We start from the raw sequence: 115343 nt of genomic DNA on the forward strand, positions 1-115343 counted from the left end.
GCGGCGCAGTTCCGCGATCCCGAGGGCACCCTCGTTGGCCTGTTCACGCCCGTGACCGAGGCGGCGCAGGACCGCTTCGCGGGACGCTGAGCGGCCGCCCGGCCGGAGGGGGCGGGGAGGTGATCCCCGCCGCACCGCTCACGCCCAGTCCAGCGGCGCCCATGTCTTCTGGAGGCCGCGCCCGATCAGGGTCAGGCGCTCCCACGGGCCCATGGGCGGCGTGCCGGTCAGCGTCACCAGCGCGCCGCTGGCGAAGGCGTGGTCCGCATTCGGGCCGAGGATGAAGGCCAGCGTCTCCATGCCCTCATAGGTCAGCTTGTGGCGGACCTCCTCGCCCCGCACGGCGGGCGGCAGCGCAAGGTCGATCAGGCGCCACGCGGTGGCGGTGTCGAACGGCGCGGCGCCCTGCGCCGGATGCAGCACCACCACGTCGCGCCAGTGCTCGCCATTGCCCTGCCGCACGGCGAAGGCGTCCACGCCGGGCTGCCACTCCAGCCAGTGGCGCAGTACGCGCGGATTGGCATGGTCGTGCATGATCCCGTAGACCATGGCGAGGTGCATGTGGGCGGCGCCCGCCAGCGCCTCGTTCTCATGCTCGCCCAGTTCGGCCAGCACCTCGGCCATGCCTTCGATGGGCTCGTGCTCCTCGGTGGCGGTCATGATGGCGGTGCCGTATTCGCCAAGCTCCATCAGCCGGCGCACCACGGCGGGGCTGTTGCCCGCCACTTCGTGCAGATAGAAGTCCACGCCGTTGAAGGGCATGTCGTCCGGCTCCGGGCCGCTGCGCCGGGCCACGATGTCGAGCAGATAGGTGGAGCGCTCGAACGGCACGTCGTCGGCGTCCGGCGCGAAGCCGCCCCAGAACGGTCCGAAGATGCCCGGCCGCTCGATCTCCTTCTCCCTGAGCCAGTCGAGGAAGGGCAGGAACGGCTCGCCGTCGAAGGTCTCGGGCAGGCGATGGGCGGCGCAGGCGCGCACGTAATCGGACGGGTCATCCAGCAGCGCGACGAGGGCAGGGCGGGCTTCCGCGCCGCGCCCGAAGCCGCCCACCAGCACCTTGGCGGCCGTGATGCGGTCGCGGGCCACGCGGAAGCGGGCATCATCGCTGAGAGCGTCCAGCCACGCCACCACGGGGTCGCGGAACGGCGCGTCATCGCCATGCCAGCGCAGTTCGGAAAGGAAGGCGGCGAGCACGTCGCGATGGGCGAGGGCGGCGGTCTCGATCTCGCCCAGCAGCCACGCCAGCCGGGCCAGCGCCTTGGCGTCGTCGCGGTCGGCCCCGCGCAGGGGCTCGCCCCGGAAGGTGGCCATGCACAGGCGCTCCACCGCCGCCGGGCGGATGGTGGCGTCCTCATGGCCGAGCCACTGGGCCATCTGCGGATAATAGACGTCGAACTCGGCCGCGCTCATGGCATGCAGCGGAGCTTCGCGCAGCCGCCAGAAGGCGGCCGGATCGGGAAAGGCAGGGTTCACGGGGGAATAGTCTCCTGCGGACGCGACGGGCCGGGTCGGGCGATGCCGGGGGCTGGCATGCCTGTGCGGTTCGGCCCGTGTGGTTAGGCCAGCATGGTTAGGCCCGTATGGTTTCTTGGCCCACGTGGCACGCGCCCACAAGCGCGGGCGTCACCGTGGCGGGGACACCCTTGCTAAGTCATGGGGCAGGGATCGGGTTCCCGCGCCGCGTCGGCAGAGCGCCGGCGGGCAGGCTCAGAAGGTGCGGCCGTTGCGGGCGGGGCGGCCGGTGCTGCTGCGCGAGCCCAGCGGCGGCAGCTTGGCGATGAAGCGGCCCCAGGCATAGACGAGGCGCTTGGCGGCATAGCGCATGAGCTTGCGGTTGCGCAGCCGCATGCCGAAGTCGAGCCACTTCAGTGCCGCCTCGAACCGCCGCTGCGAGCGCGGTGGCAGGTAGGGCATGAAGAGTTTCACTTCTTCCAGTGTCTCGGGCACCTGCTCGTAGTCGCAATCCTGCGTCGCCGCCCGCAACCGTTCCACGGCGATGGCCATGAAGCGCGGCAGCACCACCTTGGCGCCCAGCTCATAGCCGGTGGCCTCGTTGCGCGGGAACATCTTCATCAGCTTCTGCGCGAACAGGGTGCGCGAGCGCGTCATGCGCGGCGAGCGGCTGGCCGAGCCGCCGTGCATGCGCCAGGCCGACAGGCTGTCCGGCACATAGATGTTCAGCCAGCGCGCGCGCAGCAGGCGCAGGAAGAAGTCGTCATCCTCGTAGCCCGACAGCTGGTCGTCGAAGCCCTCGATGCTGTCCGAGGCGGCTTTGCGGAACAAAGCGGCGGATGGCAGGATGAACATGTCCTCGCCGAGGCAGTCGAACACGTTGGTCTTGGGGTGCACCACGCCCATGTCGGCCATCATGCACTGGCGGGTGAGGCAGCCGGTGTCGTCCAGTTCGTCGAGATCGCTGTAGACCCAGCCGATGCGGTCCGCATCCGGATGGGTCAGGAACGGGCGCTCCAGCACCTCGAGGTGGCGCGGATACCAGAAATCGTCCTGGTCCAGCAGCGCGATCAGCGAGGAGCGGGCGTGGGCGATGCCGTAATTGCGGGCCGCCGACTGGCCGCCGTTCTCTTTGCTGATGAGCGTGATGGGCAGCGTCTGCGCCAGTTCGCGCACCACGTCGGCGCCGTTGTCGGTGGAGCCGTCATCCACAATGATGATTTCATCGGGCGGCCGGGTCTGGCTGACGACGGAGCGGATGGCCTCGGCGATGAAGCGACCGCCGTTATAGAGCGGGATGATGGCCGCGATGGTGTGCCGCGTGGGGGAACCGTCCGACGCGACAAGGCCGGGGTCCGCAATCCCGCCGGGAAGCGGTATTGCCGAGCGGGCATGCGCTGGGACCATTCGTTCCAAAATCCAAAAACCCCCGTCTGTCCAGACGGACAACTCCGTCAGACATGAAGCGTTCCGGCCCCACCCCCGGTGGAATGGCACGCACACATTAAGAAACATGTCCCTCGCCTGAGGCTGTGCGATCCGCAGCACGAAACGCCCAGGCTGAGATTGGAATGTTTCCGAAAGACATCTTTAGCGCCGTTAGTGCGCCGCGGCAAATCCGTCAAAGGTAACTATTTCTGGTCTCATAATGCCCGCGAACAAGAACTGTTGCAACCTGCGGTTCCCCCGAGGGCGGGGCTTCGACCGGGCTGCAATCAGGGCTGGTGTCGCAACCGGAGCGCCGCTGCGGATTTGAGGGGCCGGATTGATTTCATCTGCCTCGATCCCGCTCCGGGAGATGACGCAATGCCGCCATGGTGAGTGGTTCAACTCAGTCCTGCTGGTCCGTGGGGAATCGGCCGTGGGGTGGGAGTTGACACCATGAGTTTGTTGTTGCGTCGCGTTGGAGCTGCGGCCCTGATCTGGGCCTGCGGGGCCACTGCGGCTTTGGCCGTGCCGGGTTTCACCACCGGCAATGTCAATATGCGTGCCGGCCCGGACACCGAATATCCGCGTGTGGCGGTCATCCCCAACGGCCAGCCGGTCGAGATCGCGGGATGCCTTGAGAATCAGTCCTGGTGCGACGTGATCTGGGGCCCCAACCGGGGCTGGGTCTATGGCGAATATCTCGGCCTCTATTATCAGGGCCGCACGGTGATCGTGCCGGAATATGCCCCGGTGCTGGGCATCCCGATCGTCGGCTACAGTTTCAGCAATTACTGGGGCCGCTATTATCGCGGCGCGCCGTGGTGGAACCAGTACAACCGCTGGCAATATTACAATCCGCGCCCGCGTCCCGGCTGGGGCGCACCGCCTCCGGGCTTTGGTCCGCGCCCGCCGGGCTGGTGGCGCGGCGGCGGTGGCCGTCCCCCGCCGCCCGGTGGTCCGGGCTATTATCCGGGCGGTCCCGGTGGGCCGGGCTACCATCCCGGCGGTCCCGGCTACAATCCGGGCCGTCCGTCCGGCCCGCCGCCGGGCAATCCGGGCTGGAACAATCCGGGTCGTCCGCCGGGCGGCAATCCCGGCTGGAACGGCGGCGGTGGCGGCCGCCCTCCGGGTCCGCCTCCGGGTGCCTATCCGCGTGCGCCCGATGCGCCGCGCCCCGGCCCGCAGCCAGGCTTCAACGGCGGCGGTCGCCCGCCGGGGCCGCCCGCGCCCGGCGCGCTGCCGCTCGCACCCAATGCGCCACGTCCGGCGCCGCAGCAGGCCCGTCCGCCGGGTCCGCCTCCGGGCCAGCCGGCCCTGCCGCGCGCGCCCAAGGCGCCGCCCTGCCCACCGCAGGGCTGCCCGCAATAGGCTGTTCCAGAATGCAGAACGGGGGCCTTTCGGCCCCCGTTTTTTATTGTCTCTGGAGTGGTTGCGTTCACTCGGCCGCCTGCTTCACCGCTTCCTTACCGGGGCCGCCGTAGCGGGCCAGCCAGTGGGCATAAGGCGCGGGCAGGGTGGTCCATTCCGGATCGGCGACGCCGAGCTGCTGGGCCAGCGCATAGGGATAATGCGGGTTCGCCAGCAGCGCGCGGCCGATCATGGCGAGGTCCATCTGGCCGGTGGCGATGCCGGTCTCGGCATCCTGCGCATCCGCCATGCCCCAGCTGGTGGCCACCGGCAGGCCGGTCTCCTTGCGCACCCGCGCCGAGACGGGCGCGAGGAAGGCGGGCGCCCACGGCACGCGCGCATCCTTGGTGGAGAAACCGACGCTGACGTTCAGCAGGTCGAGGCCGCCGGCGCGGAACCGGCGGGTCAGCTCGATGCTCTCGCTGAGCGTCTCCTCGTCGCGGCCATCATATTCGATCACGCCGAAGCGGGCGGTGAGCGGGAAGCGCTCGGGCCACACTTCGCGCACGGCGGCCAGCGTCTCCAGCAGGAAGCGGCTGCGGCCTTCGAAGTCACCGCCGTAAGAGTCCGTGCGCTGGTTGGCGTGGACGGAGAAGAAGCTCTGGCCGAGATAGCCATGGGCGAAATGCAGCTCCAGCCACTCGAAGCCGGCATCGAGCGCGCGGCGGGCGGCGGCGACGAAATCCGCCTTCACCCGCGCGATGTCCTCGATCGTCATGGCGCGGGGCACGCGCGGCAGGCCACCGCCGAACGCCACCGCCGAGGGGGAGATGGTCTCCCAGCCGCGCGGATCGCCCTCGGGAATATGGTCGTCGCCTTCCCACGGGCGGTTGGCGCTGGCCTTGCGACCGGCATGGCCGATCTGGATGCCGGCCACCGCGCCGCCCGCCTTGATGGCGGAGGCGATGCGGGCCATGCCGTCGATCTGGCCGTCTTCCCACAGGCCGGTGCAGGCCGGGGTGATGCGGCCTTCCGGCGACACGCCGGTGGCTTCCACGATCACGAGGCCGGCGCCCCCGCGCGCCATGCCGGTGTAATGGGGCACGTGCCAGTCGGAGATATAGCCGTCGGTGGCGCTGTACTGGCACATGGGCGGCACCGCCACGCGATTGCGCAGGGTGACATCCTTCAGCTTGAAGGGCGTGAACAGAGCGGACATGCAAGCCTTTCCCGGCAAAGCCGGTGGCGCGCACCGAAACCGGCGCGCGAGGGCAGGGAGGCGCGCGGAGCGGAAGCCCGCCGCGCGAAGACCGTCACCATGCTGCGGTGCAAGATATTTGTCCAATCGGCAGTATCAATTTAAGATATCGATATGGCCGATATCCGTACCCTCGATCTCAATCTGCTCAAGGCGCTGGACGCGCTGCTGGACGAGCGCAGCGTCACCCGCGCCGCCGCGCGCCTGTCGCTGACCCAGCCGTCCGTCTCCGGCATGCTCACGCGACTGCGCGAGGCGTTCGGCGATCCGCTGTTCGTGCGCACCCAGCGCGGCATCGTGCCCACCGCCCGCGCGCTGGAACTGGCCGCCCCGGTCAAGCGCGTGCTGTGCGAGGTGGATGTGCTGCTCAAGCCGCCGGTGTTCGATCCTGGCACCGCCGATTTCACGCTCTCGGTGGCGTCCACGGACTATGCGCTGGGGGCCTTCGTGCTGCCCTTCCTCACGCGCCTGCACGCGGCGGCGCCGGGCGTGCGGGTGGTGATCCGGCCGCTGGAGCGTCGCCTCGTCTATGACGAACTGCGGCAGGGCGCGCTCGACATCGCGCTGCTCACCCCCGAGACCACGCCGGATGATCTCAACAGCGTGCCGCTGTGCTTCGAGGATTATGTCTGCGCCATGCGCGCGGACCATCCCGCCGCCGCCCCCGGCGCGCTGACGCTGGAGGCCTTCTGCGCCCTCGATCATGCGCTGGTGTCCTTCGGCGGCTCGCCCTTCCACGGCGCCACCGACGAGGCGCTGGCGGCGCTGGGGCGCACGCGGCGGGTGACGGTGTCGCTGGGCAGTTTCCTCGCCGTGCCGGGTCTGCTGCGGGCCAGCGATCTCATCTCGGTGGTGCCGCGCCGGCTGGTGGAGGGCATGGCGGGCCTTGCCCTGCGCGCGCCGCCGGTGGAGGTGGCCGGCTTCACCGAGACGCTGGTCTGGCACGAGCGCACCCACCATGACGCCGGCAAGCACTGGGCGCGCACGCTGATGATCCGCACCCATGCGCCCGGCAGGGAACGGCTGTCCCCGGATCGGGCCGCCCCCGCTGCGGTTTCGTGAGGGTGCCGCATAGCCAGTGGGGCCCGATCTGCTTTATAGCGTCCCGGTCATGCCTTACACGCCAGCTCCCGTCTTCCGCTTCGCACCGTCGCCCACCGGCTACATCCATGTGGGCAATGCCCGCACCGCGCTGCTGAACGCCCTGCTGGCGCAACGGGCCGGCGGCACCTTCGTGCTGCGCTTCGACGATACGGACGAAGCCCGCTCGCGCCCCGAATATGCGGATGCGATCCGGGAGGATCTGGCGTGGCTCGGCATCCCGCCCGATCAGGTCTCGGCCCAGTCCGGCCGGCTCGCGCTCTATGCGGCGGCGGCCGAGACGCTCAAAGCCATGGGCCGGCTCTATCCGGCCTATGAGACCGAAGAGGAACTGGACCTCAAGCGCGGCCTCCAGCGCGCCCGTGGCCTGCCGCCGGTCTATGACCGTTCCGCCCTTGCCCTCACCGAAGCCGACCGCACGAAGCTGGAGGCCGAGGGCCGCCGCCCGCACTGGCGCTTCCGGCTCGACCAGCGCGTGGTGAGCTGGGTGGATGGCGTGCGCGGTCCCCAGCAGGTGGATACCGCCAGCCTGTCCGATCCCGTGCTGGTCCGCGCGGACGGCACCTATCTCTACACGCTGCCCTCGGTGGTGGATGATCTCGACATGGGCGTCACCGACGTGGTGCGCGGCGAGGATCACGTCACCAACACGGCGGTGCAGATCGAGCTGATCGCCGCGCTCGGCGGCACGGCGCCGCGCTTCGCCCACCACAATCTGCTCACGCTCCCATCCGGCGAGGGCCTGTCCAAGCGCCTCGGCCATCTCTCGCTCCGTGCCCTGCGCGAACAGGGGCTGGAGCCGCTGGCGGTGGCGGCGCTGGCGGTGCTGGTGGGCACTTCGGAAGCGGTGGCGCCGGTGGAGAGCCTTGCGGCGCTGGCCGTCCAGGTGGATCTCGCGCGCATCTCCCGCGCCCCGGCGCGCTTCGATCCCGAGGATCTTCCGGGCCTCTCCGCCCGTACCCTGCATCACCTGTCGTTCGGGGCCGTGGCGGATCGCTTCGCCGCAGGCGGCATCCCGGCGGACGAGTCCTTCTGGCTGGCGGTGCGCGGCAATCTGGCCAGCTTTACGGAGGCCGCCGACTGGTGGGCCATCTGCACCGGCCCGCTGGCGCCCGCGATCGCAGGGGACGATGCCACCTTCCTCGCCGCCATCTCCGAGCTGCTGCCGCCCGAGCCGTGGGACGGGGCCACCTACAAGGCGTGGATCGCGCAAGCCAAGGCAGCGGGCGGTCGCTCCGGCAAGGCGCTGTTCCACCCCATCCGCCTTGCGCTCACGGGCCGTGAGACCGGCCCGGAACTGGCGGCCCTGCTGCCGCTCATGGGCCGCGCCCGCGTCTGCGCCCGGCTGACGGGCGTGATGGCCTGAAACGAAAAAGGGACGGCGAGAAGCCGTCCCTTTTCAAAGGCGGTTCCGGGTGAGGGCGCTTATTGCGCCTCGCCGCCCGTGGAGGGCACCACGCGTACCGCGCGGCGGCCCGGCTGTTCCGCGGCGGGGGCGAGCGGCGCGGATTCGGTGGCCGATGAGGTGTCGAGCTGGCCGGGGGCCGGAGCTGCGCCAGACCGCGAGGCGGTGTTGCGCTGGGGCTTGGCCGCATCGCCCACCGCGCGCGGCTGCGACATGGCCTTGGCCTGCTCCTCGGTGACGAGGATGTCACCCTTCTCCAGCGTGGACTGGTCGTCCAGCCCCGCCAGCGCCTGACCCCAGGACTGGCCCGCCGCGCGGCAGGAGCAGCCGTTCACCAGCTGCTTGCGATAGAGCAGGGCAGCGGGCAGGGACATGTAGGGCTTGCCGGTGACGGAGGTCGCCTGCTGGATGTCCTCGCCGGGGTTCCGGTAGGTGTAGAGCTGGGCTTCCGCCGCCGGGCACAGGCGGTGGCAGAGCGCATCGTCGCTGGCGAACTTGGCCGGCACGGTGGCGTAGGAAATGGGGAAATAGAAGCCGTCGCAGGTGCGCACGCACACGGTGCGATAGGTGGAGGACTTCGGCAGGTCCATGGGGCCGAAATCGGCGCCGGGGCCGGATTCGTCCGGGCCGGGCTCGTTGCCGCCGCCGAACAGGGCCTCGAAGAAGTTGCGCGGCCGGGCAGCCTGCTGCGTCCGCCCCTGGGGGCCGACGATGTTGCGGGCGGCGGCGGTGTACTGGGCGCCGCAATTGTTCTGCGCCAGCGCCACGATCAGCTGGCGGCGCTGCCCGTCCTTGTCGCCATTGGCGCGGTCGAGGCTGGCGATGGAGGCGCGCAGGCGCGAAATCTGGTCGTCCACCTGATCGCACTGCGGCGGGCGCGGCGGCCCCTGGAAGATGAAGAAGCCGCGCGGCGCATCGCAATTCATGCCTTTGGCCTGCGAGGTCAGCTGGTCGAGCTGGGCGCGCATCTGCTGGGCCTGCTGGGCGCGCTGCTGGGCGGCGGGATCCACGCCCCGGTCGAGCTGGGCCAGCGCGCCTTCCAGCTGCATGCAGCTGGGGCCGGGCCCCTGCGCCTGCTGCTGCATCTGCTGGCCCTGCGGCTGCGCGTACTGCGGCTGCGACGGGATATAGGCCTGCGCCTGCGCCACCGCGGGCAATGCCACCGGCGCCAGGGCGACGGCCATGGCCAAACCAAACCACCGTGCTGAAGTCATGCTTGTCCCTGCCCCGCGGGGGCTTTTCGAATATGCGGCGCTTATAGGCCCGCATGGGGCACGTCAACGATGACGAAAATGGGGACTTGGCGAAATTCTTCGTGAGGGAAGGTGGCGGGGGATCCGCCTGCCGGCTTCGGCGGGCCTCCCCTTGAAGCACGACAGGCTCCCTCCCCCGCAAGCGGGAGAGGGCTTTAAAAGATGCTCCCCCGCAAGGAGGGAGGGCGCGCGCTCCGAAGGAGGAGAACGTCCCCCTCAGCGCCCGCGCGTGCGGATGTTGAAGCTGTCGAAGGAGTATTCCGCGATCTGCCACCACAGCAGCTGCTCGCCGCGAATGGCGTTCATGCTGTCCAGCGCCTTCTTGAAGTTCGGGTTCTGCGCCGCCAGCTCGCCATAAAGCTCGAACGCCGCCTTGTAGCCCGCTTCCATCACCGGCTGCGGGAAGGCCCGCAGCTCCGCGCCCTGCGCCACCAGACGGCGCACCGCTGGCGGGTTCACGCTGTCATACTTGCCCAGCATCCAGTTGTTGGCCGCCTCGCAGGCATTGCGCAGGATGGCCTGATAATGCTTCGGCAGCTTGTCCCACTGCTGCTGGTTGATGATCAGGTGGATCATCGGCCCACCCTCCCACCAGCCGGGGTAGTAATAATACTTCGCCACCTTGGCGAGGCCGAGCTTCTCGTCGTCATAGGGGCCGACGAATTCGGCCGCGTCCAGCGTGCCGCGTTCCAGCGCCGGATAGACGTCGCCGGGGGCGAGCTGCTGCGGCACCACGCCGAGCTTGGCCAGCACCTGGCCGCCGATGCCGCCGATGCGGAACTTCAGGCCCTTCAGATCCTCGACGGTGTTGATCTCCTTGCGGAAGAAGCCGCCCATCTGGGTGCCGGAATTGCCCGCCACGATGCCGTAGACATTGAAGCCCTTCAGCACGTCGTTGATGATCTGGTCGCCGCCGCCGAAGTGCCACCACGAATGCTGCTGGCGCGAGTTGAAGCCGAACGGCACGCCGGTGCCAAACGCCAGCGTCGGATCCTTGCCGATGTAGAAATAGGTGCAGGTCTGCGCGCATTCGATGGTGTTGCTGGACACCGCATCGAGCGCCTGCAGGCCGGGCACCAGCTCGCCCGCCGGGAAACACTGGATCTGGAACTTGCCGTCGGTGGCGTCCGAGACCATCTGGGACAGCTGGAGCGCGGTGCCGAAAATGGTGTCCAGCGAGCGCGGGAAGGACGAGGTGAGGCGCCATTTCACCTCAGGGCTCGACTGGGCGATGGCGGGCATTGCAACGGTGGTCGAGGCGAGCGCGGCAGTTGCGGAGGCGCCGAGGAAACGGCGGCGTTGGCGATCCATGGTAACTCCCGGGGGCGTCTTGGTGGTGTTGGCTCTTGTTGAGCGATCTGGTGTCACGGCGCGCACGCGCCGTCAATGCACCTGACGTTGCGGGCCGGATGACGTTGCGCGGCCTGCGTTACGCGGCTCCGGCATCTATGCAGCGCGGGACGCGCGCCTATATCAGGGATGTGCCATTCCGGCGCGCCCTGTCGAGGACCGTTCCGCCCATGACCTTCGCCTTCCGCCGTTCCCTCAAGCGCGGTGTCCTGACGTTCGGCTGCGCGCTGGCCCTTGGCTTTGCCGCGCTCGCGCCCGGCGCGCAGGCGCAGGAGCCGGACCCGATCTTCAAGAAGTCCACCGTGTGGAAATTCCTGTCGCCGGACGACAAGCTCGCCGTCTATGGCATCGACGATCCCGTGGTGAGCGGGGTGGCCTGCCACTTCACCACGCCGGAGAAGGGCGGCCTGAAGGGCATGGTCGGGCTGGCGGAAGAAGTGTCCGACATCTCGCTGGCCTGTCGCCAGATCGGGCCGATCTCCATCAAGGAGAAGTTCGAGCAGGGCGACGTGGTGTTCCGCCAGAGCCGCTCCATCTTCTTCAAGCGCATGCAGATCGTGCGCGGCTGCGACACCAAGCGCAACGTGCTGGTCTATCTGGTCTATTCGGACAAGCTGATCGACGGCAGCCCGAAGAACTCCACCTCCACCGTTCCGATCATGCCCTGGGGCGCGTCCACCGACGTGCCGAAGTGCGCGGATTTCGTGAAGTAGGCGCGGGGGAGGGATAGGCAGGGGGCACTCAAGCAGGGCAGGACAGAAGAAGGGGAGCGGCTGTCGTGCCGCGCCCCCTCACCGTGTGCAGGCGTTGGCCACTTCCGCGCCGCAGGTAAAGCTGCTGCGCGCTCATGGGGGGCCTGCATGGGGGGCCTGTAGGCGTGTCCTCTCCTGAAGAGGGCAGCCTTGAACGCCGTCAGCCGCGCACGAAGAACCGTGTCGGCAGGGTATCGCCTTTCAGATGAGCGATAACATTGCCGCAGGTGATCAGCGAGACCTCGCGTCGGGCTTCCTCGGTCACGCCGCCGATGTGCGGGGATACGACGAGATTATCCAGCTGCCACAGGGGATTGTCGGCAGCCGGCGGCTCCGGCGAGAAGGTGTCGAGCCCGGCGCCGGCGATGGTGCCGGCCTTCAGCGCCTCCGCCAGTGCCGGCTCGTCGATCACCTCGCCGCGCGCGGTGTTGATGAGGAGGGTGGTCGGCTTCATCAGGCCCAGTGTGCGGGCGTTGATGAGATTGCGGGTCTGTTCGGTCAGCGGGCAGTGCAGGCTGATCACGTCGGCGCTGGCCAGGAGCGTGTCGAGATCGGCGGCACGGGTACAGTCGGGGCCGAACGCCTCGTCCGGGGCGAAGGGGTCATAGGCTTCCACCTTCATGCCCACCGCGCTGGCCATGCGGGCCAGGCTGCGGCCGATGAGGCCCATGCCCACGAGGCCGAGCAAACGACCGCGCAGCTCGTGGCCCTGATAGGTCTTCGCCGCCCAGTTGCCGCCGCGCACGAAGGCGTCCTGCCGGCGGATGTCCTTGATCAGCGCGAACATCAGCGCCAGCGCATGCTCGGCCACCGAATGGGCGTTGGCGCCCACCGCCGCGCACACCGGGATGCCGAGGGCCTTGGCCGCAGGGACGTCGATGTCATTGGTGCCGGCCCCGTGTTTGTGCACGATCTTCAGCTTGGGCGAGGCCTTCAGGATGTCCGTGTCGATACGCTCCACCAGGCGCACGACGATGGCGTCGGCCTCGGTCTCGGCCAGCAGCCTGATGACATCCGCCTTGGCGGGATAGGGAGCGGTGGAGACGTAGGTGATGCCGGCGGCGCGCAGCATGTCCTCGCCCTCGGGCGCGACCGGGCCGCCGAGGCTGACAACGGTGAAGCTCATCCTGGGATGTCCTTATGTGAGGAGGAGAGCCGGCGGGCGCATGGCGTCCGCCGGCTCATCCGGGTCCGTATCAGTCGATGGCTTCGGCGTTGGCGGCGGAGATCGCCTTCACCTTGGCGTCCACCTCTTCGGTGATCAGCACCGGGGCCCGGCTGGCGCCAACCGCCGGCATGGCGTGGCGCAGCGCGCGCTTCACGAGGGCCGGGGGGAAGCCGAAGGCATAGAGGTCCTTGCGCAGGGCGCTGAAGCGGGTCTGCGCTTCCTCGGCCTTGGCCACATCGCCCTTCACGTAATTGGCGTGGATGGCGTTCAGCGTCACCGGGCTGACATTGCCGAGACCGGAAATGCAGCCGGCGGCGCCGTTCTTCAGGCCGTGCAGGATCAGCGAGTCCGGGCCGACCAGCACGTCGAAGTCGTCGCGATCGCGGGCGACGGCGAGGAAGCCGTCGATGCTCTCCTGCGAACCGGCGCTGTCCTTGATGCCGATGATGTTCGGATGGTCAGCGAGAATGCGCGCGGTCTCCGGCTCGATGGTGTTACCGGTGCGGGCGGGGATATTGTAGAGATAGACCGGCACCTCCAGCGCGTCCGCCACCTTGCGGTAGTGGTCGACAAGCTCCGCCTGCGAGCAGGCGATGAAGGAGGGGGTGATGGCCGAGACAGCCTTCACGCCGAGCTTCTGGATGGCCTTGCCCAGCGCGATGGTCTGGTGGGTCGAGATCTCGCCGATATGGGCGAGCACCGGCACGTCGTTGCCGGCGGCCTCCACGCAGGTCTTGGCGACCAGCACCTTCTCTTCGAAGGACAAAGCGTAGAACTCGCCATTGGTGCCGGCGACGAAGATGCCGTTGCCGGCCTTGGCCTGACGGCGGACCTGCGCGCGCAGGGCTTCGACATCGACGGCCTCGCTGGCGTCGAAGGGGGTCACGATGGCGACGAAGGGGCCGGTGATCTTGCTCATGATGCGGACCTTTGGTGCGGTGTCGGAGGAGGGGGTCAGAAGGCGGCCTGATAGAGCGCCAGAATGTCCGCGCGGCTCATGTCGCGCGGGTTGTTGTCGAGCAGGCGGCGGATGGCGTGCGCCTCTGTCGCCATGATCTCGAGATCGGCCTGCGGCACGTTGTAGGCCGAAAGCTTCATCTCGCAGCCGATGGCGGCGCACCAGCCGTGCGCCGCCTCAAGCACGGTGGCCGGGTCGCTGGACGCCGGCAGGCCGAGCGCTTCCAGCACCAGCGCTGTCTTCTCCGGGGCGGCGGGGGCGTTGAAGGCCAGCACGTGGGGGAAGATCAGGGCGTTGGCCGCGCCGTGGGCGATGTGGTGGCGCGTGCCCAGCGGATAGGCCACGGCGTGTCCCGCAGTGGTGTTCACCGGGCCGAGGCAGAAGCCGCCATAGAGGGAAGCGAGGGCGAGCCCGGCGCGGGCCTCGCGGTCGCTGCCGTCCTTGATGGCACGGTCCAGATACTTGCCCACCAGCCGGGCGCCTTCCAGCGCGTAGAGGTCGATGGTCGGGTGCGCCTTGCGGCTGGTGTAGGCCTCGACGCAATGGGCCAGCGCATCGACGCCGGTGGCGGCGGTGACGGCGGCCGGCACGGTCAGGGTGAGGTCGGGATCGACCACCGCCAGATCCGCCAGCATGTGCAGGCTCTGCACGGCGAGCTTGTTCTGTGTGGCCGGATCGGTGACGAGGGCGCGGGTGCCCGCCTCGCTGCCGGTGCCGGCCGTGGTCGGCACCTGCACCAGGGCGGCGCCCTTGGCCTTCACCTTCTCCGGGCCCACCACCTCATGCAGCGTCTGGCCGGAGCCGGGCAACACGGCGGCGAGCTTGGCGAGGTCCATGGCGCTGCCGCCGCCGAAGCCGATCACCGCGTCGGGGGCGAAGGCTTCCGCCCGCGCCAGCAGGGCTTCGAGGTTCGGCAGGTCCGGTTCGGGCTTCACCTCGCCGAACACCTCGACGGCGCCGGTGAGGCCGAGCACATCCACGCGGCCGGCATTGAAAGCGTCGGCCACCACGAGGATGCGCGTCAGTCCCTTCTCCTTCAGCCAGTCCCGGACGGCGGGGAGGGTGCCGGAACCGAACACGATGCGCGGCGGGCGGACCAGGTCGATCGGGGTCGAGAGCCCGAGGGTCATGCGTGACTGCTCCTTCATGAGTTGCGGCTGGCCGCAAGCTTTTCGGCGTATTCGATCGCCTCGATGAGGCTGAGTTCGTTGGCGATGCCCTTGCCGGCGATGTCGAAGGCGGTGCCGTGATCGACCGAGGTGCGGATGATGGGCAGGCCGAGCGTGATGTTGACGCCGGACAGCGCGTCCCAGGTGCCGGTCTCGGGGTTCACGTTGAAGCCCAGCAGCTTCACCGGGACGTGGCCCTGGTCGTGATACATGGCGATCACCGCGTCATACTGGCCGGCGCGCAGCTTCACGAACACCGTGTCGCCGGGGATCGGCCCCACCACGTCGAAGCCGTCCGCCACCGCCGTTGCGATGGTGGGCTCGCTGACGTCCATGTCCTCGGTGCCGAACAGTCCGCCTTCGCCGGCATGGGGGTTGAGCGCGGCGACGGCGATGCGGCGGCGCCCGAGGCCGAGGCCGCGCAGCGCCTCGTCGGTGCGCTCGATGACGTAGCGCAGGCGTTCGGGCGTCAGGCGCTTGGGCACATCCTTCAGCGCCACATGGGTGGTGACGTGGCTGACGCGCATGTTGCCGTGCGCCAGCATCATCACCGAGCCGCGCGCGCCGGTCAGCTCGGCCAGCATCTCGGTGTGGCCGGCATAGTGATAGCCGGCCTTGTTGAGGGTTTCCTTGTTGAGCGGACCGGTCACGATGCCCTGGATGCGGCCGGCCTGCGCGAGGCGCACGCCGCGTTCCACCGCCAGATAGGCGAAGCGTCCGCCATCCACCGAGAGCACGCCGGGCAGGATGGGCTCGCCTTCCGGGCCGGCCTGCAGGCAGGCGAGGGCGGGCCATTCGGCATCATCGAGCGCGACTTCCGGGATATCGACGGCGCCGCCGAGCGCGGACTGGGCGCGACGCAGCGCCGGGTTGGAGCCGATGACCAGAAGGCGCAGGTCGCCGGAGGCGAGGCGGTCCTTGAGGCGCGCGCACGCCTTGACGATGATTTCCGGACCAATGCCGGCCGGATCACCCATGGTGATCGCCAGATGCGGCGTCATGCCTCTTCTCCTTCGCACGTTGAGATCAGCCGCCGCAGCAGCGAGGGGGCGCCGAACGCGCCGGATTTCGAGACGACATGCACGCCGTCGAAGCGGCCGCCGCGCAGGATCGAGCACGGCACGCCCGCCTCGATCTGGCCGTAGAGGTCGAGCCGCTCCGCGCCGAGCGCGAGGCAGAGGCCGCGCAGCGTCTCGCCGCCGGAGACGACGAGGGTGGCGGGCGGCGTCATCTGCTCCAGCACCCGGGCGAACTCCTCCGCGATGCGGGCGGCGGCGGTTTCGCGTGGTGTTCCGTCCGGCAGCGACAGCGTCGCGAGCACCACGCCCCGCGCCGTCATGTGGTCCGCCAGCGTGCGGGCGCTGGCGGGACCGCCATCCGTGAGCGCGAGGACGGCATCCCCGCAGGCGGACAGCTGGGTGCGGGTGACTGAATGGTCGGTGCCGAACAGGCCGAGCAGTGGCCGTGGCAGTTGGGCCGGGGCGACCTCAGCGCGGCCGCTGACCCCCGCGAGCGCAACCGCCAGGCCGCCGCTACCGCACCAGAGCGTTGTGCCGGGGCAGGTCCGGGCCGCCGCGGCGATGGCGGCGAGGTCGGCGTCGGTTTCCGCATCCCACAGGCTGATGCCGTCCGGTACCGGATCGCCGGGGCGGCATAGACGGACCGCGTGGCCCTCCGCCGCAAGACCGGCTGTCAGATCGGCCCCCACAGGGTGGCGGGCGCCGTCGCGGCAGAGATGCTGGATGCCGCCCGACGTGATGCGGCCATGATGGGGAAATGCGGGAGCGATGATGCAGCGGGTGGGCGCGAGGGCCTCCATCCAGCCTGCGATCTCGGCTGCCGCCTGCCCACGCAGCAGGCTGTCGAGCTTGGCGTAGAAGAGGGCGTTGCGATCGCGGGGCAGGTCGCGCACCAGCCCGGTGAGGGCACGGCGGGCGCTGGCTCCGTCGGCCTCCCGCGTGCCGCTGTCCAGCGCCAGGCTGGCGGGGGCCGCGCCGGCCGGCGGCCGGTGCCAGTAGACGGGAATGTGCTGGCCGGGCGCCACAAAGGAGATGGCGGCGTCGAGCGCACCTGTCAGGTCGTCAGCGATCAGGCGCACGGCCGTCATCGGCTGTGCCTTTCGATCTGCCGCGTCCACGCGCCCGCAACCCTGACCGCCACCGTTGCCCTCCCTGATGCGGCGGTGAGGCCACCGCTCGTTTGCGGATTTGCATAGGCGTCGGTGACATTAGTGTCAACATGTTGTAAAGTTGACCAATCGTCTGACCTGAGCGGCGCGCGTCGGGTGGGGTTGCCAAGTTCGAATTGCAACGCAAATTGTAGCAATGACAAGCTGGTGCCCCGCGGCGCGCGCCCTGCGCGATGCGCCCTGCAGTGGGCCGTGCGAAACGATTGCTGGAAACATGTAATGCCCGACCGGGATTCCGTCGAACACTCTGCCGAAACGGCGACTGCCCATGCGGGAAGCGAGGGGGAGGGCGACCGTGCGCCCCGTACGCCGCTCGTGCAGCGTGCCTACCAGATGCTGCTGACCAAGATCAGCCGCGGTGAATATCAGCCCGACGAAAAGCTGCCCGGCGAGCACGAGTTGGCCTCAACCTTTCTGGTGTCGCGGCCGATCATCCGCGAAGCGTTGAAGCGCCTGCGTGAGGACGGCCTCATCTATTCCCGCCAGGGGGCGGGCAGCTTCGTGAAAAAGCGGGTGGAGGAGGAGGCGCGGTCCATCGGCTATTCGCCGGTCGAGACCATTGCCGACATCCAGCGCTGCTACGAGTTCCGCCTCACCATCGAGCCCGACCACGCGTATTACGCGGCTTTGCGCTGGAACGATTCGGCGCTTGCCGTCATTGCCAGCGCGCTGGATCTGATGCGGGACGCCACCAATGCCCGGCGGCATCGCGAGGATGCGGACTATGCCTTCCACTGCGCCATCGCTCAGGCGACGAACAACCACTATTACATCTCCTCCATGCTGGCGCTGAAGGATCACATCGCTGTCGGCATGAAGTTTCATGGCGCCTCGCTGATGGGGCCGCGACCGGCGCTGATCGGCGTGTTCGACGAGCATCAATCCATCTACGAGTCCATTCGCGTCCGGGACGCTGTGACTGCGCGCGAGACCATGCGCAAGCATCTGGAAGGGTCGCGGGACCGCATCTTCGAAGGACGGACGCTCGACCTGTCGCTCTGATTCGTGCCTGCGCCATCGTGGCGCGAGAGGCGGCGCAGACCGGCCTGCGGTGTTGATACGCAGGCGTTGCGGCGTGTTACATCTTGACAAGAAGTGGACAAATATTCAGGTTGCCCTCGGACATTGTTCCGCAGGGAGGGCGGTGCCGCCTGCCCAAAATCGGTGCCGCCCGTTTCGGTGCCTCATCCAAGCGCTTGTAAACAAGAGCGCAGCCAAGAGACATACGGAGGAAGTTGTGAAACTCGCATCCCTCGCCGCAACCTGTTTGGCCCTTGCGCTGGGCGCCGCACCGGCGCTGGCGGACACGGCCTATCCCTCGAAGGCGGTCACGATCGTCGTGCCGTTCTCGGCGGGCGGCACGGCCGACATCATCGCCCGCATGGCGGCGGAGCATCTGCAGAAGAAGCTGGGCCAGCCCTTCGTGGTCGAAAACATCGGCGGCGGCGGCGGTGTGGCCGGGGTGGAGAAGGTGGTGAAGGCGGCGCCCGATGGCTACACGCTTGCGCTCGCCTCGACGTCGAACCTCTCCGTTCATCCCACGCTCTACGGCGCGAAGTTCCCGTACCAGACCCTGCGTGACCTGAAGCCGATCAGCCAGGTCAGCGTGGTGCCGAACATCCTCGTCATCAATCCGGACAAGATCCCTGCGCGCAACGTGCCGGATCTCATCGCCTATCTGAAGGCCAATCCGGACAAGGTCTCCTTCGGCTCCTCCGGCACCGGCACCACCCAGCATCTGGCCGGCGAGCTGTTCATGCAGCGCACCGGAACCAAGATGGTGCACATCCCCTACAAGGGCTCCAGTGCCATGCTGCCGGACCTGCTCTCCGGCACCGTCGAACTGTCCTTCGACAATGTCCCGCTGCTGCTGCCGCACGTGAAGTCGGGCAAGCTCATCGCCCTGGCGGTGGCCACGCCGGATCGGCAGGATTTCGACAAGAACCTGCCGACTGTTGCCGAGACGGTGCCCGGCTTCGAGGCAACCGCGTGGCATGGCTTCCTGGCCCCGGCGAAAACCCCGGACGCCATCACCGACAAGCTGTCGACCGAGATCCAGGCCTTCATGAAGCAGCCTGAGACCATCAAGAAAATGCAGGAACTTGGCATGACGCCGATGGCGACCACGCCGGCCGAGTTCACCGACCTCATCAAGTCGATGACTGTCCAGTGGAAGGACGTCATCGAGAAGGGCAACATCAAGCCCAACTGACATCGTCGCGGCGGGGAGGCGCCAGGCGTCCTCCCCGCGTCATTTCTGCATTTCTCAGGTATTCGGACGCGCTGCGATGAACGGCAAATCCCCGCTCAAGGCCCTGCTCAGTCAGGATGCCCTTTCCGGTTTCATGTTCATGGCCTTCGCCGGCGGTTTCGCCTGGCTGGCCCAGGATCTGTCGCTGGGCACCGCCCTGCGTATGGGGGCAGGGTATTTCCCCCTCATCCTGTCTGCCCTGCTGGGGCTGATCGGATTGTTCATTCTCGTGCGCGCCCTGCTGGGCGACGGCGGCGAGATGACGCCGTTCGCATGGCGCGGTCTCCTGCTGGTCGTCGCGTCCGTGCTCGTGTTCGGCTTCGGCCTCTCCGGCCTTGGCCTCGGCCCCTGTGTCGCCATCGCCACCGTGCTCGCCACCATGGCCAGCGGTCAGGTGAGCCTGCGCATGGCCGTGGTTCTTGCCGTGGTGCTGGTGATCTTCACCTGGGCCGTTTTCATTCTTGGGCTTGGACTGCCGATCGCCCTGATCGGTACCTGGCTGTCCTGACGAAGGATCGGCGCGTTGGACCTCATCAGCAATCTCGCGCTCGGCTTCGCCACCAGCCTGAGCCTCTACAATCTGTTCTACTGCTTCATCGGCGCGCTGTTCGGAACGCTCATCGGCGTCCTCCCCGGCCTCGGCCCGGTGGCCACCATAGCCATGCTGCTGCCGATCACGTTCGGCCTCGAGCCGGTGTCGGCGCTGATCATGCTCGCCGGCATCTATTACGGCGCGCAATACGGCGGCTCCACCACTGCCATCCTCATCAACCTGCCGGGTGAGAGCACCTCGGTCGTCACCGCCCTCGACGGCTATCAGATGGCCCGCCAGGGCAAGGCCGGCAAGGCGCTGGCGACCGCTGCGCTGGGCTCCTTCTTCGCCGGCACGGTCACGACCATCTTCATCGCGCTGTTCGCGCCGCCGCTGGCCAATCTGGCGTTGCAGTTCGGCCCGCCGGAATATTTCGCGCTGATGGTGCTCGGCCTCATCGCGTCGATCACGCTGGCCTCCGGCTCGCTGATCAAGGCACTGGCCATGATCCTGCTCGGCCTGCTGCTCGGCCTCGTCGGCCGGGACGTCTACACCACGGAGGCGCGCTTCACCTTCGATCTGGAGAACCTCAGTGACGGACTCCAGTTCGTGGCGCTGGCCATGGGCGTCTATGGCATCGGCGAGATCGTGCGTAACCTGGAGACGCCCGAGCAGCGCTCGGTGGCGGTGTCCAAGGTCGGCGGGCTGATGCTGTCGAAGGCGGAGTTCCTGCGCATCACGCCGCCGGTCCTGCGCGGCACCGGGCTCGGTGCCATCCTCGGCATCCTGCCGGGCGGCGGCGCACTGCTCTCGTCCTTCGCCTCCTATGCGCTGGAAAAGAAGCTGTCGCGCAATCCTGCCGAGTTCGGGCGGGGCGCCATCGAAGGCGTCGCGGGGCCGGAGAGTGCCAACAATGCCGGTGCCCAGTCCTCCTTCATCCCCATGCTGACGCTCGGCATTCCGTCCAATCCGGTGATGGCGCTGATGGTCGGTGCGCTTGTCATCCACGGCATCACGCCGGGGCCGTCCTTCGTCACCGACAAGCCGGACCTGTTCTGGGGCCTCGTGGCCTCCATGTGGGTCGGCAATCTCATGCTGGTGGTGCTCAACCTGCCGCTCATCGGCATCTGGGTGCGCCTGCTCACCGTCCCCTACAATTATCTGTTCCCGGCCATCATCGTGTTCTCCGCCATCGGCGTGTTCAGCGTGAACAACAGCACGGCCGACGTGCTGGTGATGGCGGGCATGGGCGTGTTCGGCTACGTGCTCTACAAGCTCAACTGCGAGCCCGCGCCGCTGCTGCTCGGCTTCATCCTGGGGCCGATGCTGGAGGAGAACCTGCGCCGCTCCATGCTGCTGTTCCGCGGCGATGCGACCCAGTTCCTCACCCGTCCGCTGACCGCCACGCTGCTCGGCATCGCGCTGGTGAGCCTCATCGTGGTGCTGCTGCCCAACATCTCCCGCAAGCGCGAAGTGGTGTTCAAGGAGTAGGGTGGGCCCGCAGCCCGCCCAAACATAACAAGACGCGTTGGAGGAATGGCGATGCGGCCGGGTTACGTGAAGCTCGTCGAGAACGTGGCGCTGCCGCGCATGGCACTGGTCCGCCAGAACTTTGATGCGCAGGACGTGGACGACGTCGCCCGCACCGTTCACGACGCCATCGCCGGGGCGGGTTTCGTCCGCGACCGCATCCGCCCCGGCATGTCGGTGGCGTTGACCGTCGGCAGCCGGGGTCTCGCCAGCCTGCCGGAGCTGGTGCGCGCCATCGTCGCCGAACTGAAGGCGCTCGGTGCCGAGCCCTTCATCGTGCCTTCGATGGGCAGCCACGGCGGCGCCACCGCCGAAGGCCAGACCAAGGTCCTCGCCCAGCTCGGCGTGACCGAGGCCAGTGCCGGCTGCCCCATCCGTTCCAGCATGGAAACGGTGGAGGTGGGCGTGCTGGACAATGGCATGTCGGTGCGCATCGACCGGCTGGCCTATGAGGCGGACGGCATCGTGCTGTTCAACCGCATCAAGCCGCACAGCGCCTTTCGCTGGGAGAATGAGAGCGGCCTCGCCAAGATGCTGTCCATCGGGCTCGGCAAGCAATCGGGCGCGGACAACTGCCACGCCTGGGGCTTCAATTATGTGGGCCGCTTCGTGGTGGAGATGGCGCGGGTAAAGCTCGCCACCTGCAAGGTGCTGTTCGGCATCGGCACGGTGGAGAATGCCTATGATCGCCTGTCCAAGGTGGTGGTGCTGCCGCCCGAGGGGATGATCGAGAAGGAGCGGGTCTATCTGGCCGAGGCCATGCGCAACATGCCCCGCCTGCCGCTCGGCCCGCTCGACCAGCCTTTGGCATCCGGTCCGCTGGATGTGCTGCTGGTGGACTATGTGGGCAAGGAATTCTCCGGCAGCGGCATGGATCCGAACATCACCGGCCGCCCCTCGACCACGGCCATCAAGGGCGGTCCCTCCGTGTCGCGCATCTGCGTTCTGGACGTGACCGACAAGAGCCAGGGCAATGCCAATGGCGTCGCCCGCGCGGACGTCATCACCGAGCGCCTGTTCGACCGCTTCGACCGCGAATCCGTCTACACCAACTCGCTGACCTCGGGCGTGCTGATCGCCGCCTCCCTGCCCATGGCGATGCCGGACGAGAAGACTGCCATCCAGGCGGCGGTGAAGACCTGCGAATCCCACACCCCCGATGCGATCACCATGATCCGCATTCCCAACACGCTGCACCTCGAATATCTCTACGCCTCCGAGGCGCTCCTGCCGCAGATCGCCGGCCGTCCGGGCGTGGAGATCCTGAGCGAGCCCGTGCCGATGCAGTTCGATGCCGCCGGCAAGCTGAAGGATCCGTGGCCGGAGGGCCACTGACGCGGACTCAGGTCATGGGTGAAGGTCTGCATATCCATCTCGACCCGGTCGGCGGCATCGCCGGGGACATGTTCGTCGCCGCCCTGCTGGCGGCGCGGCCGGATCTGGAGCCGCGGGTGCGGGCGGACATCGCCGCCGTCCTGCCGGCGGAAGCGGGGACCTGCCATATCACCGAGGTGGTCTCCGGCGGCATCGCCGCGCGGCACGTGGCGCTGGTCGGCCCCGCGCATACGGTTGATCACGATCCTCATCACGCCCGTCATCACCATCATCACGACCACCCTCATTCCGGTGGCGCTCACCATCACGGTGATCACACCCACGGCCATGGCCACGCCGGCCATGTGAGCTTCGCCAGCCTGAAGGCGCGGATCGCGGATGCGGCGCTGTGCAAGGGGACGGCGGATGCCGCGCTGGGCATCCTCACAATCCTCGCCAACGCGGAGGCACGCATGCATGCCGTACCGGTGGAAGAGGTGCATTTCCATGAGGTGGGTGACTGGGATTCGCTGATGGACGTGGTGGCGGCCGGCAGCATCATCGCCGCCCTGTCGCCGGCGCGCTGGAGCGTGTCTTCCTTGCCGCTGGGCGAGGGCATGGTGAGGACGGCGCACGGCCTGCTGCCGGTGCCCGCGCCTGCCACGACTGAAATCCTCACCGGCTTCGAATGGCGCAATGACGGCATTCCCGGCGAGCGGGTAACGCCCACGGGGGCGGCAATCCTGCGCTACCTCGTCAGCGATCCGCCGGCTATGCGCCCTGTCACCGCCCGACTGGAAGCCATCGGTTACGGCGCAGGCACGCGGCAGTTGCGCGGTACGCCCAACGTGCTCCGGGCCAGTCTATCGCGGACCTCCGGGGCGGCGGGCGAGCATGGGCATCTGCTGGAGATCGACTTCGACATCGACGACATGACCGGCGAAGAGATCGCGACGGCTGCTGACCGGCTGCGCGCTCTCGACGGCGTGCGCGACCTGCGGCTGGTGCCGGCCATCGGCAAGAAAGGTCGTCCGCTCACCACCTTCGCGCTGCTGGTGGAGGCGGGCGCGTTCGACGCGGTGTCCGATCAGATCTTCCTCCAGACCTCGACTCTGGGCCTGCGCTTCCACGCTGTGGAGCGGCGCATGCTGGCGCGCACCCTCGGCCAGACCGCTGACGGCCTGCCGGTGAAGCATGCACGGCGGCCGGACGGCAGCCTGACCGCCAAGGTGGAGAGTGACGCGCGCGTGGGCGATACGCTGGCCGCGCGCCGAACGGCGGGAAGGCTGGACCAATGACCGACGCCCTACCGGAGCTGAAACGTCTCGAAGCGGTGCTTGCCGACCTGCCGCCCCTCGCCATCGCGGTGAGCGGCGGCGTGGATAGCATGACGCTGGCTTCCGTGGCGCATCGTGCGGCGCCGGGCGTGCATCTCATGATCCATGCGGTGTCCCCTGCCGTGCCCAGTGGCGCGGAGTCGCTTATTGAGCAGCACGCGGCAGCGGAGGGCTGGAGCCTGCGCCTGATCGACGCCGGTGAGCAGGACGACCCGGCCTATCGTGCAAACCCCGTAAACCGTTGCTATTTCTGCAAGGCAAACCTCTACGGCACCATGCGCGCGGCCACCGACCGGCTCCTGGCGTCCGGCACCAATCTGGATGACCTGTCCGACCATCGCCCCGGCCTGCTGGCCGCCGGTGAGCATGATGTGGTGCATCCCTTCGTTGTCGCTGATATCGGGAAGGCGGGCATCCGCGCCATTGCCCGGCATTTCGGCTTTGAGGCTTTTGCCGAACTTCCGGCGCAGCCCTGCCTCGCCAGCCGCATCGAGACCGGCATTCCTATCGCCCTGCGCGATCTGTCCTTCATCGACCGCGCCGAGCGGACACTGCGCGCGCGCCTCGGGGCGGGTGAAACGCTGCGCGTGCGTGTCCGGCACAGCGGCGTGCAGCTGGAGATCGGCCGCGCGCTGGCGGCGGACGAGATGGCTGATGTCATGACCGCCATGGTGGAACTGTGCACGGCGGAAGACCGCCTGTTTTCCGGCATCGCCGCCTATCGAACCGGTAGCGCTTTCCTGCGCGCGGAGGCGGCGGAATGACCGAGGGCACCGCACGCATGGACTGGGCGCGCGATGCGCGTACGGGCTTGCCGGAGGCGGTCTATGCCGAGGGCAAGACCGTCGCGCAGCTCATCGCTATCCTGAGCGAAGCGGCAGCGCAGGATCGCCCGCTGCTGCTGACCAGACTGGCGACTTCACGCCTGGCGGATTTGCCGCCGGACCTGCGCGCTAATCTCGATCACGATGCGCTGTCGCAGACGGCTATCTTCGGCACACCGCCTCAACCTGCGGCGGCAGGTGTCACGGTGGTCTGCGCGGGGCTCGCCGACATGCCCGTGGTGGGCGAGGCGGTGCGTACGCTGGCCTTCTCGGGCGTCCGGGCTCAGGTGGTCACGGACGTAGGCGTCGCCGGCTTGTGGCGGCTTCTGGAGCGGTTGGACGAATTGCGTGCGGCGCGCATCATCATCGCCGTAGCGGGCATGGAGGGGGCGCTCTTCAGCGTTCTCGCCGGCCTCGTGTCCGCGCCCATCATCGCCGTTCCGACATCGGTTGGGCATGGCGTGGCGACGGGCGGCCATGTGGCGCTGAACTCGGCGCTGGCCAGTTGTGCGCCGGGCCTCGTCACCGTCAACATCGACAATGGCTTCGGAGCCGCCCAGTCGGCCCTGCGCATTCTGCACGCTGGCCGTTAGAGCATGTCCGGCTTTGATTGCTCCGCAATCCAAGCCGCAAGACATTCTCTATCAAAGACTTGGAGCGCTTCAGCGTTTCCATGAAACGATGAAGCGCTCTAGGGACCGAGTGATTGACTCAATTCGGCCGTGCTGACGTTCCCCCTGCCTTTATCCGGCGCGGTGAGTTCGCCCTGACGGTTTGTTCTGGGTCATGCCTGAGCAAGCGAATTAAAGGGTGCGGCGTGCGGGCTCCGCGCGCCCGAGGGCAATCATGTCCTCGTTTTCGAGAATGGGCTTCGGGGCAAGGCCCTTTGCCGCCGCAACCATGGCGCGGCCCAGTTCTTCGCTGGTGATGATCAGGTGAGGCGCGAGTGCCGTCACCAGCGGCCAGAAGGGGGACATCAACGCCAGGAAAAGGTCGCCGCCACGGCTCCTGGAGCGCTCGCGGTGGAGCGGACGCAGAATGCCGAGCCTGAACATGACGGCATTCGGAAACAGGGCCAGAAGGGCGGTCTCGGTACGAGCCTTGACGCGCGCCCACATCGATTTGCCCAGCCCGGCACCGCGCGCCGAAATGTACAGAAACCGCATCTCCGGATTGCCGCGCGCAAGCGCTTGACCCCATGCGACCGTCAAGTCGTGCGTAATTCGCGAATAGTCCGGCTCATCTTTGCCCAGAGACGATGTCCCGAGGCAGAACATGCAAACGTCGTAGCCTGAAATCTGGTTCGAGACAGCATCCGGGCAAAACATATCTGCTGGAACCAGATCGCTGACCTTGGAATGAAGGATATTCGACGGCGAGCGACCGATGGCGAGAATTTGGACCACGTGAGGGTCGAGCAGGCATTCTCGAACGACGCTCTGCCCGACCATGCCTGTCGCGCCGAAAATGATGACCTTCATACCATCTTCCTGAAATTTCATATGCGTGTGGGGCTGCGGGACATCTCACCTGCTAGGATACGGGCTCGCATATAAGGTCGCAAAGGCGACGAAGCTGTGAGTGCATCGTTCGCAGCAAGCTGGCGGGAGCGATTTGAGCGGGCTTATGTGATGCTGGACCGCGCTGTGTTGCGCGGTGAGCTGCCGGCTACGATTTCGCGGGAGGATTTGATGCAGGCTCCTGTCGCGCCGGCATGGTTTCGCTCCTTCGTGAGCCATATGCCGATGGACAAGGAGTTCGCCCGAAAGACGACTGCGGACGTCCTCAAGCTCGCGCGTTGAGCGAGGCGACCTTCGCGGACATGGAAAGGGGGTTGCCCGGGTCGGGGAAGCGCCCGTGTCGGGTGGGAGTTCTGATCTGAGGCGATAGATCGAAGCTCTCTCTTCCGCTCCCGATCTGCCTTACCCGGATTCAGCGGGTTTCGGGCCGGGATGGCCGATCTTCGGTATTGCTCTTCTCGTCCATCTCCGCGCCTTGACACGCCAGCGCGACGGCGGCGGCGACTTCGCACAGTGTCCGGCCGTGGGCGAGGATGGCGTTGTCGAGGGAGAGCGCTGCGCGGATCCAGATCATGGACACGACCGCCTCGACGCGCGCCTCGATGATGACCGGGACCGCGATGCTGTTGGTCCTGGGCCGGAATTCACCGCCGTCCCGCGCCGCGATCCCGCGCTGCCGGGTCTGGTCGAGGATGCGCGAGAGCCACGCCTCCTCAAGAAAGGGGCGGTCCTCCGGATCGTCGATGCGGCGCAGATGGTCGAGGATCGCGGTGCGTTCCTCCGGTGGGCAGAAGCCGAGATAGGCGCGACCGGCAGAGGTCCGCAGCATGGGCAGCCGATAGCCGATCATCCCGCGGTCGATGGACAGTGGGCTGCGCGCGTGCGTGGTCTCCTGGATCACCATGGCGGCATTGTCATAGACCGTCAGATCGAGCGGCCAGACAAGGCGCGGCGCATATTGCCCGAAGATGGGACCTGCCGCCTGGCAGACGCGCGAATGGGCGACGTAGCTGTCGCCGAGGCTGGCCGCCAGCCGCGTGACCCGCACCTGTGCGGAGGAGGCGGAAAACGCGATATAGCCTTCCTCCTCCAGCGTCTGCAGCAGCCGGTAGACCGTGGGCCGGGGAATATCGAGGGCCCGGGCGATATCGGCGACGCCGGTGCTGCCCACCGCATTGACATGGCGCAGCACCGCGAGGCCGCGCCGCAGGGCACGCACGCCATCGCTCTTCTCCTGCGGGGAGCCGCTGGTGTCGGGCATTTCCTCATCCTGCCGGCTGGAGCCGATCTCACTGCGTGCAGTCTAGGAAAATGATCGCGCCGTGCCCAGCAGCCTGCGGGCACGGCGCGATGCTTGCCCCCTCAGTGCTCGGCCACGACGGGATTGCGCAGGATGCCGATGCCGCTGACCTCCACTTCCACCACGTCGCCATTCTTCATGAACAGCTTCGGCGTGCGCCGCGCGCCCACCCCGCCGGGCGTGCCGGAGACGATCACGTCGCCGGGCAGCAGCGGCAGGATGGTGGAGGTGTAGGCGATCAGCGTGGGGATGGGGGTGATCATGAGATCCACCGTGGTCCGCTGCACCTGCTCGCCATTGAGCCGCGTGGTGAGCGTGAGAACAGTCGGATCGGGGATCTCGTCGGCACTGACCATCCAGGGGCCGAAGCCTCCGGTGGCCGCGAAGGTCTTGCCCGGCATGAATTGTGAGGTGTGCCGCTGCCAGTCGCGGACGCTGCCGTCATTGTAGCAGGCATATCCCGCCACATGGGACAGCGCATCCGCTTCCGAGATCCGGCGGCCGGGCTTGCCGATGATGACCGCAAGCTCACCTTCATAGTCGAATTCGTCGGATTCCAGCGGCTTGACCATTGCCTCGCCCGAACCGACCTGACTGCCCGGATAGCGCGCGAACAGCATGGGATTGGGAGTGACCGTGCGCCCGGTCTCATTCACATGGTCATGATAGTTCAGGCCCACGCAGACGATCTTGTCCGGGTCCGGAATGACCGGGCCGAGCACCACATCCGCAAGCGCATAGTCGGCGCTGGCCTCCGAGACAGCAGCGGCCCGCTCAAGTCCTCCGGCGATGAAGGTACGCAGGGTCGGCGCGTCCGGGAAGCGGCTGGAGAGATCGACCAGACCCTGATCGGTGACAAGGCCATAGCTGGGGCGGCCGGCGTGGGTGAAGGAGGCGAACTTCATGGGGCGGACCTTTTCCTTGGGGGTCTCGTTGGGGCGGTGCGAAGAGGGACGGGGGTGATCAGGCGGCGGAGGCCTGCGCGGGCCGGTAGGGCGCCAGCACATTGGCCAGAGCTGCCAGTTCGCCATCGTCGCTGGCCGCGCCGGCCACATAGCGGTCGGGGCGGATGAGGAGGGCGCAGGCGCGGGCATCCGACAGGATCGGGGCGATGTCCGGGCCGTCGGCCTCGGTCACGACGGTGATGTCCGCCTGCCTGAAGCACTGGCGCGTGCTCTCGCCCGCGCTTTTCCAGAGCGCGTCACGGGCGAGCAAGGCGAAGCCGTAGCCGACCGCGGTATCGAGCCCGCGCCCGTCATCGAGGCGCGGCTGGGGACTGCGGGTGCCGCTGAGATCGGCCCGCCCGATGGCGAGGCCCGGCCCGAGGCGAGGTTCGCGGCTGCGCAGCCGCACCACACCGTCCGCATCCCGGAAGGCGGCATTGAGCGCTGCTTCAGTACCGCAGGTGTTGATCAGCCCGCCGAGGCGGACGGCGGTCTCGATATAGGCGCGCACGTCCGGTGCACGTTCGCTCTGATAGGTGTCGAGCAGGGCATCGCAGGTGCGGTCCTGCACGACGGCGGCCAGCTTCCAGGCGAGGTTGGCCGCGTCGCGGATGCCGGCGCACATGCCCTGGCCCATGAAGGGCGGCGTCTGGTGCGCGGCATCGCCGGCCAGCAGCAGGCGGCCGGCGCGCCATGCCCGTGCGACGGCGGAATGGAAGGTATAGACGGCCGCCCGTTCCAGCTCGGCCTCATCGGGGCTGAGCCAGCGCGCAAGAAGGCCCCAGACCTTCTGCGGATTGACCATGGCGCGGCCATCCTCCTCCGGCAGCACGGTGATCTCCCATCGCCGCCGGTCGCCGGGGCCGCGCACATAGGTGGCGGGCCGCGCGGGGTCGCAATACTGGATGGTGTGGTCGCCCAGCTCCGGCTTCGGCCGGCGCAGCACCGCGTCCACCACCAGCCAGCGTTCGTGAAAGCCGAGGTCGTCCATGGAGGCGCCGATGAAGCGCCGCACCAGCGAGCGGGCACCGTCGCAGCCCACCACATAGCGCGCCCGCGCCTGCCGGAGCGTGCCGGTGTCCAGTTCCTCATAGCCGATGACGACGTCCTCGCCGGTGTCGGTGAAGGCGAAGGCATCGCAGCGGGTCCGGGTCTGGACGTTGGGAAAGCGTGACAGCCCCGCGCGGAGGATGCGCTCCAGATCCGGCTGGTGGAAGCGGTAGCTGGCGTGCCAGCCCTGCGGGCCGACATCCTGCGGGCGGGGCCAGTCCATCAGCAGGGCGCCGTCCGCATCCACGAAGCGCATGCCGGGATTGACGCGCGTGCAGGGGAGGATGTCCTGCGCCAGACCGATGGTCTGGAACACCCGCATCACCTCGTCGTCGAAATGCACGGCGCGCGGCAGATGATAGGCTTCGGTCTCGCGTTCGAGCACCAAAGTGGAGATGCCCTGGAGGCCGAGCAGGTTGGCGAGGGTTGCGCCCACAGGGCCAAGGCCGATGATGGCGATGTCGAACTGATCTGCGGATTTCGAGCGGTTCTCGATCATCGCGTCCTCCCGGCTTTTGTCGCGTTTCCGGAAGCGACAGATCCCAGAGGCGCGGCCGCGCATCAACGCGGCCGAGCGGAATGTCCGTCAGGCGGACAGGCCTGTCCGGGGGCAGGCAAGGGGAGCGGAGCGGCGGCTAGAGAAGATGAATACGGATCAGAGGCGAGGTTTCATGCGGCCCATTCTCATCATGTCGGCGATCAACGGCGCGCGTCGCACGCGGGCCGATCATCCGGCGCTGCCCATGTCGGCACTGGACATCGCCACCGAAAGCCTGCGCTGCGGGGCAGCCGGCGCCACGGCCATTCACCTGCACGTGCGGGATGAGGCGGGGCGGCACAGCCTCGATGCGGGCCGATACCGTGAGGTGCTTGCGGAGATCCGGGCGCGCGGTGGCGATACGCCGATCCTTCAGGTGACGACGGAGGCCGTGGGCCTCTATACGCCGGCCGAGCAGATGGCGATGGTGCGCGCGGTGCGGCCGGAAGCCTTCTCGGTGGCGGTGCGCGAATTGTTCGGCGACGCGGGCATGGTCGATGCCGCCGCGACCTTCCTCGCGGAATGCGCCGAAGCCGGCATGGCCGTGCAGTACATCCTGTACGATCCGGAAGACGTGCAGCGCTTCGATGCGCTGCTGGAGGCGGGCACCATCCCGCGCGGGAACGCCGCGCAGCTCTTCGTGCTCGGCCGTTATGACACCGGCCTGCCCTCCGAGCCGGCCTCCATCCTGCGCTTTCTCGCCGCCCGCAGGCATGCCCTCGACTGGAGTGTCTGCGCCTTCGGCCCGGCGGAAGCCGCCTGCTGCATGGCGGCCGCACTGCTGGGCGGGGACGTGCGCATGGGGTTCGAGAACAACCTCCACCTGCCGGACGGGCGGGTGGCCCCCGACAATGCGGCGCTGGTCGCGCATTTCGTGGCTGCTGCGGCGACGCTGGGCCTCACGCCGCTCACCTTGCCGGAGGCACGCGGACGGATGGGGCTGTAGGGCGGCTCAGCCGCCGAGCTGCCCATACAGCCAGGGGCAATCCACCACCTCCGGTGCCCGGATGCCCCTGGCGGCGGCGTCGAGGCGCATCTGGCGGAGCCGGGCGCGCGGCTCCTCGGGCAGGTAGAGCCGCTCGTGCCCCCAGAAACTGGGGCCGGCGAAGGTCTCGTGCGGCTCCCAGCTCGGCGGGTCGATGACGCGGCCGCCCCAGCCATTCTCGACGAAGAAGCCGGAGGGCGAGTTGGCGTAGAAGGAGGTCATGAAGTCGTTGGTGTGGCGGCCGAGCGTATAGGCGATCCGCCCGTCCTCAAGCTGGGCGAGATCATAGCCCTGGCCCACATCGTCGAGATTGGCGAACTCCACCATGAAGTGATGGAAGCCGTTCTGGCCCGAACCCACCATGGCGAAGCTGTGGTGCCGGCCGTTCACATGGAAGAAATAAAGCGGATAGGGCGTCAGGCCATAGTCGCTCACATGGAACCCCAGCACGTCGCGGTAGAAGGGCAGCAGCGCGTCGATGTGGACGGCGTGCAGCACGGCATGGCCCATGCCGAGCGCGCCGGTGCGGAAGCCGGAAATGGGCCGGCCGGGCACGAAGGGATCGCTCGCCCGCATGGGATTGAAGAACAGTTCGACGCTGTTGCCGTCCGGATCATTAAAGGTGATCATCTCTTCAACAAAGCGCTGGTCGGCGAATGCGCGCGGGGCGCGGCGCACGGGAAAGCCGGCGGCCTCGATCCGCGCACCGAAGGTGTCGAGATCGGCCTTCTCCTCCACTTCCCAGCCCATGGCCGCCAGCACGGGGCCGGGTTCGTCCACCACGAACAGGCGCTGGCGCAGGTCGTCCATGCGGAAGGTGGACTGGGCTTTCGAGACATCGACAGCCTGCATGGCGAGAAGGCCGGAGGCGAAGGCGTGCCAGTCGCTCATCCTGTCCGAGCGGATGCCGAGATAGCCGAGCGCGATGATGCCCATGGCGTGTTCCTTCCTGCCGTCGTGTGTGAGACTGGCCGGGCGGCGGTCGCATGCGGCGCTCCGGGCCTGCTCTTCTTCATAAGGGCAACAGGCGGGCATCGTCGCCCGCCTGCGCCGGACTGTCCGTGGGGCGGACAGCCGTCAGAGCGGCGGGACGCCGGAGGCCTCGAACGGGGCCTCGGTGCCCGCCTCCCGGTTGGTGGCGGGGACGGAGCGGCCCGAGATGAGGAAGCTGCTCCACAGGCTCAGTGCCGCGCAGAAGGCGATGTAGAGCGCGGGCGCCGCAGGGATCTGCGTGCGCTCGATCAGCATGGTGGCTGCAAGCGGCGCGAAGCCCGACAGGAGGGTGACGCTGAGATTGTAGGACAGCGCGATGCCGGTGAACCGCACCTGGGTCGGGAAGAGCCCGGCGATGATGCTCGGCCAGATGCCGCTGACGGGGGAGAAGGCCAGCGAGAGCAGGCCCAGCACCAGGACGATGCTGGCGCCCTTGTTGACCATCAGGAGGAACAGCGGCACCACGAGCACCAGCATGAGCAGCGAGCCGCCCCTCAGGATCATCCGGGGAGAGATGAAGTCACCCGCCCAGCCCGCCACGATGAGGCCCGCGGAACTCAGCACCAGCGCCACCGCCATGGCGAGGGCCACGTCCGGGGCGGGATAGCCCAGGGACTTCACCAGAAAGGCGGGGATGAAGCCATAAAGCAGGCCGTTGAAGCCGGCGATGATCGCCGCCACGCCGGCGGCCAACAGCACGGAGCGGCCATGACCGCGCACGATCTCGCCCAGCGGATGCTTGGCCGCTTTCCCGTGCAAATTGGTGAACTCGGGGGATTCCTCCAGTTTGCGGCGCAAGGCGAAGCTCACGATGCCGATGACGCCGCCGAACAGGAATGCGATGCGCCAGCCATAGGATGCCACGTCCTGCGCCGGCAGAGCATACTGGATGCCCAGGTTGACGAGCGTGGCCACCAGCACGCCCACGTTGACGCAGAAGATGATGAAGCCGCAGGCGAGGCCCGCGCGCTTCGGCGCCGTCTCCACCGCATAGGTGATGGCGCCGGGCAGTTCGCCGCCGAGGCAGATGCCCTGCACCAGCCGCAGGGCCACCAGCAGCAGCGGCGCCGCGAGACCCCAGCTCTCGTAGCCCGGCAGCAGGCCGATGGCGATGGTGGCGAGCGTTGTGAGGCCCAGCGAGGCGATGAAGACCGGCCGCCGGCCGAAGCGGTCGCCGAGCGTGCCGAGCAGCGCCCCGCCGAAGGGGCGGGCGAGAAAGCCCAGCGCCAGAACCGAGAACGACAGGATCAGGGATACATAGGGGTCATCGGCGGGAAAGAACTGCGCGGAGATATACTGAACGAAGATGCCGTAGATGATGAAGTCGTAGAATTCGAGTGAGCCGCCGAGGCTGGCGAGGCAGATGATGCGCCATTGTCCCCGGCTCAGCCGTGACACTTCGCGCTTCCGATGCACATGGGAATTGGCAGGCATGGTCCTTGGGCCCTCCGGATGCCGTTGTTGTTGTGTTTTCGGGCGTGCGGCAGCGCTCGTGGCTGGAAGCCGACGAGCAGGTGCGCCGACATTGGGAAGGCACGGCACAAGACGAGGCTGGAGCTCGATCGGCTGGTGTGCTGACAGCACTCCGGTTTGGCGAACTCAGCTATCTTGAAGGCCAGCTCCCGCGGTGCACCTCAACCTCCCGGATTATTTTCTTTGAATTCGGGAGTAGGCCAGGCAGGGCACGCGCAACAGCGGAAAACTACGATTGTCCGCCTGTTGGACAAGGCGGTCCGGGCTGCGGCGGCAGCCCGGCGGCTCTTGTGGCACGGTGCCCCATGGAAGGGGCCGGCGGGGAGCTGTCAGCCGGGCGGGCCAGGGGGCCGGTCGCGGATGGAAGGCCGCAGTCAGGGCGCGATGGCGCGCTCCATCCGCGCCGGGAGCGAGGCCGGCAGGTCCAGTGAGCCTTCAGAAATGATCTGCGACGCCATTCCAGAATATCATCTGTCGAGAATTGCCCGCCGAAAATTGTCCGCGGAGCTGAAAAGAAAATCGCTCTTCAAGTGATCGAAAAAAGATAATCGGTTCTTTTAAGACGCTGACTGTCTTTGCCCGGCGGTCGTGCCTCATGGGCATTGTTTATAGTGCCGGTCGGCCCGCACGTTAGTGCCCTCGCTCGCGTATCTGCCTCAAGGGATCGCGCGGTCCTGCGAGAGCTTCGGGCTTCCGCTCTTGAACTCAGCGGTGATGAGTTCGCCGGGCCGCTCACGATCGCGTGATATCAGGCGCGCTTCGCAGGTCGCAAGAATGTCCTCGTGGGGACGGAGGCGGCCTCTGCGGCAGTCAAGCTTGCGTGCGTCGTGATCTCGGGAGATGGCCCCCACTTGAGGCGAGCTGTCCCCCCACAGAGCCGCGCGGCGCCCCCAACCTTACCCGCCGCAAGCGGGAAAGGGCTTTGCGGCGCGATCACGGGATGGGGCGTGTCCTTATGGTCAGGCGCGACCGGCCCCTCTCCCGCTCGCGGGGGAGGGATAGGCAGGGGGCATTCAGGCAGAGCAGGAAAGAAGACAGGGAGCGGCTGTCGTGCCGCGCCCGCTCACCGCGTGCAGGCGATGGCCACCACGGGCTGGCAACGGTCGCCGGTGCAGGCCTGGGCCCGCTTCTCCGCATCGCCGCCGGAAATGGTGGTGATGCCGGTGGAGCCCGTCACCGCGATGCGGCCGAAATCCAGCGCGGCGGTGTAGTCATGGGTGCGGCACCAGGCGTTGGCCACTTCCGCGCCGCACGGCTCGCCATTGGCGAGGCAGGTGTCGATGCCGTAGCCGTCCGAATTCTCGATCAGGAAGATGCGGGTCTCGGTCGCGAGCGCGGCAGTCCCGGCGATCAGGCCGGCGGCGATCAGCAGAGCGGAGGCGGAGCGAAGGCGGGACGGCAGGAGCCCGGAAAGGGACCGGGAAGCAAATTTCGTCATATGTGGAATGCTTACCTTCGATCCGGAGGCGTCGCGACAGCCTCCGCGTGTGGACCCGGCAGCGACGGGCGGCCTCGCATCCTCCCCCGAGGCCGCGCGATTCCCGTGTGCAATGCGGCAAGGGGCATAGCCGGGTGTCCGCTTGCCGGTCAAGACTGCCGGAGCGGCATCCCCCATCACGTGCGGCTGCCCGATGCACGTGGCGCGTGCGGCGACGGGGCGGGGGGCTGCCGGGCGAAAAGGCTTGACGCGCCTGCGTGCCGTCAGCATTCTCCGCCGCCATGAACGGCCTCTTCTCATGTTCCGGCACGCTGGTGCCGATGATTTGCGGTTAGCCTTTAGGGCTGGTCGCGGCCGTCTTGTGCTGCCTCCTCTGATGCGGCAATCCCTTTAAAAGGAAGACTGGACGCCCCGGCCCGCGGGACATTTCTATCTGGCCGCGTGACAGCGGCACGTCTGCCGCCGGCTTCTGCCGGATGGCGTCACAGGGAGCGGATCCATGGAGCTGCGGCTCTACAACACGCTGACGCGCGCGAAGGACAATTTCCGTCCGCTCGATCCCCATCTGGTCCGCCTCTATGTGTGCGGACCCACCGTCTATGACCATGCCCATATCGGCAATGCGCGCCCGGTCATCGTGTTCGATGTGCTGAACCGCCTGCTGCGGCGGGTCTATGGGCCGGACCATGTGCGCTATGTGCGCAACATCACGGACGTGGACGACAAGATCAACACGCGCGCCGCCGAACGGGGCATCTCCATCCGCGAGCTGACGGAAGAGACCTACAGCTGGTTCCGCGACGACACCGCCGCGCTGGGCTGCCTGCCCCCCGACGTGGAGCCGCGCGCCACCGACCACATCCGCGAGATGCAGGTGCTGATCGAGCGCCTCGTCGCCTCCGGCCATGCTTACGTGGCCGAGGAGCATGTGCTGTTCAACGTGCCGGCCATGCCGGAATACGGAAAGCTCTCCCGCCGCCCGCTGGACGAGATGCTGAACGGCGCCCGCGTGGACGTCGCCCCCTTCAAGCGCGATCCCATGGATTTCGTGCTGTGGAAGCCCAGCACGCCCGACCAGCCCGGCTGGCCTTCGCCCTGCGGCATCGAAACCCCCGGCCGGCCCGGCTGGCACATCGAGTGCTCGGCCATGTCGTGGCGGCATCTGGGGGAAACCTTCGACATCCATGGCGGCGGCATCGACCTAGTGTTCCCGCACCATGAGAACGAGATCGCCCAGTCGCGCTGCGCCTTCGATAGTGGCTCCATGGCGCAGGTGTGGATGCACAACGGCTTCCTGCTGGTGGAAGGCGAGAAGATGTCGAAGTCGCTCGGCAACTTCGTCACCATCCGCGAGCTTCTGGCCGACTGGCCGGGCGAGGTGCTGCGCCTCGCCATGCTCTCCACCCATTATCGCCAGCCCATCAACTGGACCCGGCAGGGCATCGGTTTCGCCGCCAAGACGCTGGACAAATGGTACCGCGTGATCGGCGACGTGGACGCCGAGACGGGCGAGGGCAATCCGTTCGAGAGCGAGATCGCCGACCGGCTGGGCGACGATCTCAACTCGCCCTCCGCCATCACCCATCTGCATCATCTGGCTGATGTGGCCGAGCATGAGGAAGCCTCCTCGCACATGAAGCGCCGCTTCAAGGGCGCGGCCAACCTCATGGGGCTTCTGCAGGAGACCGAGACCGAATGGCGTGCCCGCCAGCGGGCTGCGGTCTCTGTGGATCCGGAAGCCATTTCGGAGCTGATCGCGGCCCGCAACGCCGCCCGCAAGGCGCGCGATTTCGCCGCCGCCGACCATATCCGCGAGCAGCTGGCCGCGCAGGGTGTGGTACTGATGGACAACAAGGATGGAACCACCAGCTGGGAGCTGAGCCGATGACCAACACCACCCAGCTACGCCCCATGCTGCCGTCCGACGTGACGGTGCTGGCCGCCATCTTCCGCGCCGCCATCTTCGAGCTGACCGACGAGGATTATGATGACGACCAGCAGGAAGCCTGGGCGGAAGCGGCCGACGACGAGGAGGCCTTCGCCACCCGCCTGACCGAGCAGCTCACGCTGGTTGCCACCCGCGAGGGCGAGGTGGCGGGCTTCGTCTCGGTGAAGAACAACACGGTCATCGACCTGCTCTATGTGCGCCCGGACATGGCGCGCGAGGGCGTGGCGACGGTTCTGTGCGATGCCGCCGAGAAGCTGGCGCAGGCGCGCGGCGCCGCGAGCCTGAAGGCGGATGCCAGCGACACGGCGCTGCCCTTCTTCCAGCAGCGCGGCTACGTCCCCATGAGCCGCAACACCGTGCCTCTGGGCGACGTGTGGCTGGGCAACACCACGGTCGAGAAGCGCTTCGGCGAAGGCAGCGCGATGCAGTGAGAGTAGGGCCGGCTGAGTGGAGGCTCAGCCGGTCTGCTCGATGGGGAAGGGCGTGGGCTGCCAGTAGGGCGCGAGCTTGCAGGCTTCGACCGTGGCGCGTTCCCATTGGTGCAGCAGGCGGGCGATGGTCTGACGGTCTCCTTCCTCCAGCGCCGGTCCGAAGCCTGCGAGCAGCTTGGCGAAGAATGCGCCTTCCTGGCCGGGAGGGCGGGTCTTGAATGAGCGCAGGATATCGTAGGTCTTCCGCGCGTCCGGTAGATCGCCCAGCGCGGCCTGTATGAGCAGGCGTGTCATCGTCGGCGCTGTCCAAGAATAATCGATTTCGGGGCTCTCGGTGAAGGCGAGAAACGCTTCGAGGCTGTTTATCGCGCGCAACTTTGGCAGCAGCACTTCCGCCTGTTCGATAAAAACGGACTGGTGGTCCGGATGGCCCAGCTCCCAAATGCCCGGTTTGGTCGCGGGAAAATGGCAATTCCAGTTGAAGAAAAGAAATGCCTTCTCGCCAAAGAGATAGGTCGCTCCCGCGAGCGGCGTGAACGCGACCTTGCCGCTGCTGTTTTCCAGCATGATGCCGCACGCGACGTGCGTAATCGGTCGCACAATAATGGAGCGGCCGACGATCGCCAGATCGGGATGCCGCGCCAACAGGGGCGCGGCGAGGTTCTTCATCTGGGCGACGGTGCTCATGCCGCTTGCTGCTCGATGGGGAAGGGCGTGGACTGCCAGTAGGGGGCAAGCTTGCAGGCTTCGACGGTCGCGCGCTCCCATTGGTGCAGTAGGCGGGCGATGCTCTGACGGTCGCCGCTCTCCAGCGCCGGTCCGAAGCCCGCGAGCAGCTTGACGAAAAACTCGCCCTCCTGGCCACCCGGCCGTTTCTTGAAGGAGCGGAGGAGGTCGTAGCTCTTCTGCGCGGCTGGCAGATCTCCCAGCGCAGCCTGAATGAGCAGTCGTGCCATCGGCAGGGCTGTCCAGGAATAGTCGATCTCGGGGCTTTCGGTGAAGGCGAGGAAGGCGTCGAGACTGTTCATTGCCCGCAGTTGCGGGAGGACCTCGGTTTCCGCAAATGCGATGAAAGCGGACTGATGTTCGGGGTGCGCCAGCTCCCAGATGCCCGGTTTGACGGGCGGAAAGTGGCGGTTCCAGTTCAAAGAGAAAAACGTGCGCTCCCGAAAGAGGTAGGTGGCGCCCCACAATGGGGTGAACGCGACCTTGCCGCTGCTGTTGTCCAGCGTAATGCCGCGCACAAAGTGCGTCACTGGCTGGACTATGATGGTGCGGCGAACCATCGCCAGATCGGGCTGCCGCGCCAACAGGGGCGCGGCAAGTTTTTTCATCTGGGCGGTGGTGGTCATGTCGCGCTCAGCAGACCTGTCTCCACCTGTTCCTCGATGGGGAAGGGTGTGGGTTGCCAGTGTTTCTCGACGCCGAAATGGCGTGCAGACTGCTGTTCCCACGCCCTCAGTTGCTGCGCGATGTCGGCGCGGTCGTCCTTGGCCAGAAGCGGGCCGAGCTTCTGCGGCACATCCAGCAGGTCATCGCCGTGCGGTGCATTTCTGGGCATCAGCTCTGGGTGCCAGAGCAGGCAGCAGGTCCGGCGCGCGCCCTCCAGATCGCCCATGGCGGCCTGAAACAGCAGCTGGCGCCCCGGATCATCGTCCCATCTCGGGAAAAACCTGCGCCCGGACAAGGTCAGGGCCATGAAGTCCTGCATGGTATTTATTGATCGCAGGATCGGCAGGGCGACCTCATCGATGCGCTCCGCCAGTTCCTCATCCAGATCGGGCGCGCCGATCCGCCATGCGGCGGGTCGGCGTCGTGTGATGGTTTCCGCCCATGCGATGGCTCCGTTCCGGCGCGGGGCAAACATGTACGTCACCCCCCAGTCGGGATCGAAACCATCCTTGCCGGAGATCTGTTTCAGCTCGATCACCCGGAGGATATGGGTGATGGGCTTCAAGACGATGCAGCGTTTTGTCCAGAACGTATCGGGATTTCTGGCGAGAAATGCCTGTGCGATTGCGCGGGCCTGCTTGGCGGTGGTCATGGCTGCGCCATTCCGCGTTCCACCTGTTCCTCGATGGGGAAGGGCGTGGGTTGCCAGTGTTTCTCGACGCCATAGATTTTCGCCGATTTTTCCTCCCACTCGTGCAGCACCTTGGCGATGCCTTCCCGGTCGTCGCGCGCCAGCAGGGGGCCGAGTTTCTGCGGCATCTCGAGCCCAAGCGGCGCGTTGATGGGGATGATCTTGGGGTGCCAGAGGCGGCAGAGCGAGCGCCGGGCGCCATCGAGATCGCCAAGCATGGCTTCGAAGAGTGGCTGGCGCCAGAAACTGGCATTCCAGCCCGGCAGAAAGAAGCAGTCGCTCGATGTCGTGAAGTCCATGAAGTCCTGGATGGAATTGACCGGCTGAAGCACGGGCAGGGCTTGCGTTTCGAGCTGTTCGGCCAGTTCCTCGGCGATGCCGTCCTCATGAATGTTCCAACTGCCCGATGTGCGACGGATCGGCATGTGCCAGAGCAGGTTGGCCTGGCTCCGGGGGGTGAACAGGTAGTTGAAGCCCCAGTTGGGCTCGAACAGATCCTTGTCCGTGCCGGGCAGGAAAACGATGGCGCGGATGATGTGCTGCACCGGCGTCATGATGAGCATGCGATCTACAAGGATGAATTCCGGGTGCCGGCTCAGGAAGGCTTTCGTGACGGCGCGGATCTGCGTCTTGGTGCTCATCGGGTCGGCCTTATCTCGGTGACGATTATGGTCCGAACGGGAGCGCGGGTAGTCCCTCTTCGATGGGGAATGGGGTGGGCTGCCAGAGCTTTGCCGCACTGATGGCGGGACGTTTGCTGTTCTGGCCGGATTGATATCCGTCAGTGTCATCCAGGTTTGGGTGGACGTGCAAGGCGCTCCCTAATCGATGGCGATATTCACGATCTCAAACGTACTCCGACCGCCGTCAGGGGATCTGCTGATAGATTTCAGTATTGTTTTCAGCTCCAAGCTAAAATACACAATCGCGAAGTCGTCCTTGCTCGGATCGTCGGTGCTCATCTTCGATTCCATGAGGACCGTAGGATAGCTGCACCCGGATATGGTGAGCGTGTCATTTCCCAGGACTTTGATAGATGCGGTTGTTGGTGATCCCTTTGGGCCCGCTTCTGTCATTCTTTGGCTTGTGAATGAAAATTGTTTTTCATTCAGTTTGAATGCGATTTTTTTATCGTAAATATATTTTTGCGTTGATTGTCCTATTTTATCTTCAATTACTTTCAGTCCATTTTCCGTAAAAATGCTCGTATACATTAATGTTTTTTCGTCGAGATAATAGGAGGCCTCGACCTTGTCGTCTGTTAGGTATTTCAATCGTATAATTCCGCCGGAAGCCTCTGTGAGGCGGATGCCGAAATTTTCCATGTTAGTGGGAATGCATCCGGCTTGGCTGGCCGTCGTCGCCGAAATCGAGAGGCATGCCGAAAAGGCCAAACCACTCAGAAAACGATTGATCCTCATTATCGATCTTCTCCGATGGCGACGCTTGATGAGGCGTAGCATGACGCGATCAAAAGAGTAGAGAGCATGTAAATCTGTGCCCGGTTTCGGATTTCTGTTCGAATGGCGCGGGACGCTCCATCGCTGCCTACAGCTCACTCCATCTTGGCCGAGACGACGCGATAGTCGTCGTTCCGGCCATCGGCCCGTTTTTCGATGGACCTCAGCACCACCTTCAGCTCCGTGCTGAAATAGACGAGTGTCACCTGCCCCTCGGCAGGGATGCCGTTGTCCGTGGTCTCCTCATATACGACGACCGGATACGTGCAGCCCGCAATGGAGAGTATGTCTTTGCCAAGGATGCGGATGGCAAGACGATCGGGCGGGGTCCTGCTCTTGCCTTCGACCGAGCCCTGTCGGGTATAGGAGAAAGACGGCTTGCTCAAGTCAAAGACCTTGTCCCGGTCGTAAGCAAATTTGACGATGTCCGCGCCGAAGCGATTTTCGACGATCTTCAAGCCGTTCTCTTCAAAAATCCACGTGTAGATCAGTCGGTTCTGGCTGCTGACTATCGAAACTGAAACCCTTTCGTTCGGCAGATATTTTACCACCCTGATCCGCCCGTCCGCCGCGACAAGGCGAATGCCAAAATTCTCCGAGATAAAAGCGGGAGAGATGCATTCCGCATGCGCGACCGTGCCGGCAAGGCATGACAAAAAGGCGGTGGCGGCAAACCTTTGTAGAATGCGGAACCGGCTCACCCGTCGTCTCCCCCAAGCGTCATACTGCGCTGGAGAATAGCGGCCGGTGGGCAAAACGGAAGCGCGTCGGAGGTGGCAGCGTGGGCGCTGGCCCCCCCCCTCACATCCGCGCCACCGCCTCCGCATCCCCCGGCGTGTCGAGCGCCTCGTCGGACAAAGGCGCCACCGCCGCGCGAAGCAGCGGCAGCACTTCGGAGGCGTCGCGCGCCATCAGAAGGTTCACCGGGTTCGTCTCGCGCACGAAGCGGGTGTCGCGCATGTGGTCGAGGAGCTTCAGGAAGGGATCCCAGAAGCCGTCCGTGTTCAGCACAAGGATGGGCTTGGAGTGCCGGCCGAGCTGCGCCCAGGTGAGCTGCTCCACCAGTTCCTCCAGCGTGCCGACGCCGCCCGGAAGCGCCACGAAGGCGTCGGCGCGCTCGAACATCAGGCGTTTGCGCTCGTGCATGTCCTGCGTGACGATCAGTTCGGCGTCATGGGCGAAGGCCCGTTCGCGGGAGATGAGGAATTCCGGGATGATGCCGGTCACGTGGCCGCCATTCAGCGCCACGGCGGTGGCCACCTCGCCCATGAGCCCGATGCCGCCGCCGCCATAGACGAGGCCGACGCCGCTCTGCGCCAGCGAAAGGCCGAGCGCGCGGGCTTCCGACGTGAAGCGCGGGTCCGATCCGTGGGAGGCGCCGCAATAGACGCAGACATTCCTGATGGTCGCCATGGACTCAGTGTTACGCAGAATTTGCATCAATCCAATGTCCGGCCGTCCCTTGCGGGCGGTGGAGGCGACCTCTCCGATCGGGCGGGCCTGACCGGATCCGGCGCCTGGGGCCGGCTCCTTTCTTGTTCATGGGGGCATGCGCCCTGCGCCTCGCCCCGCGTTCGATGCCGCCTGTCGGCATCACCCTTCGATTGACCAGCCTTTTGGCATGCAACCGGGCGCCTGTCACACGCCCGTGCGGTCGGCAGGTGTTCCGGCCGTCCCCTCATCAGGCCGCACCTCATTCCCCGGATAAGACCGGGCCTGACGTTGCGGGAGAGGAGGGTGGTCTGCGGTGGACCTACATTTTGTCATCGACGCGCCGCCCGGCCGCCCGCCCTCCGTCTTGCGCCCGTCATCTCCATCGTCTATCGACGATGAACGATGCACGATGTCACGACACTCTCTCCCACCGGCTGCCCGCAGGCGGGCGATCCGGCGCTTGCGGAGCGCCTCAGGGCGCTCAGCCATCCCGCCCGCCTTGCCGTGCTCCGGCAACTGGCCAAGGCGGAGCAGTGCCTGTGCGGGGAGATCGTCCGCGGGCTGCCTCTGGCGCAGTCCACGGTCTCCCAGCACATCAAGATCCTCGTCGAGGCGGGGCTGGTCCGCTCCGAGAGCAAGGGTCAGCGCACCTGCTATGTCCTCGACAGGGTTGCGCTCGCCGCCCTTGAGGCCGATGTGCAAGCCATGTTTCTGGCGCTCGGCGCCGCTCAAGCCGCGTGCTGGACCGATGATCCGGCCGACGCCGCCTGTTCCTGAAGTGGGTATCCATGTCTGACGTTGCAACGCCCCGCCCCACGGCGGCGGCCTCCCGCCGACGCATGTTCAAGGGCGTCTCCGCCGCCAAGGGCGCGCTGGGCCAGACCATTGCCGCGCTGTGGCCCTATCTCTGGCCCGCCGACCGGGCGGATCTGAAACAGCGCGTGGTGGCCACCACCGTGCTGCTGTTCCTCGCCAAGTTCGCCACCATGGCGGTGCCCTTCATCTTCAAATGGGCCACCGATGCGCTGGCCCATGTGCCGGACGGGCAGGGGGATGCGGATTTCGCCTGGCTGCTGGCCGCCCCGGTGCTGCTGACCATCGCCTATGGCCTGAGCCGCATCGTCATGGCCGGCATCACCCAGCTGCGCGACGGCATCTTCGCCGCCGTGGCGCTGCACGCGGTGCGCCGCCTTGCCACCGAGACCTTCGAGCACATGCACGCGCTCTCCCTGCGCTTCCATCTGGAGCGCAAGACCGGCGGCCTGACGCGGGTGCTGGAGCGGGCGCGCGAGGGCATCGAGACCATCGTGCGCATGCTGGTGCTCCAGCTTGCCCCCACCATCGTGGAGATGGTGCTGGTGCTGGTGGTGCTGATGTTCGCTTTCGACTGGCGCTATGTGGCGGTGGTTGCGGCGACCGTCGCGCTCTACACTTGGTTCACCTATGCGGCGAGTGAGTGGCGCATCGCCATCCGCCGCGACATGAACGAGAGCGACACCGAGGCCAACACCAAGGCGGTGGACAGCCTGCTCAATTACGAGACGGTGAAGTATTTCGGCGCCGAGCATTGGGAAGCCGCGCGCTATGACAAGTCGGTGGCGCGCTATGAGAAGGCCACCGTGCGCACCTTCACCTCGCTGGCGTGGCTGAATGCCGGGCAGGCGGTGATCTTCACCTGCGGCCTCACCGCCACCATGGTGATGGCGGCCTTCGACGTGCGGGCCGGGCGGCAGTCGCTGGGCGCCTTCGTCATGGTCAATGCCATGATGATCCAGCTCTACCAGCCGCTGAACTTCCTCGGCATGATCTATCGCGAGATCAAGCAGGCCATCGTGGATATCGAGGCCATGTTCGGCGTGCTCGCCCGCGATCCGGAGATCGAGGATGCCCCTGATGCGCCGGCGCTCAACGTTTCCGGCGGCACGGTCCGGTTCGAGGACGTGCGCTTCTCCTATGATCCCGACCGGGAGATCCTGAAGGGCGTTTCCTTCGAGGTGCCGGCGGGCCGCACGGTGGCCATCGTGGGCGCCTCGGGCGCGGGAAAATCCACCATCTCGCGGCTGATGTTCCGCTTCTATGATGTGAAGGGCGGGCGCATCACCATCGATGGGCAGGACATCCGGCAGGTCACGCAGGACAGCCTGCGCGCCGCCATCGGCATGGTGCCGCAGGATACGGTGCTGTTCAACGACACAATAGCCTACAACATCCGCTATGGCCGCGCCGGGGCGAGCGATGCCGAGGTGGAGGAGGCCGCGCGCCTCGCCCAGATCGACGGCTTCATCCGCGCCACGCCGGCCGGCTATGCGACGGAAGTGGGCGAGCGCGGCCTGAAGCTGTCGGGCGGCGAGAAGCAGCGCGTGGCCATCGCCCGCACCATCCTCAAGGCCCCGCCCATCCTGGTGCTGGACGAGGCCACCTCGGCGCTGGACAGCCACACCGAGCGCGAGATCCAGGATGCGCTGGACGGCGTCTCGCGCGGGCGCACCACGCTGGTGATCGCCCATCGCCTGTCCACCGTCATCAATGCGGACGAGATCCTCGTTCTGTCACAGGGCCAGGTGGCCGAGCGCGGCACCCATGCGGACCTGCTGGCCAAGGGCGGGCTCTATGCGGCGCTCTGGCAGCGCCAGCGCGAGGCGGACGATGCGCGACGCAAGCTGCTCGCCGCGTCTGACTCGCCCGAACCGGAAGTGCCTGTTTCGGAGGCAGTCACCGAGCGGCGCGTGGATCATCACGAGGAGCCGAGCACGGCTGCCTGATACCGTCTCCGGTGGCGGGCGGGAGACGTCCGCCGCCGGCAGTGTGCCATGCGAGGGCCATGTCCCTGTCCATGGCCGTGCCATCCGTGGCTGTCCCTCCGGCCCATGCCGCCGGGGGCGTTGCACCTGCGGCTTTCGAGGCCCGCCGCTCTTATGTGCCGTGATGGGGCCATGGCGTGTCCATCCGCGCCGTCCCTGTCCAAAGGCGATGGCACACGTGATCCGGATAACCGTTTCCGGATACCCCTTCACGTTTCCTTGAACATGGCGCCGCTTGCCCGCCCTCTCACCTGCGGGCATGCGGGATCGCTACCCGGATAACATCACCTGCAAAGGTGGTGTGCGCCTGAGGCCTATGGTCAGGCCGACGCCAGATGTGCAGTCTAGGTTTGCGCTGACGGTGGGAGAAGTCGAGCCTGTGATTGGAGCCCTGTACCTGAAATCGGAGCGCGTGGCCCCCCGGCTGCGCGTGGGCCTCATGGTCGATGGCGATCAGGTCACGGCTGCCGCTGCGGCGGTGATCGAACATATCGAAGCCTGTGATTTTGCTGAGATTGTGCTGATCGTCCGGCAGGAGGGCGCGCAGAACCGCATGGAGCGCAAGCGCCCGTTTCCGGCGCGCGCGCTGCGCATGCTGCGCAACAGGGCCCAGCGCAGCCGCTTCGCCTATGCCGTCTACACCACGCTCGATCGCTGGCTGGCGCGCGATCCCACCATCGATCCCCTGCGCCTCGTGGATACCAGCATCTCCTTCCAGGGCATCGAGATTCTCGATGTGCGGCCGGAGACCAAGGGCTTCGTGCAGCGCTTTCCCGAAGGCATCGTGGAGGAGATCCGCAAGCGCGATCTGGATGTGCTGATCCGCTTCGGCTTCAACATCCTGCACGGCAGCATCCTCACCGCCGCGCGCTATGGCATCTGGTCCTATCATCACGGCGACCCGGAGTTCTACCGGGGCGGCCCGCCGCAATTCTGGGAGATGGCCGAGCGCAATCCCTTGTCCGGCGCGGTGTTGCAGGTGCTCGACGAGCAACTCGACGGCGGCATGGTGCTGGAGAAGGGGCTTTTCGCCACCGACCTGTCCATCTCGCTCCGGCGCAACCGGATTCAGGTGTTCTGGGGTTCGGCGCACTTCGTCATCGCCAAGCTGAAAGCCCTGCACGAGCACGGCTTCGATCATCTGGTCTCACGCGCCGTGCCGCCGCGTCCATATGCGGGCAAGCGCCCGCTCTACCGCACGCCCACCAATCGCGAAGTGATGCAGTGGCTGGCCCAGACGTTCTGGCGCAAGGTGAGCCAGCGCCTGCGGCCGCGCCAGCTGGAGCACTGGATGATCGCGGTGCGGCGGGCGCCCGGCGGCGACAACGGGCTGGCGGTCAATCCGCAGAGGCGGTCCGCCGATCTGTCGGATTTCGAGTTCCTGCCCTCGCCGCACGGGCGCGTCTATGCGGACCCTTACGTCTTCTGGCGCGGGGAGCGGGCGTTCCTGTTCTTCGAGAACGACAGCTACGGCAGCGATCCGGCGGTGATCTCGGTGGCCGAGATCCGGCAGAACGGAATTGCCCCGGCGCAGGTCTGCCTCAGCACCGGCCAGCATCTGTCCTTCCCGCAGGTCTTCGAGTGGGAAGGGGAAATCTTCATGCTGCCGGAGAGCATCGAATCCGGCGAACTGGCCCTCTACCGGGCGGTGGACTTCCCCCTGCAATGGGAGAAGGCGCACGTGCTGCGCCGGGGCAACATGGTGGACGCCGCCCTCTGGCACGAGGATGGCATCTGGTATCTGTTCGCGACCCTGGTGGACCTGCTGAGCCGCGCCACCAGCCTGCATCTGTTCACGGCGGAAAGTCTGGAGGGGCCGTGGGTGCCCCATCCGGAGAACCCCCTCTCCAACGACGTGCGCAGCGCCCGTGGCGCCGGTGCCCTGTTCCGCCGCGACGGCCGCCTGTTCCGGCCGAGCCAGGACGGTTCCGTGACCTATGGCCGCGCGCTGGAGTTCCACGAGGTGGATGTGATGACCCCCACCGCCTATTCCGAGCACCGGGTGCTGACCATCACCCCGGACGACGTGCCCGCGCTGGATGGCGCACCGGCAACGGGCATCCACACCTATCACGAGGCGCGGGGCATCGAGGTGGTGGATGCCAAGTTCCTGGTTCCGGCCCGTCAGGTGATGTGACGCAGGAGGACCGGTGCCCGTTGGCGGGCCGCTGATCGCGCGTCGGCCGTGGGGCGGCTATGTTGCATCGCCATTTGACGAGGGGGCGGGGCGGCACTACCTCTGGCCGCTCATGGCCCGTCGGCGGCCGCCATTCGGAGACCAGAGTGCAGTCCCTTCTCGACTCGATCCGCAAAGCCTTCCCGCCCGTTCACCGCGAGGGCTATCCCTTCATCGCCATTGCTGTGGTGATTGCGGCCGGACTGCTGATGGTCTCCACCTTCCTGGGCATGCTGGGCGTGGGCCTCGCCATCTGGACGGCGCTGTTCTTCCGCGATCCGGCCCGCGTCACCCCGCTGCGCGACGGCCTCGTGGTGGCTCCCGCGGACGGGCGCATCTCGCAGGTGGGCCTCGCCGTGCCGCCGCGCGAGCTGGGCCTCTCCGACGTTCCGCTGATGCGCATCTCCATCTTCATGAACGTGTTCAACGTCCATGTGAACCGGGCGCCGGTGAGCGGCCGGATCGAGAAGATCGCCTACAAGCCGGGCCTGTTCCTCAATGCCGAGCTGGACAAGGCCAGCGAGGACAACGAGCGCAACGGCCTGATCGTGCAGGGCGTCCATGGCCCGGTGGGCGTGGTGCAGATCGCCGGCCTGATCGCGCGGCGCATCGTCTCCTTCGTGCACGAGGGCGAGGAGATCGGGGCCGGCGAGCGCTTCGGCCTCATCCGCTTCGGCTCGCGCGTGGACGTCTACCTGCCCGTGGGCACCCGCATCCTGGTCTCCGAGGGCCAGATCACCACGGCGGGCGAGACCGTGCTTGCCGACTATACCGCGACCGCCGCCCGCGACATCGCCTACCGCGTTTCCTGAGGGTCCGATGAGCCTTCCGTTCCCGTCCTTCGACCCCGATGGCCAGCCGCCCGTGCGTCCGCGCCGGTTCACGCGCATTCCGCTGCGCCTGCTGCTGCCCAACATGGTCACGCTGCTGGCCCTGTGCTCGGGGCTGACAGCGGTGCGCATGGCCATCGAGGACCGCATGGAGCTGGCGCTGGCCGCCATCGTCTTCGCGGCCCTGCTGGATGGCGTGGACGGACGGCTGGCGCGGGCGCTGAAGGGCACCTCGCGCTTCGGGGCGGAGCTGGACAGCCTCGCCGACTTCGTGAACTTCGGCTGCGTGCCGGCGCTGGTGCTCTATTTGTGGGGGCTGGACGAGGCGGGGTCGCTGGGCTGGATCGCCTGCCTGATCTTCGCCATCTGCGCGGCCTTGCGGCTCGCTCGCTTCAACGTCATGCTTGATGATCCCGACCGTCCGCCCTTCGCCGGTGATTTCTTCACTGGCATTCCGGCGCCGGCGGGGGCGATCTGCGTGCTGCTGCCGGTCTATCTGGAGCTGCTGGGCGTCCCGCACGTCACTCTCAGCGCGTTCATGGCGCTGCTGTACACCATCGCCATCGGCCTGCTGATGATCTCCAAGCTGCCGGCCTGGTCCGGCAAGACGCTGGGCAAGCGCGTCCGCCGCGAACTGGTGCTGCCGCTGTTCGTCCTCTTCGCCGTCTTCGCGGGCCTGCTGGCCAGCTATCCCTGGCTGGTTTTGTCCCTGTGCAGCGTTTTTTATCTGGCCCTGCTGCCGCTTTCTACACTCCGATACCGGAAGCTGATGGCGGAGTACGTGGCCAGCGCGCCTGCCAAGGCCTCTGGCAGCACCGAAGTGCCGGCGGATCCGCCGGCCTGAGGCGCAGGAGGAAGGGCCATGGCCCAGTGGTCTGCCGCCCTGATTTGCATGCAGATGCAATTTTTCGCATGAAAATTAGGCAGTCAGCGTTGACTGTCGCCCCTCTGCCTGCGGGTATTTTGTCTATAAATATATGAAATAATTCATATTTTTTGGATACGCATACAATTGGCACATCCCTTGAATGGCAAAGCTCAGTTGCCAGAGGGGATTCCTTGCATGAACCGTCGTGAGTTTCTCACTTCCGCCTCCGCCACGGCTGCCGCCGCCGGCGCTGCCGTCACCGCACCGGCGGTGTTCTCGCCTGCCAAGGCGCAGGCCCGGAACGAGACGCTGCTGATCGTCTCCGAGAGCGGCCCGAACAATCTCGACATCCATGGCGTGGGCACCAACGTGCCCGGCTACGAGGCCAGCTGGAACTGCTACGACCGCCTGATCACCCATCCCATGAAGGAGGTGAACGGCACGCCCTATTACGACAAGGACAAGTTCGAGGGCGAACTGGCCGAGGACATGAACATCGGCGACATGTCGGTGACGTTCAAGCTGAAGAAGGACGCCACCTTCCAGGACGGCACCCCCGTCACCGCCAAGGACGTGAAGTGGTCGCTGGACCGCTCCGTCTCCGTGGGCGGCTTCCCCACCTTCCAGATGAAGGCCGGCTCGCTGGAGAAGCCGGAGCAGTTCGTGGTGGTGGACGATCGCACCATCCGCGTGGACTTCATCCGCAAGGACCGGCTGACCATTCCGGACCTCGCCGTGATCGTGCCCTGCGTGATCAATTCCGAGCTGGTGAAGAAGAACGCCACCGCGCAGGATCCGTGGGGCCTCGAATACACCAAGCAGAACACAGCGGGTTCCGGCGCCTACAAGGTGACGAAGTGGACCCCCGGCACCGAAGTGATCTTCGAGCGCTACGACAACTGGAAGGGCGGCCCGCTGCCCAAGATCAAGCGGGTGATCTGGCGCATGGTGCCCTCCGCCGGCAACCGCCGGGCGCTGCTGGAGCGCGGCGATGCCGACATCTCCTACGATCTGCCCAACAAGGACTTCATGGAGCTGAAGAGCAATCCCAAGCTCAACATCATCTCCACGCCCTATTCCAACGGCGTGCAGTATATCGGCATGAACGTCACCAGGCCGCCCTTCAACAATCCGAAGGTGCGCCAGGCCATGGCCTATGCGGTGCCGTACCAGAAGATCATGGATGCGGTGATGTTCGGCCTCGCCAAGCCCATGTTCGGCGCGTCGCCGGAGAGCAAGACCGAAGTCGCGTGGCCGCAGCCCACCAAGTACAACACCGACCTTGCCAAGGCGAAGGCGCTGCTGGCCGAGGCCGGCTATCCGGACGGCTTCGAGACCACGATCTCGTTCGATCTGGGCTTTGCCGGCGTCAACGAGCCGCTGTGCATCCTGCTGCAGGAGAGCCTGGCGCAGATCGGCATCAAGACCACCATCAACAAGATCCCCGGCGCCAACTGGCGCACCGAGCTGAACAAGAAGGAGCTGCCGCTCTTCACCAATGTCTTCTCGGGCTGGCTGGACTATCCGGAATACTTCTTCTTCTGGTGCTACCACGGCTCCAACTCGGTGTTTAACACCATGAGCTACCAGTCCGCCGCCATGGACACCTTCATCGATGGCGCCCGCACGGCGGCGGCCGGCGGCGACAAGGCGGCCTATGACACCGATGTGCGCGGCATGGTGGACCTCGCCTTCGCCGATGCGCCGCGCCTGCCGCTGTTCCAGCCTTACGTGAACGTGGCCATGCAGAAGAACGTCACCGGCTACGAATACTGGTTCCACCGCCGGCTGGACTATCGCGCCCTCCAGAAGGGCTGAGCGGCAAGCGGTCAGGTGGCTCTGCCTGACCGTTGAAATCTCTCGAAGTGCTTTGGGCACGGTAATTGCTCCTTCGGGAGCAGAACCTCTCCTGCGGGGGAGCGAGGGCGTGGCGCGTGCGGCGGCGCGCCACGCCGGACCGCTCCCCCGCAGGCCGGAACTGACAGGCAGGAGGATGTCGTGCTGAAGCTGATCGGAAGCCGTCTCGCAACAGCCATACCGAGCCTGATCGGCGTGGTCATCGTCACCTTCCTGCTCACCCGCGTGCTGCCGGGCGATACGGCTGCCTATTTTGCGGGCCCCGCCGCCACCCCGCAGGCCATCGCGGAGATCCGCACCAAGCTCGGCCTCGACAAGCCGTTGCCGACCCAGTTCGTGGACTATGTCTCGGCGCTGTCGAAGGGTGATCTCGGCACCTCGCTCTCCACCGGCCAGTCGGTGGCACACGAGATCGCCACCCGCCTGCCGGCTTCCGCCGAACTGACCCTCTGCGGCCTCATCTTCGCACTGCTGATCGCCGTGCCCTTCGGCATAGCGGCGGCAGTGAAACAGGGCTCATGGATCGATCACGCCTGCCGCCTCATCACCACGGCGGGCGTGTCACTGCCGGTGTTCTTCACCGGCCTGCTGCTGGTCTATCTGTTCTATTTCCGGCTCGGCTGGGCCCCCGCACCCCTGGGGCGGCTGGATGTCTTCTTCTCCGCGCCGGAGACGGTGACGGGCTTCTATCTCATCGACAGCCTGCTCGCCGGGGATCTGGAAACCTTCCGCGCGGCGGCGGCCCAACTGGTGGTGCCGACGCTGACGCTGGCCATCTTTGCGCTGGCCCCCATCGCCCGCATCACCCGCGCCTCCATGCTTCATGTGCTGTCCTCCGAGTTCATCCGCACCGCGCGGGCCTCGGGGCTGACCTCGAAGACGGTGATCCTCACCTATGCGTTCCGGAACGCCATGCTCCCCGTCGTCACCACGCTGGGCATGGTGTTCTCCTTCCTGCTCGGCGCCAATGTGCTGGTGGAGAAGGTGTTCGCCTGGCCGGGCATCGGCTCCTATGCGGTGGAGGCGCTGATCACCTCCGACTTCGCGCCGGTGCAGGGCTTCGTGCTCGCCATGGCGATCCTCTACGTCGCCCTCAACCTCATCATCGATCTTGCCTACGGCATCATCGACCCGCGCGCCCGGAGCGAAGCATGACCGCCGTTCCTTCCGCCCCCTCGCGCCGTCGCGGCTCCGGCGGGCTCGCCGCCACGCTGAAGCACGCGCATTATGTGATCTCGGACAATCCGGTCACGGGCCTCGCCTTCTTCATGCTGCTGGTGCTGGTGGTGGCCGCCGTGTTCGGCCCCTTCATCGTGCCGCATGATCCGCTGGCGTCCAACACCATGTCGGCCCTCCAGCCGCCGTCCGCCACCCACTGGTTCGGTACCGACCAATTGGGCCGGGACATCTTCTCGCGGGTGATCGTGGCCACCCGGCTGGACCTTGCCATTGCTGTGTTTTCGGTGGCTCTGGTGTTCGCGGCGGGCGGCATCGCCGGCATCGCGGCAGGCTTCTTCGGCGGCTGGACGGACCGGATCGTCGGGCGCATCTGCGACACCATCATGGCCTTCCCGCTGTTCGTGCTGGCCATGGGCATCGTGGCGGCGCTGGGCAATACGGTGACGAACATCGTCATCGCCACCGCCATCATCAACTTCCCGCTCTATGCCCGCGTGGCCCGCGCGGAAGCTGCCATCCGCCGGCAGGCGGGCTTCGTGCAGGCGGCGCGCCTCACCGGCAATTCAGAATGGCGCATCCTGCTGACGCAGATCCTGCCGAACATCCTGCCCATCATGATGGTGCAGATGTCGCTCACCATGGGCTACGCCATCCTGAACGCCGCCGGCCTGTCCTTCATCGGCCTCGGCGTGCGCCCGCCCACCGCCGAGTGGGGGATCATGGTGGCCGAGGGCGCCACCTTCATCGTTTCGGGCGAATGGTGGATCGCGCTGTTCCCCGGTCTGTCGCTGATGTTCGCCGTGTTCTGCTTCAACCTGCTGGGTGACGGTCTGCGCGACATCGTCGATCCCCAGCGCCGTACGTGAGGACCGGACCCATGCATGGCGTCGTCGATCCAGCCTCCGCAATCCTCGCCTCCGCCGAGCAGCCCCACGGCAAGCTGCTGGAGGTGCGTGACCTCACGGTTGAATTCGCCACCCGCCGGGGCATCGTGCGGGCGGTGGAGAAGGTCAACCTGACCCTCGCCAAGGGCGAGACCCTCGGCATCGTGGGCGAAAGCGGCTCGGGAAAATCCGTCACCTCCTACACGGTGATGCGCATTCTCGACCGCGCCGGACGCATCGCCGAGGGCGCGATCAGCTTCTCCGGCATCGATGTCGCCCATGCCAGCGAGCGCGAAATGCGCGACCTGCGCGGGCGCGAGATGTCCATGATCTTCCAGAACCCGCGCGCCGCGTTGAACCCCATCCGCAAGGTGGGGCATCAGATCGGTGACGTGCTGCTGCAGCACGTGCAGGCCGAGCCGCGCAATGTGAAGGAGAAGGTGATCGACATCCTCAATCAGGTGCGCATCGCGCGCCCGGAGGAGCGGTATCACGCCTATCCGTTCGAGCTGTCCGGCGGCATGTGCCAGCGCATCGTCATCGCGCTGGCGCTGGCCTGCCGGCCGCAGCTGCTGATCGCCGACGAGCCCACCACCGGCCTCGACGTCACCACCCAGAAGGCGGTGATGGAGCTGGTGACGGAGCTGACGCGGGCGCGCGGCATGTCCACCGTGCTCATCACCCATGATCTCGGGCTTGCCGCCACCTATTGCGACACGGTGATGGTGATGGAGAAAGGCAAGGTGGTGGAGACCGCCCCCGCCGAACAGATTTTCCGCAATCCGCAGCACCCCTACACCCGCAAGCTCATGCGCGCGACGCCGCGTCCCGGCATCGTTCTGGGCGATTTGCTCCCGGAAGGCGAGGGCGGTGTCGCGGCCCATTCCGCCCCGGCGGTTGCCACCTCGGATGTGCCGCTGCTGAAGGTGGAGAACCTCATCAAGGAATACCCCCGGCAGGGCGCTCCCTCGCCATTGTTCGCGAAGTTCACCGGCAAGGCGGTGGACCCGAAGGACGCCATCTTCCGCGCCGTGGACGGCATCTCGTTCGAGGTGAAGAAGGGCGAGAGCGTCGGCCTCGTGGGCGAGAGCGGCTGCGGCAAGTCCACCACCTCCACAATCGTCATGCGCCTCATCGACCCGACGGCGGGCCGCATCACCTTCGACGGGCAGGACATCGGCGCCATTCCGGCCCGGTCCTTTGCCCATCACCCCATCCGCCGCCGCATCCAGATGGTGTTTCAGGACCCCACCGAGAGCCTCAACCCGCGCTACACCGCCGCCCGCGCCATCGCCGATCCGCTGCTGCGCATGGGCGGGATGGGTGGTCTCCGGGGCGGGGCGGCGCTGGATGACAAGGTGGAGGAGCTGGCCCGCATGGTCGGCCTGCCGGCGGACCTGCTGGACCGCTTCCCGCATCAGCTCTCCGGCGGTCAGAAGGCGCGCGTGGGCATCGCCCGCGCCATTGCGCTGAAGCCCGATCTCGTCATCCTCGACGAGCCCACGGCGGCCCTCGACGTGTCCGTGCAGGCGGTGGTTCTGAACCTGCTGGAGGAACTGAAACAGACGCTCGGCATGAGCTATCTGTTCGTGTCCCACGATCTGCATGTGGTGCGGCTGCTGTGCGACCGCGTCATCGTCATGCGGCAGGGGCGCGTGGTGGAGGAGGGCACCTCGCAGGAGGTGCTTGAGGCGCCGAAAGACGCCTACACCCGCGAACTCATCGCCGCCATTCCCCATCCGCCCGTGTGAGGCCAGTCATGTCCGATTTTACCCCGCCACCGCGCCTCGCTGACGAGGCGGTCAGCGACCTGCTGGACGCCGGCATCGTCGCCTTCTCCATTCCGGCCGAGGAAGCATGGCGCAAGGAGGCCTTCTCCTATCTGCGCACCATTGCGGATGCGGCCCAGTTCGTGCTCTCCGCCGACCTCGGTGATGAGGCCGAGCCCGCAGCGGTGTTCCGGCCATGAACGCGCAATCCGACATGGCAACGCCCTTCGCCACCGCCCCGGCTGCCGAGATTGCCGCGGCCGTCCGTGACGGCCGGGTGAGCGCCCGCGCCGTCGTGGACGCGACGCTCGCCCGCATCGCCGCCCTCAATCCGCAGGTGAACGCCTTCACCGATGTGACCGCCGAGCGCGCCCACGCGGCTGCGGATAGGATCGACGCCCGCCGTGCGGCGGGCGAGACGCTGGGGCCGCTCGCGGGCGTGCCCTTCGCAGTGAAGAACCTGTTCGACATCGCCGGACTGCCCACCCGCGCCGGTTCGAAGATCAACCGCGATCTGGCCCCCGCCGCCCACGACGCCGCGCTGGTGACGAAGCTGGAAGGCGAGGGCGCCATCCTCGTGGGCGGCCTGAACATGGGCGAGTATGCCTATGACTTCACCGGCGAGAACGTCCATGACGGCCCCTCGCGCAATCCGCACGATCTCGGCCATATGTCCGGCGGCTCGTCGGGCGGCTCGGGCGCGGCCATCGCGGCGGGGCTGGTGCCGCTGGCGCTGGGCTCGGACACCAACGGCTCGATCCGCGTGCCTTCGGCCTTCTGCGGCATCTTCGGGCTGAAGCCCACCTATGGCCGCCTGTCGCGGGCACGCAGCTTCCCCTTCGTGTCGGCGCTGGACCATCTCGGGCCCTTCGCCCGCACTGTCTCCGATCTCGCGCTGGCCTATGACGCCATGCAGGGCGCGGACCCGGCCGACCCGGTGCAGGTGCCGCGCCCGCTGGAACCCGTTTCGCCCGTTCTGGAGAGCGGCGTCAGTGATCTGCGCATCGCGGTGGCGGGCGGCTATTTCCGCGCCAAGGGCATGCCGGAAGCCTATGCGGCGGTGGACCATGTGGCCGCCGCGCTCGGCGTAACGCGCACGGTGGAGCTGCCCGACGCGGCCCGCGCACGCGCCTCCGCCTACATCATCACCGCCGCCGAGGGGGCCTCGCTGCATGCGAACCGCCTGCGCGCCCGGCCGCAGGACTTCGACCCGGCGGTGCGCGATCGGCTGATCGCGGGCCTTGCCATTCCGGCGGCATGGGTTGCGGGCGCGCAGCGCTTCCGCCGCCACTACCAGACGCAGATGGCGAAGCTGTTCGAGGAGGTGGACGTGATCCTCGCGCCCTCCACGCCGTGTCGCGCGCCGCTGCTGGGCCAGACCCATTTCGAGCTGGATGGCGAGCGCATGCTGGTGCGGCCGAACATCGGCATCTACACCCAGCCCATCTCCTTCATCGGCCTGCCGGTGGCGGCGGTGCCGGTGTGGATCGACGATGGCTTGCCCATGGGCGTACAGGTCATCGCGCCGCCGTGGCGGGAAGACATCGCCTTGCGTGTGGCCCGCCATCTGGAAGCCTCCGGCGCCGTGAAGGCCCCGGTTGCCGCGTTGTGAGTTGAAGGAAACGTAACGTGCAGATCAACGATCCGGCCGTGATGGCCGAGGTGGAAGCGGCTTTCGCCCGCTATGAGCAGGCCCTCGTCAGCAACGACGTGGCGGTGCTGGACGAGCTGTTCTGGGATGATGGCCGCACCATCCGCTATGGCGGCGGCGAGAATCTCTACGGCATCGGGGAAATCCGCGCCTTCCGCAATGCCCGCTCGCCGCAGGGCCTGATGCGGGCGATTTCGCGCACGGTCATCACCACCTTCGGCACCGATTTCGCCACCGCCTCCACGCTGTTCGTGCGCGAGGGTATGAGCGGCAAGGTGGGGCGGCAGCAGCAGACCTGGGTGCGCCGTCCGGAAGGCTGGCGCGTGGTCGCCGCCCATGTCAGCGTCATCGCCGATCCGGGCGCATAGCGTTCCTCGATCAGGTTTTCCTCAGCCTTGGCCTTTGTCATGTCCACCCCCGTCTCCGAGGCCGTTTCGGCCCCCTCTCCCCAGCGCCCCCGGCGTCGCCGCACCGCCAGCCGGGCGGTGACGCGCACGGAGGAACTGCGGCTCCAGATCGCCGACGACATCGTGCGCGGACGCATCGCCCCGGGTACGGCGCTGGAGGAGATGGAACTGGCCAAGCGCTATGGCGTCTCGCGCACCCCGGTGCGCGAGGTGCTGCGGGATCTGGCGGCCTCGGGCCTTGTGGAGACGCGGCCCCACCGCAGCGCGCTGGTGGCGAAACCCTCGCTGGATCGCCTGCGCGGCATGTTCGATGTCATGGCGGAACTGGAGGCGCTGTGCGCGGGCCTTTCCGCCGTGCACATGACCAAGGCCGAGCGGGGGCAGCTGGAAGCCATCCACGCCGAGCTGGCCGACCTGACCCGGCGCGGTGATGAGGCCAACTACACCTTCCTCAACGACCGCTTCCACACGTTCCTCTATGGCGGGGCCCACAACGCGTATCTGGCCGAGATCACGCTGGCCACGCGCGCCCGGCTTCAGCCGTTCCGCCGCGCGCAGTTCCGCACGCTGGGGCGCCTCGCGCTCTCCTATGCGGAACATGATGCGGTGGTGCAGGCCATCCTGCGTGGCGACAGGATGGAAGCGGCCAGCGCCATGCGCGCCCACATCCTGACCGTCGAGGTGGCCTATGAACGCTATGCGGAGAGCGTCTGAGCCGCTGGCCGGGCTTTCAGAAATAGTCCTTCCACGGCCGGTCGCGGCGGGAGGGCGCGCGCGCATAGTCGGCCGAGGTCAGTGACAGATTGGGGTTGTAGAAGGGGTCGTTGCGGATGAGGTCGCCCCAGCAGGCCTGCATATAGGCTTCGTCGCGGGCGAAGCGGGCCTTCTGCTCAGGCGTCTCTTCCTTGCCGCGCGAGGCGGATTCGTGGTGCACCAGCTCGGCGAACGGCGTCCAGACATTGCGGTACCCGGCCCGCTGGAGGCGGAAGCACAGGTCGATGTCGTTGAAGGCGACGGGCAACTCTTCCGCATTGAAGCCGCCGACGCCCTGATAGGCCTCCCGGCGGATCACGAGGCAGGCGGCGGTAACGGCGGACACGGTGCGGGTCAGCACGGCGCGGCCATGGTCGCCCAGCGTGTCGCCCGGCGCGAAGGCAAAGGCGTGTCCTGCCGGTCCGCCAAGCCCGGCAACCACGCCCGCATGCTGGATCGTGCCGTCGGGATAATAGAGTTTCGCGCCCACGGCCCCGGTGTCGGGGCGCATGGCGAGAGGCACCATCTCCTCGAGCCAGTCCGGATGCGTGATCTCGATATCGTTGTTCAGCAGCGCGATGACGTCGCCCTGGGACTGCGACATGGCGAAGTTGTTGATGGCGGAGAAGTTGAACTCGCCCACGAACGGGATGATCCGCACGCGCCGATCGCGCCGCAGCTCGTCGAACAGCCGCAAGGTCGCCGCTTCCCGGCTCTGGTGATCGACGATGATCAGCTCCAGATCGGGATAGCGCGTGGTCTCCAGCACGCCGCGCGCGCAGACCGCCAGCAGGTCCGCCCGATCGCGCGTGGGCACGATGACGGAGACCTTGGGCACGATGGCGGGGAGGGGGCGGACGATGCGCGCCCATACGGGGTTGCGGGGATGCTGCCGGATCTCCGTGTTTTCCCCGCGCCGTTTCACGGCATCCCGGCGCACGCGCTGGCGGGCCTCGGCGGTGGCGGCGATCTCCGCATCGTCTGGGGTGCGGGCTCGGCGGTGATAGAGCAGCTCGGGGATATGATGGATGCGATCCATGCTGGTGAAGGCACAGGCGCGCAGGATGAGGTCATAGCTGCTGGCGGCCCCATACCCCGGCCGGAAGCCGCCGACGGCGGCGAGAAGCGCGGTGCGGCAGGCGGCTAGACCTTCGGTGAGGCCCTGGCCCAGCAGAAGCTCGGGGTCGTAGCTGGTCCTGAAGTGAGGGGACGAATAGGCGCCCGCCGCGTCCACCACGTCGTCGTCGGAATAGAGAACGTCCGCGTCCGGTGCCAGATTGATGCGGTTGGCGATTTCGTAGAGCGCGGTTTCGTGCAGGCGGTCGTGCTGGCCGAGCCGGAGCGCGAAATCGCCCTTGGCGCCGTATATGGCCGCATTGCAGCGATCGGCCTCCGGCAGTCCGGGTGCGAGCGGCACCAGCACCACCCGGTGATCCTCGGCGGCGGCCCGCTCCAGCAGCGTCTGGATGTGAGGGGGCTCCGTGCGCGCGAACATGATGCGCAGGTCCCAAAGCGGATAGACCTGCCCGGCCAGTGAACCCAGCGCATCGCGCAGCCAGGTCTCGTCCGGCGCATCGAGGATCATGCAGACGCTGAGCAGCGGCTTGTGCTTGAAATGCGCGATGTGCCGCCGCACGGCGGCGCGGTCGTGATCGTGCAGGCGATCGTGCCACCAGGCCGCGCTGCTCTCCGCGGACAAGGCGAGGGCGCAGCCGGTGGTGCAGCCGACGGTCTCGAAATGCACCAGCGGATTGATGTGGCCCTGCGTGGAATCGAGGTGCAGGCGGCGATAGGTGCTGGTGGAGAAGAAGGGGCCGGGGTCGCGGTCCTCGCGGGCGCCGTGGCGCACGAAATGCGCGGCGGGATCAAGCTTGCCGCCGGCCACGTCCGGATATGTGCTCACATACCAGTCGGCATCGAAGAACAGGGATTGGCGGACAACGGCCACATCCGAGCTTCTGGCCCGCAGGCGCGGGCGCACGGACGTCCAGAGCTTCCGGAACAGGGACCGATTGCGGCGATTGGCGATGGTCCGTTCAAGAAGCGCGTGCTGCTCGCTGTTGCGTATCGCCATGGGCCCTGCATCCCCAGGCGCTCTCGAGCGCAAGCCGCCAAAAGCGCCTCCCACCCCCGGGAGAAATCGTCATCCGGCAAACTAGGCCGAGATTGTGAAGGGTACGTGCATGCCGGCCAATCTTTGGCGGCGCAAGGGCAGTATAGCACAGGAGCTGCGCCGCGCACTGCCGGAGCAGGCGCGGCGCGGCGATCACGCGGCGGGGCTGGTGAGACTTGCGAGATAGGCCCGGAAGCCGCCGAACGCACTGATGTCGGGGCAGCCGGCCATGGGCACGGCTTCGGCCAGGAAGCCCGCCACCCGGCGGCCATCGGCCAGTTCCACCGAGCCGAGCCCCAGCGGGGCGGGGATGGTTGCGAGCAGCCGCCCCACGCCGTCGAACGGCAGCGACCAGATCTCGCCGGCAATGGCGGTGCCGCCCTCCCGCACCCGGCTGACGCCCGGCCGGGGCACGTCGCCCTCGATGAGTGCCATGCGATAGGCGGCAGCCGTGGTGACGCTGGCGACGAAGCGACCGCCGAAGGACTTCACTTCCGCGTTCAGCGGCAGGCCGGATAGGTGGGCGCCGAACATGCAGATGTCCACGCGCTCCGGATCAGGCAGGGCGCCGAGCGCGGGATATGCGGCATGATCGGCGCTCGCGGCCAGCGGCATGTCCGCGTCGGCGGCGAAGGCGCGGGCGAGGGAGGCGACCGCGCCATCCTGCCCGGCGGGGGCCAGGAAGGTGACGCCGTAGGGTACGCCGCTCGCAGCGATATGGGCCGGGACGGCGGTGCCGCACATGTCCAGCAGGTTGACGAAATTGGTGTAGGTGCCGAGCCGCGAGTTGAGGCGGATGGGATCGGCCAGCACCTCGTCCAGCCGGTAGGCGGTGGGCGCGGTGGGCACGAGGATGGCATCCAGACCCGCGAGCAACGGCTTCACGGCGGCGCGCAGTTCCTGCAGGCGGTAGAGGGCGCGGAAGGCATCGGCGGCCGAGGATTTTCCGCCTGCTTCCGTGATGGTGCGGGTGACGGGATGGATGGCATCGGGATCGCGGGCGAGCAGGTCTTCCGCGACGATGAAGCGCTCGGCCACCCAGGGGCCCTCGTAGAGCAGGCGGGCGGTCTCGGCGAAGGGAGCGAAGTCGATTTCCTTCAGCGTGGCACCGAGCCCGGCGAGGCGGGCGAGCGCGCTCTCATAGGCCGCAGCGGCATCCGCATCGTCGAAGAATTCGCGCTGGGCCGGCGGCAGGATACCGATGGTCGGCTTCTCCGGCATGGGGCCGAGCGGAGCGATGGTGAGGGGGCGTGAGAAGGCATCGGAGGCCTCATAGCCGCCCATGACCTCCAGCACCGCCATGGCATCGTCCACGGTGAGGGCGAAGATGGAGATGGCGTCCAGCGTGCGGCAGGCCGGCACGAGGCCGGTGTTGGGCACGAGGCCGAGGCTGGGCTTGAGACCGACGATATTCTGCAGCATGGCCGGCACGCGGCCGGAGCCTGCGGTATCGGTGCCGAGCGCGATGGGCACGATGCCGGCGGCCACCGCGCTTGCCGAGCCGGAGGAGGAGCCGCCGGGCACGAGGTCCGGCTTGAAGACGTTGCGCGGCACGCCATAAGGCGAGCGCACGCCCACGAGGCCGGTGGCGAACTGGTCGAGATTGGTCTTGCCGATGATCAGTGCGCCGGCCGCCTTGAGGCGGGCGACGGCGACCGCGTCAACGGTCGGCTCATAGGCGAAGGCGGGGCAGGCGGCGGTGGTGGGCAGGCCGGCCACGTCGATATTGTCCTTCACCGCCACCGGAATGCCGTAGAGCGGCAGGGCGGCAGCCTTGCGGGCTTCGAGCGCGGCGGCTTCCGCCAGCACATCCGCCTCCGGCCGCAGGGTGATGAACATGGCAGGGTCGGCATGGGCGGCGATGCGCCTGTAGGTGGCGCGGATCGTGTCCGAGGGGCTGCTCCGGCCACTGCGATGGGCTGTGAGAAGGGAAGCGAGGGTGTCCATGGCGGCTCCTGAGCGTTTGTTTTCCCGTCCCTAAGCAGGAACCGCGCCAGCTGCGATCAACCCGTTCCCGATCGGCAGAGGTCGCCTGCTTCCTGTGTTTCGAACGGGCAGCAGCGGGGAGCGCGTGTGCTGGTATTCCGGGGCGCCGGTTCATGATGATCTGATATTGAGCATATTTTATGTAAATGATTAGATATTAATCTAAAATGTGTGCCGTGCATGCAGTTTGGGTGCCGTTTCCGGGAAGCTGCGCGTGCAGCAGCTGTTGTTTCCGGCCGCTCTCGCACGGCTGACCTAGCGTCCACCCTTGCAATCGGCAGTCACGGTTCTGATCTCATGGGCCGAGCTTATTGCCGCCCCTTCCCGGATCATCGCCATGACATTGCTTTCCATTCTCGACCTTGCCCCCATTCCCCAGGGAGCGACGGCCCGCGAAGCCCTGCACCGCAGCCTCGATCTGGCGCGCCATGCGGAGCGCTGGGGCTACAACCGTTTCTGGGTTGCCGAGCACCACAACATGGTCGGCATCGCCAGCGCAGCCACCTCGGTGGTCATCTGCTATCTGGCGCAGGGCACGGAGCGCATCCGCGTCGGGGCCGGCGGCATCATGCTGCCCAACCATTCGCCGCTGGTGATCGCCGAGCAGTTCGGCACGCTTGATGCGCTCTATCCCGGCCGCATCGACCTCGGCCTTGGTCGCGCTCCGGGCACCGACCAGATGACCCTGCGCGCGCTGCGCCGCGACCCTGCCACCGCCGATGCCTTCCCGCAGGACGTGCTGGAATTGCAGGCCCTGCTGGCGCCCGAGCAGCCCAACCAGCGCATCCGCGCCGTGCCCGGCGCCGGCTCGCAGGTGCCGTTGTGGATCCTCGGGTCCAGCATGTTCGGCGCGCAACTGGCCGCCATGCTGGGGCTGCCTTACGCGTTCGCCTCCCACTTCGCCCCGGAGCTGCTGCTGCCGGCGCTGCGGGTCTATCGCGAGCGTTTCGAGCCTTCGGCCCAGTTGCAGAAGCCCTATGCCATGGTCGGCGTGCCGCTGGTGGCGGCGGAAACCGATGCCGAGGCGCGGCGCCTGTTCACGTCCACCCAGCAGAGCTTCGCCAACATGTTCCGTGGCGCGCGCGGCCAGCTGCCGCCGCCCATCGACGATATCGAGACCTACTGGACGCCCAATGAGAAGATTCAGGTCAACGGCATGCTGGGCCGTGCGGTGGTCGGCGGGCCGGAGACGGTGAAGGCCGGGCTCGAGGCCCTGATCGCGGAAACGGGCGCCGATGAACTGATGGTGGCTTCCGCCATCTATGATCATGGCGCGCGCCTGCGTTCCTACGAGATCCTGTCGGGACTGGGCCTTGCGGCGGCGCGTCAGCCGGCGTTGTGCTGAGGGGTGGGACTTCGCCTATGATCGGCTGACGGCTGCTTCGCGACGGCCGACAGGGAAGGTGCCGCCATGTCCGAGATATTCGATCCGTCTGCCGCGCCACCGGACACCAAGCTCACGCTGACCAAGCAGCGCTGGGCGCGGGAAGGGCGCTTTCTCACCGGCCGCGTGGATCGCACCGGCGATGAACGCCTGCCGCCGGGCCAGCATCTGGTGAAGGACTGGCCCGTGCTCGACCTCGGCCTCCAGCCGGAGATCCAGGCGTCCGCCTGGCGGCTGGACGTGGATGGCCTCGTGGATCATCCGGCCAGCTGGAGCTGGGCGGAGTTCCAGCATCAGCCGCAGTCCCATCTGGTGACGGACATCCACTGCGTGACCACCTGGTCGCGCTACGACAATGGCTGGGATGGCCTGCTGACGCGTGATCTGCTGGCGCTGGTGGAGCCGCGCATGAACGCGCGCTTCGTGGTGATGCACAGCTATGACGGCTACACCACCAATGTGCCGATCGAGGATTTCGCCGCCGAGGACGCGATTCTGGCGCACAGCTGGCAGGGACAGCCGCTCTCCCGGGCGCATGGCGGCCCGCTGCGGGTGATCATTCCCCATCTCTATTTCTGGAAAAGCGCCAAGTGGGTGAAGCGCATCGAGTTCATCCCGGCCGATCGCCTCGGCTTCTGGGAAGTGCGCGGCTATCACGAGCGCGGAGATCCCTGGACGGAAGAGCGCTATTCGGAAGAGTGAGGGCCGGGCGCCGGCCTCTCCCGCCCGAGAGCTGTCCACGTGCGCGCAAAAGGTATCTGCGGCAACGCTTCCGCCCTTTCCGGCCGCTGGAAAACAGCCGGCCGTTGGGTTAAGAGCGAACCACTATTTGGTGGGCGTCCGCGTGGCGGGCGGGGGGAATGGGTGAGGTTGCCTTGGACCAGTTGGAGCGTTTCCGGCCAAGCCTCAAGGGGCAGATCGCGTACGAGCATCTTCACCGTTACGCCGTCTGTCGCGAATGCGTGGCCGGAGCGGTGGTTCTGGATCTCGGGTCCGGCGAGGGCTACGGCTCCGCCATCCTCGGTGAAGCCGCCGTGCGCGTCACCGGCCTGGATGTGGATCCGGAGACCGTTGCAGCCGCCAATGCGCTTTACGGCGTGGAGGGGCGCGTCTCCTATCAGGTGGGCTCGGCCCACGACCTGCCGTTCCCGGATGCCAGCTTCGACGTGATCGTCTCCTTCGAGATGATCGAGCATGTGGACCGGCAGGAGCGGGTGATTGCCGAGGTGCGCCGGGTTCTGAAGCCGGGCGGGCTGTTCGTGGTCTCCACGCCCAGCCGCGAGGTTTACAACCGCTTCAAGGCGCCCAACGAGTTCCATGTGAAGGAGCTGGACCTTCGGGAGTTCACCGAACTTCTGGAAGTGCAGTTCCCGCATGTGAGCATGATGGGGGAGCGCATGGCCATCGTTTCCCTCATGGCCCCGCTGGAGAAGGGTGGAGAGGCCAACGGCTATGTGGGCTACGAGGGGCGCTACGGCGACGATCTCGACCGCCCGCAAACGGAGCGTGTGGCCAGTCAGTTTCCCGAGCCGGAATACCTTGTCGCCTTCTGCTCCGACCGGCCGGTCTCGGGAGAGGCGCTGGCCCATTCCGTCTTCGTCGCCCCGGGCGATGATCTGTGGATCGAAAACACGCGGGTGATGCACTGGGCGTCCGGTCTCCACGAGGAGGACGAGGTGCTGCGTCAGCGCCTCGCGAATGCGGAACGGGACAAGGCCGAGATCGAGGCGCGCTTGCGCGCTCTGGAGAAGTCGCTCAACGAGTGCGGGGGCAGCCCCGGCGGCACGGCGCTTCTGTCTCTGCGTGTAAGCTATGAATTGCGGAGCGCAACGGACGCCATCCGCGCCGCATTGGCCGTCCCCTCACGCCGCAGGCGGCGGAAGCCCGATTTCAGTCGGTTCCGGCCGGTCTGGCGGAGCATCGAGCGTCTCGGGCTTTTCGATGCCCAGTGGTACAGCGCGCAAGTCGGCGGCAGCGTGACGCCGGACACGGCGTTTGTCCATTTCCAGGCCAAAGGCCTCAAGGAGGGGCGGGATCCGCATCCCTTCTTCCATTCCGGCTGGTTTACGCTGCGCCATCCGGACCAGCTCAATGGCCGTGTCCCGGTCATCGCCTATCTGCGTGCCAAGCAGCGCGGCGAATTGAGCCCCCATCCCTTCTTCGTCCCTGAATTCTATCTGCAGCTCAATCCCGATCTCGCGCAGAGCAAGGTCGATGCCTATCGTCACTTCCTGACCTGGGGAGAGAAGGAAGGCCGGCCCGTTCATCCGCTGATCGATTTTGAGCGTCTGATCAGCCAGGGGGCGATGCACACGCCCGAGAAGCCGTTGCTGCGGGCCTATCTGACCGATCCGGCGCTGTTCGAGCTCTCGCCGCACCCCTTTTTCGATGCCTTCTATTATCTGACCGAGAATCCGGATGTGAAGGCGGCGGGTATCAATCCGCTGCTGCATTATCTGGTTTCGGGCTGGCGGGAGGGGCGGTCGCCCCATCCCTACTTCCATAACGACTGGTACCTGCACCGCTATCCGGATGTGCAAGCCGCGGGCGTCAATCCCCTCGTCCATTACGTCACCACCGGCGGTTTCGAGGGACGTGACCCCAATCCGGTCTTCAATTCCGCGCATTACTGGCAGGCAAATCCGGATGCGCGGGACTCGAACCTGATCCCGTTCTTCCACTTCCTGCGGCAGGGAAATCTCGCCAGCTTCGATTTCTCCACCCGGCAGGATGTGATCGCGGCTGCGGAGTTCTGCCGGCTCTCCGGTGGTTCGCCGGTGGAGCTGCTGGAGACCCTGTTCCGCTCACATGACGACGATGCCTTCGACGATGACGTGACGGATGGTCCATGGCCGCCCACGACAGGGCAGGGCTATGCTTTGCCGGCGGGGGTCAGCGAGTATCTGGCAGATACGGGGCGTCTCGATCGGCGTCCGCTGTATAACTATCTGTTCGGTGCCATCGCGCGTGCGCAGCGCTCGCGCAGGCCCTTCATCGAGAGCGCCGATTTTCGCCGGTTGAGCACGCGCGCCCGCGAGCTGTCCGAGGCGCGGGCCGGACGCTTCGGTGGGGCCTTGCCGACGGTGTCGATCCTGGTGCCGGTCTATAACAATATCGCTGACACCCTTGTCTGCCTGGTCTCGTTGCTGGAGCAGGCGTGTGACCTGCATTACGAGATCCTGATCGGCGACGATTGCTCGAACGACGGCACCGAAGAGGCCATCAAGCAGATCGGTGGCGTCGTCCAGCATGTGGGCCACGGCGTGAACCTCGGCTTCCTGGCCAATTGCAACGCCACGGCAAGCATCGCCCGAGGCGATTATCTGGTGCTGCTCAACAACGATACGGTCATCCTGTCAGGATGGCTGGAAGGGCTCTGGGCGGCGTTCGAGGCCGATCCGCTGGTTGGCCTCGCCGGTTCCAAGCTTCTGAACTGGAACGGCACCCTGCAGGAGGCCGGCGGCATCTTCTGGCGGGACGGTTCCGCCTGGAACTTCGGCCGGAACGCCGATCCGCGTGCGCCGCAGTTCAATTATCTGAAGGAAGTGGACTTCTGCTCCGGCGCTTCGCTGATCATAGAAACCAAGCTGTGGCGCCAGCTGGAGGGCTTCGACCCCATCTACAAGCCTGCGTATTGCGAAGATGCCGATCTGGCGTTCCGGGTTCGCGCGGCCGGGCGCAAGGTGGTGTACCAGCCGCTGTCGGAACTCGTGCATCACGAGGGGCGCAGCCACGGGCGTGATCTCACGCAGGGCATCAAGGCCTATCAGGTGCGCAACATGGAGCGCCTGTTCGAGCGCTGGCGCACGGTGCTGGAGCGTGACCACTTCGCCAACGGCGAGGAGGTGTTCTTCACGCGGGATCGTTCAGCCTCCAAGCCGCATATCCTGCTGGTCGATCATTACGTACCGCAGTGGGACCGCGATGCGGGCTCCCGGTCCATGTATCATCACATCCGCCTGTTCCTCGATTGCGGCTTCCAGGTCAGCTTCTGGCCCGACAATCTCTATCGCGATCCGGACTATACGGCGCGTCTCCAGGCCATGGGCGTGGAGGTCATCTATGGCGCGGATTACATCGGCGGGTTCGAGGATTGGCTGAAGCCGCTGGGCAGCAAACTGACCTATATCCTGCTCAGCCGCCCGCATATTGCCGTGAAGTACACGGGCGCGATTGCCCGTCATTTCAAGGGCAAGGTTCTTTATTACGGTCACGATCTCCATTACCGCCGCATGCAGCTTGAATATGGCGTCACCGGAGATGCCGCCCTCCTGCCTCAGATCACGGCGATGAAGGCGGAGGAGCTGGAGCTCTGTCGATCCGTCGATCTCTATATGTATCCGAGTCAGGAAGAGATCGATGTCATCAGGGCGGAGATCGGCCCCGAGCATGCGGGTATTGCGCTTCCGCTCAACGTGTTTGCCGATGATGAGATCGCGGCCTTCGATCCGGCTGTTCTGGCAGCTCGTGATCCCTATGCGTTGCTGTTCGTCGGCGGGTTCCGGCATACGCCGAATGTCGATGCGGTGAAGTGGTTCATCGCCGAGGTTCTCCCGCGCATTCGTGCCGTCGAGCCGCGCTATCGCTTCCTCGTGGCCGGCTCGCATGTGCCGGACGATCTGTATACCGGGTCAGGCGGCGAGGTGGAGTTGCTTGGTCGCGTCTCCGATGAGGAGCTGATGCGGCTCTACGCGCAGGTGGGGGCGGCGATCGCCCCGCTGCGCTTCGGTGGCGGTGTGAAGGGCAAGGTGCTTGAGGCCCTGTCCCGCGCTACGCCGCTGGTGACGACCACCGTAGGTGTTCAGGGCATTCCGGACCCGCGCCGCTTCACCGGCGTGGAGGATGAGGCGGAAGCCTTTGCCCGTGCCGTGCTCGCTGTTGCGGCGGAGCCGGAGGCCACGGCCGAGCGCGTGCGGCAGGGGCTGGCCTTCATTCGCGACACCTATTCGCGTCGCGTGGTGGGCGAGCTCATGTCTTCCGTGGTCCCGGAACTTGGTGGCGGAGCGCGCCCGAACTGATCGGTAAGTTGACGGCCCGGCTTCACCGCCGGGCCGGAACAGGGACGTGGCCGGCCTGGGGCTGGGCTCTCAGCTTTTCGGCGCCGATGCCGCCTGCGGCCGCGCGGACCATATGATCGCCCCGGCCAGCGCGAGGATGACCAGCGCCCAGGCGCCCTGACTGATCTTCAGTCGCCACGCATAGGCGGTCGGGCGGTAGAGCAGCATGGCCGGTCCCGATACGTCGGCCGGCACCTGCGCGACAATCTGCTGTTCGCGCAGATTGTAGAGCGGCACCCTCTGCCCCCCGACCCAGAGCTGCCAGGCGCCATAAGGTGGCATGCTGATCACCAGCAGGCGCTCGCCGCCGGGCGCAATGGCGAAGTCGAGCGAGTTATGGCTGCGGTCGATCCACGCCGCTGCGTCGATGGCACCGGCGGGGCAGTCACTGTTGCCAGCCTGGAAGCCGGCGATGGTCTGGACTTCCGGCCCCTGAAGCAAGGGCAATTGGCCGAGCGGCGCCTTCAGGCCGGCGATGTCGGGCAGCGGCGTCTGTCCCGCTGCCGGGCAGATGGCTGCAACCATCGGGCGACGGTTGTTCAGCAGATAGACCCGGATCGGACCGCTCTGGAACACCTGGCTTCCCAGCGTCTGCGGCTGCTCGGCCATGGAGATCAGATACTTGCCGCCCAGCGGCGCGTAAGTGCTGTCGCCGATGAGGCCGATCTCGTGGACGAACTTCCAGTAGATGCGGGGCGAGGTGTAGTGGCTGAAGGTGGGCAGGTCGAGATAGGTGGCTTCCGAACCAGCCTGGAAGTAGCCCACATCGCCACCCTGGATGGAGGGATGGAACGCCAGCCGGCCGGGATCGGGATCCGTGTTGCGGATGTGTGTGATGGCGGCTTCGACGGCGCCCCAAAGCTCGGTTCGCGTCATGGCCGGCGTGCCGTCATTGCGCGGCAGGGTGCCATACAGAAAGGCAAATTGCAGGGCCAGAAGCCCCGCCACGCCGGCCTGCCGGATCGTCCCGGGACGCAACGCGAGGAGGCCGGCGAACAGCAGGGCTGAGACGGCGGCGAGGGCGGCGAGATACATCGCCGGATCGTAGCTCCGCAGCGGGCCGGAAAACAGGATGCTGGCCACCCCGGCCACCAGCACCAGCAGGCTCGCCAGCAGGAGCACGGGACGGTGCGGGATTGTCTCGTCGCGGCCGAGCAGGACCGCAAGGCCATGGCCGGCCAGAATGCCGATGCCGAGGGCCAGCGGCGTGGCCACGAGACTGAGATGGCGCGTATGGCTGAGGCCCGGCGTGAAAGCCCAGATCAGGACCAGCCGCGCGGGCGAGAGGAACACCAGAACCACGCAGAGCACGACGAGGATGGCGAATACGCGCACCATCGGCTCCGACCAGCGCCGGACGGCGCCGAGCAGGGCCAGGAGGAGGGCCGCGGGCCCGAGCAGATAATAGCCCACCGCATAGTTCACATTGATGGGTGCGAGCAGTTGCGGCAGATCGCGCCAGTCCCGTTGCTCGGTCAGGATTTCAGTGATGTTTGCCGTGCCCGAACGCCCCACCACCGGGCCGCTGCGCGTCCAGCGGATCAGTTCACCGATATGGCTGAACAGGTTGATGGTGGAGGCAAGGCTCAAAATGGCGATGACGCCGCCCGCCACGGCCAGCGCACAGGCGAGGCGAATGGCGAACGATACGTCGCGCGTGCGGATGATCCGGATCGCGGTATCGGCGCCCATCACAAGGCCGATCAGCACCACCGCGGAGAGCAGGTTGGTGCCGGGGCCCGCCGTGAGCATGGCGCTCGTGCCCACCGCCAGCAGCAGGGCGCCGAGGGGAAACTGGCGCCGGTAGAACAGTCGCACCATGCCCTCGATGGCCATGGGCAGCCAGGCGAAGGCGGTGATGAAGGTGGGGAAGTTGGCGATCGTGTATGTGTTCGGCAGCGTCGCGGCGAGCGCGGCACCGCAGATGGCGGCCAGCCATCCCGCCCCGGTGGCGCGGATGAGGCTGCCCATGGTGACGGCGAAGAGGCCCAGATGCAGGACCGTGATCACGTCCGAGGCCTGCGCCGCCGCCTTGGGCGAGCAGAAATCCAGCCATCCGAACAGATAGAAGGGGTAGTAGGTCGCCACATGAGGGTTGAAGTCGAGCGCCTCGAAGCTCGACCAGTTCATCAGCGGCGTGACGCCCGCCTGCACGCTGCGCGAGATCTCGCAGAACAGCGGTCCGGTCAGATAGACCGTGTCGCCGAAGGGCGAGAAGGCCCAACGCATGGAGAGATAAGGCAAATAGAAGACGGCAAACCCGGCCAGCGCGACCGCGATCAGCAGGATCTGAGCAATGGGGGGCCGTTTCATCTCATTCCGGGAAGCGCGTGCGCCCCGAAGGGCAGGACGGGGGGCTTATTGCGCCTTGGAAGCGAGGCCCACCACGAAGGTGTAGGGGACGCGGGAATAGTTCTCGCGGATGTGCAGGTCCACCGTATCGAAGACCCGGCCGAGCACGCCGCGATAGCCGGCCTCGTCGCGCACGAACTCGCCGCGATCATTGTCCAGCATCCATTTGCGGAAGCCCGACTGGCCCTGCCGATAGCAGCCATCCAGCGAGAACAGCAGGCCGCCGGGGCGCAGTACGGTGCGCACGTTGGCCAGCGTATCGGCGAGGTCCGCATCGGAGATGTGATGCAGCACGCCGTTCATCATCACGATGTCGACCGGCCCGAACTCCTGCGCCGCCGCCGCATCGAAGAAACGGCAGTAGAAGCGCCCGCGCTTGCCGAACTGCGCATTCGCATGGTCGATATAGGACTGGTCGATGTCGAAGCCGACATAATCCACGCCCTCGGGCAGATATTTCAGGATGTAGCCAGGGCCGCAGCCGATATCGAGCACGCGCATGCCGGGCTTGACCGGAAGGAACTCCGCAATGGCCTTCACCCGCGCGCCGAAGAAGCCGCCAGCTTCCTGGAAGGTCTGATAAACGAGGGGAGAGTCCAGAAGTTTCTTCAGCATTGATCGCGACTTTCACGTCCTGCGCTTGAGCGTATCGCGCGACACGTCAGGCCGGGCAATGTTTTTGCGGAAAACCCACCAGTTCATAACAGCGAAATTCACGCAGGGCACCAGAACCACCGCCGCCACGATGCCGAAAGCGTAGTGCAGCCCCAGCACGTCCACCACGGCACCCATGGCAAAGGTGGTGATCAGGATGTTGCAGGCGTGCAGCAGCACGAAGCGGGCGAGATCCCCCGCAAGGCCGTTCTGGGACCGAAAGGAGAATCGTCGGTTGCCGATGAAGTTCAACGGCATGGAGGCCACATAGCCGGCTACGGAGGACAGCTTCGGCCCCACGCCCATCGGGCCGGCGAACAGGCTCGTCACGCCCGCGAAGACGAGGCCGCTCAGAACGCCGATCATGCCGAAGCGCATGGCTTTCAGCAGCAAGGCGTCGGAGGCCCCGAACGCCCGCAGCCTGTCAAGCAGCCAGGACCGGGAGAGGCTCACGCGGTCGCCGCGACGTAATACTGGGCGCCGAAGGGCAACCCCGAGAACAGCCGGTCCACCCCGCGCAGGAAGCCGTTGGCCGCCGGCACCGAGAGGATGAAGCTGGAGCGCACGGCGCTGAAGCCGGCATCCCGATAGAGCTTCTCCGTCTGTTCACTGCGCAGCAGCACCGCATCCTCGTCGAACGGGCAGGTGTTCACCGCGCGCATGGTCAGCGGATTGCGGGGATTGTGCTCGAACACGAGGGCGAGGCCGCCCGGCTTCAGTACCCGCCGCATCTCCTGCGCAAAGGTCGGCCACTGTACGGGCGGCACGTGATGCATGACGCAGATGGTGAAGGCGAGGTCGAAGGTCGCGTCCGCATAGGGCAGGGCGCTGCCGTCATAGACCTTGTAGTCCACGCCGGCATTGCGCTCGCGTGCGGTGTCCACGCAGGCGCTCGACACGTCCACACCCGAGAGCTGGCGGAAGCGGGGCTTCAGCAGCGCATGGTAGTTGCCGACGCCACAGCCCACATCCAGCGCCGAAAGCTGGGCCGCAGGTCCGAAGTGGGTCGCGACCAGATCGCCGATATAATCGGCCTTCACGCGGGTGAAGAAATCGGTCTTGAGGCCGGTGAAGGCAACGGCAGCGTCGACGGCGTCGGAATAGCTGTCCTTGTAGCCATCGAACGTCTTGGCCGTCTGGGCCTGCTGCGGATCCATGTATTCAGAACCTCCGTGGCCGCCCACCGTCAGCCCGTTCAACGACGTCTAGCACCAGCCTCGAACGATAGCGAGAGCTGACGCGCCACCTGCCGTATGCCCGTCTCAAGGTCGGTCGGCCGCCAGTCCTGCGGCAGCGCGGATGCTCGGTAGGTGATATGGCCCGCATTGGAGGGCTGGACATCGAACTTGAGATAGAGCGGATGCCCGACCACCTTGCTGGCGATCCGCAGCATCTGCGTCATGGAGGCGGGCTTGCCGCTGGCGAGCAGATGGGTGCGGGACACATCGTCGGGCTGGGCGATCCGGCGGCCGATGAAGGTGCCGATGTCCGAAGACAGCACATAGTCGCGGATCGTATCGAGCCCGCCGAAGATGCGCGAGGGCGCATGCTTCTTGGCATTGTCCACCAGCGTGTTCAGCAGGCCTGCCCGCCCGCCGGGCCCGCTGAAGCCGTAGACGGAGCTGGGGCGGTAGACATGCGCCACCATGGTGGTGCGCAGATCATCCACGATCCCCTCCTGCACCAGCTTCGCCTCGCCATAGGGGCGCAGCGGCCGGGGCTGGGACTGCGCATCGATGAAGCGCTGGCCTTCGAACAGGCCGCCGGCGGAACTGAGCATGTGGAAGGTGTGCCGGGTGTCGGGCAGGGCATCGGCCAGATCGCGGGTCCAGCTCACCACGTCGCGAAAGGCGGCGATCTCCGGTTCGACATCCTCATGCCGGGCGGCGAATCCGGCGCGTCCTGCCGCCCAGACGAAATCCAGCGCCTTCAGCGGCCCGAGATGCGGGGCAAGGGCCTCGATGCCCTGCGAAATCTGGGTGAGGTCGGCGGCGCGCCGGGCGGGGTCACGCCAGTCGAGCGGGAGATCCTGTGCGGGAGCGATCTCATGCGAGCGCAGGGCGCGGATCACGGCCCCGCCCACGAGGCCGATGCCGAAGACGGCCACCACATGCCGCCCGTCCCCCTCCGGGCTGTGGCGGACGATGAGCCTCATGTGGGCTGCGACCGGAAATAATCGGCCAGCCGTGCGTCGATGGAGCGGTCCACGGTGAAGAACAGCGGCTTGCCGTGGGAAGCCTGCACCAGCGTGGACAGATACTCCAGTGCCAGCGCCACCATGAAAGCGATGACACCGCCGAGAAAGAGAATGGCCAGCATCAGCGAGGTCCAGCCGGTCACGTTGATGGTGTCCGGCGAGATGATCTTCTGCAGCAGCAGCGCGATGGCACCGAGCATGGCGATGCCGACCACGCTCATGCCCACGAGGCCGAACATGCGGATCACCTTCACCTGACTGGAGATCAGCAGGCGGCGGGCGTGGGAGAGCAGACGGCGGAAGCTGTAGCCGCTGCTTCCGCTGGATATGAAGCGCTGATCCTTCAGTTCCAGCGTCAGCACGCCGATCCGCTTGGTGAACCAGGAGAGCGCCACGTCGAAATAGGTATCGTAGCCGCACACGCTGGAGGCGGCGCGAGCCATGGAGCCGCGCAGCAGGCGGAAGCTGTTGAAGTGGGAGATGTTGGGATTTCCGGTCAGGAAGACCATCATCTTCTTGAAGCCGCGCGAAGCCCAGTCGCGCCAGCGGGCCTCATGCACGGCGCTGGCCGGCTTGGCATAGACGATGTCTGAACCCGCTCCCACGGCCTGTCGCAGCAGGGTCTCGATCTCGGACGGCGGGTGCTGGAGATCCTCGTCCAGCGTGACCACCCAGTCACCGGAGCTGTGCAGCACGCCGGCGATGGTGGCCGCGTGCTGGCCGAAGTTGCGCATCAGATGGATGGCCGTCACCCAGCCATGCTCGGCGGCCAGCCGGTCGATCACGGCCGGGGATCCGTCGATTGCGGAATCGTCCACGAGGATGACCTCGGACAGCTCCATGGGCGCGCCGCGCTCCCGCCAGCCCGTCCGCACCTGTTCGAGCTGTGCAATCAGGTCGGCCAGGAAGGCCTCGCCCGAATAGACCGGCACGACCACGGAAATGGAGACGGGAGTATCGAAAGACATGAAATGCTCTGTCGCCTGTATCTCGGATGCGCGGGCGGAAACTCCGCCCGGGGGCTGTGCGCCCGCGTCCCATTACCTGTACCGATCAGCTTGAGTGCATCACACGGCTCGGTTGAAGCGGTCAAGCGTCGAGGCTTTTTGCTTGGAAGGCCGTGCATCGCGCAGGTGCGAAAGGCAATTGTGCGGGCTTTGTGCGGTTCGAATTCACCGTCTGTTCCGGTGTCTCCGGCGGCTTATGCTCGCACCATGTTGAAAACACATCGGAAAGTGGCTGGGGCGCCAGGAGTCCCAGCTCAAAAATGTTGACTTCGTAACGTGCTGGACCCGTTCGCGTTTCCGCTCACGCCTTCAGCATGAGGTACAGCCTTGTACGACAGGCGTGCAAGACATTTTGCATCAGGGCCTTGGAGACTGAAGGGAAGCGGTCATGTTCCGTGAACTGATAGAGCCCTTCCGGGAACACCGCCGTCGTCAGCGAAGCGCAAGGAGGCTCCTCATTCCGACGCCGCGCTTCGCGGGCCACCCAGCGGCCGGTCCGGGATTCGGCGGGGCGTCGATGCTCTCTTCGATGAAGGCGAGCAACCTCTCCCCGCTCGCGCGCCATTCCCGGAAGCAACGACTGGGTGTGCGACTGACGGCCACGTCCAGGCGGCTCCACCCGTCCTCGGGAACCGTCATGAAGAAAGCCTGCAACGCCATATCCTCCAGAACGCCGCACCGGCGGCCGAGCCAGGGACACCAGGGCTCGCTTGGACGTCGCTCCCGACGCCAGTGCTCCGTTGCCTTGGCGGTCTTCTCGTCCCCACGAAGCCATGCCCCCATGCCTTCAGCGAGTTGCGGAACGAAGTATGTCCATTCCGGTATGGCGCGGCCCGCCGCACGGGATATGACGTAGCGTCTCATCAATCGAACGTCCGCGTTGAGCTGCATCACGCGCTCCTCGGCGACAGTTCTGGAGCCGGACCAGACGGTTTGGGAACGGCACGCTGAAGGCCTGGATCCGGCTCGCCATTTCGCTTGGCCCTTTCGGTCTCTTCGTGGCCGAGGGATCGGAATCGGGACAGTTCGGTGACGATGGCGTCGGTGGACATGCGACCGAGTTCGGTACGCTGGGTGTCATCCAGATAGCTTGTCACGAATGCGCGCAGCTCCGGGGGCAGACGATTGACAACTTCGGGGGCGCCCGATGCCGCTTCCCGCAGGAGTTCTGCTTCCTTCACTCTGGCTCGAAGAAGGCTCAGGGTTTCGTCGCGCCGCACGGTCGCGGCTTTCTCCCGCTCCCAGGATTCGATGGCTTGCCGCGAGGGCTTACAGTTCTCAGCCACGACACCCTGGCGCTGGCATTCCACCCAGATGCGGTCCAGATCTCGTTGGGCCCATTGGCCGTCGATCTCCAACCCGCCTTTCCATTCTTCCTTGGCCTTCGTGACGGCAGCCAGAATGGATTCGTCGGAAACCGGTCCGTGCAACTCCAGCCGGTCCCCCAAGTCCCGGATGCGGGTGCTGCCTGCGTCTACCCAAACTCCGTCCGGAGTGGCAAGAGTCTGATAGCCTCGCTCCCGCCACCAGAGGGCACGCGAGGCGGGAGACGCCCGTGAAGCAGGGATTCTGCTCGCCGGGCTGCGGGCGCCATGGGGATCGCGGCGCGCCACTTCCACGAAGCCGTCGAGGTGTTCGACCTGCCAGTTCCCCGCATCAGCAAGAGCGCGCGCCAATTCGGTCGCGATGCCCCTCTTACCCCAGACCAACACTTTGCCGGAGCGCTGGTCGAGTTCGATCAGCCCCCGATCCGTGGTCATGATCCTCGGGCGCGTTGCGGGGCCGCCCGGATGGATCATGTGAATATGCTCTCGCCACCGGTCCGTGCCAAAGCCTGGCGGGGCGATCGCCGTGAGAAGTTCGATCTTGCGGTCCGGCCTGGGCTTGCTCGTTGACCGGAATCCCCTGGTGTTCTGCATCGACTTTCTCCTGTGGTGCCAGGAAACAGCATGTGTGCCGGCGTTGCCGGCGGCCAGTTCCTGGGCCGCTTGCAGGAGGAGCTGTAAATCGAGCCGGGAAAGTGCATGGGCTGCCGCACGATCCCGGATCAAGCGGCGTTCCGGGCGCATCTGGATTCCCTCGACCTTCGATTCCTTCCCTTCTGTTCCGGGAAGCTGCAAGGCAGTCAGGGGAGCGTGGGGCGACGATCCGTCGTGGGTCCGATCTCTGCGGCTATCCGTTCCAGGATTCGACCGTGTTGCCCGAGGATCTCGATCATCGTGGCCAGCAGAAGCTTGATCTCGTCGAGGCTTCCACCTGCCTCCGGCTCCTCTAGCAGTTCCAGCAGCGGAAGCAGGCTCTGGGACGCTTTCCTCGCCCCGAGGGCTTCGCGGTAAATGGCTTCGGCCTGTGTTCTTGGAGCGGGTTGCGTCGAGGTCATAGGCGTTGGTCTCCATGGCGGGGAGGGGAAGGTGCGGGATGCGCTTTCGCACCATCGACGCGGTGATGTGGTCGCCGTCCTGGCGGGCGGCTGCCGCAAGGATCCGGGTGAGGCTGTGAGCCGAGCCGGCGGTATCGAGAATGATGGCGCCGCGATCCCCTTGGGCGAGTTTCAGTCCCATCTTGCCTAGGATGGACGAGAACGTTTCGCCGTCGTCGGACGCCCGCCACGCCGCGAGGGCGTGGAGACGGATCTGATGGACGGGAATGCCGGTGCGTTCCGCCCAGGCTCGCTCTTTCGGTGTTGTTGAAGCGATGGGGCGGGGGCGATCAAGAAGGCCGGCCGCCGCCATCGCATCAGCGACGTCAAGTCTCCCATCGCGTATCAATGCCGAATGAACCGCGCGGTTGTGTTTCCCCGGAACGAGTGCGAGGCCGCATTCATGTTCGGTGATCCGGGCAACCTTTTCGCGCCTTGCATAATCATGCCTGAGCGAGACTGTCCGGCCCTCAGAGGTGACGAGCGAATAGACGAGATGGAAGTGGGCTCGCCCGGATTTGACATGCTTCACCCCGCAGCGTGGCGCGTCGGACAGGCCGAATTCTGCCTCGTAGCGCGTAACGAAGGTGTTCGTTACGGAGTCCGCGTTCGATCCAATAGGCGGATCTACGTGCAGATGATGAACTGGCCGGCTCGTCGAGCCGTGGGCGGAGACCGCCATCAGTTCTGCGATCTGGTCAGGAAGGCTCGCGCCCGCCAGATGTCTGGCTGGCAGGATTCGCACGGTCTGACCGCCCTTCCGGGAAAGCAGATGCCGCGCCAGGGCGCTGCCTCCCGCTCCTCGGGTTGCGCCGGAAATCATGGTCAGGAGCCAAGGCGTCGCCGGAGGATTCCGACGACGGAGACGAGATCGCGTTGAGCCGCCCGGAGGTCCGCCAAGACCGTTTCCGCCTCCATATGGGCCGGTGCCGCGGATTCACGGAGCGCCTTGGAAAGCTGTATCGTTGCCCCGGTGCAGCGAGCTACGGCACCAGCGAGGCGACCTACCGCAGCGATGTCTTCCGGCGGGACGACAACGGAACGGCGTCGGGGAGATGGCGGCAGTTTCAGTGAAGCCACTTCACTGTCGGGAAGGGCACGGGCAATTGCCTGCCGCGCCCATCCCGCCGCCGATAGGTCCGAACTGGCCGAGGCGGTGTCCAGCGCAGATCCGAGCGCTGGTGAGAGACGAACATGGACGCTGCGCGTCGGATCGTTCGGCTTCGGATGTTTCATGCAGCGTCCTCCCTTCCGGGAGGGGTGGGGGTCCACGGGGGAGGCGAAGCCTCCCCATGGCCTGCTTGGGGGTGGAACCATCATGGCTGGCTTCTCACCCTCTCCCGGTTTCTGAGAGGATTGGTCGCCGGCGGACGTTGAACAAGTCAGGCCGTCACGCGCTGGTCAGGCTTCGCGGTCCGCCAGCGCTACGCCGCAGGCTCGGGGACAGCCGTATGCTTCGTGATGATGTCTTGGATCTCTCCCGGCTTGAACGCGACGTCCCATGCCCAGCGACCGAAACCGCCCGCCGCATTGATGGCCTTGACCCATTCGGCCAATGCGTCTCGCTTGGCCTTGTTCTGCGGGCTATCCGTACCCTTGATCTCGAGAGCAAGGATCGTCCCGCCCACAAGGCGCACGAGGAAGTCCGGGACGTATCGCCGCCGGGAGCCTGCCCACATGTAATAGACCTGGAACCCGAGATGATCGTTCTTGGCGTACGCCAAGACGCTCTCGTGCTTCTCGAAGACGTTGGCTGCGTGTCCCTCCCACGCGGAGTCCCCGACCAGATGGCTGATGTGTGATCTGATCGTCGGGAAACATGGCTTGGTCGTGTACCAGGTGCGCATCTGGCCCGTGGCGCCGATCGGATTTTCTTCGTCAAACACGGGCGTAAGACGTTCCGTGTTCTGCTCGGTCACATGGCTGAGCAAATGCTGGACGACGAGGTCGATGTTCAGCGCAATGAGGATTCGTCGGCGGAGAGGGTCAGAGTGAAACAAGGATGGGATAGCGAGACGGTCGGACTTCAGGAACGCCTCGACGATCCTGACCATCTGCGCTGCGAGGTACTCGTGGGTGCCAGTGAACCCATGGCTGAGCTCTTCAAACGCCTTCCGGGCGGCCTGGAACACGAGGCGCTGTAGACGGAAACCATCCGGAAGCTTCTCGAGATCAATCGCAGTGACCTTGCTCATGTCGGTGGCGCCGCCGAGCGCCGGCGCAAGGTCTGCACTGATGGGAGTGCTGGCTGGATCGAGGATCAGTGGTGCGACCTTCTTCCAATCGATGACGAGCTGCGGCCTGACGACGGTCTCGACCCGCAGCACGTTCGGCCAGCGAATCTCCAGATGCGCCCGGTCCGGCACGACCTCGATCTGCGTGGTCGGCTTCGGGGGCGGCGGAGCCTCTCCGCCTTCGCCGGTCTCCGAAATCGAGAGGGGCACGCCGAAGACGTTAACGTATTCCGGAAGGAACAAGCCGTTCTCGTCGGTGTCGTAAGACACCCGGCGCAATCCTCGCCCCACCACCTGTTCGCAGAGGAGCTGGGACGTAAAGGCTCGAAGCCCCATGATGTGCGTTACGTTCTTGGCGTCCCAGCCTTCCGACAGCATCGCCACCGATATGACGTTCTGTAGGTCTTGGCCGGCTGCGCCCCGCTTGCCCACGTTGTCCACGATCTCGCGAAGCAGTTCTTCCTTCTTCAGGGCTAGGAACTGCTCGCGGCGGGTTTCGGGGATACGTGCCGCGTCGATGATCGCCTTCAGACGGGCCTCGTAGTCCTTGTCGGACGAAGCGGTCTCACCAATCTCAGCTTTCTCCAGCACCTTGGAGTCGACCCGGAGCGTCCGGTTGGGGGCGTGCAGCTCTGGCCAGTGTGCATCGCCCTTGTTGAAGTACGTCTCGACGCGGGCTGCGGTCTCCGTGCGATTGCACACCGTGAGCATGACGGGCGGGGAATGATGTCCGGCCTCTTGCCAGCGCGCCCGGGTCTCCCGCCAATCGGCACCGAGCAGCGTGTAGGCGTCCTGGACCAGCTTCGGCAGGGCTTCGTGTGGCTCTGCCTTCGCTCGGTTCAGGTCCTCGGACACGGATGGGTCGCGGTAGATGTGGTAGAGCTTCGAGCGCAGCGTCTTGGCATCGGGGACGGCGTCGTCACGGACAACGACACGCGGAGTCTTCACCAGACCCGCCTCAATCGCGTCATTCAAACCGAAATCCGAGATGATCCAGTCAAACAGCGCCGTCTCGGTGCTCTTCTTGCCCGTGGGGGCGAAGGGCGTGGCCGAGAGGTCAAAACAGCGTTGGATGCGCCGGGTCTTGTGGATGCGGTCCAGCCCCTCGATCCAGCGCGTGGCCTCGTCCAGGTCGATGCCGTGCTCTTCCGCCGCCTTCTTGCTGATCTTTATCTCGGGCGGCTTGCGATAGGCGTGGTGCGCCTCGTCGTTGATGACAATGATGTCCTTGTGCGCGGCAAGCTTGCCGAGCACGCGCCGCGTGAAGGCCTCGTCGGACTCGCGTCCCTTCTTGACGACCGATCGGTCTTTGTCTTTCAGCGGCATCAACGTGTGCCAATTTTCTATCAACACCTCGGCCTGGTTCAGCTTCTGGCGCAGCGCCTCGGACGGGCACAGGTTAAATTCGTCGTAGTAGCTGCCCTCGCTCGGCATCAGCACCCGCAGCCGTTCCTTCACGGTCAATCCCGGGGCAACGATGAACACGGCGCGGCTGAAATCCTTGTTCCGCTTCGGATACGTCAGTGCGTTCAGCACCTGCCAGGTGATGATCATCGCCATCACCGTGGTCTTGCCCGCGCCCGTCGCCATCTTGTTGCACAGGCGCTCCCACATCCCGCCATCGCCGGGGATCGCGATGCCCTGCTTGTAGGCCTCGATGCCCTCGGCCCACCAGATCAGCGTCTCGATCGCTTCGAGCTGGCAGAAGTAGAACGGGTGCTGCCGAGCTTCGCGATCATGCCAGTGTTCGAGCAGCTTGCGGGTGACGATGGTCACGCCGGGCCAGCCGTCCTCACGCCATTGATCCACGCGCGTCCGGATCGTGTTCACCAGGTCCAGCGTCTCCGTGCGCTTGGTATTGTTCCGGGCGTCGAATATCTCGTAGCTCGCCGGCCGCCGTTGAGGCTTGATCTCCAGCTTGCCGCTCTTGCTCTCGACCCAATGCTGCGCGGGGCAGACGAAGGGCGAATTGATGATCAGGGACATGCTGGCTCACCCCTCGAGGGGCATGATCTTGAGGGACTCGATACCGCGGTCATCCACGATCTTGACCGCGATGCGCCGGTTCTCGCCGGTCTTGAATGGCAGCGAGACGGTTCCGTGGAACTGCTCCAGCAGCTCCTCGTCCAGCTCCGCACGCACTGTCTTGCGCAGACGGTTCCAGCCGCCCTTGGCATCCGCCATCGGGAAGAACACCTGATGGGGCATCAGCGAGCGATTGTCGTAGTCCACATCCAGCGACCACATGGCGATCTGCTTCGTACCGCCGGACACCAGATCCCCCTTGCGTGGATCGAAATAATCGAAGCCATTGACTTCGACCTCCCACAATCCGTCCTTGCGCTTGCGCAGCTCTACATCCGGCTGACCCATGAGCCAGAAGGATTGGTTAGAGCTGCGGCCTTTTTTCAGATCCTCGGTCAAGAGGTCGGTGTTCATCTGGGCCTTCAGCAAGGTGACGCCGGGCCAGTTCACCTCGTCGATGTCCTTGGCTGCCTCCGGATCGAAGGTGAAGGCGCAGAACAGAATGAACTTGGGCGACGGACGCAATGTCTCCGCCTCAGATAGGGCAAGCTCCACCTGCCGCTGCTCCAGTGCCGCGTGTTCGGGGCCGAAGCTGACGACGATACGCTCCCCCGTGTCGGCCAGTGAGCCACTGGCATGGATGTGTTTCAGCCCCGGCAACGTTTCAAACTCGGCGAAGCGGAGCATTGCGCCGCCCTTGCCGCGCACGCCTGTCTTGAGCAGTTCGTCGCGCCATAGCGCCTGGCGTGAGGTCTCGCCTGAACGGGCAACGGTTTCGTCGGCCTCTTGCGGCGACACGCTGTCGTCCAGCGAAAGGACTGTCGGCGCCGGCACGGCTTCGACTGAGAAGGGCCCACAGATGCGAAGCTTATTCGGATCTTTCCGCGGCTTGTCGTAAAGCGTCTCCTGTTCGGCATGATCCGCGATGGACTGGTCTATGCGGTGCTGCATTGCCTGCCGGGCGGCGTGGAAGGCTTCGAAGGACGGCCTGGCGGGTTCAGGCCAATCGTCCGGCCAGTCGAAGGGTACTTCCCATTCGTGCAGCGTGTCGCCGTTCGCGAAGTCGATCAGCTTGTTCTTGCGCACGCCCAGCACAGGCTTGAAGAGCTTCGGCGGGGCTGCTGCCAACGCAGCATTAATATGCGCTAGGGTCACCGTGATCTTCGGATGATCCTCCTCGTAGATCGTGTCGATATCGGGATTGTTGGCGATTTTTCCGAGCATTATGCGCGGGGTCGTCTCGTAGTCGAATCCCCCCCTCAAGCCCTCATGAGGATAGCGTAGGGCATAGTAATCGAAGCTGGCTGTCATCAGTCTTTGCTTCGCCAAGGAAATCGCCACTCGCGAGGTGTCGCAGGTGATCCAGCGGCGGCCCCATTTTTCGGAGACGAAGGCGGAGGTGCCGGAGCCGCAGGTCGGATCGAGCACCAGATCGCCAGGATCGGTGGTCATGAGAATGCAACGTTCGATGATCTTGTTGCTGGTCTGAACAACGTAAACTTTGGGATCCGCGCGATCCTGCACAGCACCAGCAATGTCGAACCAAGTATCCGTAATCGGCACCTGATCGAAGTCGGCGAAGAAACGAACATATCTCAACTTGCCGCGCGGTGTTATTAGGAAGCGATTCGCGCGGGTCAGGCGTCGCATTCCGTGAGGTACTGGCGCCTTCCAATGGTTGCCGGCACCTGGGTGGAAGGTCATCCCACACCATTCCCAGTCCGCAGTTGCCGCGCCTTCACCCTGGGAGCTCGGATTGTCATCGGTAAAGATTTTTGTTTGGTCGGGAATGGTTTCTGGCCGCTGGCGTTGCTCTTTCGGCAATGGGCCACGGCTACCGTTGTCAAATTGCCCTTGGTCGTAGTCCCCGCGAGCTGCCTCAGCCCGGTCCTTGTGTAGGTATATGCGGTTGAACTTCACTAGGCTCTTGTTTTTGGCGAACCAGAGGATGTAGTCACCGGTTCTGCTTAGGCCCGACGTATCAAATCCTCCAGTTGTTGAGTAGCTGATTAGAGACATCGTATTTCGAGATCCGAACACCTCAGAGAGAAGCTGCCGAACGTGGTGCAGGTTCTCATCCGAAATCTGCACAAATACCGATCCGCTCTCGCTCAGCAATTCTCGCGCCAGCATCAACCGGTCGCGCAGATATGTGAGGTAGGAGTGAATACCGAGCTCCCAGGTGTCCCGGAACGCCTTGATCATCTCGGGTTCCTGGGTGAGATCCTCGTCCGCGCGATCCTTGACATCGCGCTTGTTTACGAAGGGCTGGAAGTTCGACCCGTATTTGATCCCGTAAGGCGGGTCGATGTAGATCATCTGGACCTTGCCGCCCATGCTCTCCTTCGTAAGGAGCGAGTTCATCACCAGCAGGCTGTCACCGGCCACCAGCCGGTTCGACCAGCCCTTTTCGTGTTGGTAAAAATCTAGCGCCTGGCGTAGCGGCAGGTTCTCGAATGGCGCCGCGAAGAAGTCCGGCTGCCGCCACTGTGCCGCTGCGTCTTTGCCCTTAAGACGTTGCGCCGCGTTGGCCAGAATAGTTGCCGGGTCGACACGTTCATGGACATGCAGCGAGACGGTATCGACCTCGACGCTCGTCCGCTCCGCCTTGCCCGTCCAGTGTAGATAGGGAGCCTGCAACCTTTTCAGCTCTAGCAGCGCGTCGCGCATCATCTCGGGATCGCCCGATGCGAGCGCATCGTTGATCAGCCTCTCGATTCCCGCGCGTGCCGGATCGAAGTTCAGCACTGGGTCAAGATGCGGGTCATAGGCCCAGACCGTCTTCTCGCCATCCGGATCGGTGCCGGCATGGACCATTCCGACTTCGGGATTGTTTACCCGGGTCTCGCCATGGCGATAGCTCAGTACCTGCAAAGGGCCGTCCGCCTTGCGCGCTGCCTTCTTTACGGCACTTGCCTTGCGTTGGCGCGGCGCTGCTTCTTCGGTGAGGGTCAGTTCGAACCCCTCATCCTCATCGCCGTCGTCATCATCCAGATCGTCGCTGTCATCCTCTTCATCCAGATCGTTGAGAACACGGAAGATCGATCCTCCACGTCCCCTGCCGCGGCCCAGCAGCCCTTCATCGATCAGGATGTCACGCGCAGCGGTGTAATCGCCGTCCTCAAGGTTGGGGATCTGCTCGCGCAGGCGCGCTAGCATCGCGCTGTTGCCGATGGAGGAACCGTCTTCGGGTATCAGGGACAGGATCAGGTCGGAAAGGTCGGACATGGGCGCCTGGAACTCTCGAAAAGGTCTTGTTTCCCATTACCTATCGCGCCGGTTGTCCATTTGCACGCCAGAAACGGCCGTTGCGGTGGACGGGGCTACCCGTGTGTGTCTCATCCCGACCGCTGGGAAGACATCATTGCGTTCGCGAGCGTGAGATTCGTGCGCCGCCGGCCGTCCATGACGGCGTCGACGTGTTTGGGAATGGCAGCGCGCCCGCATCAGGTGTGAACCGTCTCGGGGGCGGTGCAGCAGCTCATGCTGTCGAGCCCGTCCATGAGAAGCTGCGCGTTGACCACCGTACCGAGTGCACGCCGGATCGCTTCCGCAGCGGCGGCAGCCTCATGCAACCCCATGGCTCTAGCTTCACAATGGGGAGCATTCCGAACGGCGGCGTTCGTGACGCCCTCATGGCTGTGGTGGGGAGGGCGTAATCATGAATGTCGTCGAAGTCTGCTGTGGCGCAGGCGGAATGTCATTGGGGCTGCGAAATGCGGGCTTCAATATCGTCGCGGCCTATGACACCTGGGCTCCGGCGTTGGCGGTCTACAAAGACAATTTCCCGATGAAGAAGACGCTTCTGCGTCCGCTTCCATTGAACCGTGGCCACCACGGTAAAGCGGGGGATCTCGGCGATCTTCTGGGACTCGTCCCGGAAGTCCTCCTCAAAAATGTCGATATGATCGCTGGGGGGCCTCCGTGCCAGGATTTCTCCCGGGCGGGGCAGCAGGTGGAAGGAACCCGAGCCGACATGACCCTAGCCTTCGCGGTCCTTATCGCGGTGGTGAGACCAGAATGGATTATGATGGAGAACGTGACCGAGGTCACGAAGTCCAAGGCGTGGCAGCGCGCGAGGCGCATTCTCAAGCGCGGGGGCTATGGTCTATCCGAGATGAAGCTGGATGCCAGCCATTACGGGGTCGGGCAGGCACGGAAACGCTTCATTCTGGTGGGGCGTCTCGGTGAAGTGGACGGCTTCCTCAGCAGTGCACTGGAGGTCACCAAGGATGCACCTCGCACCAACGTCCGGGACATTCTTGGCGACGTCGGCATCAACCCCAGCGGGACATCGGATGCCACACGCGTTTACTTCATGCGGCCGTTCTCCGGTGGCCAGGGCGTGCGTTCCATCGACGAACCTTGCCCGACCATCATTCGAAGCTCCCGGGAGCGCGCCACGCGAGGCTACCAGGCTCATAAGAACGACCTGGCGCCAGCAGCGAAGGTCCCCTCCCTCTCCTGGCAGGAACTCGCTAGATTGCAGGGCTTTCCTGAAACTTGGAAATGGGATGGAGTGAAGCGGGTGCGTGACCGCGATGTCATGATCGCCAATGCCCTGCCTGCGCCGCTTGCCGAAGCTGTCGGACGAGCCATCCTCTCTCGACACCGGGGGGAAACCGTTCCGGTGCCAGAGGATGCGTTCGTCGAATGGCTAGAGACCGTAAAGGGATATACGGGGACCGTGCTTCGGAACAAGTCGAGCCGGTTGCATCAGGCCCGCGCCCTCTTGAAGGGGCGCGTCCTTGAAGACTCAGCTCTCGAACAGACCATGCTTCAACGTGCGAGTGGGTTCGCCACATTGAGCGCATCGGTCAGATCCGATCTTGCAGCCGTCCTCGCGCTGCATGCCGAGTGGAGAGCATCTCTCCGGGAACCCCACCCATGGTCCCTGGACGATGATACAGAGACGACAAGCACGAGCATGCCCAGTCTTGACGCCATCATTCGAAAGAGGCGCGCGGTCGAGGTATCTTGAACCGGATCAAAATCTCTCTTTTTTACTATACACTGAACTTTACACCCCCACCGGCCATCCCGCATGGACGGTGGGGCGTGACAGGCCGGTTCGGCGGGCGATGGCCGACTTCGTGACAGGCTCGCCGGCTGCCTTGGCGGATACGATGGCTTCCTGGATCAGGGCTGCCGAACGCGACTTCCGTAGCGCAGCCGCATAGCGAGCGCCATGGACTTGCCGGGCTGATGTACCGGTGATGCCGTCCACCTCGTCCGCACACGCGCCGCGATCACGCGAGGCATCCCGGGAGCATCGGTTCGCATCCCAGTGATCGGCTGCATAGGTCGTGACGCGGTACAAAATCGCCTGAGCCTGTTTCGGCTTGTCTGACTCGGCACTCGCCCGTCCGACCAAGGTCCGGAATAGTATCTCAGCAATGGCATCCGAGTCCTTGCGCTCCACCGCCTGCATATAGGCTGGATCCTGCGCCTGATTGAGGTCGCGAAGGGTTTGATAGGACCACGTCTGGAAGAGTGAGAACAGTAGGTTGCTGGCGTTTCGGCTGCTACCTGCAAGGGCGGCTGCGCTTTCCCGGATCATGGTGTCTCGATTGGTTCCCGTGTCCACCCACTCGGCCCAGGTGGAGAGGTTGGGGAACGTTGTTTCGTTCCACGTTCTGAAGCTCCAGAAGGGCGACAGGGGATTCTTGATCCTCCCCGGATTAGACAAGGCGCCGGGGTCGGCCCCGAGAGGCAGGAGGGACTTGGTGATCCCAGCATGCACGGCACGCCACAGGGACATGATGTTTTTTCGGCAGCGTGGGTCGTCTGAGAACCACACCCCGGAGTTATACGGAAGAAGATAGATCGCGTGCGGGCGTTCCACCACACCGTTCTCATCCTCGAAGCCGACCACCACATGTGGAAGGCAAGGTAGCGGGAGCTGCTCCAGCTCGAACCGAAGAGCGTCCCACGACGGGAAGCTGTGGTCGAGGTCAAGCCTGAATGCAGAGCGGACCTCCCGGTTCAAGCCGATCCATGGCTCATCCAAGCCGAGCAGCTTCGCATCCGTCCCCGACATCAGGTCCTTGGACCGGCTGACCTGCATCTTTGACACACGGGGCGTGATCTGGACGATGCGCCGAAGGACGTGACTGCCTTCGGACCGCAAGCCCGCTTCCCGGAATGGCGCTCGGTGGCGTCCTCCGACCTCACCGCCATGAAAGATGAAACCCTCTGTAAGGCGTCGGCGGATCAGGTCGCGGCGGGAAAGGGCGCGTGAGATGAAGATGTCTTGGTCGGGGGAGGCAGGTGTCGTCCTTGGGTTGCACCATCCCGACATGGCCTCTCGGATCCACCGCTCCTCCGCCCATTTGGTCTCGAAGTGCCGGACAGAGGCATCTTCAGGGGGCGAAATTTGTTGACGGCTGGGAGCAAGTAAGGCCGTCGCGAGGCTGGGGGTGGGGCCCAGCCTCAGGTTCACCCTGCCGGTGTGGCAGGGAGGCTAAACTGTGCGGACCCGGTGGCGATCATCAGTCCATCCCGTGCACGGCATCAGCGGGGTCCTCCTGACCCACGAGCGATGCCGATTTTAAGGCTCCCCGCCGGCGGCGCCAGCGTCAACCCAAGCCTGGCGGTATCAGTCTGTAGTCCGGGCGCAGCTTGGCTGACGCACGGGTCTTTACGAACGTCGCCGGGCCGTCCTGGAGGGTCGGGCGCGACCCTCAATAACGTCTTCGCGGAGCTGGATCGGGAAGGCCGTGAGGTCCTGCGTCAGCGCCGGAATATGCGCCATGGCGTCTTTCATCAGGTCGATGCAGGCCGAGGAGGAGTAACGCTCCTCGTTCGTATCGCCGCCTCCATGGCCCACGATGTCCCTCCGGATTTCGGGTATGACGCCATGCTGCTTCAACTCATCGACGAAGAAGTGCCGGAAAGAGTGGAATGTCTTCCTTTGAGAGGGGGCGTTCGGCACCGCCCGATTGAGGATCTTGATCCAGTCGTCCCAAAACACATCGCCCATCGGGGTCGCGGCCGACGCAGCCTTGAGTTCGGGAAAGAGGAGATGATGGCCCGCTCCGGAAACTGCCTCAATATAATCCAGGAATCCAAGGCGGATTAACTCGGGGTGCAAGGGGTTACGCCTCTTGGACTGAGGCGTCTTCAGACGGCGGATCGCGTTATTCTCTATGCGGATGCACCATTGGCCCAGTTCGTTGTCGATATCTGAGACCAGCAACCCGCACACCTCCTCCCGTCTTGCGCCGGTGAACATGGCGAGAAGAGGAACCCAGTAGGCGGAGTCGTGGATGATTGCCGCCCCCGGAGACATGCGATCGTTCTCGCTTGCTGCGCCCTGCCAGATCGGTAGAGCGAGCATGGCCGCAATATCGGAATTCGAGAAGCGGGAGCGTTGATCCCGATCTCGGTCCCGGTTCTTCGCGCGCAGGCCGCGAACGCCTTCATATCCGCGCGCCGCGGCGCCGTGCCACTTGCACTTGTCGATGATGGTGTGGAGCTGTGTGAGGTGACGATTGATGGTGGCGGGTCCCAGGCCGACCTGTGCCGGATTCAATTGCGCTGCCCGGGACAGGAGTTCATCGATCAAGCGTTCGTCGTCAGCCGGCGATTTCCCATAGTGCCTTGGCAACCTGGACAGCATCGATCGATAACCCGCGACATCCTGCTGGCGAATGCGACGTGGATCATCGTGACCGACAAACTTCGTGAACAGACGAGCCACAGACAGGTGTTGCCTGGCCGTCTTTTCCGTCCAATCGCCTTCCTTGGTCTTCGCCTCGGCCACGATCTCAATGATCTTTAGGACAGAGGCAGGCGCTTCGTCCAATGGGGAGGCATCGTTGTCGATGTCGGCCGGCTGTTGGGCATCAGAGGCATCCTCAGGCGGAGAGGGGGAGTTCCGTGTCGGGGCGATGTCCTGCTGCCACCTGGGCTCGACAGCGCTTTCGCTTCGCTGTGGTTCGGCTTTCCGCGCGGACGCTGGACCTGACGGGACTGTTACGTCGAGCAACGCGGCTTGAAGAAGCGCATCGTCTTCCGGGCGATAGCCGTTCCATCGACGGCGCACGTCGAGAAGAGCCGCGGCCTGCCCCCTAAGATAGAGCTGCTCGGCTTGCGCGTAGTTCACGGGTGAAGGCGGTATGTCGAATTCGGCAAGGAGTGCTTCAATGCGAGGGCGATGAGGGGGGTAGACGCCGGATGTCCGGCACAAGGCCAGATGCTGGCTGACACTCTCGACGAGCATGTCGTCCAGCCCCGCTTCACGCATCGCAGTGACGTCTTCCGGGCGCACCATCGCGTCCCGGCCTTGCGCGGCGAAGAGCTTGAACGCCCATCCCATTGATAGGTCGCCTTGCCTGCCGATTTCGGCTTCCTGGGCAGACCCGAGTTCGGAGGCCGAAATCGCATCCAGCTTGGCACTGTGCTTCTTCGCGACGTGAACGAGCAGCGCTCGCGCCTGATCAGTTGTCAGCATCCCGTTTAATACTCGGTCCCGGAGATGCTCGCTTATTACCGTAAGAGCTGCCGCAGCGCGACGGGCAGCATTCGGGCAAGCAGTTCGAAGGCTGACTTCGATCCGGGGCATTGGGTTCGGGTTGACCGCCCACGGTGGGCGTCGCCGCCACCAGTAGATCGCGCCCCGCCGGAACACATGCTGGATATGCGTCATGTCTCACCCCGTAAAGGGTGAGCGGGTCGAACCGCACCGGCTGCCAAGCGCCGATTCTGTACGACAGTGCTGTACGACAATCGCGTACGACAGCGTCCCCAGAAGCGCCCCAGCCAAGCTGGAGCCCAGCAAAATCAACGAGAATCAAGATTTTGGCTGGGGCGCCAGGATTCGAACCTGGGAATGGGGGAATCAAAATCCCCTGCCTTACCACTTGGCTACGCCCCAATGCGTCGGCGCGGGACCATATCCGCACCCCACGGTGGCACGCAACCGTCATGGCCAGTGGCCCACAGGCGAAACGGTAACGCTTCTTCCCCGGCTAAATCCCTCTCAATCGCCCTTGAAGCGCGGCGCACGCTTCTCGGCGAAGGCGAGTCGGCCCTCGCGATAATCCGCGCTGGCGTTGGCCGCAGCCGCCTGGCGTTTGGCCTCGGCGAAGATGCCGCCGCCGGTACCTTCGGCGGCGCGGATGGCGAGCTTGGCGGCCCGCAGCGTGAGGGGGGCGTTCTCCGCGATCCGCGCCAGCAGGCGCTCCGCGTCCGCATCGGCCTCCTCTGCCGGTGCGATGTGATCCAGGGCGCCAAGGGCGAAGGCCCGTTCCGCGGTCATGCGCTCGGCGGTGAAGAACAGGGTCCGCGTCGCCTGGGGGCCGAATGCACGCACGAGCCGCGTGATGCCGCGCGGATCATAGCCGAGGCCCAGACGGGCGGCCGGAATGGCGAAGAAGGCATTGTCGGCGGCAAGGCGCAGGTCGCAATTGGCCGCGAGCGCCGCGCCGGCACCCACGCAGGCGCCGTGGATCAGCGCCAGGGAGGGGCAGGGCAAAGCCTGAACGGCAGCGCAGGCGCGTTCCACCAGTTCGTCATAGGTCTGCGCGCCGGAGGCGTCCGCCCGCGCGGCGTCGAAATCGGAAATGTCCGCGCCGCCCGAGAAGGCCAGCGTTCCTTCGCCCCGAATGAGGACCGCGCGGATATCGCTGCGGCCTGCCGCTTCGGTGGCGAAATCGGTCAGGCTGCGCCACATGGCGCTGGAGATGGCGTTGCGGCGCTCCGGATTGGACAGGACGAGGCGGGCGATGCCCTTGTCCACGGAGATGAAGACGGTGCTCGACGTCATGGGGATCCCTGCATGGCGAGGCCGTGGGCAATCACTGACGCGTGCCTCATGGGAGGCATGGCGGGCAGCGTTCCGGACCGGCATCGGGCGCGTTCGCCTCAAGCCGCCTGTCTCTATGCCCCGAATGGACGGCCATGCCTACCCCGCACCATGCCGTAGGGGAGGGGCGGAAGCGGCAGTACGTGCAGGAATATGAGAGGGGCACAGCTGAAAGATGTAGGGTGGGGCAACGTCCGCGCGAACGTCACCCCACCCCTCAACGGGCACCGGTCAGGGCTTGGTACCCGAAGCTGAAGAGAGACCGGAACGCATCCGAGCTCTGGCATATCATGCTATACAACCTGTGCGGCTCGTTCCTGCAAGCAAAATCTTAGCAGTTCAGGTGTTTTCAGCCGACAAAACGTCTGCTGGGGAGACGGGGCAAGGGGTCGCAGGCCGATTGTCGGTTGTGGCGTCCAAAGGGCTGCGCCTCGGGTCAGTCCCGGCGAAAAAGCAGATTGGCAATGAAGCCGACAGCCAGTGCGCCGAGGGCGACCGCAAGGCCGTAGAGCAGGCCGTGATGCTCGGCGAACCCTGCCGTTTGTGCTTCGAAACCGGCCTTCTGAATCAGGAAACGGGTGCTGGCTCGTCCCACCACCTGTCCGTCGCGAAACAGCTGCGCGGAGACTTCGTAAGTGCCCGTCCGGGCCCGTCCCGGCACCTGAAACGTGGCCCGGAATGCCGTGGCAGAGAGGAAACGCACGCCGTCCGGCTGCTCGTCATAGAGGCCCTCTGCGCCCTTGAGCCGCAGGAAGGCGGCGCGATAGGGATCATCGGCCACCACGTCTGCGAAGTCCGGTCCGACCCTCTGCACGAACATGTTGCGCTCAAGGCCGATCTGCTCGCGCCGGAGCACGTCCGGCGCGGCGATGGCGGTCGCCGGCCGGCTGGTCGCGATGGCCAGATATGAGGGGACATCGAGGAAGGTCCGGCTCTGGGTATTGATCCAGAGCCCAAGCACCCGGCTCTTGCGCCACGTCACGGCCGTTTCGCCGGGGCCGCGCACGGTGAGCGCCACGTCATAGGGGCCGGTCACAGCATCCTCCACGACGCCGAACAGCACCAGCTCCGCTCCGGTGAAGTTGGAGGTGATGCGCACATGGTCCTGCGAGACCGACAGGACCAGACGCTCGGCTGCGGCGGGGGCGGAGAGGCCGGCCAGCATCAGCAAAACGGCGAGCGCGCCCATATGCCGCCGCAGGAGGGCGCTCATGACTTCGGCTCCGCCTTCGGCGGCGGGCTTCCGCGCTGCTCCTGCACGGTCACGTCGAACAGGTCCGGCGGCGTGCGCACCATGTCGTAGCCCACGCGCAGCCCGACGCCGAGCACCAGCAGGCCCAGCAGCAGGCGCAGATGCTCGGCCCGCATGCCTTGTCCCGCGCGGGCGCCGAACTGCGCGCCCATGGTACCGCCGATCATCAGGATCAGGGCCAGCACGGCATCCACCGTGCCGTTGACGGTGGCCTGCAGGATGGTGGCCACGCACATGGTGACGAGGGTCAGGACCAGCGAGGTGCCGATGGCGGTCTGGGTGGGTACGCGCAACATGTAGATCAGCGCCGGCACCAGCATGAAGCCACCGCCGATGCCCAGCAGTGCCCCGAGAAAGCCGATGATGAAGCCGAGCCCCACCACCGGGATCAGCGACACATAGATGCGCGAGCGGCGGAAGCGCATCTTCAGCGGCATGCGCAGGAACCACGCACGCGTGCCCGGTCGCCGCACCATGGCCGGCCGGCCGGAACGGGCGCGGGCCATGGCGCGCAGGCTCTCGCTCAGCATCAGCAGGCCGAGCGTGCTCAGGAGCGTCACGTAGGATAGGCCGATCACGAGATCCACCTGCCCCAGCGCCCGCAGCAGCGTGAATACCGCGACCCCGGCCACCGTGCCGGTGAGCCCCCCGGCCAGCATCACGCCGGACAAAGGCAGGTCCACCATGCCTTTGCGAAAATAGGACAGGGCGCCGGAAAAGGAGGAGGCCGCCATATGGGTGGACACGCTGGCCACGGCTACCGCCGGAGGTACGCCGATGAACAGCAGCAGCGGCGTCATCAGGAAGCCGCCGCCCACGCCGAACATGCCCGAGACGAAGCCCACCGCCGCGCCGAGCGCGAACAGGGTGAACATGGCCACGGGAAGTTCGGCGATGGGCAGGTAAATGGTCACGGACGCGCACCTCGCGTCGCGCCCCAGGGCATCTGCGCCGCCAGCGCGACCATGAGGTTCCCCACGGCTGAGGCCAACGCGGCGTCATAGGCCGCGACCCCGAGCCGGGGCGCGCCGGGAATATGGACGAAGACCAACGGCACCGATTTGTCCCGCAGTGCCAGCAGCATACGGAAATAGACGGCATTGCAGAGATAGCGGCCGGCATCGCGTGACAGGCGGGCGGGCACCTTGCGCAAGGCGTGAAGCAGGCGGCCGGGATGGGCGGTGGTGGTCAGCCGCGCCGGTGCGCCGGCTGCGAGCGCCCGCGCAGGGGGATGGCGGCGCAAGGCGTCGGGAGCGTCAGCGGCGCGGTTGAAGGCGAGCGTTTCGACACAGACCTGCCGGCGGCGGCCGGCCACGCCCAGAAGGAGTATGGCGTCGGGCTGAACCTCGTCCAGCAAGGCGGGAGCCTCCGCGACCGCCTCCCATGTGGTGGGCAAGAGGCGGACCACCACCTCCACATCCCCGAGAGCCGGGCGGGCCAGCCGGCCGAGCGCCGTCGCGAGGCGGGAGGATGGGTTGGAGGGCATGCCGGGAAACGGCCCGAAGCCGCACACCAGAACCCGCCGCCGGCGGGGGATCGCGGGGGAGGCGGGGGGCGGGGTGGGCGTCATTACAGGCCGAGCAGGCTGGCGATCTCGCCCGCCGCGAGGGTGGGCGCCAGCACTCCGTCCGCCACCTGCTGTTCGAGGGCGGGCAGGCGGGCCTTGATGGAGGGATCGGTCTTCACCTTCTCCGTCACCCGTTCCTGCAGCAGGGTCCACATCCAGCGCACCTGCTGGGTGCGGCGGGTGTCCGTGAAGGCACCGGCCTTTTCGGCGGCGGCCCGGTGCGCCACCACCTGTTCCCACAGCCCGGCAACGCCCTCTTCCGTCAGGGCCGAATAGGTGAGCACCGGCGGCGACCAGAAGGGCTCGCGGGCGCCGAGAAGATGGAGCGCGGCCTTGTATTCGCCGGCGGCGGCACGGGCGCGGGGGAGGTTGTCGCCATCGGCCTTGTTCACGGCGACGATGTCGGCCAGTTCCAGCACGCCCTTCTTGATGCCCTGCAATTCATCGCCCGCGCCGGGCAGCATGAGCACAAGGAAGGTGTCGGTGAGATCGGCCACCGCCGTCTCCGACTGGCCCACGCCCACGGTTTCCACCAGCACCACATCGAAGCCCGCTGCCTCGCACAGCAGCATGGTCTCCCGTGTCTTGGCGGCGGTGCCGCCCAGCGTGCCGCCGGAGGGCGAGGGGCGCACGAAGGCGTTGGGATCCATGGCGAGGCGCGCCATGCGGGTCTTGTCGCCCAGAATGGAACCGCCGGTGCGGGTGGAGGAGGGGTCCACCGCCAGCACCGCCACCTTGTGCCCGGCGGCGGTGAGATGGCTGCCCAAAGCATCGATGGTGGTTGATTTGCCGACCCCCGGCACGCCGGTGATGCCGACACGGAAGGCCGTGCCGGTGCGCGGCAGCAGTTGCTGGAGCATGGCCTGCGCGCGCCGACGATGATCGGGACGGCGGGATTCGATCAGCGTGATGGCCCGCGCCAGCGCTGCCCGCTCGCCGTGCGCCACCCGTTCCGCGAGTGCGGCATCGGCGGCGTCCAGTTCGGTGGGGTGCGGTGTCGTCACTGGCGGGGATGCCATGGGCTGGGGGTCCATCGCGGGAATCGTCGCTTGAGCTTCCGGCAGGGTGCCTGTGCCGGTCGGCAATGGAAACCCCGTTTCGCGATGCAATGCCGCCCCCGTGGGAACCCACATGGCGGCCCATCGTTGTTCGGACAAACCACCGAAAATGGAGGATGGAGCATGAACTGGGATCGCATCGAAGGAAACTGGAAGCAGTTCACCGGCAACGCGAAGGCGCAGTGGGGCAAGCTCACGGATGACGACCTGACTCAGATCAACGGCAACCGCGAGGTTCTGGAAGGCAAGCTCCAGGAGCGTTACGGCATCGCCAAGGACGAAGTGAAGCGACAGGTCGATCTGTGGGGCAAGGATCTCCACTGACGGCGGCGGCGTGTCGCCGCTGACTGTCTTTTAGGAAAGGCCCCGCGTTCTGCGCAGGGCCTTTTCATTTGGTGGCGGTGGGATCCACCCGTTCGATCCCGCTGCGATCCAGCCCCGCCAGTGCCTCCTTCGCCGCCTTGCCGCCGATCACGATCTCAGGTGCGATATCCAGCAGCGGCACGAGGGCGAAGGCGCGCTCCATCAGGCGCGGATGCGGCAGCTCCAGATCCGGCTCGCGGATGGTCTCCTCGCCGAAGGTCAGCAGGTCGATGTCCATGGTGCGCGGGCCGAAGCGTTCTTCCCGGCTGCGGTCGCGTCCGAGCTGACGCTCAACATCGAGGGCCAGCGTCAGCAGCGCGCGCGCGGAGGCTGCGCCCGCCACCGCGATCACCTGATTGAGATAGGGCGGCTGCGGCACCGGCCCCCACGGGGGCGTCCGGTAGAGCGGTGATTGGGCCAGCACGGTCAGGCCACCCGCAACCAGCCGTTGCCGCGCCTCGGCGAGCGTCGCGGCCACGTCGCCCACATTGCCGCCGAGGCAGAGATAGGCGGTGGTCATCCCGCCGCCCGGATGGCTTCGGTGACGCGGGCGGCCTGTACATGCTCGGCCACGTCGTGCACGCGGATGATCTCCACCCCTTCCATCATGCCGATGACGTTGGAAGCGATGGTGCCGGGCAGGCGCTCCTGCGGCTCGGTCGCCACCACCTTGCCGATCATGGATTTACGGGAGGTGCCGAGCAGCAAAGGCAGGCCGAGCACGCGCAATTCGCGCAAGCGGGCGACGCTGGCCAGATTCTGCTCGAACGTCTTGCCGAAGCCGACGCCGGGATCGAGCACGATACGATCCTTCGGGATGCCCGCCTTGTCCGCGGTCTCCAGCGCCCGCTCGAAGAAGGCGATCATGTCGGCCATGATGTCGATGGCGGGATCGATGGCGTCGCGATTGTGCATCAGCACTACGGCGGCATCATAATCGGCCACCGCCCGCGCCATGTCGGGATCGTGCGCGAAGCCCCAGATGTCGTTGATGATGCCGACGCCGGCCTCCAGCGCCCGGCGGGCCACGCCGGACTTGTAGGTATCCACCGACACCGTCACGCCCAGCTCCGCACCGAGCCCGTCGAGCACCGGGGCGAGGCGGGCCCATTCCTCGTCGTCGGAGATCATGGTGTAGCCGGGCCGGGTGCTCTCGCCGCCCACGTCGATGATGTCCGCCCCCTCGGCCACCAGCCGGCGCGCAGTATCGCGGGCGCTCTTGGGGGCGGCGCTGATGCCACCGTCGGAGAAGGAGTCGGGCGTCACGTTGAGGATGCCCATGATCAGTGTGCGCGCGCCGAGCGGCAGGGGGCGGCCACGCACATCAAGGATGCGGGTGGCCGGGGACGTGGTGTTCAAAAGACCGGCTCCGTGAGATCGGGCGGAATGGCTGGGCCGAAGCATCGCGCCTGACGATCTCTAGCGTGCGGGCGTGTGCGACCATGCAGCATGGATGCCGCCCCGGCCGGCAAAGCGCAAGGGCGCGCTTTGACCGGGCGGTTGCCTACAAAGCGTGACGCAGGCCGGGGATGCCGGTCACGATCTCGTCCACGGTGCCGTCGCCGGCGCGTTCGCGGGCGAACGCCACCACTTCCCGCACGGTGGTCTGCACCTGCGTCATGTCGAGCCCGGTGGCCATCAGGCGATCCGCCACCCGCATGAGGCGCGACATGCCGCCGAGATATTGTGTGTCCTCGGCATCTGCCGCCTCGGTGATGGCGGTGCCCTCCAGCATCCGGCGGGCATCGGGCAGGGCTGTGAACAATTCGGCCAGGGCGGCGGGCGGGGCTTCCTTGTCCAGGAAGGCGAGCAGCACGACGACGGCCGTCTCGGCCTGAGGCGCGCTCAGCCCGACGCGGGTCCTGAGGCGGGCGATAAGTTCGTCCATGAGGCGCCTTTCCTTGAAGTCCCCGAAGAGCTTGTGTCCCTCCCGCCGAAGCGGGTCCATGGTGGCGGCAGCGGTGCCGATGGGCAAGCGGGGCACTTGCCCCGCGCCTTCGGTTCGGTCCAACTGTCGGGACGTGCATACAGGTCCAAGAGGAAGCGCGCATGACGCCGGAAAAGGCTGGAACGGTGTTCATCGGCCGGAGCCCGATGGCGGCCAAGGACGAGGAACTGGCACTGCGGCTCGCCAACCGGCACGGCCTCGTCACCGGGGCCACCGGCACCGGCAAGACTGTGACCCTGCAGGTTCTGGCGGAAGGCTTTTCCCGTGCCGGCGTGCCGGTGTTCGCCGCCGACGTGAAGGGCGATCTCTCCGGCATCGCCATGCGCGGCGAGCCGAAGGATTTCCTGACCAAACGGGCGGAAGAGGTGGGCATCACCTATACGCCGGACAGCTTTCCGGTGATCTTCTGGGATCTGTTCGGCGAGAAGGGGCACCCGGTTCGGGCCACCATCTCCGAGATGGGGCCGCTGCTGCTCGCCCGCCTCATGGACCTCAACGAGGTGCAGGAGGGCGTTCTCAACATCGCCTTCCGCATTGCCGACGAGCAGGGCCTGCTGCTCCTCGACCTGAAGGACCTGCGGGCCACCCTGTCCTTCGTGGCCGAGAACGCAAAGACCCTGACGCAGGAATACGGCAACGTGTCTTCCGCCACCGTCGGGGCGATCCAGCGCCAGTTGCTGGTGCTGGAGAATCAGGGCGGGGACGCCTTCTTCAGCGAGCCGGCGCTGGTGATGACGGACATCATGCGGGTGGACCGCTCCGGCTATGGCACCGTCTCGGTGCTGGCCGCCGACAAGCTGATGGCGAGTCCGCGCCTCTACGCCACTTTCCTGCTGTGGCTGCTCTCGGAGCTGTTCGAGGAACTGCCCGAGGTGGGCGACCTCGACAAGCCCAAGCTGGTGTTCTTCTTCGACGAGGCGCACCTGCTGTTCGATGCCGCGCCCAAGGTGCTGCTGGAGAAGGTGGAACAGGTGGTGCGCCTCATCCGCTCCAAGGGGGTGGGCGTCTATTTCGTGACGCAGAACCCCATCGACGTGCCGGATCGGGTGCTGGCCCAGCTTGGCAACCGCGTGCAGCACGCCCTGCGCGCCTTCACACCGCGCGACCAGAAGGCGGTGAAGGCGGCGGCTGAGACTTTCCGGCCCAACCCGAAGCTCGATACCGCGCGGGTCATCACCGAGATGGGCAAGGGCGAGGCGCTGGTCTCCGTGCTGGAAGGCTCCGGCACGCCCAGCATGGTGGAGCGCACCCTGATCGCGCCGCCTTCGGCGCGCGTGGGGACCATTACGGATGCGGAACGGGCGGAGGTGAGGGCCAGGAGCCCGGTACGCGGGGTCTATGAGCAGGAAGTGGACCGCGACTCTGCCTTCGAGATGCTGCGCCGTCGGCAAGGCGGAGGAGAGGCGACCGCCAGGCCCGCCCCCCGTGGCGAAGGGTCGCGTGAGGCGGAGGCACCCGCCGGGCCATGGGGCCGGATGCCTGCCGAAGACCGTATTCCGGTGCCCCCTCCATCCCCGCCGGAGCCGCGTACCCGCAGTGTTCCGCGCGTGCCGCGGACAGGCTCAACGCGCATGACGACAACCGAGGTCGTGGTCCGTCAGGTGGCGCGGTCACTGGCCTCGCAGGTGGGCACCCAACTCGGAAAAGCCATATTGCGCGGCATCCTCGGCGGGCGTAGCCGCTAGGAACACGGGGGTGATTCAGTTCCTGGCGGGTTGATTGGTCGACCAACCCCCGGTATGATTTTCCGAGAGTCGGACGTGATTGCGGGGTTGCGTTCGGCTGGAGCTGCTCAACTCAGCGCCGGCCAAGGGTCGGCGTGTTCCACTTTAGGAGCGCCCCATGAAGGTGTTGCCGACTGCCCGCATTCTTATCATTGATTCGATTACCGAACGCCGTGAGACCACTCGCGTTGGCCTGAGCGCGCTCGGTGTGGGCGCTGTCACTGAACTGTCCTCCGTCACCGAGCTTGAACCGGGCTCGCGCAATTACGACGTCCTCGTGATGCAGGCGGATGACGCGGAAAACGTTCCGGAAAATCCCTTCCGTGACGGTGCGGACGCGATTCCCGCCGTTCTGGTGGTGGATGGACCTACCCATCTGCTGGCCCGCGTCGCGAGCCGCGCCGGTTATGATGCGGCCGTGGGCATGCCCCTGCTGCCGCGTCTGCTGTATCGCCGCATCGGCTCCGTGCTGCAGCGCGCCCGTCGCCTCAGCAAGCCGGTGGCGGGTGCCACCGCCGCTGTGGCGGAAGAGGTCCAGCCGGTGACGGCTGCCAACTGAGCCTTATCGGCTTTCGCATTCGCAGGGATGCGGGATGAGACACGGCGGTCGCCCCAACGGGCGGCCGCCGTTTTCGTTTGAAGACCTGTCCTGTGAGGCGCGCGTCACCTTGCCAGCCTGCCGGTCCGGGACCAGCATGCGCCACGAGTCGTGTATTGCGTCGCAGGCTTGCGGCTGCGGGAATGACAGGAGAGCGTAATGGCCGGACTGGATGATGTTTTGGGTGCCGTCGATGCGGGTCTGGACGCCAGCCTCGCGCGCCTGTCGGACTTCCTGCGCATCCCCAGCATCTCCACCGATCCGGCCTACGCGGCCGAGTGCCGGCGCGCGGCGGAATTCGCTGCCGCCACCCTCACGGATCTCGGCCTCGCCGCGCAGGTGCGCGACACCGCCGGCCACCCCGTGGTGGTAGGGCGGACCGACACCGGCGCGCCGCGCCGGGTGCTGTTCTATGGCCATTACGACGTCCAGCCGGTGGACCCGCTGGAGCTGTGGGACACGCCGCCGTTCGAGCCGCGCATCACCAAGGGCGCCGACGGCAAGACCCGGATCTTTGCCCGTGGTGCCTGCGACGACAAGGGACAGGTCTTCACCTTCCTCGAAGCTCTGCGGGCGCTGAAGAGCGTCACCGGCAAGTTGCCGGTGGACGTCACCGTGCTGCTGGAGGGCGAGGAGGAATGCGGTTCGCCCAGCCTGCCGGCCTTCCTCGCCGCCAGCGCCGATGAGCTGAAGGCGGACGTCGCCCTCGTCTGCGACACCGGCATGTGGGACCCGGAGACGCCGGCCATCACCACTTCGCTGCGCGGCATCCTGCACACCGAGTTCACCATCACCGGGGCCGATCGCGATCTGCATTCGGGCCTGTTCGGCGGCGCGGCGCGCAACCCCATCCACGTGCTCTCCCGCATCCTCGCGGCGGTGCATGACGACAACGGCCGCGTCACCATTCCCGGCTTCTATGACGACGTGCGGGAAATGCCGCAGGAGGTGCGCGATGCCTGGGATGCGCTCGGCCTGACGGCGGAAGCCTTCCTCGGGCCGGTGGGGCTCTCCGTTTCCACCGGCGAGAAGGATCGCTCGCTGATCGAGCAGATCCAGTCGCGCCCGACCTTCGAGGTCAACGGCATGTATGGCGGCTATACGGGGCAGGGCTCCAAGACCATCATCCCGTCCAGCGCCACCGCCAAGGTCTCCATCCGACTGGTGGCGGATCAGGATCCGGCCAAGATCGCGGCTGCGCTGAAGGAATTCGTCACCGCCCGCCTGCCGGCGGACTGCAAGGTGAGCTTCTCCAAGGCCGATGGCAGCCGCGCCGTTCTGGTGCCGCCGGACAGCCCGGATCTCGCCAAGGCCGGCAAGGCGCTGGCGGAGGAATGGGGCAGGACGCCGGTGGCCATCGGCTCCGGAGGATCCATTCCCATCGTCGGCCAGTTCAGGAACGTGCTGGGCATGGACACGCTGCTCATCGGCTTCGGGCTCGATGACGACCGGGTGCATTCGCCCAACGAGAAGTATGACCTGAACTGCTTCCACAAGGGCACCCGCAGCTGGGTGCGCATCCTGACGGCCCTCGCCTGAGGCCTGAAACGCACGGGGGACGGGACCATTCATCCCGTCTCCCCGCGTAGATGACGCTACGTCCTTCTTTGAACTGTAACGCTTCCGTGTCACTCAACAGAAGATGCTGGAGATGACCCGCGTGAAGCCTCTGAGTTCCGATGGATTGCTGGACGCGTGGCTGTTCGACGGCAAGGGCAGTGCACGCCGCCTCGATCTGGAGGAGGCGCGCGCCCACCGCGCGGAGGAGGGCGGCTTCGTCTGGCTGCACTTCCGTCGCCTGCCCAACATGTCCGACACCTGGCTCCATTCCGGTAGCGGCCTCGATCCTCATGTGGTCGAGGAGCTGATGGACACCCACGCCCGGCCGCGCTGTCAGGTGATGGAGGAGGGCGCCCTGCTGATCCTGAGGGCGATCAACCTGCACGCCAATTCGCTGCCCGAGGATATGGTCTCCCTGACCCTGTGGGTGGATGCCGAGCGCATCGTCTCGGTGCAGTACGAGCCCATCTCCGCGCTGGCGGACTATATGGATTCCATCGCCCGCCGCCGCTGCGCCCGCACCCAGGGCGAGATGGTGGCCGATCTGGCGACCCGGCTCGTGGACCGCCTCGATCTCGTGGTCTCCATGTTGACCGAAGATGCGGACGAACTGGAGGACGATGCCCTGCGCCTGCCGGCCACCGACGTGCTGCCGCGCGTGCTGGTGCTTCGCCGGGTGGCCATGAAGCTGCGCCGCCACATCGCCCCCCAGCGCGAGGCGCTCAACCATTTCTCGCTGGAAGACGATCCCTGGATCGGCCCGAAGGACCGCAACCGCCTGCGCGATGCGGCGGACCGGGTGTCGCGCTTCTCGGAAGAGCTGGATTCGGTGCGCGAGCGCTCCATGCTCATCCGCGAACAGATCGTGGACCGGCGGGCCGAGCAGATGAACCAGTCCATGCTGGTGCTGGCGGCGGTGACGGTGGTGTTCGCGCCGCTCACCCTGATCTCCGGCATGATGGGGATGAACGTGGGCGGCATCCCCGGCAGTTCGGACCCCGCGGCCTTCTGGGTCATCAGCGTGCTGTTCGTCGTGCTCGGCGTGGGGCTGGTCCGTCTGTTCAAGCACCTCAAGTGGTTCTGACGGTACGCTGCTGCTCGGCGTAACCCTCCGTCATTCAACCGTCTTTTCGCTGTCGCCCCGGTGACATGCAAAGCCGCAAGAAAACGCCTGCCACATATGGAGGCGACATATCATGCGGAAGCTTTCTCTCATCGGCGCCATTCTGCTGGCCGGCACCTCGCTTGCGACCATGGCCATGGCGGAAGAGCAGGCCAAGGCCTATCCGGCCACCCTCGAAGGCCATGTGGTCCTGCCCGCCGCGACCTTCGTGCCGCCGCCAGCGGACGCGCCGGCCGACCTGAAGGTTTCGGCCAAGTTCACCGGCCCGGATCGGGTGCGCAACGACAAGCCGGGCTCCGTGCCGGCTATCGGCAGCCTGTCGGCCAAGGAGGCACCACGCCCCACCGGCCTCGCCACGCCGTTCAACGGCCAGGCGGTGCAGGGCATGTCCGGCATCGTGCACGAGGGCAACGGCAATTTCATCGTCATCACCGACAACGGCTTCGGCTCGAAGGCGAATTCGTCGGATGCCATGCTGATGGTCCATCGCTTCGCCATGGACTTCAAGGGCGGCACCATCGAGCGCAAGGAGACCATCTTCCTGTCCGACCCGGACCGGAAGGTGCCGTTCCCCATCACGCTGGAAGGCACCGAGAAGCGCTACCTGACCGGCGCCGATTTCGATCTGGAGTCCGTGCAGAAGGTGGGCGACAGCTTCTGGTTCGGCGAGGAGTTCGGGCCCTTCCTGGTGGAGACGGACCTCGCCGGCAAGGTGAAGGGCGTCCATGCCACCAAGGTGGACGGCAAGCTCATCCGCTCGCCCGACCATCCGTCCGTGACCACGCCGCCCAATCCCGCCCGCAAGGTCGCCTTCGAGGCCGGCCGCTCCAAGGGCTATGAGGGCATGGCGCTGTCGCCGGACGGCACCAGGCTCTATGCCCTGCTGGAAGGCCCGCTGCTCGATCCCGCCACCGGCGAGAAGGAGAAGGTGGACGGCGTAGAGGTGCTGCGCATCCTTGAGTTCGATGTGCAGAAGAAGGACTGGACCGGCCGTTCGTGGAAATATCCGCTGGCGGCGGCGGGCAATGCCATCGGCGACTTCAACATGGTGGATGCCACCTCCGGCCTCATCATCGAGCGCGATGATTTCGAGGGCGGCAAGGCGCAGGCCTGCGCCGAGGGCAAGGTGGACGCCACCTGCTTCGACAAGCCGGCCCAGTTCAAGCGGGTCTACAAGGTGGAGTTCACGCCCGAGACGGCGGGCCAGCTGGCACGCAAGGTCGGCTATATCGACCTGCTCGCCATCAAGGACCCCAACGGCAAGGCGAAGCAGGGCGGCAAGGACGGCATGCTCGACTTCCCCTTCCTGACCATCGAGGACGTGGTGATGGTGGATCCCACCCACATCGTCGTTGGCAACGACAACAACCTTCCGTGGTCCGCCGGCCGTTCGCCGCAGAAGGCCGACGACAATGAGTTCGTGCTGCTGGAAGTGGGTGAGTTCCTGAAGGCCAAGTGAGGCTCACTGGCCTTCAGCCGAGGGCCTGAAACGGAAAGGAGCCGGGTGGCATGGCCACCCGGCTCCTTTTTTGTTCAGTCCGGTGTGCGGCTCACTTGCCGCTGGCGAACACGCTGGGGAAGTAGCGGCCGCGCACGTCATAGACCTTGGCGTAGGTCACGCCCTCGCGCTCGATCTTGCCGATGATCGGCGCCTGCACGTCGGCGCAGTAGAACTCGCCGAGCATGAGGGCGAAATCGGCGCCCTGGGTCTCGTAGGTGGTCTCGAAGCGCGGGCCCAGCTCCTCGGCAGCCGCATTATGCGGCCCGCAGACGGCGACCCGGTACTTGCGGCCTTGCGGCAGGGACATGCGGTGCTTGTCCACATACTCGTCCAGCTCGGCCGCAGCCTGCTTGAAGGCGAGGCCCCAGTAATCGAGCATGAACAGGGAGTCCGCGCCCTTCACGCCGCCAACCATATGGTTGTAGTAGGTATACTGATAGGGGTGAAGGGTGGCGAACTCGCGCACCGGCAAAGCGAAGCCGCCGATAAGCATGGCCGCCACGGCGCCACGGGCCACCAGCGGGGCCTTTGCCGTCTGGCCCACCAGCCACGCCACGGCGGCACCGCCGAGCAGGGCCAGGGCCGGCGTCACGAAGACGAAGTGCCGGATGCCGTTGTACATCACTGGCCGCATGATCACCGTGATCATGATCGGTACCAGAGCGGCGGCGAGAATGAGCACGAAGCGCGCCCGCCGGGCCGGCGTGTCCTTGCCGAACAAAGCGAAGATGATGGTGCCCGCCATGCCGGCGACGGTGAAGCCGAGGAACAGCTCCGGCATCTGGATGGCGAACAGGATCGGCACATAGGTGCGCGGCATGTCCGGCACCATGACCGGCTTGCCGTCGAACATCTCGCTCCACGGCACTTCCCAGAAGTGGGAATAATACTGCAGCGCGCGCACCGGATTGAGCGGGTCGATGACCGCCCACGGCCAGATGACGCCGAGCACGAAATAGGCCAGCGGCAGGCCAACGGCGAGGGTCAGGGAGAAGCGAAGCAGGCGGCCGAGCGCCGTGCGCAGCCCCTCATGCCGGGTTTCCGTGGCCACGAGGAATGCGGCGGCCACGAACAGATAGAAGCCGGCCAGTACGCCCAGCACGCGGGTGCCGATGGTCAGGCCCAGGCACAGGCCGAACCAGGCGACCGTCTTCCAGGACGGGCGGGGATATTCATCGAGGGCACGCACGAGGCAGTAGAGCAGGGCAGCCATGGCCACGGCGAAGGGGGCATCCTTCGCGTTCATGAACATGTGGCCGTAGTAGAGCGGGCAGATGGCCAGCAGGGCCATGGCGGCAAAACCGCCCACGGGGCCGGCGAGGCGGCGCCCGGTGCGCCAGACGATGGCGAGGCCAGCGATGCCGAAGGCCGCGCCCAGCAGGCGGCGGACGTCGAACACGTCCACCGGCAGCAGCTTGGCGATGCCGGCCGCCAGCATGTCGAACCCGCCACCGTAATAGTACAGGTTGACGAAGGAGAAGACGCGCTGGTCGGTGAATTCCGAGCCGTAGTATTTCAGCAGCAGATTGCCGTACTGCGAATGCGTGAAATCATCCCAGCCGAGCCCGTAGTCCCGGAAGGTCAAGACCGAGACGAGCGCGACTGCGGCGAGAAAGAGCACGGCAACGGTATCGAGTGCCGTGTGGGCAGGCGACTTGCTGGCAACAACGTGACGCATGGGAGACGAGATCCAACTCGAAACGTGACGCTTTGAGCCCGTGACAGCGTGTCCTCATGCAGCCTTTCGTAAGGCTGCCTGCGGGTTCACGCAAACGTGAGCAATGATTGATTCCAGCACGCTTACGGACTTGCAAGAAAATTATGCATTGCGGTGCAATGATAACGGTTCTCTGCCATCCTAGGGCGCAAGCGGTACAATTGCGCTTCCTGCTTGTGTCAGGCTTGCGCCAAATTTAAGCAGGCTCCCAATCGATAACGCTAAGTAACGCTAGCAAAGGATTTTGAAAGAAAAAGGGCCGAAGCAGGGAAAACCTGCTCCGGCCCAAAATAATTATGGCATGCGATGGAGGTCAGACAGCCTTGCTGTACAGCTCCGCCACATATTCCCAGTTCACCAGGTGTTTGACGAACGCCTTCAGGTAGTCCGGGCGCCGGTTGCGGTAGTCGATATAGTAGGAGTGCTCCCACACATCGACGCCGAGCAGCGGCGTGCCGCCGTGCACCAGCGGGTTCTCGCCATTGGCGGTCTTGGTGACGGCGAGCTTGCCGTCCTTGAGCGCCAGCCACGCCCAGCCCGAGCCGAACTGGCCCACGCCGGCGGCGATGAAGTCTTCCTTGAACTTGTCCACCGAGCCGAAATCCTCGGTGAGCTTCTTCTCAAGCTCGCCGGGAATGGCGCCGCCGCCATTGGGCTTCAGCCAATGCCAGAAATGCAGGTGGTTATAATGCTGGCCGGCATTGTTGAAGAGGGGGGCGTTCTTGCCGAACGAGCCCTTGACGATCTCCTCGAGGGATTTTCCCTCAAATTCGGTTCCCTTTAGGAGATTGTTGCCATTATTGACATAAGCAAGGTGATGCTTGTCGTGATGGTATTCGAGGGTTTCGCGCGACATGTACGGCGCGAGAGCGTCGTAGGAATAAGGCAGGTCGGGCAGCGTGAACGACATCTGGGGTCTCCGCGTTCGATCTGGCTGGGGCGATTGGTGGCGCGCGGCTCTGAGGGTCGCCTGCCAACCCCAACTGCGCCCTAGATAGGGCGAGAGCGGGAGGCGGACAATCTCATTGTTCGTTTTCCCTCGGTTTATGCGGCAATTAAGTTCCTGGCCCGTGGGGCCCGGAGCGGGGCTTGGAGTTCGAATATGTGGCGTTTTCTCGTTGCTCTGGGCGGGTTCACAACCATCGCCGGGCTGCTGGCCATCGCGCTCGGCAGCTCCATCTTCATCACGGCGGCCGGCAATGCGCTGATCGCCACGGGGGCCACGGGCTTCACCGGCGGCATCGTGATCGTGGCTGCCGGCTTCATCCTGCGGCAACTGGAGAAGATCACGGACGCGCTGGAGCAAGGTGTCGCCTTCGCGCCGCAGATCGAGCCCGCGCGCCGGGAGCGGCCGACGGTCGATGTGGCGGAACGCGCGGTCAGCGACGCGCTGGTGGCCGATGTGCCGCCCGCCCGCTCGGAAGCGCCGCCCCCCGTTCCTGCGGATCTGCCCGAGCCGAAGCTGGATCTCCCCGAGCCCGCAGCTCCCGTCGCTCCCACGCCTGAGGCGCCCGCGCCCCGGCCGCGTGCCCTGTCCTTCGCCGACCGTCTGCGCCCCCCGCCGATCGTCCCCCCGGAGACGCCGGCTGCCGAGGGGCCCGCCGCTGCCGAAACGCCTGTGGCCGAACGTCGCGGCCGCATCCTCGCCCGGCCCGGCGAGGCGGAGCCCTTGCCCGGCACCCTGCGTCCGCGCTCGCTGCTCGACCGCATGACCCCGGCACGCCCCGCCGAGCGGCCTGCGCCCCCGCCGCTGGATACGCCCGCTCCCGAGCCTGTGTCTGTGCCTGTGCCTTCGCCCGCTCCGGAACCCGAACCGCTGTCCGAGCCCGTCGAGCCGCCGGCGCCTGAGCCCGTCGTTGCGCCCGAGCCGCCGGCCGAGCCGATCCTGGCTCCCGAGCGCATTCCCGAGCGCGCTCCCCCGCGTCCGGCCCCCGCCGCCCCGGCGCCGCGTCCCGGCCCGGAGCCGGTGGTGCTGAAGTCGGGCATCGTCGGCGGCATGGCCTATACGCTGTATTCGGACGGCTCCATCCAGGCGGAACTGCCTGATGGCGTGGTGCGCTTCGCCTCGCTGCAGGAATTGCGCGAGCACGTGGCCCGCTCCGCGCCGCCGCCCGCGCAATGAAAAACGGCGCGGGTGCCATCCGCACCCGCGCCGCTCTCTTGTCCGACCCCCGAACGCCGGTCGCCTGATGGTGGCCGGCGTTTTTGTTTGATCAGTCGCGGAAGACCACCGTCTTCTTGCCGTTCATGATCGCCCGGTCCTGCAGGTGCCAGGCGAGCGCGCGGGCGAGCACACGACGCTCGATGTCGCGGCCCTTGCGCACGAGGTCATCCGGGCTGTCCTGATGGCTGATGCGCTCCACGTCCTGCTCGATGATCGGGCCTTCATCGAGGTCCGACGTCACATAGTGGGCGGTGGCGCCGATCAGCTTCACGCCGCGCACATGGGCCTGATGATAGGGCTTGGCGCCCTTGAAGCCGGGCAGGAAGGAGTGGTGGATGTTGATGCACTTGCCCGACAGCTTGGCGGACAGCCCATCGGACAGCACCTGCATGTAGCGCGCGAGCACGGCCACTTCCGAGCCGGTGCTCTGGAAGATGCGCCACACCTGCGCCTCCTGCTCCATCTTGCTGTCCTTGGTGACGGGCAGGTGATGGAAGGGGATGCCGTCGAAATCGAGATGGGTATAGGTCTCGATCGGATGGTTGGAGATGATGCCGGTGATCTCCATGGGGATCTCGCCGATGCGCCAGCGATAGAGCAGGTCGGCGAGGCAGTGGTCGAACTTGGAGACCAGCAGCAGCACCCGGCGCTTCTCGGCCTTGTCGCGCAGGGTCCAGTTCAGCTTGAAGGTCTCGGCGATATCCGCGAACGCTTCGCGCAGGGCGTCCACGGAGACGTTGCCCTCCACCACATTGAGCACGACGCGCATGAAGAAGCGGCCGCTCTCCGTGTCGTCGAACTGCTGCGCCTCAAGGATGTTGCAGCCCTTCTCGAACAGGAAGGTGGAGACGGCTGCGACGATGCCCGGGCGGTTGGGGCAGGAGAGGGTGAGGATGAACTGGGGGGCAGGCTGGGTCATGGAAAGGCAAGTCCTCGCAGGAAGGCAGGCCGCGAATCCGGATGGAAAGGGCGGCGCCGGTTCAACGGGAGATGAGGGAGACGCCGGGGGATCCGGCGCCATGGGGAGAGAAAGGCAGCGCGCGCCGCGCCGCCCTCAACCTCGTCCCGTACCTTCCAGGAAGAAGCCGTATTCCGCCGCCCCGGAGGTGAAGGCGCGCAGGAAGGAGGCCGCGAACGAGCGGCCGACCGCGACGCGGTAAATGGGCGCGGCGTCGGTCTGCCACAAAGTGATGCCGACGAAGGCCAGGGACGTGGTGGCCGCATCGCCCGGCGCGAACGCCACCGGATCAAGATCGACCATCAGGCCCTTGGCGAGCGCATCGCGCACCCTGGGGCCGGACAGCTCGAACACCAGATAGGCGTCGCTCTGCTCCGTCACCGCCGCCTTGCCGGCAGCAGCCTCTTCGAGACGATCGGCCAGGGGCGTGGGGCCCGTGGCATCCGCCACCACCAGCCAGCGGCCGGGGCCGGTGCCGATGGCGGCGAGGCCGCCCCCGAGGCTCGCCTTCGGGCCAGCCGACAGCGGGAGGCCGAGGATCTCCTGCGGCCCGCCGGCGCGGCGGGCGACGAGGGTCGCCACTTCGGTGCCGTCGAGCAGCTTCGCACTGACCCCGGCGGGGCCGTCGATCCGCCCATGGCGCCCGGCGGGAACCAGGCTGGTGAGCGGCAAATGTTCCATGAGGTCAGACACGCAGCCGCTCCCCCTTCGGATCCACGAAAGCGGGATCGCAGATTTCAACTTCGATGTCCTCGCCCCGCACCGGGTCGTAGGCGCGAACCTTCTCGCCCCAGCGCTCGGTGCCGCGCTTGATCAGGCCGAGGCCGATCCAGCTATCCACGGTGGGCGAGAAGATGGCGGCGGTCATGTAGCCTTCGTCATTCTCCAGCACCGGCTCGGCGCCGATGGCCATGAAATGCGCGCCGGCCCGGATGCGCTTGGTCTTGTCCACGGGGCGGAAGCCCGCGAGGATCGGACGGTCCTCTTCCAGGAAGGCGGGACGCCCGGACAGCACGCGGCCGAGGAAGTCCTTCTTGGTGGATGCCATCTTGCCGAGGCCGAGGTCGCGGGCCGAGGTGTGGCCGTTCAGCTCGCTGCCCGACACATGGCCCTTCTCCACACGCATCACGGCAAGGGCTTCCGTGCCGTAGGGCGTGATGTTGAAGGGCTCGCCCGCCGCCATGAGGGCGCGGACCAGCTTCTCGCCATGACGGGCGGGAACCGCGATCTCGTAGCCCAGCTCGCCGGCAAACGAGAGCCGGAAGATGCGCGTCTTCACGCCGCCCATCACCGTGCCCTGCGCCACGCCCATATAGGGCAGGGCTTCGTTGGAGACGTCGATGGGGGCATCCACCACCTTGGCCAGAACCTCGCGGGACTTCGGCCCGGAGATGGAAATCTGCGCCCACTGCTCGGTAATGGAGGCGAGCTGCACGTCCAGCTCCGGCCACAGCACCTGCAGGCAGAACTCCAGATGCTGGTACACCTTGGCCGCATTGGCCGTGGTGGTGGTCATCACATAATGCTCGGGCGACAGACGCGAGGTGGTGCCGTCATCCATGACGATGCCGTCCTCGCGCAGCATGACGCCGTAGCGCGCCTTGCCCACCGCAAGCGTGGAGAACATGTTGATGTAGACACGATCCAGGAAGGCGCCTGCATCGGGCCCCTTCAGGTCGATCTTGCCGAAGGTGGACACGTCGATCATGCCCACGGACGCGCGGGTGGCCTTCACCTCACGGATGACCGTTTCCAGCCAGTCCTTCTCGCCGGGCTTGGGGAAATACTGCGCGCGCAGCCACTGCCCGGCCTCCACGAACATCGCGCCGCGCTCCTTCGCCCATGCGTGCGACGGGGTGGGGCGGGTCGGCCGGAAGTCCTTGCCGCGATGGTGGCCGGCGATGGCGCCGAGCGCCACCGGCGTATAGGGCGGGCGGAACAGCGTGGTGCCGGTTTCGCCGATGCCCTGTCCGGTCAGCTCCGCCATGATGGCGAGGCCGGCCATGTTGGAGTTCTTGCCCTGATCGGTGGCCATGCCGAGCGTGGTGTAGCGCTTCAGCAGTTCAACCGAGCGGTAGCCCTCGCGATGGGCGACGGTCACATCCTTATTGGTCACGTCGTTCTGGAAGTCCACGAACGCCTTGCCGCGCGCGCCCTTCACCTGCCAGAAGGCCGAGATGCCCGAGGGCGTCTCTTCCGCCTGTGCGGCGACCGGCGTGGCGTTGAAGCCGGCGGCGGTGGCCGCGGCGGCGCCCAGCTCGGCGCCGGTGCGCAGGGTTGCGGCCAGCGAGAAGTGACCGCCGGCAGCGCCCGCAACCGCCATGCCGGGCGGCGGGGTATTCGGCAGGAAGGCGGCCAGCTCCTTGTTGTAGAGCGGCTTGCTGCCGAAATGGCTGGTGAGGTGCAGGTTGGGCGTGGTGCCGCCGGAGATGGCGAGCACCTCGGTGGAGATGGTCTCCTCCCGTCCACCTGAGCGCACGATCACCGAGGTCAGCACCTTGCCCGAGGTGGCCACCACCTCGCCGCCGAGGATGACGCGGGTGCCGAGCGCCTTGGCCCGCGCCGTGAGCGCCGGGGCGACTTCGGTGCGCACGTCCACGATGGTGGTGAGCCGCACGCCGGCCTCGGCGGCGTCGAGGGCCGCGCTCCAGGCATAGTCGTTATTGGCGAACAGCACGGCAGAGTTGCCGGGCGCCACGCCATAGCGCACCGCATAGGTACGCAGGGCCTGCGCCGACATCACGCCCGGCCGGTCGTTGCCGCCGAACACGATGGGCCGGTCGAACGCACCCGAGGCGAGCACCGCCTGCTTGGCGTTGATCTTCCACATGCGCTGGCGCGGCTGGAAGGGGGCCGGCACGGCCAGATGGTCGGAGACCTTCTCCAGCGCGCCATAGTCGCCGCTGTCATAGACGCCGAACACCGTGGTCCGGCTCATGATGCGCACGTTGGGCAGGCTGGCGAGTTCGGCTTCCACCTTGGCCACGAAGCTGGTGGCGGGGGCGCCGTCGATGGGGTGCTGCTCGCTGAGCAGGCGACCACCGAGCGCGAAATCCTCGTCCGCGATGATGACGCGGGCACCGGAACGGGCGGCCGAGAGCGCGGCGGTGAGGCCGGCGGCACCGCCGCCGATCACCAGCACGTCGCAGAAGGCATAGGCCTTCTCATAGCTGTCCGGGTCGGTGCCCTCGGCGGCGCGGCCGAGGCCGGCGGCGCGGCGGATGATCGGCTCGTACAGCTTCTCCCAGAAGGCGGCCGGCCACATGAAGGTCTTGTAGTAGAAGCCAGCCCCCAGGAAGGGCGAGAGCAGGCCGTTGACCGACATGACGTCGAAGTCCAGCGAGGGCCAGCGGTTCTGGCTCTGCGCGGACAGGCCGTCGAACAGCTCCACCGTGGTGGCGCGGGTATTCGGCTCGCGGCGGGCGCCGGTGCGCAGTTCCACGAGCGCGTTCGGCTCTTCGGAACCGGCCGAGAAGATGCCGCGGGCGCGGTGATACTTGAACGAGCGGCCAACCAGCCGCACGCCGTTGGCGAGCAGGGCCGAGGCCAGCGTATCACCGGCGAAGCCCTTGTAGGCCTTGCCGTCGAACGAGAAGGAGAGGGGCTGCGAGCGGTCGATGCGACCGCCGGAGGGCAGGCGGCTCATGGCGTCACCTCACGGGCGAGCGTCGCGCCGCCGATGGCGTGGTTGCGGGTGTCGCGTTCGAGCACCACCCAGGAGCGGCAGCCCGAGGCGTGGTACCAGAGATCCCGATGGGCGCCGGCCGGGTTGTCGCGCAGATAGACATAGTCGCTGAAGGTATCCAGCGCGTTGGGCGCGGCGGGATCGGGACGCTTCACCGTGGCATCACCCAGATAGGTGAACTCATGGCTGTCGCGGAGCCCGCAGTAAGGGCAAGGAATGCGCATTGTGCCAGCTCTCAGTGAAGGTTCGGCTGCGGGCCGACGCCCTTTTCGTCGATGATGTGTCCGGTGCGGAAGCGATCGAGGCGCATCAGCGCATTGCGCGCATGGGCCACGTCCTTGGCGATGGTCCAGGCGAAGCACCAGCCGGAGGCCGGGGTCGCCTTGAAGCCGCCGTAGCACCAGCCGGTGTTGAGGTAGAAGCCGGGAATATGGGTCTTGTCGATGATGGGCGTGCCGTCCATGGACATGTCCATGATGCCGCCCCAGGAGCGCAGCATGCGGACGCGGCCGATGCTCGGCATCAGCGCCATGGCGCTTTCCGCCACGTCCTCCACCACCGGCAGATTGCCGCGCTGGGCGTAGGAATTGTAGCCGTCGATGTCGCCGCCGAAGACGAGACCGCCCTTGTCGGACTGGCTCACATAGAAATGGCCGGCACCGAAGGTGATCACGCCGTCAATGAGCGGCTTGAGGCCTTCCGACACGAACGCCTGCAGCACGTGGCTCTCGATGGGCAGGCGCATGTCCAGCTTGCAGGTGAGGCGCGAGGTTGAGCCGGCCACCGCCAGGCCCACCTTGCCGGCGCGGATGGGGCCGCGGGTCGTTTCCACGCCCACCACCGCGCCGGAGGCGTCGCGGATGAAGCCGTTCACTTCGCAATTCTGCACGATGTCGACGCCGAGCTTGTCGGCGGCGCGGGCATAGCCCCACACCACCGCATCATGGCGCGCGGTGCCGCCGCGCTTCTGCAGCAGGCCGCCCTTGATGGGGAAGCGGGCGTTGTCGAAGTCGAGCAGGTGCGGATACATGGCGCGCACGCCGTCCTGATCCAGCAACTCCGAATCCGCGCCGTTGATGCGCATGGCATTGGCGCGCCGGGCATAGGCATCGCGCTGGGCGTCGGAATGGCAGAGGTTCAGCACGCCGCGCTGGCTGACCATGGAGTTGTAATTGACGTCCTGCTCCAGGCCTTCCCACAGCTTCATGGACCATTCGTAGAACGGCTCGTTGCCGGGCAGCAGGTAGTTGGAGCGGATGATGGTCGTGTTGCGCCCGGCATTGCCGGAGCCGATCCAGCCCTTTTCCAGCACCGCCACGTTGCGGATGCCGTGCTCCTTGGCAAGGTAATAGGCGGTGGCGAGGCCGTGGCCGCCGCCGCCGACGATGATCACGTCATAGGCGGGCTTGGGTGCGGCATCGCGCCAGGCGGGCTTCCAGCCCTTCTGCCCCATAAGGGCATTGGCGAACAGGCTCAAGGCGGAATAGCGCATGTCTTCGTCCTATTGGGCGGCTGCTGGAGGCGACCGCGCGCCGTTGACTATGGATCGCCCATCCAGCCTCTGGCATCATGCCTGAATGCGACGCTTTGTTGACCAGAAGCGACATTGCTTCCCGAAAGGACAGCTTCGTGATCTTGAGTGTGAGCACCGCCGGCCCGCGCACCTATGGATTCCTGCTGCTGCCGGACTTCGCGCTGCTCACCTATGCCTCGGCCATCGAGCCGCTGCGGGCCGCCAACGCCCTCTCGGGACGTGACCTCTATCGCTGGCGGCACATTTCCCCCGATGGGCAGCCTGTGCGGGCTTCCAACGGGGTGGCCATCGCCGTGGACGAGAAGGTGGGAGACACGCTGGATCTCGATGCGGTGGTGGCGGTGGCGGGCGGCAATCCGGCCCGCTTCCGGCACAAGCCCACCTTCACCTTCCTGCGCCGGCTGGCGGCACGCGGCGTCATGCTGGCGGGTGTCTCCGGCGGGCCGTATGCGCTGGCCCGCGCCGGTGTGCTGGAAGGGCATCGCTGCACGGTGCATTGGGAGCATGTGCCGGCCTTCACGGAGGAATTTCCCGATCTCGACGTGCGCCGCACGCTCTATGAGATCGACCGCGACCGTGTGACGTGCGCCGGCGGCATCGCGACGCTGGACATGATGACTGACCTGATCGCCCGCGACCACGGGCCGGTGCTCGCCAATGCGGTGTCCGAATGGTTCCTGCGCACCCATGCGCGGCCCGCCTCTGGTGCCCAGCGCATGGCGCCGCGCGAGCGGTTCGGCATCGGCAATGCCAAGGTTCTGGCGGTGCTGGCAGAGATGGAAAAGCGGCTGGAGGAGCCCGCCTCCCGCGAGGAGCTGGCGCGCGGCGCCGGCATCTCCGTGCGCCAGCTGGAGCGGCTGTTCGCGGACCATGTGGGGGAGAGCGTCGGCGGGCACTATCTCAGCCTTCGGCTGGACCGTGCCCGCTCCCTGCTGCGCCAGACCGCGCTGCCGGTGGCGGAAGTGGCCATGGCGACGGGCTTCGTCTCCACCAGCCATTTTTCCCGCGCCTACAAGGCCCGCTTCGGCCTCTCGCCAACGGGGGAGCGGGGCAGCCGGGCGGGAGGGGCCTAAAGCCGGATCGGTTCAGACGTCCACCTTGAAGCTCAGTTCGATCTCCGAGGCGGGCAGGCCGCCGCGCAGACCCCAGTTCTCGCGCGGCACTTCGATGAGGATGATTTTGATTTCGCCCTCCGGCACGCCGAGCGCCGCGAGATTGGCGACCAGCGCCTTGTAGAGCGCGCGCTTGGCCTCGATGGAACGGCCGGCGAACAGTGTGACCTCGACGCGGGTGAAGCGCTCGGAGCGGTCGCCGGGCACGATGCGGCGGGTCGGTGGGTAGAGATCCAGCACCACATCGCGATCCCAGTCGGGAATCTTCAGCGTGCTCAGCATGGCGGACTGGACGGCCTCGATGACGGCCAGTTCCTGACCCGTGGCCCAGTCCCCGGTGGCGATGCGAACGGATGGCATGGACGCTTCCCGCACTGACGATCCCGTGACCAGTGTGCACGAAATGAGCGTAGCCTCAAGGAGCATCCGGGCGGGTCATGGCGCCACGGCCTCATATGAAAATGCCCCGGCCGGTTGAGCCGGTCGGGGCAGGGAAGGGCGGCGGAACCATGAGGGGCGGCGACGCCGCCCGAACCGTGTCGGGCGAGGCTTTGGAAGCCGCGCTCAGATATCGAGCGTGGTGTCGCGCTCCCACTGGGTGAGGTGGCGCGAATAGGCGTTCCACTCTTCGGTCTTCAGCTTGAGATAGCCGTCCACCAGTTCGGAGCCGAGGCCGTCACGCAGCACGCGGGACTTCTCCAGCGCGCGCATGGCATCCAGCAGGTTCAAGGGGAGGCGCTTGGCGCCGCGCACCTTGTGGCCCTCGGTGTACATGTTGATGTCGAGCCGCTTGCCGGGATCGCGCTCATTGGCGATGCCGTCGAGGCCCGCCGCCAGCACGCCGGCCTGCAACA

The 115343-nt window shown here is 66.3% G+C and carries 98 protein-coding genes and 1 tRNA gene (2 of these 99 only partly in view); 42 read left to right on the top strand and 57 right to left on the bottom strand.

Features of this window, described 5'->3' with window-relative positions; translation table 11 throughout:
- A protein-coding gene (locus tag IEW24_RS17455) for a VOC family protein (RefSeq protein WP_188580955.1) crosses the window boundary here: on the top strand, positions 1–90 show its end. Its footprint begins 309 nt before the window's first position; only the last 90 of its 399 coding nucleotides appear in the window; the start codon falls outside the window, past its left edge; it ends in the stop codon at positions 88–90.
- Between the two features lie 48 nt (positions 91–138).
- On the opposite strand, the gene IEW24_RS17460 is transcribed toward IEW24_RS17455, so the two are convergent.
- Together IEW24_RS17460 and IEW24_RS17465 are read right to left on the bottom strand one after the other, a co-directional pair.
- A complete protein-coding gene (locus IEW24_RS17460; RefSeq protein ID WP_188580957.1) occupies positions 139–1473 on the bottom strand; it encodes a HEAT repeat domain-containing protein in 1335 nt (444 codons plus the stop codon).
- Positions 1474–1707: 234 nt separating this feature from the next.
- The gene (locus IEW24_RS17465; protein ID WP_188580959.1) at positions 1708–2859 is read right to left on the bottom strand and encodes a glycosyltransferase family 2 protein; all 1152 of its coding nucleotides are present in this window, start codon (positions 2857–2859) and stop codon (positions 1708–1710) included.
- A gap of 474 nt (positions 2860–3333) precedes the next feature.
- Between IEW24_RS17465 and IEW24_RS28995 the strand changes: the two genes are divergently transcribed.
- Positions 3334–4248, top strand: a complete 915-nt coding sequence (locus IEW24_RS28995) for an SH3 domain-containing protein (RefSeq protein WP_188580961.1) — start codon at positions 3334–3336, stop codon at positions 4246–4248.
- Between the two features lie 67 nt (positions 4249–4315).
- On the opposite strand, the gene IEW24_RS17475 is transcribed toward IEW24_RS28995, so the two are convergent.
- Positions 4316–5446, bottom strand: a complete 1131-nt coding sequence (locus tag IEW24_RS17475; RefSeq protein WP_188580963.1) for an NADH:flavin oxidoreductase/NADH oxidase — start codon at positions 5444–5446, stop codon at positions 4316–4318.
- A gap of 153 nt (positions 5447–5599) precedes the next feature.
- Between IEW24_RS17475 and IEW24_RS17480 the strand changes: the two genes are divergently transcribed.
- Together IEW24_RS17480 and IEW24_RS17485 are read left to right on the top strand one after the other, a co-directional pair.
- Positions 5600–6547 carry a LysR family transcriptional regulator gene (locus IEW24_RS17480; protein ID WP_188580965.1) on the top strand — a complete coding sequence of 316 codons (948 nt, stop codon included), beginning with the start codon at positions 5600–5602 and terminating at the stop codon, positions 6545–6547.
- Between the two features lie 49 nt (positions 6548–6596).
- Positions 6597–7952, top strand: a complete 1356-nt coding sequence (locus IEW24_RS17485; protein WP_188580967.1) for a glutamate--tRNA ligase — start codon at positions 6597–6599, stop codon at positions 7950–7952.
- Between the two features lie 59 nt (positions 7953–8011).
- Here IEW24_RS17485 and IEW24_RS17490 read toward each other — a convergent pair whose 3' ends face one another.
- Positions 8012–9175: a DUF2865 domain-containing protein gene (locus tag IEW24_RS17490; protein ID WP_244644508.1), complete on the bottom strand. Its 1164-nt coding sequence runs from the start codon at positions 9173–9175 to the stop codon at positions 8012–8014.
- Between the two features lie 285 nt (positions 9176–9460).
- Positions 9461–10555, bottom strand: coding sequence for a TRAP transporter substrate-binding protein (locus IEW24_RS17495; protein WP_188580969.1), 1095 nt, complete (start codon positions 10553–10555; stop codon positions 9461–9463).
- A gap of 209 nt (positions 10556–10764) precedes the next feature.
- Between IEW24_RS17495 and IEW24_RS17500 the strand changes: the two genes are divergently transcribed.
- Positions 10765–11307, top strand: a complete 543-nt coding sequence (locus tag IEW24_RS17500; protein WP_188580971.1) for a CreA family protein — start codon at positions 10765–10767, stop codon at positions 11305–11307.
- A 199-nt stretch (positions 11308–11506) separates the two neighbouring features.
- On the opposite strand, the gene IEW24_RS17505 is transcribed toward IEW24_RS17500, so the two are convergent.
- The 5 genes from IEW24_RS17505 to IEW24_RS17525 form a co-directional block, all read right to left on the bottom strand.
- The gene (locus IEW24_RS17505; protein ID WP_188580973.1) at positions 11507–12472 is read right to left on the bottom strand and encodes a hydroxyacid dehydrogenase; all 966 of its coding nucleotides are present in this window, start codon (positions 12470–12472) and stop codon (positions 11507–11509) included.
- 70 nt (positions 12473–12542) lie between these two features.
- A complete protein-coding gene (locus IEW24_RS17510; protein ID WP_188580975.1) occupies positions 12543–13433 on the bottom strand; it encodes a dihydrodipicolinate synthase family protein in 891 nt (296 codons plus the stop codon).
- 35 nt (positions 13434–13468) lie between these two features.
- Positions 13469–14602: an iron-containing alcohol dehydrogenase gene (locus IEW24_RS17515; protein ID WP_188580977.1), complete on the bottom strand. Its 1134-nt coding sequence runs from the start codon at positions 14600–14602 to the stop codon at positions 13469–13471.
- A 14-nt stretch (positions 14603–14616) separates the two neighbouring features.
- Positions 14617–15642 (bottom strand): 4-hydroxythreonine-4-phosphate dehydrogenase PdxA, encoded by a 1026-nt coding sequence (pdxA, locus tag IEW24_RS17520; RefSeq protein ID WP_188580979.1) that lies wholly within the window; start codon positions 15640–15642, stop codon positions 14617–14619.
- Positions 15639–16748: a four-carbon acid sugar kinase family protein gene (locus IEW24_RS17525; RefSeq protein WP_188580981.1), complete on the bottom strand. Its 1110-nt coding sequence runs from the start codon at positions 16746–16748 to the stop codon at positions 15639–15641. Before IEW24_RS17525 ends, pdxA begins: the two co-directional genes overlap by 4 nt.
- Positions 16749–17048: 300 nt before the next feature.
- Between IEW24_RS17525 and IEW24_RS17530 the strand changes: the two genes are divergently transcribed.
- From IEW24_RS17530 to larB, 8 genes are all read left to right on the top strand, one after another.
- Complete coding sequence (locus tag IEW24_RS17530; RefSeq protein ID WP_188580983.1) at positions 17049–17831, top strand: FadR/GntR family transcriptional regulator; 783 nt, start codon at positions 17049–17051, stop codon at positions 17829–17831.
- Positions 17832–18066: 235 nt separating this feature from the next.
- On the top strand, positions 18067–19041 hold the full coding sequence (locus tag IEW24_RS17535; RefSeq protein WP_188580985.1) for a Bug family tripartite tricarboxylate transporter substrate binding protein: 975 nt from the start codon (positions 18067–18069) through the stop codon (positions 19039–19041).
- A 76-nt stretch (positions 19042–19117) separates the two neighbouring features.
- The gene (locus tag IEW24_RS17540) at positions 19118–19588 is read left to right on the top strand and encodes a tripartite tricarboxylate transporter TctB family protein (protein WP_188580987.1); all 471 of its coding nucleotides are present in this window, start codon (positions 19118–19120) and stop codon (positions 19586–19588) included.
- 15 nt (positions 19589–19603) lie between these two features.
- Complete coding sequence (locus tag IEW24_RS17545; protein WP_188580989.1) at positions 19604–21103, top strand: tripartite tricarboxylate transporter permease; 1500 nt, start codon at positions 19604–19606, stop codon at positions 21101–21103.
- Between the two features lie 45 nt (positions 21104–21148).
- On the top strand, positions 21149–22477 hold the full coding sequence (locus IEW24_RS17550) for a nickel pincer cofactor-dependent isomerase, group 22 (RefSeq protein WP_188580991.1): 1329 nt from the start codon (positions 21149–21151) through the stop codon (positions 22475–22477).
- Between the two features lie 14 nt (positions 22478–22491).
- On the top strand, positions 22492–23754 hold the full coding sequence (gene larC / locus IEW24_RS17555; protein WP_188580994.1) for a nickel pincer cofactor biosynthesis protein LarC: 1263 nt from the start codon (positions 22492–22494) through the stop codon (positions 23752–23754).
- Positions 23751–24557: an ATP-dependent sacrificial sulfur transferase LarE gene (larE, locus tag IEW24_RS17560; protein WP_188580996.1), complete on the top strand. Its 807-nt coding sequence runs from the start codon at positions 23751–23753 to the stop codon at positions 24555–24557. The genes larC and larE overlap by 4 nt, the downstream gene beginning before the upstream one ends.
- Positions 24554–25210, top strand: a complete 657-nt coding sequence (gene larB / locus IEW24_RS17565; protein WP_188580998.1) for a nickel pincer cofactor biosynthesis protein LarB — start codon at positions 24554–24556, stop codon at positions 25208–25210. Before larE ends, larB begins: the two co-directional genes overlap by 4 nt.
- Before the next feature lie 210 nt (positions 25211–25420).
- Here the strand turns inward: larB and IEW24_RS17570 are convergent, their stop codons facing one another.
- Positions 25421–26098 (bottom strand): Rossmann-fold NAD(P)-binding domain-containing protein, encoded by a 678-nt coding sequence (locus tag IEW24_RS17570; protein WP_188581000.1) that lies wholly within the window; start codon positions 26096–26098, stop codon positions 25421–25423.
- Positions 26099–26194: 96 nt separating this feature from the next.
- Between IEW24_RS17570 and IEW24_RS17575 the strand changes: the two genes are divergently transcribed.
- On the top strand, positions 26195–26419 hold the full coding sequence (locus tag IEW24_RS17575) for a TetR-like C-terminal domain-containing protein (protein ID WP_188581002.1): 225 nt from the start codon (positions 26195–26197) through the stop codon (positions 26417–26419).
- 130 nt (positions 26420–26549) lie between these two features.
- Here the strand turns inward: IEW24_RS17575 and IEW24_RS17580 are convergent, their stop codons facing one another.
- The 3 genes from IEW24_RS17580 to mhpA form a co-directional block, all read right to left on the bottom strand.
- The gene (locus IEW24_RS17580) at positions 26550–27398 is read right to left on the bottom strand and encodes a DNA-binding transcriptional regulator (RefSeq protein WP_188581003.1); all 849 of its coding nucleotides are present in this window, start codon (positions 27396–27398) and stop codon (positions 26550–26552) included.
- A gap of 101 nt (positions 27399–27499) precedes the next feature.
- On the bottom strand, positions 27500–28342 hold the full coding sequence (locus IEW24_RS17585) for a fumarylacetoacetate hydrolase family protein (RefSeq protein ID WP_188581006.1): 843 nt from the start codon (positions 28340–28342) through the stop codon (positions 27500–27502).
- A gap of 58 nt (positions 28343–28400) precedes the next feature.
- Positions 28401–29930, bottom strand: coding sequence for a bifunctional 3-(3-hydroxy-phenyl)propionate/3-hydroxycinnamic acid hydroxylase MhpA (gene mhpA / locus IEW24_RS17590; protein WP_188581008.1), 1530 nt, complete (start codon positions 29928–29930; stop codon positions 28401–28403).
- A 172-nt stretch (positions 29931–30102) separates the two neighbouring features.
- Between mhpA and IEW24_RS17595 the strand changes: the two genes are divergently transcribed.
- Positions 30103–30915, top strand: a complete 813-nt coding sequence (locus IEW24_RS17595) for a beta-keto acid cleavage family enzyme (RefSeq protein ID WP_188581010.1) — start codon at positions 30103–30105, stop codon at positions 30913–30915.
- Positions 30916–30921: 6 nt separating this feature from the next.
- Here IEW24_RS17595 and IEW24_RS17600 read toward each other — a convergent pair whose 3' ends face one another.
- The 3 genes from IEW24_RS17600 to IEW24_RS17610 form a co-directional block, all read right to left on the bottom strand.
- Complete coding sequence (locus IEW24_RS17600; RefSeq protein ID WP_188581012.1) at positions 30922–31890, bottom strand: VOC family protein; 969 nt, start codon at positions 31888–31890, stop codon at positions 30922–30924.
- Between the two features lie 141 nt (positions 31891–32031).
- The gene (locus IEW24_RS17605; protein ID WP_188581014.1) at positions 32032–33381 is read right to left on the bottom strand and encodes an MFS transporter; all 1350 of its coding nucleotides are present in this window, start codon (positions 33379–33381) and stop codon (positions 32032–32034) included.
- Between the two features lie 1102 nt (positions 33382–34483).
- On the bottom strand, positions 34484–34858 hold the full coding sequence (locus IEW24_RS17610; RefSeq protein ID WP_244644510.1) for a hypothetical protein: 375 nt from the start codon (positions 34856–34858) through the stop codon (positions 34484–34486).
- Positions 34859–35357: 499 nt separating this feature from the next.
- Here IEW24_RS17610 and cysS point away from each other — a divergent pair, with 499 nt between their 5' ends.
- Both cysS and IEW24_RS17620 read left to right on the top strand, forming a co-directional pair.
- Positions 35358–36746, top strand: coding sequence for a cysteine--tRNA ligase (gene cysS, locus IEW24_RS17615; protein ID WP_188581016.1), 1389 nt, complete (start codon positions 35358–35360; stop codon positions 36744–36746).
- A complete protein-coding gene (locus tag IEW24_RS17620; RefSeq protein ID WP_188581018.1) occupies positions 36743–37237 on the top strand; it encodes a GNAT family N-acetyltransferase in 495 nt (164 codons plus the stop codon). Before cysS ends, IEW24_RS17620 begins: the two co-directional genes overlap by 4 nt.
- A 24-nt stretch (positions 37238–37261) precedes the next feature.
- On the opposite strand, the gene IEW24_RS17625 is transcribed toward IEW24_RS17620, so the two are convergent.
- From IEW24_RS17625 to IEW24_RS17655, 7 genes are all read right to left on the bottom strand, one after another.
- Positions 37262–37924, bottom strand: a complete 663-nt coding sequence (locus IEW24_RS17625) for a hypothetical protein (RefSeq protein WP_188581020.1) — start codon at positions 37922–37924, stop codon at positions 37262–37264.
- Positions 37921–38589: a hypothetical protein gene (locus IEW24_RS17630; RefSeq protein WP_188581021.1), complete on the bottom strand. Its 669-nt coding sequence runs from the start codon at positions 38587–38589 to the stop codon at positions 37921–37923. Before IEW24_RS17630 ends, IEW24_RS17625 begins: the two co-directional genes overlap by 4 nt.
- Positions 38586–39281 carry a hypothetical protein gene (locus IEW24_RS17635; protein WP_188581023.1) on the bottom strand — a complete coding sequence of 232 codons (696 nt, stop codon included), beginning with the start codon at positions 39279–39281 and terminating at the stop codon, positions 38586–38588. The genes IEW24_RS17630 and IEW24_RS17635 overlap by 4 nt, the downstream gene beginning before the upstream one ends.
- Positions 39278–39961, bottom strand: a complete 684-nt coding sequence (locus IEW24_RS17640; RefSeq protein WP_188581025.1) for a hypothetical protein — start codon at positions 39959–39961, stop codon at positions 39278–39280. Before IEW24_RS17640 ends, IEW24_RS17635 begins: the two co-directional genes overlap by 4 nt.
- A gap of 180 nt (positions 39962–40141) precedes the next feature.
- A complete protein-coding gene (locus IEW24_RS17645) occupies positions 40142–40741 on the bottom strand; it encodes a hypothetical protein (RefSeq protein ID WP_188581027.1) in 600 nt (199 codons plus the stop codon).
- 134 nt (positions 40742–40875) lie between these two features.
- The gene (locus tag IEW24_RS17650) at positions 40876–41481 is read right to left on the bottom strand and encodes a hypothetical protein (RefSeq protein WP_188581028.1); all 606 of its coding nucleotides are present in this window, start codon (positions 41479–41481) and stop codon (positions 40876–40878) included.
- Between the two features lie 100 nt (positions 41482–41581).
- Complete coding sequence (locus tag IEW24_RS17655; RefSeq protein WP_188581030.1) at positions 41582–42193, bottom strand: LOG family protein; 612 nt, start codon at positions 42191–42193, stop codon at positions 41582–41584.
- A gap of 423 nt (positions 42194–42616) precedes the next feature.
- Between IEW24_RS17655 and IEW24_RS17660 the strand changes: the two genes are divergently transcribed.
- The 13 genes from IEW24_RS17660 (at position 42617) to IEW24_RS17720 (ending at position 57350) form a co-directional block, all read left to right on the top strand.
- On the top strand, positions 42617–42991 hold the full coding sequence (locus IEW24_RS17660; RefSeq protein ID WP_188581032.1) for an ArsR/SmtB family transcription factor: 375 nt from the start codon (positions 42617–42619) through the stop codon (positions 42989–42991).
- A 62-nt stretch (positions 42992–43053) separates the two neighbouring features.
- On the top strand, positions 43054–44976 hold the full coding sequence (locus tag IEW24_RS17665) for an ABCB family ABC transporter ATP-binding protein/permease (protein WP_244644535.1): 1923 nt from the start codon (positions 43054–43056) through the stop codon (positions 44974–44976).
- A 418-nt stretch (positions 44977–45394) separates the two neighbouring features.
- On the top strand, positions 45395–47152 hold the full coding sequence (locus tag IEW24_RS17670; protein ID WP_188581036.1) for a glucosamine inositolphosphorylceramide transferase family protein: 1758 nt from the start codon (positions 45395–45397) through the stop codon (positions 47150–47152).
- 146 nt (positions 47153–47298) lie between these two features.
- A complete protein-coding gene (locus tag IEW24_RS17675) occupies positions 47299–48003 on the top strand; it encodes a phosphatidylserine decarboxylase (protein ID WP_244644511.1) in 705 nt (234 codons plus the stop codon).
- A 7-nt stretch (positions 48004–48010) separates the two neighbouring features.
- Positions 48011–48865 carry a CDP-alcohol phosphatidyltransferase family protein gene (locus IEW24_RS17680; protein WP_188581040.1) on the top strand — a complete coding sequence of 285 codons (855 nt, stop codon included), beginning with the start codon at positions 48011–48013 and terminating at the stop codon, positions 48863–48865.
- 219 nt (positions 48866–49084) lie between these two features.
- The gene (locus IEW24_RS17685; RefSeq protein WP_188581042.1) at positions 49085–50707 is read left to right on the top strand and encodes an ABC transporter substrate-binding protein; all 1623 of its coding nucleotides are present in this window, start codon (positions 49085–49087) and stop codon (positions 50705–50707) included.
- 180 nt (positions 50708–50887) lie between these two features.
- Positions 50888–51901, top strand: a complete 1014-nt coding sequence (locus IEW24_RS17690; RefSeq protein WP_188581044.1) for an ABC transporter permease — start codon at positions 50888–50890, stop codon at positions 51899–51901.
- On the top strand, positions 51898–52791 hold the full coding sequence (locus IEW24_RS17695) for an ABC transporter permease (RefSeq protein ID WP_188581046.1): 894 nt from the start codon (positions 51898–51900) through the stop codon (positions 52789–52791). The genes IEW24_RS17690 and IEW24_RS17695 overlap by 4 nt, the downstream gene beginning before the upstream one ends.
- Positions 52792–52802: 11 nt before the next feature.
- Positions 52803–54560: a dipeptide ABC transporter ATP-binding protein gene (locus IEW24_RS17700; RefSeq protein ID WP_188581048.1), complete on the top strand. Its 1758-nt coding sequence runs from the start codon at positions 52803–52805 to the stop codon at positions 54558–54560.
- A gap of 8 nt (positions 54561–54568) precedes the next feature.
- Positions 54569–54778 (top strand): DUF4089 domain-containing protein, encoded by a 210-nt coding sequence (locus tag IEW24_RS17705; RefSeq protein ID WP_188581049.1) that lies wholly within the window; start codon positions 54569–54571, stop codon positions 54776–54778.
- Entirely contained in the window at positions 54775–56190 is a 1416-nt protein-coding gene (locus tag IEW24_RS17710) for an AtzE family amidohydrolase (protein WP_188581052.1), read from the top strand. The genes IEW24_RS17705 and IEW24_RS17710 overlap by 4 nt, the downstream gene beginning before the upstream one ends.
- Before the next feature lie 41 nt (positions 56191–56231).
- On the top strand, positions 56232–56597 hold the full coding sequence (hpxZ, locus tag IEW24_RS17715) for an oxalurate catabolism protein HpxZ (RefSeq protein ID WP_373870090.1): 366 nt from the start codon (positions 56232–56234) through the stop codon (positions 56595–56597).
- 39 nt (positions 56598–56636) lie between these two features.
- Entirely contained in the window at positions 56637–57350 is a 714-nt protein-coding gene (locus tag IEW24_RS17720; protein WP_188581056.1) for a GntR family transcriptional regulator, read from the top strand.
- 16 nt (positions 57351–57366) lie between these two features.
- On the opposite strand, the gene IEW24_RS17725 is transcribed toward IEW24_RS17720, so the two are convergent.
- Positions 57367–59463: a glycosyltransferase family 2 protein gene (locus IEW24_RS17725; RefSeq protein WP_188581058.1), complete on the bottom strand. Its 2097-nt coding sequence runs from the start codon at positions 59461–59463 to the stop codon at positions 57367–57369.
- A 192-nt stretch (positions 59464–59655) separates the two neighbouring features.
- Positions 59656–61449, bottom strand: coding sequence for an allophanate hydrolase (gene atzF / locus IEW24_RS17730; RefSeq protein WP_188581060.1), 1794 nt, complete (start codon positions 61447–61449; stop codon positions 59656–59658).
- A 376-nt stretch (positions 61450–61825) separates the two neighbouring features.
- Here atzF and IEW24_RS17735 point away from each other — a divergent pair, with 376 nt between their 5' ends.
- The 3 genes from IEW24_RS17735 (at position 61826) to IEW24_RS17745 (ending at position 67890) form a co-directional block, all read left to right on the top strand.
- Positions 61826–62833 carry an LLM class flavin-dependent oxidoreductase gene (locus IEW24_RS17735; RefSeq protein WP_188581062.1) on the top strand — a complete coding sequence of 336 codons (1008 nt, stop codon included), beginning with the start codon at positions 61826–61828 and terminating at the stop codon, positions 62831–62833.
- Positions 62834–62899: 66 nt separating this feature from the next.
- Positions 62900–63574 carry a sulfite oxidase-like oxidoreductase gene (locus tag IEW24_RS17740; RefSeq protein WP_188581064.1) on the top strand — a complete coding sequence of 225 codons (675 nt, stop codon included), beginning with the start codon at positions 62900–62902 and terminating at the stop codon, positions 63572–63574.
- A gap of 158 nt (positions 63575–63732) precedes the next feature.
- On the top strand, positions 63733–67890 hold the full coding sequence (locus IEW24_RS17745) for a methyltransferase domain-containing protein (RefSeq protein ID WP_188581066.1): 4158 nt from the start codon (positions 63733–63735) through the stop codon (positions 67888–67890).
- A 69-nt stretch (positions 67891–67959) separates the two neighbouring features.
- Here the strand turns inward: IEW24_RS17745 and IEW24_RS17750 are convergent, their stop codons facing one another.
- From IEW24_RS17750 to IEW24_RS29000, 11 genes are all read right to left on the bottom strand, one after another.
- Entirely contained in the window at positions 67960–70242 is a 2283-nt protein-coding gene (locus tag IEW24_RS17750) for a hypothetical protein (RefSeq protein WP_188581068.1), read from the bottom strand.
- 45 nt (positions 70243–70287) lie between these two features.
- On the bottom strand, positions 70288–70896 hold the full coding sequence (locus IEW24_RS17755) for a class I SAM-dependent methyltransferase (protein ID WP_244644513.1): 609 nt from the start codon (positions 70894–70896) through the stop codon (positions 70288–70290).
- Between the two features lie 12 nt (positions 70897–70908).
- Positions 70909–71388 carry a GtrA family protein gene (locus IEW24_RS17760; protein ID WP_188581070.1) on the bottom strand — a complete coding sequence of 160 codons (480 nt, stop codon included), beginning with the start codon at positions 71386–71388 and terminating at the stop codon, positions 70909–70911.
- Positions 71385–72092: a class I SAM-dependent methyltransferase gene (locus IEW24_RS17765; protein WP_188581072.1), complete on the bottom strand. Its 708-nt coding sequence runs from the start codon at positions 72090–72092 to the stop codon at positions 71385–71387. The genes IEW24_RS17760 and IEW24_RS17765 overlap by 4 nt, the downstream gene beginning before the upstream one ends.
- Positions 72093–72130: 38 nt before the next feature.
- The gene (locus IEW24_RS17770) at positions 72131–73090 is read right to left on the bottom strand and encodes an NAD-dependent epimerase/dehydratase family protein (RefSeq protein WP_188581074.1); all 960 of its coding nucleotides are present in this window, start codon (positions 73088–73090) and stop codon (positions 72131–72133) included.
- Positions 73087–74100 (bottom strand): glycosyltransferase, encoded by a 1014-nt coding sequence (locus tag IEW24_RS17775; protein WP_188581076.1) that lies wholly within the window; start codon positions 74098–74100, stop codon positions 73087–73089. Before IEW24_RS17775 ends, IEW24_RS17770 begins: the two co-directional genes overlap by 4 nt.
- A 471-nt stretch (positions 74101–74571) precedes the next feature.
- Positions 74572–75030, bottom strand: coding sequence for a hypothetical protein (locus IEW24_RS17780; RefSeq protein ID WP_188581079.1), 459 nt, complete (start codon positions 75028–75030; stop codon positions 74572–74574).
- Complete coding sequence (locus IEW24_RS17785) at positions 75030–77381, bottom strand: relaxase/mobilization nuclease domain-containing protein (RefSeq protein WP_188581081.1); 2352 nt, start codon at positions 77379–77381, stop codon at positions 75030–75032. Before IEW24_RS17785 ends, IEW24_RS17780 begins: the two co-directional genes overlap by 1 nt.
- 601 nt (positions 77382–77982) lie before the next feature.
- Positions 77983–80778 carry a BPTD_3080 family restriction endonuclease gene (locus IEW24_RS17790; protein ID WP_188581084.1) on the bottom strand — a complete coding sequence of 932 codons (2796 nt, stop codon included), beginning with the start codon at positions 80776–80778 and terminating at the stop codon, positions 77983–77985.
- A 6-nt stretch (positions 80779–80784) separates the two neighbouring features.
- Positions 80785–84045 carry a site-specific DNA-methyltransferase gene (locus IEW24_RS17795; protein ID WP_188581086.1) on the bottom strand — a complete coding sequence of 1087 codons (3261 nt, stop codon included), beginning with the start codon at positions 84043–84045 and terminating at the stop codon, positions 80785–80787.
- A 218-nt stretch (positions 84046–84263) separates the two neighbouring features.
- Positions 84264–84398, bottom strand: coding sequence for a hypothetical protein (locus tag IEW24_RS29000; protein WP_280514984.1), 135 nt, complete (start codon positions 84396–84398; stop codon positions 84264–84266).
- 80 nt (positions 84399–84478) lie between these two features.
- On the opposite strand from IEW24_RS29000, the gene IEW24_RS17800 reads away from it, so the two are divergent.
- Complete coding sequence (locus IEW24_RS17800) at positions 84479–85798, top strand: DNA cytosine methyltransferase (protein ID WP_188581088.1); 1320 nt, start codon at positions 84479–84481, stop codon at positions 85796–85798.
- 39 nt (positions 85799–85837) lie between these two features.
- Here the strand turns inward: IEW24_RS17800 and IEW24_RS17805 are convergent, their stop codons facing one another.
- From IEW24_RS17805 to meaB, 8 genes are all read right to left on the bottom strand, one after another.
- A complete protein-coding gene (locus IEW24_RS17805; protein WP_244644515.1) occupies positions 85838–86947 on the bottom strand; it encodes a replication initiation protein in 1110 nt (369 codons plus the stop codon).
- A 510-nt stretch (positions 86948–87457) separates the two neighbouring features.
- Positions 87458–89467, bottom strand: a complete 2010-nt coding sequence (locus IEW24_RS17810) for a site-specific integrase (protein ID WP_188581090.1) — start codon at positions 89465–89467, stop codon at positions 87458–87460.
- Positions 89468–89620: 153 nt separating this feature from the next.
- Positions 89621–89695, bottom strand: a tRNA-Gln gene (locus IEW24_RS17815).
- 105 nt (positions 89696–89800) lie between these two features.
- On the bottom strand, positions 89801–90586 hold the full coding sequence (locus IEW24_RS17820) for an enoyl-CoA hydratase-related protein (protein ID WP_188581092.1): 786 nt from the start codon (positions 90584–90586) through the stop codon (positions 89801–89803).
- Between the two features lie 475 nt (positions 90587–91061).
- On the bottom strand, positions 91062–91838 hold the full coding sequence (locus IEW24_RS17825) for a TIGR02186 family protein (RefSeq protein ID WP_244644516.1): 777 nt from the start codon (positions 91836–91838) through the stop codon (positions 91062–91064).
- Positions 91835–92791, bottom strand: coding sequence for a sulfite exporter TauE/SafE family protein (locus IEW24_RS17830; protein WP_188581094.1), 957 nt, complete (start codon positions 92789–92791; stop codon positions 91835–91837). The genes IEW24_RS17825 and IEW24_RS17830 overlap by 4 nt, the downstream gene beginning before the upstream one ends.
- Positions 92788–93447, bottom strand: a complete 660-nt coding sequence (locus IEW24_RS17835; protein ID WP_188581096.1) for a pyroglutamyl-peptidase I — start codon at positions 93445–93447, stop codon at positions 92788–92790. The genes IEW24_RS17830 and IEW24_RS17835 overlap by 4 nt, the downstream gene beginning before the upstream one ends.
- Positions 93447–94463, bottom strand: a complete 1017-nt coding sequence (gene meaB / locus IEW24_RS17840; protein ID WP_210324244.1) for a methylmalonyl Co-A mutase-associated GTPase MeaB — start codon at positions 94461–94463, stop codon at positions 93447–93449. Before meaB ends, IEW24_RS17835 begins: the two co-directional genes overlap by 1 nt.
- A 162-nt stretch (positions 94464–94625) precedes the next feature.
- On the opposite strand from meaB, the gene IEW24_RS17845 reads away from it, so the two are divergent.
- Positions 94626–94826 carry a CsbD family protein gene (locus IEW24_RS17845; protein ID WP_188581099.1) on the top strand — a complete coding sequence of 67 codons (201 nt, stop codon included), beginning with the start codon at positions 94626–94628 and terminating at the stop codon, positions 94824–94826.
- 64 nt (positions 94827–94890) lie between these two features.
- Here IEW24_RS17845 and folK read toward each other — a convergent pair whose 3' ends face one another.
- From folK to IEW24_RS17860, 3 genes are all read right to left on the bottom strand, one after another.
- Positions 94891–95385: a 2-amino-4-hydroxy-6-hydroxymethyldihydropteridine diphosphokinase gene (gene folK / locus IEW24_RS17850; RefSeq protein ID WP_188581101.1), complete on the bottom strand. Its 495-nt coding sequence runs from the start codon at positions 95383–95385 to the stop codon at positions 94891–94893.
- Complete coding sequence (gene folP / locus IEW24_RS17855; RefSeq protein ID WP_188581103.1) at positions 95382–96269, bottom strand: dihydropteroate synthase; 888 nt, start codon at positions 96267–96269, stop codon at positions 95382–95384. The genes folK and folP overlap by 4 nt, the downstream gene beginning before the upstream one ends.
- A 100-nt stretch (positions 96270–96369) precedes the next feature.
- Positions 96370–96753 carry a DUF2267 domain-containing protein gene (locus IEW24_RS17860; protein WP_188581105.1) on the bottom strand — a complete coding sequence of 128 codons (384 nt, stop codon included), beginning with the start codon at positions 96751–96753 and terminating at the stop codon, positions 96370–96372.
- 161 nt (positions 96754–96914) lie between these two features.
- Here IEW24_RS17860 and IEW24_RS17865 point away from each other — a divergent pair, with 161 nt between their 5' ends.
- The 5 genes from IEW24_RS17865 to IEW24_RS17885 all read left to right on the top strand — a co-directional run bounded on the left by IEW24_RS17865 (position 96915) and on the right by IEW24_RS17885 (position 103277).
- Positions 96915–98498, top strand: a complete 1584-nt coding sequence (locus tag IEW24_RS17865) for a helicase HerA-like domain-containing protein (RefSeq protein ID WP_188581107.1) — start codon at positions 96915–96917, stop codon at positions 98496–98498.
- Between the two features lie 157 nt (positions 98499–98655).
- Complete coding sequence (locus IEW24_RS17870) at positions 98656–99096, top strand: ANTAR domain-containing protein (protein ID WP_188581108.1); 441 nt, start codon at positions 98656–98658, stop codon at positions 99094–99096.
- Between the two features lie 198 nt (positions 99097–99294).
- Entirely contained in the window at positions 99295–100674 is a 1380-nt protein-coding gene (locus IEW24_RS17875) for a dipeptidase (RefSeq protein ID WP_188581109.1), read from the top strand.
- A 112-nt stretch (positions 100675–100786) separates the two neighbouring features.
- The gene (locus IEW24_RS17880) at positions 100787–101779 is read left to right on the top strand and encodes a zinc transporter ZntB (RefSeq protein ID WP_244644518.1); all 993 of its coding nucleotides are present in this window, start codon (positions 100787–100789) and stop codon (positions 101777–101779) included.
- Between the two features lie 112 nt (positions 101780–101891).
- Positions 101892–103277 carry an esterase-like activity of phytase family protein gene (locus IEW24_RS17885; RefSeq protein ID WP_188581112.1) on the top strand — a complete coding sequence of 462 codons (1386 nt, stop codon included), beginning with the start codon at positions 101892–101894 and terminating at the stop codon, positions 103275–103277.
- A gap of 91 nt (positions 103278–103368) precedes the next feature.
- On the opposite strand, the gene IEW24_RS17890 is transcribed toward IEW24_RS17885, so the two are convergent.
- Entirely contained in the window at positions 103369–104997 is a 1629-nt protein-coding gene (locus tag IEW24_RS17890; RefSeq protein WP_244644519.1) for a glycosyltransferase family 39 protein, read from the bottom strand.
- A gap of 352 nt (positions 104998–105349) precedes the next feature.
- The gene (locus IEW24_RS17895; RefSeq protein ID WP_188581114.1) at positions 105350–105946 is read right to left on the bottom strand and encodes a superoxide dismutase; all 597 of its coding nucleotides are present in this window, start codon (positions 105944–105946) and stop codon (positions 105350–105352) included.
- A gap of 192 nt (positions 105947–106138) precedes the next feature.
- On the opposite strand from IEW24_RS17895, the gene IEW24_RS17900 reads away from it, so the two are divergent.
- On the top strand, positions 106139–107158 hold the full coding sequence (locus IEW24_RS17900; RefSeq protein ID WP_188581116.1) for a hypothetical protein: 1020 nt from the start codon (positions 106139–106141) through the stop codon (positions 107156–107158).
- A gap of 91 nt (positions 107159–107249) precedes the next feature.
- On the opposite strand, the gene purU is transcribed toward IEW24_RS17900, so the two are convergent.
- From purU to IEW24_RS17925, 5 genes are all read right to left on the bottom strand, one after another.
- Entirely contained in the window at positions 107250–108119 is an 870-nt protein-coding gene (purU, locus tag IEW24_RS17905) for a formyltetrahydrofolate deformylase (protein ID WP_188581118.1), read from the bottom strand.
- Positions 108120–108254: 135 nt separating this feature from the next.
- A complete protein-coding gene (locus tag IEW24_RS17910) occupies positions 108255–108851 on the bottom strand; it encodes a sarcosine oxidase subunit gamma (protein WP_188581120.1) in 597 nt (198 codons plus the stop codon).
- The gene (locus IEW24_RS17915) at positions 108844–111804 is read right to left on the bottom strand and encodes a sarcosine oxidase subunit alpha family protein (protein WP_188581122.1); all 2961 of its coding nucleotides are present in this window, start codon (positions 111802–111804) and stop codon (positions 108844–108846) included. Before IEW24_RS17915 ends, IEW24_RS17910 begins: the two co-directional genes overlap by 8 nt.
- Positions 111801–112067, bottom strand: coding sequence for a sarcosine oxidase subunit delta (locus IEW24_RS17920; RefSeq protein ID WP_188581124.1), 267 nt, complete (start codon positions 112065–112067; stop codon positions 111801–111803). Before IEW24_RS17920 ends, IEW24_RS17915 begins: the two co-directional genes overlap by 4 nt.
- 11 nt (positions 112068–112078) lie before the next feature.
- Positions 112079–113335, bottom strand: coding sequence for a sarcosine oxidase subunit beta family protein (locus IEW24_RS17925; protein WP_188581126.1), 1257 nt, complete (start codon positions 113333–113335; stop codon positions 112079–112081).
- A 137-nt stretch (positions 113336–113472) separates the two neighbouring features.
- On the opposite strand from IEW24_RS17925, the gene IEW24_RS17930 reads away from it, so the two are divergent.
- Positions 113473–114450, top strand: coding sequence for a GlxA family transcriptional regulator (locus IEW24_RS17930; protein ID WP_244644520.1), 978 nt, complete (start codon positions 113473–113475; stop codon positions 114448–114450).
- A gap of 12 nt (positions 114451–114462) precedes the next feature.
- Here IEW24_RS17930 and IEW24_RS17935 read toward each other — a convergent pair whose 3' ends face one another.
- Both IEW24_RS17935 and glnT read right to left on the bottom strand, forming a co-directional pair.
- On the bottom strand, positions 114463–114849 hold the full coding sequence (locus IEW24_RS17935) for a tautomerase family protein (protein WP_188581130.1): 387 nt from the start codon (positions 114847–114849) through the stop codon (positions 114463–114465).
- Positions 114850–115053: 204 nt separating this feature from the next.
- Positions 115054–115343, bottom strand: the final stretch of a protein-coding gene (gene glnT, locus IEW24_RS17940) for a type III glutamate--ammonia ligase (protein ID WP_188581131.1). 1051 nt of this gene lie beyond the right edge of the window; only the last 290 of its 1341 coding nucleotides appear in the window; its start codon lies off the right edge, out of view; the stop codon is at positions 115054–115056.

The sequence above is a fragment of the Azorhizobium oxalatiphilum genome (assembly GCF_014635325.1).
GTDB classification, from domain to species: domain Bacteria; phylum Pseudomonadota; class Alphaproteobacteria; order Rhizobiales; family Xanthobacteraceae; genus Azorhizobium; species Azorhizobium oxalatiphilum.

Excerpts from the sequence above, each read along its gene's own strand:
- IEW24_RS17465 (WP_188580959.1), bottom strand. The coding sequence starts at position 2,859 with ATGGTCCCAGCGCATGCCCGCTCGGCAATACCGCTTCCCGGCGGGATT.
- IEW24_RS28995 (WP_188580961.1), top strand. The coding sequence starts at position 3,334 with ATGAGTTTGTTGTTGCGTCGCGTTGGAGCTGCGGCCCTGATCTGGGCC.
- IEW24_RS17475 (WP_188580963.1), bottom strand. The coding sequence starts at position 5,446 with ATGTCCGCTCTGTTCACGCCCTTCAAGCTGAAGGATGTCACCCTGCGC.
- IEW24_RS17480 (WP_188580965.1), top strand. The coding sequence starts at position 5,600 with ATGGCCGATATCCGTACCCTCGATCTCAATCTGCTCAAGGCGCTGGAC.
- IEW24_RS17485 (WP_188580967.1), top strand. The coding sequence starts at position 6,597 with ATGCCTTACACGCCAGCTCCCGTCTTCCGCTTCGCACCGTCGCCCACC.
- IEW24_RS17490 (WP_244644508.1), bottom strand. The coding sequence starts at position 9,175 with ATGGCCGTCGCCCTGGCGCCGGTGGCATTGCCCGCGGTGGCGCAGGCG.
- IEW24_RS17495 (WP_188580969.1), bottom strand. The coding sequence starts at position 10,555 with ATGGATCGCCAACGCCGCCGTTTCCTCGGCGCCTCCGCAACTGCCGCG.
- IEW24_RS17500 (WP_188580971.1), top strand. The coding sequence starts at position 10,765 with ATGACCTTCGCCTTCCGCCGTTCCCTCAAGCGCGGTGTCCTGACGTTC.
- IEW24_RS17505 (WP_188580973.1), bottom strand. The coding sequence starts at position 12,472 with ATGAGCTTCACCGTTGTCAGCCTCGGCGGCCCGGTCGCGCCCGAGGGC.
- IEW24_RS17510 (WP_188580975.1), bottom strand. The coding sequence starts at position 13,433 with ATGAGCAAGATCACCGGCCCCTTCGTCGCCATCGTGACCCCCTTCGAC.
- IEW24_RS17515 (WP_188580977.1), bottom strand. The coding sequence starts at position 14,602 with ATGACCCTCGGGCTCTCGACCCCGATCGACCTGGTCCGCCCGCCGCGC.
- pdxA (WP_188580979.1), bottom strand. The coding sequence starts at position 15,642 with ATGACGCCGCATCTGGCGATCACCATGGGTGATCCGGCCGGCATTGGT.
- IEW24_RS17525 (WP_188580981.1), bottom strand. The coding sequence starts at position 16,748 with ATGACGGCCGTGCGCCTGATCGCTGACGACCTGACAGGTGCGCTCGAC.
- IEW24_RS17530 (WP_188580983.1), top strand. The coding sequence starts at position 17,049 with ATGCCCGACCGGGATTCCGTCGAACACTCTGCCGAAACGGCGACTGCC.
- IEW24_RS17540 (WP_188580987.1), top strand. The coding sequence starts at position 19,118 with ATGAACGGCAAATCCCCGCTCAAGGCCCTGCTCAGTCAGGATGCCCTT.
- IEW24_RS17550 (WP_188580991.1), top strand. The coding sequence starts at position 21,149 with ATGGCGATGCGGCCGGGTTACGTGAAGCTCGTCGAGAACGTGGCGCTG.
- larC (WP_188580994.1), top strand. The coding sequence starts at position 22,492 with ATGGGTGAAGGTCTGCATATCCATCTCGACCCGGTCGGCGGCATCGCC.
- larE (WP_188580996.1), top strand. The coding sequence starts at position 23,751 with ATGACCGACGCCCTACCGGAGCTGAAACGTCTCGAAGCGGTGCTTGCC.
- larB (WP_188580998.1), top strand. The coding sequence starts at position 24,554 with ATGACCGAGGGCACCGCACGCATGGACTGGGCGCGCGATGCGCGTACG.
- IEW24_RS17570 (WP_188581000.1), bottom strand. The coding sequence starts at position 26,098 with ATGAAGGTCATCATTTTCGGCGCGACAGGCATGGTCGGGCAGAGCGTC.
- IEW24_RS17580 (WP_188581003.1), bottom strand. The coding sequence starts at position 27,398 with ATGCCCGACACCAGCGGCTCCCCGCAGGAGAAGAGCGATGGCGTGCGT.
- IEW24_RS17585 (WP_188581006.1), bottom strand. The coding sequence starts at position 28,342 with ATGAAGTTCGCCTCCTTCACCCACGCCGGCCGCCCCAGCTATGGCCTT.
- mhpA (WP_188581008.1), bottom strand. The coding sequence starts at position 29,930 with ATGATCGAGAACCGCTCGAAATCCGCAGATCAGTTCGACATCGCCATC.
- IEW24_RS17595 (WP_188581010.1), top strand. The coding sequence starts at position 30,103 with ATGCGGCCCATTCTCATCATGTCGGCGATCAACGGCGCGCGTCGCACG.
- IEW24_RS17600 (WP_188581012.1), bottom strand. The coding sequence starts at position 31,890 with ATGGGCATCATCGCGCTCGGCTATCTCGGCATCCGCTCGGACAGGATG.
- IEW24_RS17605 (WP_188581014.1), bottom strand. The coding sequence starts at position 33,381 with ATGCCTGCCAATTCCCATGTGCATCGGAAGCGCGAAGTGTCACGGCTG.
- IEW24_RS17610 (WP_244644510.1), bottom strand. The coding sequence starts at position 34,858 with ATGACGAAATTTGCTTCCCGGTCCCTTTCCGGGCTCCTGCCGTCCCGC.
- cysS (WP_188581016.1), top strand. The coding sequence starts at position 35,358 with ATGGAGCTGCGGCTCTACAACACGCTGACGCGCGCGAAGGACAATTTC.
- IEW24_RS17620 (WP_188581018.1), top strand. The coding sequence starts at position 36,743 with ATGACCAACACCACCCAGCTACGCCCCATGCTGCCGTCCGACGTGACG.
- IEW24_RS17625 (WP_188581020.1), bottom strand. The coding sequence starts at position 37,924 with ATGAGCACCGTCGCCCAGATGAAGAACCTCGCCGCGCCCCTGTTGGCG.
- IEW24_RS17630 (WP_188581021.1), bottom strand. The coding sequence starts at position 38,589 with ATGACCACCACCGCCCAGATGAAAAAACTTGCCGCGCCCCTGTTGGCG.
- IEW24_RS17635 (WP_188581023.1), bottom strand. The coding sequence starts at position 39,281 with ATGACCACCGCCAAGCAGGCCCGCGCAATCGCACAGGCATTTCTCGCC.
- IEW24_RS17640 (WP_188581025.1), bottom strand. The coding sequence starts at position 39,961 with ATGAGCACCAAGACGCAGATCCGCGCCGTCACGAAAGCCTTCCTGAGC.
- IEW24_RS17645 (WP_188581027.1), bottom strand. The coding sequence starts at position 40,741 with ATGAGGATCAATCGTTTTCTGAGTGGTTTGGCCTTTTCGGCATGCCTC.
- IEW24_RS17655 (WP_188581030.1), bottom strand. The coding sequence starts at position 42,193 with ATGGCGACCATCAGGAATGTCTGCGTCTATTGCGGCGCCTCCCACGGA.
- IEW24_RS17660 (WP_188581032.1), top strand. The coding sequence starts at position 42,617 with ATGCACGATGTCACGACACTCTCTCCCACCGGCTGCCCGCAGGCGGGC.
- IEW24_RS17665 (WP_244644535.1), top strand. The coding sequence starts at position 43,054 with ATGTTCAAGGGCGTCTCCGCCGCCAAGGGCGCGCTGGGCCAGACCATT.
- IEW24_RS17680 (WP_188581040.1), top strand. The coding sequence starts at position 48,011 with ATGAGCCTTCCGTTCCCGTCCTTCGACCCCGATGGCCAGCCGCCCGTG.
- IEW24_RS17685 (WP_188581042.1), top strand. The coding sequence starts at position 49,085 with ATGAACCGTCGTGAGTTTCTCACTTCCGCCTCCGCCACGGCTGCCGCC.
- IEW24_RS17695 (WP_188581046.1), top strand. The coding sequence starts at position 51,898 with ATGACCGCCGTTCCTTCCGCCCCCTCGCGCCGTCGCGGCTCCGGCGGG.
- IEW24_RS17700 (WP_188581048.1), top strand. The coding sequence starts at position 52,803 with ATGCATGGCGTCGTCGATCCAGCCTCCGCAATCCTCGCCTCCGCCGAG.
- IEW24_RS17705 (WP_188581049.1), top strand. The coding sequence starts at position 54,569 with ATGTCCGATTTTACCCCGCCACCGCGCCTCGCTGACGAGGCGGTCAGC.
- IEW24_RS17710 (WP_188581052.1), top strand. The coding sequence starts at position 54,775 with ATGAACGCGCAATCCGACATGGCAACGCCCTTCGCCACCGCCCCGGCT.
- hpxZ (WP_373870090.1), top strand. The coding sequence starts at position 56,232 with ATGGCCGAGGTGGAAGCGGCTTTCGCCCGCTATGAGCAGGCCCTCGTC.
- IEW24_RS17720 (WP_188581056.1), top strand. The coding sequence starts at position 56,637 with ATGTCCACCCCCGTCTCCGAGGCCGTTTCGGCCCCCTCTCCCCAGCGC.
- IEW24_RS17725 (WP_188581058.1), bottom strand. The coding sequence starts at position 59,463 with ATGGCGATACGCAACAGCGAGCAGCACGCGCTTCTTGAACGGACCATC.
- atzF (WP_188581060.1), bottom strand. The coding sequence starts at position 61,449 with ATGGACACCCTCGCTTCCCTTCTCACAGCCCATCGCAGTGGCCGGAGC.
- IEW24_RS17735 (WP_188581062.1), top strand. The coding sequence starts at position 61,826 with ATGACATTGCTTTCCATTCTCGACCTTGCCCCCATTCCCCAGGGAGCG.
- IEW24_RS17740 (WP_188581064.1), top strand. The coding sequence starts at position 62,900 with ATGTCCGAGATATTCGATCCGTCTGCCGCGCCACCGGACACCAAGCTC.
- IEW24_RS17745 (WP_188581066.1), top strand. The coding sequence starts at position 63,733 with ATGGGTGAGGTTGCCTTGGACCAGTTGGAGCGTTTCCGGCCAAGCCTC.
- IEW24_RS17750 (WP_188581068.1), bottom strand. The coding sequence starts at position 70,242 with ATGAAACGGCCCCCCATTGCTCAGATCCTGCTGATCGCGGTCGCGCTG.
- IEW24_RS17755 (WP_244644513.1), bottom strand. The coding sequence starts at position 70,896 with ATGCTGAAGAAACTTCTGGACTCTCCCCTCGTTTATCAGACCTTCCAG.
- IEW24_RS17765 (WP_188581072.1), bottom strand. The coding sequence starts at position 72,092 with ATGGATCCGCAGCAGGCCCAGACGGCCAAGACGTTCGATGGCTACAAG.
- IEW24_RS17770 (WP_188581074.1), bottom strand. The coding sequence starts at position 73,090 with ATGAGGCTCATCGTCCGCCACAGCCCGGAGGGGGACGGGCGGCATGTG.
- IEW24_RS17775 (WP_188581076.1), bottom strand. The coding sequence starts at position 74,100 with ATGTCTTTCGATACTCCCGTCTCCATTTCCGTGGTCGTGCCGGTCTAT.
- IEW24_RS17780 (WP_188581079.1), bottom strand. The coding sequence starts at position 75,030 with ATGCAGCTCAACGCGGACGTTCGATTGATGAGACGCTACGTCATATCC.
- IEW24_RS17785 (WP_188581081.1), bottom strand. The coding sequence starts at position 77,381 with ATGATTTCCGGCGCAACCCGAGGAGCGGGAGGCAGCGCCCTGGCGCGG.
- IEW24_RS17790 (WP_188581084.1), bottom strand. The coding sequence starts at position 80,778 with ATGTCCCTGATCATCAATTCGCCCTTCGTCTGCCCCGCGCAGCATTGG.
- IEW24_RS17795 (WP_188581086.1), bottom strand. The coding sequence starts at position 84,045 with ATGTCCGACCTTTCCGACCTGATCCTGTCCCTGATACCCGAAGACGGT.
- IEW24_RS29000 (WP_280514984.1), bottom strand. The coding sequence starts at position 84,398 with ATGGGGTTGCATGAGGCTGCCGCCGCTGCGGAAGCGATCCGGCGTGCA.
- IEW24_RS17800 (WP_188581088.1), top strand. The coding sequence starts at position 84,479 with ATGAATGTCGTCGAAGTCTGCTGTGGCGCAGGCGGAATGTCATTGGGG.
- IEW24_RS17810 (WP_188581090.1), bottom strand. The coding sequence starts at position 89,467 with ATGACGCATATCCAGCATGTGTTCCGGCGGGGCGCGATCTACTGGTGG.
- IEW24_RS17820 (WP_188581092.1), bottom strand. The coding sequence starts at position 90,586 with ATGACGTCGAGCACCGTCTTCATCTCCGTGGACAAGGGCATCGCCCGC.
- IEW24_RS17825 (WP_244644516.1), bottom strand. The coding sequence starts at position 91,838 with ATGAGCGCCCTCCTGCGGCGGCATATGGGCGCGCTCGCCGTTTTGCTG.
- IEW24_RS17835 (WP_188581096.1), bottom strand. The coding sequence starts at position 93,447 with ATGACGCCCACCCCGCCCCCCGCCTCCCCCGCGATCCCCCGCCGGCGG.
- meaB (WP_210324244.1), bottom strand. The coding sequence starts at position 94,463 with ATGGCATCCCCGCCAGTGACGACACCGCACCCCACCGAACTGGACGCC.
- IEW24_RS17845 (WP_188581099.1), top strand. The coding sequence starts at position 94,626 with ATGAACTGGGATCGCATCGAAGGAAACTGGAAGCAGTTCACCGGCAAC.
- folK (WP_188581101.1), bottom strand. The coding sequence starts at position 95,385 with ATGACCACCGCCTATCTCTGCCTCGGCGGCAATGTGGGCGACGTGGCC.
- folP (WP_188581103.1), bottom strand. The coding sequence starts at position 96,269 with ATGCTTCGGCCCAGCCATTCCGCCCGATCTCACGGAGCCGGTCTTTTG.
- IEW24_RS17860 (WP_188581105.1), bottom strand. The coding sequence starts at position 96,753 with ATGGACGAACTTATCGCCCGCCTCAGGACCCGCGTCGGGCTGAGCGCG.
- IEW24_RS17865 (WP_188581107.1), top strand. The coding sequence starts at position 96,915 with ATGACGCCGGAAAAGGCTGGAACGGTGTTCATCGGCCGGAGCCCGATG.
- IEW24_RS17870 (WP_188581108.1), top strand. The coding sequence starts at position 98,656 with ATGAAGGTGTTGCCGACTGCCCGCATTCTTATCATTGATTCGATTACC.
- IEW24_RS17875 (WP_188581109.1), top strand. The coding sequence starts at position 99,295 with ATGGCCGGACTGGATGATGTTTTGGGTGCCGTCGATGCGGGTCTGGAC.
- IEW24_RS17880 (WP_244644518.1), top strand. The coding sequence starts at position 100,787 with ATGACCCGCGTGAAGCCTCTGAGTTCCGATGGATTGCTGGACGCGTGG.
- IEW24_RS17885 (WP_188581112.1), top strand. The coding sequence starts at position 101,892 with ATGCGGAAGCTTTCTCTCATCGGCGCCATTCTGCTGGCCGGCACCTCG.
- IEW24_RS17890 (WP_244644519.1), bottom strand. The coding sequence starts at position 104,997 with ATGCGTCACGTTGTTGCCAGCAAGTCGCCTGCCCACACGGCACTCGAT.
- IEW24_RS17895 (WP_188581114.1), bottom strand. The coding sequence starts at position 105,946 with ATGTCGTTCACGCTGCCCGACCTGCCTTATTCCTACGACGCTCTCGCG.
- IEW24_RS17900 (WP_188581116.1), top strand. The coding sequence starts at position 106,139 with ATGTGGCGTTTTCTCGTTGCTCTGGGCGGGTTCACAACCATCGCCGGG.
- purU (WP_188581118.1), bottom strand. The coding sequence starts at position 108,119 with ATGACCCAGCCTGCCCCCCAGTTCATCCTCACCCTCTCCTGCCCCAAC.
- IEW24_RS17915 (WP_188581122.1), bottom strand. The coding sequence starts at position 111,804 with ATGAGCCGCCTGCCCTCCGGCGGTCGCATCGACCGCTCGCAGCCCCTC.
- IEW24_RS17920 (WP_188581124.1), bottom strand. The coding sequence starts at position 112,067 with ATGCGCATTCCTTGCCCTTACTGCGGGCTCCGCGACAGCCATGAGTTC.
- IEW24_RS17925 (WP_188581126.1), bottom strand. The coding sequence starts at position 113,335 with ATGCGCTATTCCGCCTTGAGCCTGTTCGCCAATGCCCTTATGGGGCAG.
- IEW24_RS17935 (WP_188581130.1), bottom strand. The coding sequence starts at position 114,849 with ATGCCATCCGTTCGCATCGCCACCGGGGACTGGGCCACGGGTCAGGAA.